The sequence below is a fragment of the Nocardioides sp. zg-1308 genome (assembly GCF_013155375.1).
Lineage (GTDB): Bacteria > Actinomycetota > Actinomycetes > Propionibacteriales > Nocardioidaceae > Nocardioides > Nocardioides renjunii.
The window spans coordinates 57672-170835 of the sequence record NZ_JABJQY010000004.1 but is presented as its reverse complement, the minus strand read 5'-3'; the positions used below and the strand labels follow the sequence as shown (position 1 = coordinate 170835).

Here is a 113164-nt window from a genome sequence, read left to right as displayed (position 1 = left end):
GCACCGAGGCGCCGGCCCGGAGTCGTGGTGGTTCTGGGGCCGCACCGCACGCGTCGGGCGCTTCAACGCCCAGCAGACCGACTTCGGGCACTCCGTCAAGAGCCAGGAGCTCATCCTCAACGCCAACATGGTGTTTCCCGACCGCCCCTGGTCGGGTCTTGCGGGCGACCTCTCGGTGCTCCTGCACCGGGCCTGGGACGGCCCCGCCGCCCGGTGGAACCAGGCACGGACCGGCGCGGAGCCGACCGCGGTGGAACGCGACAGCGAGTGGTGGGTCCACGACGAGGCCGACCAGACGCTCGCCTCCCTCGACCTCGGGGACGACTTCGCGCATCGGGAGTGGCTGGCCACCAGCGCGCGGAGCTGGCTGGACGTGTTCGTGGACCGGGGGTCGCCGGTCCGGGAGACGTACGTCCGCCCCGCTCGTGATCCCGTCGTCCAGGACCTGCGCAAGACCGGGTTCGGCAAGAACATGTACCACGTCAGCGAGCACGCCCTGGTGATGTACCTGCACGGCCGTGCCCTGGAGGGGCGGCCTGCGCGGCTCCACTACGCCTTCCCGACGGGCACCGCGCTGACGGCCGAGGCCGAGCCCTACTGGTACGACGCCGCTGCGGAGACGCGGGTCGTCCGCGACGAGCTCACCGAGCTGCCGGGCCACCGGCTCGTGCACGTCGACTTCACCGGCATCGGGCAGGTCACACCGCCGCCCTACCCCGCCCCGCAGGACACCGCAGCGCCGACGACGGCGCACGCCGTGACCCCCGGGCCCAACGCTGCCGGATGGAACCGGAGCGACGTCTCGGTGGCCGTCACGGCCACCGACGACGGCGTCGGGGTGCGGGAGATCCGAGCGATCGTGGAACGGGGCGGCGGCCTCCCGCCCATGGCCGTCGTCGATCCCGGCCCCGAGCTGGTCCTGCCGCCGCTCACCGAGGAGGGTGTCCACCGCGTGACCTTCTGGGCGGTCGACCTCCTGGGCACCGCCGGCGTCCCGGAGCACGTGGAGGTGCGCATCGACCGCACGCCACCGACGATCGTCGGGATGCCGCAGCAGCCGTGCGTCCTGTGGCCGCCGGACCATCGCCTGGTGCAGGTGGCCGACGTCACCGGCAGCGACGCCCGGTCCGGGCTGGCCGCGGTCGGCCTTGACGTGACGGCGGACGAGCCCCTCCGTCCGGGGGCCGTCGTCAGGGACGGCGGACGGGTCGCGGTGCGGGCCGCTCGGGACGGGCGCGGCGACGGGCGCACGTACGCCATGGTCGCGACCGCCGACGATCTCGCGGGCAACACCTCCCGGGCCGTGGCGACCTGCGACGTGCCGCACGACCGGGCGCCCTGACGCAAGCGGTCACGCCCGCGGCTACGCGCCGGGCTCGAGCGTGAACCGGTGCCCCAGGCCCGGCTCGGTGACCAGGTGCACCGGGCGGGAGGGGTCGACCTCGAGCTTCTTGCGGAGCGTCGCCATGTAGGTGCGCAGGTAGTTCGTCTCGCGGTCGTAGGCGGGGCCCCACACCTCGTGGAGGAGGTCGGCGCGGCCGACCAGCCGTCCGGGGTGTCGCAGCAGCACCTCGAGGATCGCCCACTCGGTGGGGGTGAGCCGCACGGGCGCGCCGTCCCGGCTGGCCTGCCGGGCGGCCACGTCGATCCGCAGGTGCTCGGTGACCACCGGCGCCGCGGTGACGGCACCACGTCGGCCGGCCGAGCGGATCCGGGCGTGCAGCTCGTCGACGCCGAACGGCTTCGTGACGTAGTCGTCGGCACCGGCGTCGAGCGCACCGACCTTGTCCTGCGAGTCGGTCCGGGCGGAGAGGACGATGACGGGCAGCCGGCTCCACGTCCGCAGGGACTGCAGGACCTCGAGGCCCGGGATGTCGGGAAGTCCCAGGTCGAGGACGACGAGGTCGGGCGCGTCCTCGCGCAGCGCGTCCAGGGCCGTGCGACCGTCGGCGGCGACGAGCACCTCGTGGTCCTCGGCCCGCAGCCCGATGGCCAGCGTCGTGCGCAGGACCAGGTCGTCCTCGACCAGCAGGATCCTCACCGGGCGGCCCCCAGCTCGACGACCATCGTCAGGCCACCGCCCGGCGTCGTCCCGGCCTCGAGCGCCCCGCCCTGGGCCTCCGCGAGGCCGCGGGCCACGGCGAGCCCGAGGCCTACGCCGTCACGGTGGCCGTGGTCGCCGACCTGCTGGAACGGCTCGAACATGCGCGGCCGGTCGGTGTCCGCCACCCCGGGACCGTGGTCGACGACCGCGAGCCGGACCCGCTCGTGGTGCGCGGTCGCACAGACCTCCACGGGTCCGTCCGTGTGGCGCAGCGCGTTGCCCACGAGGTTGGCCAGCACCCGCTCCAGGAGCCCGGCATCGGCGCGCACGTGCGGCATCGGTCCGACGACGTCGACGCGTCCGGCCGCCTCGAGGTCGGCGAGCACGCGGGTGAGGACGCCCACCGGGTCGACAGCCGCCAGGACCGGCTCGACGGCCCCGGTCTGGAGGCGGCTCATGTCCAGCAGGTCGGCCACGATCGAGGTCAGCCGGGTGGTGCTGGCGGCGATCGCCGTCAGGAGCGACGTGCGGTCGTCGCCCGTGAGGCGGTCGCCGTTGCGCAGGAGGGTGCCCGCGGCGGCCTGGATGCCGGCGAGCGGCGTACGCAGGTCGTGGGAGACCGCCGCCAGCAGGGCCGTCCGGGTGCGGTTGCCGGCCTCGAGCTCGCGGGCGGCCTGCGTCTGGCGGGCCAGCTCCTCGCGTTCGCCGAGGACGCCGATGTGGGTGGCGAACGCGGCGAGCACGCGCTGCTCGGCGTCGTCCGCGCGCCGGCCGCGAAGCACCAGGACCTGTCGGGACGAGACAGGCGCCACGCTGTCGTCGCGGTCGAACGGCGCCTGCGCGTCGACCAGCTCGGCGACGCTGGGCGCGAAGTGCTCGCCGACGAGGTCGAGCAGCCGCGCGACGTCGTAGTCCCCGCCCAGGACCCGCCGGTTGAGCATCGCGAGGGTCGCGGCCTCGCGGCGGGCCTGCGAGGCCTGCTCACGGCGGCGGGCCGCCGAGTCCACGACCGAGGCGACGGCCACCGACACCGCGACGAAGACGACCAGCGCCACGACGTTCGACGCCGAGGCGATGCGCAGGGTCTGGACGGGCTCGGTGAAGTAGTAGTTCAGCGACATCGCGCCGAGCGCCGACGCCGCGAGTGCCGGCCACCGACCACCGACGAGGGCGCACGCCACGGCGAGGGCGAGGAACAGCATGGTCTGCAGCGCCGGTCCGTCGGGGTCCTGGCTGCCGAGCAGCACCGCGGTCAGTGCGACGGAGCCGGGGCCCGCGAGCAGCCACCCGCCGAGGACCCGGCGGCGGCCCAGGGCACCCGCCCTCGGCTCGTCGCTGCTGACGGACATGTGCACACCCTCCATCATCCGCTCAGCCCGCATGGACGCGGGGACGCCTCGCCACGTCGGGCTCCGCTCGCCGGAGCACCTCGCGGGTGACCGGGGCGACCTCGCCGTTGCCGAAGAGCAGGAAGCGCAGCATCTGCTTGACCGGGTTGCCCTCGGTCCAGTCGATGTGGATGTGCGGGACCACGCCGGACACGTCGCGCACGTGCAGGAGGAGGGCCGCGAGCGCGTTGGCCACGCTGGAGGACTCGACCGTCATGACGCGGTGGCGACCGTGCAGGACCTCGCCCCGCACCAGCAGGCGGCTCTCGAAGTCGCTGGGATCGGAGACCACCACCTCGACGAAGACGATGTCGGGGTCCGTCGGCAGGTCCAGGTCCCTCCTCACCTGCTCGACCTTGGCGGCGTACTCGGCGGCCCCGCGGTGTCCGGACTCGTGCGCGACGAGCCGGATGGTGCGGCGGGCGCAGTCCCGGACGAAGACCTGGCTGGTCGCGTCGAGCTCGACGTCGGTGACGCGCAGCTCGAAGGCGCGGCGCAGCCGGGACAGCAGCGACACGGCCACGATGGCGGCGATGAAGCACGCGCCGATCCTGATGCCGTCGGGTCGTTCCCAGACGTTGACCGCCGTCGTGTAGGCGAACACCGCGGTGATGGCCGCGAACGCCGTCGCCCAGGCGCGCTGACCGGCGCGGCGCGCAGCAAGCGTCACCGCGACCCCGGCGCTGGTGAACAGCATGAGCACGCCCGTGGCGTAGGCGCCCGCCTGCGCGTCGACGTCGGCGTCGAAGAGCCAGGTGATGAGGAAGGCCGTGCCCGTGAGGACCAGGACGAGCGGGCGGGTGGCGCGCGTCCACGTCGGAGCCATCCCGTAGCGCGGCAGGTAGCGCGGGATGAGGTTGAGCAGGCCCGCCATCGCCGACGCCCCGGCGAACCAGAGGATGGCGATCGTCGCGGCGTCGTACGTCGTGCCGAACGCGTTGCCCAGGTGCGCGTGGGCCAGGTAGGCCAGCGCCCGCCCGTTGGCCTCGCCGCCGTCCTCGAACTCCGCGGCGGGGATGAGCAGCGTCGTCACGAACGAGCTGCTGACGAGGAAGCCGCTCATCGTCAGCGCCGCGACGGTCAGCAGCTTCTTGGTCTCCCGGACCCGCCCACGCGGCGCCGCCTCCGTGTCGCTGGCGTCGCCTCGCACCAGGGGCATGACGGCGACGCCCGTCTCGAACCCCGACATCCCGAGCGCCAGCTTGGGGAAGACCAGGAGTGCGACGGCCACCATCATCACCGGGCTGCCGTGCTGCTCGGTCAGGGCGCTGGTCCAGTCCCCCACCACTGAGGGGTCGCGGATGATCTGCCAGGTGCTGACGGCGATCACCACGAGGTTGAGCGAGAGGTAGGTGCCGACCAGGACGACCGCGACCCCGATCGCCTCGCGGAAGCCCCGGAGGAACACGCCGCCGAGGAGCGCGAGGAGCACGATCGTGATCCCCAGCTCGTGCCCGTGCAGGACGCTCTCGAGGTTCGGGTTCTCCACGAGGTGTGCGGTCGCGTCGGCCGCGGACAGCGTCATGGTGATGACGAAGTCCGTGGCGGCGAACCCGAGCAGGACCAGGACGAAGAGCTTGCCCTTCCAGAAGCCCATGAGCCGCTCGAGCATCGCGATCGAGCCCTCGCCGTGGGGGCTCTCCTCGGCCACCCGCCGGTAGACCGGCAGCGCCCCGAGCAGGGTCAGCAGCACGAGGACCACGGTGGCGAGCGGGCTCAGCAGCCCGGCGGCGAGCGCCGCGATCCCGGGCTGGTAGCCGAGGGTCGAGAAGTAGTCGACGCCGGTCAGGCACATCACTCGCCACCAGCTGCTGCCGCGGTGGTCGTCAGGAGCGGTGGCGGAGGAGGCCGGTGAGGAGGCGGGGGTGGAAGGACGGGGAATGGTGGTGGACACCGCTCGAGCATCGGGGGCGTGCCCTCCGCGAGCCCCCGCCCTTGACGCATCCTTGACGCCCCCGCCGGGTGCCCCGACGGATGCGGGTCACCCGCGAGGTAGCGTCGGAGCGTGGTCGCAACGGGTCCGGTGCTGGTCGACCACCGCGAGCGGGCCAGCTCGATCCCCGACGCCCTGGTCGCGGCCGGCCTGGACGTGCAGCTCACGGACCTGCCGGTGGGCGACTACGTCCTGGGTCCCGGCCTGGCCGTCGAGCGCAAGGGACCGGCCGACCTGGGTGCCTCCATCCGCGACGGGCGCATCTTCGACCAGGCCGAGCGCATCCAGTCAGCGTTCCCGCAGGCGGTGCTGCTCGTCGAGGGCGAGCCGCGCATCGCCGAGGACGCGTGGCGCGGCGCCGTCTGCCGGCTGGTCGAGGACGGCTTCACCGTCCTGCACAGCCTGGACGCCGAGGACAGCGCGGCGTGGATCGCGCGGCTGGCCAAGCGCGCCCGGCGCACCGCTCCCACGGTGCGCGGGGAGGGACCGCGTCGCGCCCCGCGGCACCCGTCGGCGCAGGCGGAGGCGATGCTCTCCGTCGTGCCCGGCATCAGCACCGTCATGGCCCGGAGCCTCCTCGCCGGCTACGGCAGCCTCGCGGCCGTGGCGGCGGCCGCCCCCGACGGCCTCCGCGGGCACCCGGGGATCGGTCGGGTGCGGGCCGCTCGCCTCGCCGAGGCGCTCCACGGCGACTACGTCGCCCTGTCCGACCGCGACCCCGAGCCGGAGCGCCCGGCTCGCGACGGGCGACCGGCCCGGCGTTGGGTCGTCAGCTCACCCGACGAGGGCATCGAGGGACAGTCCTTCAGCCGGCGGGCCATCGCGGTGCGGGCGTTGCGGGGCGCCGCCGACGGGACCCGGCTGGTCGACGGCCTGACCGGGGAGGTGGTGGCCGAGGCCGCCGCCGGGGACCACCCCGCGGGCTAGGCCCGCGCGGGACCAGGCCTGCTCGGCCTCGCACGTCGCCAGACAGACATCAGCGGTCCCTCCGGGTCAGGCGTGGGTTCTGCGCCACGCCTCTCCCACAACAGCGGCCCGGCGCTGTCACGCCGCCCGCAGGACGCGACCGCCCAGGACCTCCTCCGTCACGGGTGAGGAGGGACGTCCGCGCCGTGCCTAGCGTCCGGGGTACGCAGCCGACGACCGGCTGGTCCAACACCTGGAGGAACGATGAGCACGACTCGAGCGCACCGCGACCATGACTCGTCGACGAAGGGGATCGTGGCGGGCGGGGGGACCATCTTCGCCGCGACCATGCTGGGGCTGACCGGCGTGTGGCAGGTGCTGGCCGGCATCGCGGCCATCGCCAACGACGACATCTACGTCCTCGGGGGCGAGTACTCGTACAGCTTCGACATCACCGCGTGGGGATGGGTGCACCTGGTGATCGGTGCCCTCGCGATCGCCATCGCCGTCGGCATCTTCTCTGGCAACCAGTGGGCGCTCAGCGCGGGCATCGGCGTCGCGTTCGTCAGCTCGCTGAGCAACTTCGCGTTCCTGCCCTACTACCCCCTGTGGGCGATCGTGGTCCTGGCCTTCGACGCGTTCATCATCTGGGCGCTGTGCCAGCGGCTCATGCAGGCCGACTGAGGACGACCGTCCCCCGTCACTGCAGCGCGGCGGTGAGCCGCATGAGGTTGTCGACGTACGCGGCCCGCCACCCGCGCCGCGACCACTCCTCGGCGGTCAGCTCGGTCGACAGGCGCCGGTAGTCGTCCTGGACGACCCGCAGCCGGGTCACCAGCTCGGGGCTGGAGGCGAGGACGACGCACTCGTAGTTCAGCGCGAAGGACCGGTAGTCCATGTTCGAGGACCCGACGACTGCCAGGGCGTCGTCCACGGTGAAGAACTTCGCGTGCAGCACGTAGGGCTCGGGGTAGAGCCAGATGCGCACGCCGGCCTCCAGCAGCGCCTGGTAGTAGGAGCGCTGCGCGTGGAAGACCATGAACTGGTCGGCCACCGCCGACACGAACAGCTCCACGTGGACGCCGCGCTGCGCCGCGGTCGTCATGGCGTAGAGCAACGTCTCGTCGGGCACGAAGTAGGGCGAGGTCACCGAGACGCTCGCCCGGGCCGAGTAGAGCATGGAGTTGAACAGCCGCAGGTTGTTCTCCGTGACGAACCCCGGGCCCGACGGCACAACCTGGCAGGCGACCCCGGCCACCGTCTCCGGGCTTCGCGCCGACCCCGGCTCGGCGGCGGTCTCCCCCAGCGTGTGCGCCAGCTCCTCGCCCGTCTCCGCCACCCAGTCGGTCGCGAACACCACAGCGAGCTGGCGCACGACCGGGCCGCTGAGGCGCACGACGAGCTCGACGTACGTCAGGCCGCGGCGATGGTTGCCCTCGTCGTCGTAGCCGGGCTCGATGAGGTTCTGGGACCCGATGAAGCCGACGTGTCCGTCGACGACCACGACCTTGCGGTGGTTGCGGAGGTCCGGACGCCGCACCTGCCCCTTCCTCAGGCCGATCGGCAGCATCGGTGCCCAGGCCACGCCCGTGCCCTCCAGCCGCTTCAGGAAGTCCTTGTAGCCGGGTACGGCGCGGGTGCCGAGGTGGTCGAACAGGAGCCGGACCTCCACGCCGCGGGCGGCAGCCGCCACGAGCTCCGTGAAGAACCCGTCGGTGACCTCGTCCCAGGCGGCGATGTAGAACTCCACGTGGACGAACCGCTGCGCGCCGGCCACCGCGACGCGCATCGCCTCGATGCTGCCCAGGTAGTCCGGCAGCACCTCGACCTCGTTGCCCTCGACCATCGGCAGGGCACCGAGGTGGCGGTTGAGCCGGGCGAGGCCGTCGACCTCGGCGGCGGTCGCGCCGACAGGCGCGTCCCGTCCGTCGTGGTCCCCTGGCGAGGGTGCGTCCGCCGGCGCTCGCGTCGCGACGGCGTCCAGCACCCGGGCGTTGACGTCCCGCTGCCACGCCCGACGCGTACGTCCCACGGAGGTCGAGCCGAAGAACAGGAACGCCACGAAGCCGAGGAAGGGCACCGCGAGGATGAGGATCAGCCACGCCATGGCCGTGGACGGCTTGCGGTTCCCCGGCAGCACGCCGAGGGCCAGCGCGCAGATGACGACGTGCGCGACCGCGACGGCCGCCGACAGCAGACCGACGATCCAACCGCCCGCGCCCGTCATGGCTCGGCCGTCGGCCGAGGGGGCACGGCACGGACGCGACGATCCGTGCGACGACGTCGGTGGGGCACCGGCCTCACGCTAGGAACGACTGCGCCCACCAGCGTCACCCGGGACGGGTGAACGCACCGGTCAGTCGGACGGGATGGTCAGGACCTCCACGACCGTGATGCCGAGGGTGCTGAGCAGGTTGAGCACGCCCTGCAGCTCCTCCTGGTCGATCACGTCGCCGACCAGGGTGGTCTCGGTCCGTTGCGCCCGCGCCGACAGCTGGGGGAACGCGCTCACCAGCTCGTCCGACACGATCCCGTCCACGCGGATGAGCATCCTGGTCATCGCCACCACCTCGTCGCCCCGCATCCGGTCTCCTCCGACGGAACCTCGCCGCGGCCACCGGCCGGTGGCTGGGGCCCTTCGACGGTAGGGCTCACGGGCCGCCGTCCCCTCACCGGAAACGGGCGAAGCGGTGTCCGCTCGTGCCGTCGACACTGACGTGTTCGCGCACCAGCCTTGCCCGGCGGTGTCGCCTCACTCACCGCGGGTGAGGTCGGCCCGCTGCGCGAGGACGACCGTCGTCCTCGACGACGAGAGGGGACGGCCCATGTCCATGCGCGACCGGCGGGAGAAGCGTCAGGAGAAGCGGGAGGTCTTCGGGCGCGGCGGCTCCGCCGTCCGCTTCCGGATGCGGCAGAAGCTGCTCTCCATCGGGGACGACTACTGGATCGAGGACGAGGCCGGCGGCCGGTTCCTCCGGGTCGACGGAAAGGCCGTGCGACTGCGCGACACGCTCGACCTCGAGGACGTGCACGGAACCCGGGTCCACCGCATCCAGACGCGCGTGCTCCACATCCGCGACTCGATGGCTGTCGAGGATGCTGACGGCGAGCAGGTCGCCCTCGTGCACAAGGCACTCGTGTCCCCCCTCCGCGAGCGCTGGAAGGTCGACCGCACGGAGGGTGACGACTGGAGCGTCCACGGGAGCATCGCCGACCACGAGTACGAGATCGAGTCCGACAGCGGCACCGTCGCGGAGGTCTCCAAGAAGTGGTTCCGCGTCCGCGACACCTACGGTGTGGAGGTCGCTCCCGGCCAGGACCTCGCCCTCGTCCTGGCCGTGACCGTCGCGGTGGACGCGATGGCCCACCCGGGGAGATGAGTCCGGGCTGATGGGCCTCCCCCGCTCCTGCCTTCCCCTGACCTATCTCCGGCGTGCCAGCACCGCGAGGATGATGAGGACCGCCAAGACCGCGAAGATGATCGTGTAGAACACAGCGCCCGTCCTTCTCTCTCTCTGTGTGAGCCGGAGCCCCACGGTGGCCCACCTAGGACGGCGGGGCCTCCCCTGCGACGGGGGATGCCCGTCCAACCGTCGCAGTGCGCAGCGGCGCGAACGCGGTCTCCGGCCAGGTGCGGAGGACGAGCAGGGCGGCGACCGCAGCACAGGCCACGTAGACGCCGGGGAACAGCTCGAAGCCGGTGGCGGCCACCACGGACTGGTTGACGAGCGGGGCGGTCCCGCCGAGCAGGGCGGACGAGAGGCCTGACGCCACGGCCAGACCCGTGACGCGCACCTCGGTCGGGAACATCTCGGCGACCATCGCGACGGACAGGGCACCCCCGATGGCGATGCCGGCCAGGACCTGCACGGCGAGCAACGCGAGCAGCCCCCCGCGGGCGGCCAGCCAGGCCATCGGGACGGCCATGACGGCCAGAGCGGCGAGGCACGTCAGGACGACAGGCCGTCGACCGGTCCTGTCGGACAGGCGGCCGAGCGCCAGGGCCGCGCCAGCCGCGGTGACCAGCCCGAATGACCCGGTCATGAGCGCGGTCGACAACGAGCGACCTGTGGTCGCGACCACGTGGTTGGGCACGAAGACGAACATCGTGTTCAGGGCGAGGGCGCCGGTGCCTGCCAGCGCGAAACCGGCCACGATGCCGTCGCGGTGCTCGCGCCACAGGCTCGTGACCGGGCTCGAGCTGGTGGCGCCTCGTCGAGCGAGGGCCACGAAGTGCGGGCTCTCCAACGTCGAGCGACGCAGCAGGAATCCCACGATGCCCAGCGGCAGCGCGAGGACGAACGCGAGCCGCCACCAGCCCGGATGGTCAGCCGTGGGGAGGACCTCGATCAGGACGGCCGCCAGGCCGAAGCCCAGGGCGAGCCCGAGCCCTTGGGTCGCGATCTGCCAGGCAGCCGTCGCCCCGCGGCGCCCGGGCGCCGCGTGCTCGGTGATGAAGACCGACGCCAAGCCGGCCTCGCCGCCTGCGGCCAGTCCCTGCAGCGCACGCAGGACGACGACGAGCACGCTTGCCAGGACGCCGATCCGGGCGTAACCCGGGAGCAGCCCGACGGCGACCGTCGCGCCGGTCATCAGGAGGAGGACCGCCGAGAAGACCACCCGGCGCCCCCGCAGGTCACCGATCCGTCCGAAGAGCACAGCGCCCACCGGGCGCATCAGGAACGCCGTGGCGTAGACGGCGAAGGCGGCCAGCAGCACGCTCGTGCTGTCCTCCGCGGGGAAGAAGACCGGTGTGATGACGATCGCCAGGCTCCCGAAGACGGCGAAGTCGTACCACTCCACGGTGTTGCCGATGCACGCCGCGCGCAGAGCGCGCCGGGACGCTCCCGGCGAGCCGTCCTCCACGGGCCCAGCGACGTCCGTCACGGGCCGAGGCTACTCGGCGACTACGATGACGTCACCCGCATCCGCGCACCCCTGTCGCAAGGTGCCCCCATGAGCGAACGCCCCGAGCACGTCGTGCTCCTCGAGCCCGCGCCCCGCTCGGTCGACCAGTTCCTCGAGGCGAAGCTGCACCGGCCGCCGGCGCGCGACGGCTGGGTCGGACGCCCTCGGCTCCTCGACGTCCTGGACCGCTCCGTGAGCCGGAGCGTGACGCTCGTCGCGGCCCCGGCGGGGTACGGCAAGACCACGGTCGTCGCCCAGTGGCTTGCCTCGCGGAGGGGGGAGCGTGCCGCGGCGTGGGTCTCGATCGACGCCGGGGACAACGACCCGGCCAGGCTGTGGGCCCACATCGCGACGGCGTTGCAGCGCGCCGGCTGCTTCCTCGCTCCCGACCTGCCCATGTTCCTCGTCGCCGCGAGCGCCGACGTCCGCACCCGCCTGCTCCCCCACCTCCTCAACGCGCTGGCAGCGACGTCGGACGGCATCACCTTGGTGCTCGACGACTTCCACGTCCTGGTCTCGCCCGAGTGCCACGAACAGGTCGGCTTCCTCGTCGAGAACCTGCCCCCGTCGACCAGCCTCGTGATCACGTCGCGGTCCGACCCCGGCCTCCGGCTGGGACGCCTGCGCGCCTCGGGAGGGCTCGCGGAGCTCCGCGCCGACGACCTCGCGTTCACCCGGGACGAGGCTCGCGAGCTCGCCGCCCGGGAAGGCGTCGACCTCCCCGACGCGGACCTCGACGAGCTGGTCGACGACACGGAGGGATGGCCGGCGGGGCTCTATCTCTCCGTCTTGCTGCGCGCACACGATGACAGCACCAGCACGGTGGCGCCCCACGCCCGGACGGCGAACCGGTTCGTCGGCACCTACGTCACCGAGGAGGTCTTGAGCCAGCACCCGCCACCGGTGCGCGACCTGATCCTCCGGGCCTCGATCCTCGAGAGGTTCTGCGCGCCCCTCTGCGACGCCGTGGCCGGCCGGTCGGGATCGGCCGGCACGCTCGCCGCGCTGGCGCGGGAGAACCTGTTCCTCGTCCCCCTCGACGACACGGGCACCTGGTTCCGCTTCCACCACCTGTTCGCCGCCGTCGTGCGCAGCCAGCTCGAGGCGACGCTCGGTGACGACGTCGCCGAGATGCACCGGCGGGCCGCGGCGTGGTTCCGGGCCAACGGCTACGTCGACGACGCGGTCGCCCACCTCGTCGACGCGGGTGACCACCGGGCGGCGGCGACCGTCATCCAGGAGAACTGGTTCGACTACTACGACGTCGGCCGCTCCGGCACCGTGCGCGCGTGGATGCGCGCGCTGGACCCCCGCGTCGTCGCCACCGACGCAGCAGCGGGCGTGACGGCGGCGTGGCTCGCCACCGTGCGGGGCGACCGACCGGCCCAGGCCCAGCACATGCAGGCCCTCGAGCCGCTGGCCGACGTGGGACCCCTGCCGGACGGGACGCACTCCGTCGAGTCGGCCGTCGCCCTCATGCGCGCCTCCTACGGCTACGGCGGACCGGGCGACATGGCTCGCGCTGCCCGCCGGGCCGTCGAGCTGGAGACGGACCCGCGCACCCGCGGCTACGCCATCGCCCAGCACTCGCTGGGCCACCTCGCGTACCTCGAGGGCGACCTGGACGGAGCGATGGCGCTCCTCACGGAGGTGAGGAGGTGCGAGGCCGCACCGGCCACGCTGCGCGTCAACGGTCTCGCGCTGGAGGCGTTCATCGAGGACGAGCGCGGCGACCACGAGCGGAGCCGCGAGGCGGCCGAGCTGGCGGCCGCGATCGTCGACGCCCGCGCGATGCACGAGATGCCCCAGATGTCGATCAGCCTGACGGCGCTCGCGCAGGTCCAGGCCTCGGCCGGACGCCTCGACGAGGCGATGGCCACGTGCCGGCGAGGGTTGTCCATCCGGCGCCGGCACATGACGTACGCGCCGTGGATGACCATCCACCACCTCACCGTCATGGCCCGGGTGGCCGCCCTGAGCGGTGACACCCCACTCGCGCTCGAGCTGCTCGACGAGATCGACGACCTGGTGTCCGGCTACGCCGACGGCGTGGCCGGCGTGCGCGCGCGGCTGGCCGCCATCCGGTCCCTCACCGGCGCCGGTGCGAGCAGCCGCGGAGGCGGCGAGCAGCTGACCGCGCGCGAGGTCGACGTCCTGCGCCTGCTGCAAGGCCCCCTGAGCCTGCGGGAGGTGGCCGGGGAGCTCTACCTCTCCCCGAACACCGTGAAGTCCCACACCCGGTCAGCCTTCCGCAAGCTCGGAGCGAGGTCCCGCGCGGAGGCCGTCGAGGCCGCCCGGCGGCGCCGGATCCTCTAGCCGGAGACGGCGGGACCGCCGGAAGGGCGGGTTCCTGCCACGGCGGAGATCCGCCAGCCGTGCGCCCCGTTCGGAGGTGGGGAACGCCCGCGCCCGTGCCTACGCTGTCGCTGATGTGGATGGTCAGCCCCCGACCGCCCCGTCGCTGCACGCCTGCCCGCGGCTCCCCCCGAAACGCCGCGGGCAGGCCCGGACCGTCACGCCCAGCCGTGGCGCGCGGCGTACCAGCCGAGCTGTATCCGGCTCCTGACCCCGGCCAGGTCCTGCAGGTGGCGCAGGCGCCGCTGCACGGTCCGCAACGACAAGCCGAGCTGGGACGCCACGGCCTGGTCCGAGACGCCGGCCAGCATGAGGCTGAGCACCTGCCTGTCGAGTGCGGTCGGGCCGGCCTGCGGCCGGTCCGGACCGAGCGGAGCACCGTCAGGATCGTCCGCGTGGTCGGGGAGCACGAGGGGGTACGCGTGGCGCCAGGTCGACTCGAACAGGGCGTCCAGCGCTGCCAGCAGCCCGCTCCGCTGCAGCAGGACGGCGCCCGGCTGCCCGCCGAGCCCCAGCGGGACGAGGGCGAGCTCGGCGTCGGCGATGACGAGCTTGATCGGGAGCGCGTCCACGACGCGCACCTGGAGCCCGTTGCGGAGGGAGTCCTCCGCCTCCTCCACCGCCCCCGGCTCGGCGAGCACGGCGGTGTCCAGCACCACCCGGATGGCCACGCCCCTGTCGACCGCCGCGGCCTCGGCCCGGTTCTCGCCCGGTGGCACCGCGACGAACGGCGCGGTGACGAACATGCGGAGCTCGCGCGAGGCGGCCTGCTGCACCTGGTGGAAGCGGTGCCGGACGGCATCGACGCCCGTGACCACCTCGATGAGCTCGCCGATGTCGCGTCCGGTCATCGCCGCCCGGTGCTCCTCGGCCATCGTGGCCAGTGCCTGCTCCACCAGGCGCAGGCCGTCTCGCCGCTCGTTGAGGAGGGCGCCCAGCGCTATGGCCGGTGGGGCGGCCACGAACGTCGCGTCGTCCGACCTGATCGCCAGACCGAGCTCCACCAGGGTCGCCAGGCCCCTCCCGACCTCATGCCGGGACCGGTCGAGGGCGCCGGCCAGCACCGCAGCGGTCGTGTGCGGCCGACCGAGCAGGGCGCGGTAGACGCGCTCGACGTCGGGCGCGATGCCTAGTTCCTCCAGCACCACCTGACCTCCGGTCTCCACCCCCGGGCCCGAGCCTAGGAGGCGCAGGACCATCCCGTGCCTCCCCCGGAACGAGTGAAGCCGCCCCGGTCCGGAGCGTCGTACGTTCACCCGGAGTCCACCTCTGCTCCTAGCCCTGGAGGCCGCCGTGCCAAACCAACCGAACATCCTCATCATCTGGGGCGACGACATCGGGATCAGCAACCTCAGCTGCTACAGCGAGGGACTGATGGGCTACCGCACCCCCAACATCGACCGCATCGCCGCCGAGGGCGTGCGCTTCACCGACTACTACGGCGAGCAGAGCTGCACCGCCGGCCGGGCGGCGTTCATCACCGGCCAGAACCCCTACCGCACCGGACTGACCAAGGTCGGCATGCCGGGAGCGGACATCGGCATCAGGCCCGAGGACCCCACCATCGCGACCGCGCTGAAGGCCGTCGGCTACACCACCGGGCAGTTCGGCAAGAACCACTTCGGCGACCGCGACGAGTTCCTGCCCACCCAGCACGGGTTCGACGAGTTCTTCGGGAACCTCTACCACCTCAACGCCGAGGAGGAGCCGGAGCAGTTCGACTACCCCTCCGAGGAGGAGTTCCCGGACTTTCGCAAGAACTTCGGTCCGCGAGGTGTCATCCACGCCTGGGCCGACCCCGACGCGCCCGGCGGGCAGCGGATCGAGGACACCGGTCCGCTTACGCGGGAGCGGATGAAGACGATCGACGACGAGGTGGTGCCCGAGGCCCTGCGCTTCATGACCGAGGCGAAGGACAGCGACACCCCCTTCTTCGTCTGGCTCAACACCACCCACATGCACTTCCGGACCCACGTCAAGGACGGGAGCCGGGGCAAAGCCGGTCGCTGGCAGTCGGCCTACCACGACGCGATGTGCGACCACGACGAGCTCGTCGGACAGGTGCTCGCCCACCTCGACGAGCAGGGCCTGGCCGACAACACCATCGTCATGTACTCCACCGACAACGGGCCGCACATGAACACCTGGCCCGACGGCGGCATGACGCCCTTCCGCAGCGAGAAGAACTCCAACTGGGAGGGCGCCTACCGCGTCCCGGCGATGGTGCGCTGGCCCGGGCACATCCCGGCGGGCCAGGTCCTGAACGGGATCGTCAGCCACAACGACTGGTTCGTCACCCTGCTCGCGGCCGCCGGCGACACCGATGTCGTCGACCGGCTCAAGGCCGGCACGGACCTCGCGGGGTCGACGTACAAGGTGCACCTCGACGGCTTCAACCAGCTCGACTACATCACCGGTGAGGCCGAGGCGAGCCCACGCCAGTTCTTCTTCTACGTCTCCGACGACGGCGACCTGACCGCGCTGCGCTACGACAACTGGAAGTTCGTCTTCCTCGAGCAGCGCATGCCGGGCACGCTGGCCATCTGGCTCGAGCCGTTCGTCGTGCTGCGGTGCCCGAAGATCTTCAACCTGCGCACCGATCCTTACGAGCGCGCGGACATCACCTCCAACACCTACTACGACTGGATGTTCTCGCACGCATGGCTGGTCATCCCGGCCACCGCATTCGTCGGCAGGATGATCCAGAGCCTCAAGGAGTTCCCGCCGCGACAGGAGCCCGCCAGCTTCACCATCGACAAGATGATGGAGAAGCTCAAGGCCGGCATCGCCGGCGCATGAGGCGCGGGAGCGGGGCGGTCCTGGACGCCACGGCGGTCTCGCTGCCGGGCGGGGTCTTCACGATGGGCTCCGACACCCACTACCCGGAGGAGGCCCCGGCCCACCCGGTGCGGGTGGACGGCTTCTCCATCGACGCGACCACGGTCACCAACCGGCAGTTCGCCGCCTTCGTGAGGGACACGAGGTACGTCACCGTGGCGGAGCGCCCACCGGACCCGCAGGACTACCCCGATGCGGACCCGGCCAACCTGGTGCCGGGGTCCTTGGTCTTCACGCAGACGCCCGGTCCGGTGGACCTGCGGCACCTGAGCCAGTGGTGGACCTGGACCGCCGGCGCGTGCTGGTCGGCGCCCGAGGGGCCCGGCAGCTCGGTCAAGCGCCGCCCCGACCACCCGGTCGTGCAGGTCGCGCTCGAGGACTGCGAGGCCTACGCTGCCTGGGCCGGCGCCACGCTGCCGACGGAGGCGGAGTGGGAGTACGCCGCGCGCGGCGGCCTCGACGGAGCGGCGTACACCTGGGGTGACGAGGCCCGGCCGGACGGCCGCATCATGGCCAACACTTGGGACGGCCCGGACTTCCCCTGGCGCAGCACCCGCGAGAGCGGCTTCGTCGGCACCGCACCGGTCGGCAGCTTCCCGCCCAACGGCTACGGCCTCTTCGACATGGCCGGCAACGTCTGGGAGTGGACCGCCGACTGGTGGGTCAGTCGGCATCCCGACGCCGCCGAGAAGCCGTGCTGCGTCCCCACGAATCCCCGCGGCGGCCCGGTCGAGGCCAGCTATGACCCCGCCCAGCCGCAGTTCCGCATCGGCCGCAGGGTGGTCAAGGGCGGGTCGCACCTGTGCGCCGACACCTACTGCCTGCGCTACCGCCCCGCCGCCCGCCGGCCGCAGATGGTCGACACGGGCACCAGCCACCTCGGCTTCCGGTGCGTGCGCCGGACCCCGTCCGGAGGAGGAACCCATGAGTGACCACCCGACCGTGCCGCTGACCCAGGTGGCGGCGCTCGCCGCCGGCATGGCGGCCGTCGTGATCGCCTCGCGAGGCGCCGCCGCGGCTGCGCGGTTCGCGCTGCGCGAGCTCGACTACCGGGCCGGCAGCGACATCGAGAGCTGGCTCAGGCACGTGCGGTGAGCGGACGGACGGCCGTGGCCGTCCGCCCGCTCACCACCCGCCGTCAGTAGCCGGTGCCCATCTTCGTCTGCTCACGCTCGGCCGGGTGCGTGCCACCCTTCTCGTCGAGGGTCGCGCAGGCGTCGGCGATGTCGCGCGTGAGCCGCTCCACCTGCTCTCGGCTCATCGTCTGCTTCACCAGCGCTCGCATGATCTTCACCTTCTCCGCGCGGGGCGGAAGGGTGTAGGCGGGCACCATCCACCCGCGCTCGGCGGACAGCTGCCAGGCGATGTCGGACTCGTCGTACGACGCGTGCTCGCCGGAGAGGCGGAAGGCCACCAGCGGCAGCTGCTCCTGCCCGTCACCGATGACCTCGAACCTCCCGCTGGCGCGCAGGTTGGCTGCGAGCGCGGCGGCGTTCTGCTGCATCTGCCGCATCACGTAGGTGTAGCCGTCGCGGCCGAGCCGCACGAAGTTGTAGTACTGCGCGAGCACCAGGGCCGCTCCCGTGGAGAAGTTGAGCGTGAAGGTGGCATCGGTCTTGCCGAGGTAGTTCTCGTAGAAGACCAGGTCCTGCGCCAGGTCGGACGTCTCCCGGAACACCAACCACCCGATGCCGGGATAGACGAGCCCGTACTTGTGGCCCGAGACGTTGATCGACCGGACCTGCTCGAGCTGGAAGTCCCACGTCGATTCGGGGTAGAGGAACGGCCACACGAAGGCGCCGCTCGCGCCGTCGACGTGGATGGGGATGTCGAGGCCGCGCTCCTGCTTCACGTCGAGGAGCAGCTGGTTGATGCCGGCGATGTCGTCCTTGTGACCGGTGAAGGTGGTGCCGAGCACGCCCACGACGCCGATCGTGTTCTCGTCGAGGTGGGGGGCCACGTCCTCGGGGCCGATCGTGTACTTGTCCACCTCGAGCGGGATGATCCGCGGCTCCACGTCGAAGTAGCGACAGAACTTCTCCCACACCACGTGGACGTCGGCGCCGAAGACCAGGTTGGGCCGGTCGGTGGACGCGTGCTCGGCCTCCCGACGCTCCTTCCACTTCCACTTGAGGGACAGCGCGCCGAGCATGATGGCCTCCGACGAACCCTGCGTGCGGCAGCCGGTGGTCTGCCCCGGCGCGTGGAACAGGTCCGCCAGCATCCGCACGCACCGCTGCTCGATCTCGGCCGAGATGGGGTACTCCGCGTGGTCGATGAAGTTGCGGTGCAGGTTCTCGGCGATGATCCGCTGCGCCTCCGGCTCCATCCACGTCGTCACGAACGTGGCGAGGTTGCGCTGCGGGTCGCCCTCCAGGTTGAGGTCCTCCGCGAGCAGGCGGAAGGCGTCCGTCGGCGGCATCCCTCCCTGCGGGAACGCCGTGGACGGGACCGACTCCGTGAGGAACCGGTTGCCGTAGAGGGCCTCTGTCTGTGCGTCGGTGAGCTGGGTCATGGCGTCGTACCGTCCGTTCGTCGGGAAGTGCGGATGTCGATGGCTTGGAGGACGCCGGCCGCGAGGAAGCAGCTCGCCCCGGCGAACGTGCCCCAGTTGACGAGGCCGACGTTCACCACCTGGTCGGTGGCCGGGCGCACGAAGGCAGCCAGGCCCGCGAGGAAGAACAGCACGGAGCCGAGCTGGTTGACGGCCGCCACCCACCACGCGAGGAGGTGCGGCAGCACCCGCGTCCCGCCGGCGCCCAGGTCGAGCAGCGCCAGCCGGCCGGAGGCGAGGAAGCAGCAGCACCCGATGATGTCGGGGAGCCAGATCCAGCCGTCGGACTGGCGGGGCGTGAGCCCGGCGAAGAACGCCGCCACCAGGCTCACTGCGAAGAACAGCGTCCCGACGAACAGGACGACGGCGCTGCGCCGGGCGCGCGCACCGACGCCGGCGGCCAGCACGACCGAGACCCAGCCGCCGAGGCTGAAGAAGAAGCCGCCGACGAGGTAGGTCACGTCGACCGTCAGCAGGTCCGTGGTCCCCATCTGGGCGAGGAGCGCACCCAGCGCGAAGAGCCCGCCGCCCAGCACGAACGAGACGGCCGCGGCGAGACCGAGCCTGGCGGACCGGCGCGCCGTGGCGTCAGGCGACACCACGTGCGTCATCGCTGCTCCTCTCGTCACGGCGGGTCCACGCTCGCCGAGACCGGGCACCCCTGCTTCCTCCGCGCCGGGTGAGGCCCGCACCTGTGACGAGTGGCACCGTGCCCTGAACCCTCGTCCGTGAAGGAGAAGCCCATGACGCAGCACGCACCACTGGCCGACGAGGGCCAGCCACCCGCCCGCGACGGGCTGTGGAGCGGGGTGATCGGCTTCGCCTCGATGATGCTCCTGCTGCTCGGCGGGTTCCACGGGCTCGGAGGCATCGTCGCCCTCCTCACCGAGACCCACTACGAGGTGCCGTCCTCGCAGCTCGTCGTCTCGGTGAGCTACGACGTCTGGGGCTGGATCCACCTCGCGCTCGGCGTGGCGCTGTGCTTCCTCGGGGTCGCGCTGATCGCCCGGCAGCCGTGGACGCGCGTCGCCGTGGTGGTCTTCGCCGTCCTCAGCGCCGTCACGAACCTGGCGTTCCTGGCGGCCGCGCCGGCCTGGTACTCCCTGATGATCCTGCTCGACGTCGTCGTCATCTATGCGGTCACCGTGCACTTCGACTCCGGCAGCGACTTCGACTACTAGGCCCGTCGACTCGCCGACGTAGCGCCGCCGCGTGGGCCACCGGGAGACGTCACCCGCTTCGGGTGACTCCACGACACGATCTCACCCGGGTGAATTGAGGCGCGAGGTGACGCGCTCTCACCCCAGGGGGGAGGTGAATAGCCGCGCACCCCACCTCACCCCTAGGGATGGCCATGTCTTCCTCCGCGAACCACGTCACCGATGCTGTTGCAGCCGCTGCGCCCCTGGTCAGGACCCGGACGCCGCTGAGCGTCACGGCAGCGCCCTCAGCCGCTCCTGCGCCCGACCGTTCGTGGGCCGTGGTGGAGATCCTCCGCGACGGGAGCACGGGCCCGTGGATGATCCTCACCGCGTCTGACGACGACGGGACGGGACCGGCCGCGCCACCCGCCCTGGCGGCCACGACCCTGCCGCCCTCGCGGGTCGACCCCGTCCTCGAGGTCCACCTCGGTCGGGTCCAGGCGTCGCAGGGGCACCACCGGGAAGCCGTGCGGTCCTGGACCAAGGCGCTCCGCGCAGCGACCACCGGCTCGCTCCGGCACCGTTGCCTGGCGCAGCTGGCCCTGGTCGACGCCTACATGGGACGGCTCGCACGCTCGGCGGAGCACGACCGCCGGGCCGAGCGGATCATGCCGGGTGTGGGCGGCGACACCCTGCAGCTCGCCCGGGCGGTACGCCACCTGGCGCAGGGCGACCTCCCCGAGGCGCGACGACGGCTCGAGCTGGTGGTGTCGACCGCGGACGTGCAGGACGAGCCGTGGGAAGGCACGCTCCGACTGCTGCTGGGCGCCGAGCTCCTGATCGCCACCGGCCGCCCCGATGCAGCCTCGCGGTTGCTGGCGGAGGCGCTCGCGGTCGACGGGACTCCCACGCCGGGCTGGAGCAGCGGTGTCCTGCGTGCCAGGCGAGCGGACGCCTTCGCAGCGGAGGGCGAGCTGCTCCGGGCGCTCGCGCTCGTCACTCCCCTGCCCGCGCAGGCGGCAGCAGAGGCCGGGGTGGTGGCCGCCGACACGCGCGCCGCCATCGGTGACATGCGTGGCGCGCAGGCCGTCCTCACCGCCGTGGTGGACGAGCTCGACCTCGCCCCCGCCTTGGTGCAGGTGCGCGCCTGGGTGCTGGAGGCCCGGTTGGAGCAGCACCGCGGCAACACGGTCCGGAGCCGGGTGCTGGTCGACCGGGCGCTGCAGGCGGCCGCCGGCGAGGACATGCCGACCCCGCTCCGCCGCGACTGGCAGTGGCTGCGCGCGACGCTCGACCGCGACCTGCCCCTGCGGCACGCGCACCGGGAGATCCTCGCCGGCCTGGACCGCCTGGTCCGGGACTCCGACGTCCGGCCCCGGCTCGTCGACGTCTCCCGGGCCCCGCAGCCGGAGGTCCTCGGTGGCGCCCTGACCGAGCGCGAGTCCCAGGTGCTCGAGCTGCTGGCGGAGATGTACTCGACGGAGGAGATCGCCGCCGCCCTCTTCGTGTCGGGCAACACCGTCAAGACGCACCTCAAGGGCATCTTCGCCAAGCTGTGCGTCAACCGGCGCGTGGACGCCGTGCGCCGCGGACGGCAGCTGGGTCTCTGCTAGGCGACGCCGTCACCCTCCGTGGGGGAGGCGACCGCCGGGCGGCGCTCACATGCTGGTGCCGATACCACCGCAGCAGAAAGGCCCCGACATGACTGCACACGCTTCGGTCGACCGCTCCGGCAGCGCCCCCGGCGACACGGGCGGGGGATGGTACGGCTGGGTCGTCTTCGCCGGCGTCATGATGATGATGCTCGGGGCGTTCCACGCCATGGCCGGCCTGGTCGCGCTCTTCAAGGACGACTACTTCCTCGTCACCGAGCGCGGGCTGGTGGTGACCACCGACTACACGACCTGGGGCTGGGTCCACCTGCTCCTGGGTGTCCTGCTCGCGGTCGCCGGCGGGGCACTGCTCACCGGCGCCACCTGGGCCCGCGTCGTGGCCGTCGTCGTCGCGATGACGAGCGCCGTCGTGAACCTGGCCTTCCTCGCCGCCTACCCCCTCTGGTCGGCGATCATGATCGCCGTCGACGTCTTGATCATCTACGCGGTCACCGCCAGGCGCGGCTCCTACGCCGAGTGGCGCTGACGCGTGGACGGGCGCAGCAACCACGCCACCCGCGGCGCCGGAGGTCGAGGTGCTGAGGTGACCCCTCGCGCGAGCCGGCGCAAGTGACACCCGTGAGCGGCGTCACCGATCCGCCGGCACGTGCCGACGCGACCGCCCCTCGGACGCCGCGTCCCCGGCCGGTGCGGCTGGCGGACGGTGCCCGGCTCGTCGCAGCGTGGATCCTCTCGTTCGTCGCCCTGCTGATGACAGCGTGGCTCCTCCCGGGGTTCACCCACACCTCGTGGCTGCCGCTGCTGGTCGCCGCCGCCGTGACCGGGTTGCTCGGCCTCGTGGTGCGTCCGGTCCTCGTCGAGCTCGCGGCCAGGGTCGGCTGGATCGCCGTCGCGTTGTGCACCGTCTTCGGCCAGGCGGTCGTGATGCAGCTGGCCCTGGGCCTCGTCCCGGGCGTGTCCTTCGCGTCGTGGTGGACCGCCGTCGCCGCGGCGTGGATCGCCTCTGCGTTCGGGACCGTCCTGGTGTGGCTCACCAGCGCCGGGACCGACGAGTCCTTCGCGGCGAGTCTCATGCGGATCAAGCCGGGCCACGTCACGGACCCCGAGGTCGACGGCGTCCTCTTCGTCCAGCTCGACGGCGTCTCCTTCCCGGTGATGCAGTGGGTGCTCGAGTCCGGCACGATGCCGACGTTGCGCCGCTGGGTCGACAGCGGGTCCCACGCGCTGCACGAGTGGACGGTCCAGCTCCCGTGCACGACACCCGCGAGCCAGCAGGCGCTGCTGATGGGCAGCGCGGCCGGCGTCCCCGCCTTCCGCTGGTACGACCGCGAGCTCGGCAGGGTCCTCGTGGCCAACCGTCCCGAGGACGCGGCGGTGATCGAGTCGCGCGCGAGCACCGGCCAGGGGCTGCTCGTCGACGACGGGGTGTCCGTCTCCAACCTGTTCACCGGTGACGCGCCCAAGGCCTCCATGACGATGAGCCGGCTCGAGGTGACGCGCGGGGCGCGCCGCACCAGGCAGGTGTTCGCACGCTTCCTGGTGCGGCCCGACGGCCTGGCGCGCAGCCTGTCGCGTGCTGCGGCCGAGGTGGGACGCGAACGCTTCCAGATGGCGCGTCAGCGACGCCTGCTGGTGCACCCGCGCGTGCACCGCTCCTGGACGTTCGCCGCGCTGAGGGCGTTCAGCAACGGCCTGCTGCGGGACCTCAACACCGCGATCGTCAGCGAGGAGATGATGCGCGGCGCGCGCAGCATCTACGTCGACTACGTCGACTACGACGAGATCGCCCACCACGCCGGCGGCACGCGGATCGAGTCACTCGCCGCGCTCGGCGGGCTCGACCAGGTCTTCGCGGTCCTGCACAAGGTCGCCGAGCGAGCGCCGCGGCGCTACCACGTGGTGGTGCTCAGCGACCACGGCCAGTCCCAGGGGGAGCCTTTCGCGGCCCGCCACGGCATCGAGCTCAGTGCGCTCTGCCGCGCGCTCACCATGTCGGCCACCTCGGGCGTGGAGGGCAGCATCGAGGGCTGGGGCCGGGTCGACTCGGTCCTGCAGGACCTCACCGCGGCGCCCTCGACCGGGATCTCGGGGGCCGCGTCACGCCGCGTCCGGGGCAGGACGCAGCCGGACGCTGCCTCCAGCGACACCGAGCTGGTGGTGCTGGGGAGCGGCAACCTGGGGCTCGTCTACGCGCCGGGTCCCGCGCGGCTGACGCTCGACGACCTCGATCGCCAGTGGCCGGCGCTGGTGCCCGGGCTGGTCGCGCACGAGGGCATCGGCTTCGTGAGCGCGATGTCGCTGGCCGGCCCCGTCGCCATCGGGCGCTCGGGTCGCCACTACCTCGACACGGGTGAGGTGGTCGGCACGGACCCGTTGCACGGCTTCGGCTCGCACGCCGCGGCGATGGTGCGCGCGGCCACCTCGATGCCCGAGGCGCCCGACCTGTACGTCAACAGTGCCGTCGACCCGCGCACGCGCGAGATCGCTGCCTTCGAGCCGCTCGTCGGCGCACACGGCGGGCTCGGCGGGTGGCAGGACCGCGCGTTCGTGCTGGCACCGGCCGACCTGCTCATCCCCATGGAGCCGATCGTCGGAGGCGACGCCTTGCACCGGCACCTGGTGGGCGTGCTGGAGGCGCTCCACCACCGGACGAGCCTCCCCGCCGGCCACCAGAGGAGCAGCTCATGACAGCGACGCGCAGTGGCCGCATGCTGGTGAGCGCCGCCGCGCTGGTGGTCGTCCTCGCGGGGCTCAAGGCCGCCGCCGGGATAGTGGGACCCACGGCACTGGCGCTCGCCCTGACCGTGCTCCTCCACCCCGTGCGCTCGCGCCTCGGGCGGCGGATGCCGACGTGGGCCGCGTCCGTCGTCGTGCTGCTCGGGGCATACCTGCTGATCGCCGCACTCACTCTTGCCCTGGTGGTCTCGGCCGCGCAGCTCGCGTCCCTCGTGCCGACCTATGCGAGCGAGCTCGACGACCTGTCCGGCAGCGTCCACAGCACGGTCACGTCCATGGGCTTCGACGAGCCGCAGGCCAAGGCCGCCGCGGGAGCGCTCGACGTGGGCCGTCTGGTGGAGGCCCTCACGGCCCTGATGGGGGGCATCGTCTCCCTGCTCTCGTCGTTCGCCCTCGTCCTGACGCTCATGCTCTTCATGGCCTTCGACGGTGCGAGCACCGAGCGGCTCGCCGCCGGTGCACGTCGGCACCGGCCCGACCTGGTCGCCGCGCTCGAGTCGTTCGCGCAGGGCACCCGCACCTACCTCGGGGTGTCCGCGATCTTCGGGCTCATCGTCGCCGTCGTCGACACGGTCATGCTGTGGGGCCTGGGCGTCCCGGGCGCGCTCGTCTGGGGCGCACTGGCGTTCGTCACCAACTTCATCCCCAACATCGGCTTCGTGATCGGCCTCGTGCCACCCGCCCTCGTGGCACTGCTCGAGGGCGGTCCCGACCTCATGGTCGTGGTCGTGGTGCTCTACTGCGTCGTGAACCTCGTCATCCAGTCGGTCATCCAGCCCCGCTACGTCGGGTCCGCCGTGGGCCTGTCGACCACCCTGACGTTCCTCTCGCTCGTGTTCTGGGCGTGGGTGCTCGGCCCGATCGGAGCACTCCTCGCCGTGCCGATGAGCCTGCTCGTCAAGGCGCTGCTCATCGAGGCGGACCCCGACGGGACGTGGCGGGAACCACTGGTCAGCGGTCAGCCCGGCGACCTCGTCGAGGAACCACCACCGAGCCACCGAGGCTGAGCACGGCGACCTCGCAGTCGGGCGCCTCCCTGGTGACGGCCGCCGCGAAGTCCGGTCCTCCGGCTCCCATCCACCCACGGGGCAGCTCTCGCGCGCCCGGGACGTGGAGGGTCCCCCAGTGCACCGGGACGGCGAGCGACGCGCCGACCCGACGGCACGCCACGGCAGCCTCGTGCGGTCCCAGGTGTCCGGGTGAGAGGCGCGGCCCCCAGCCGCCCACGGGCACGACCGCCGCGTCGACGGCCGCCCCCGCCAGGTGGGGGACGGTCTCCATGCCGGCGTAGAGCTCGGTGTCCCCGGCGATCCACACCACTCCGGACGGCCCCCTCACGAGATGGCCGTTCGCCGCGTTCGGCCGGTGCGGCATGGGTCGCGAGTGGTGCACGGCCGGTACGAGGCGCACCCGGACGTCGCAGTCGTCGTCCACCCGCACCCACTCGTCCTGCAACCCGTGTCCGCGCAGGCCCTTGCCCGTCACCCACCGGGCGTTGTCGACGGCCGTCAGCACCGGGACGTCCCCGAGCAGCCGCAGGGAGGAGACCTCGGCGTGGTCGTGGTGGAGATGGGACAGGAGGACGGCGCGCGCACCCGCCCAGGCCGCCCGGTCGGGCTGCTCGCCGCGTCGCCGGAGCGGGCCGTTGTGCCGTCGCAGGAGCGGGTCCGACACCAGGCGCACACCGTCGATGTCCACGACGACGGTCGCGTGGCCCAACCACGTGATGACGATGCTCATGCGTTGACCCGCCTCTGCGACGACCCCGCCGAGGAGCGCGCGACCGGGCGGACGACCAGCTCGAGCACGGTCGTGACGACGGCGATGACCAGGGCCCCCAGGACGGCGTTGCCGAGGCCGTCGACGGAGAAGCGCTCGGTGAGCCCGGCGGTCGTGGCGAGCAGCACGCCGTTGACCACCAGCGCGAAGAGACCCAGCGTCACCACCGTGAGGGGCAGGGCGACCAGGTCGAGGAGCGGTCCGAGCACGGCGTTGACGAGCCCGAACAGGACGGACAGGGCCAGGTAGGTCACGACACCGCCGTCGACGTGCAGACCTGGCACCACGGCCGTGGCGACCCAGACGGCCGCCGTGAGGATGAGCCAGTTGAGCAGGACGCGGACGAGCAGGAGGACGTCGTCCGCCGTGAGCCCGCGATCCTCCTGCTCGACGACGCGGCTCTGGTCGGCGGAAGGGTCGTGCAACCCGAAGCGCGTCTTCAGCGCCACCACGCGAGCACCACGGGCCGCATCGAACTCGGCGCCGATCGCCGTGCTGCCCACCAGGATCCCGGCGCCGACGAGCATCCAGCCGATGAGGGCGATCGTGATGCCGAACAGGCCGAAGTCCTCGGTGTAGCGCTCCACCGTGACCGGCATGTAGACCGTGGTCGCGAGGGAGAACGCCGTCGTGCCCACAGCGGCGCCACCGCCGGCGACCAGCAGCCGGCGCCAGTGCACGCGCCGGTCCATCAGGAGGTACGGGATCGAGGTCCAGAGGACCAGGCCGGTGGCGAGCTGCACCGGGACGGTCCACCACCAGTGAGCGCTGAGACCCTCCCCCAGCTCCCGCAGGCCGTAGGTCAGGCAGACCTCCACGAGCAGCGCTCCCAGGCCGAGCACCGCGAAGACCGTGCTGCGCACCCCCTGCCGCTGCTGGTCCCACCCGGCGCGGTACATCGCCTGCATCCGGCGCGCGAAGGACACTCCCGAGAACAACAGCAGCAGGGCGCTGAACACGCTCACGCCGCTGGAGGCACCGGGCGGTGTCGAGAACAGCTGCTCGACGGCGTCCGCGGACCCACCCGTCAGGGCGAACTTGTCGACCAAGGAGTCGGCGACGACGTCCTCCTCGCCGACCGGTGCCAGGCTCGCCACCAGGATCAGGAGCGGGATGAGGGCAGTGAACGCCTGGGAGGACAACACGATGCACCGGTCGATCCCGGCCATCCTGAGGAACCGGAGGACCGACCTGCCCAGGAAGGACTCGGCGGCTCTGCGGCCGAGGGCCTGGAGGTCGCCGGAGGAGCCCGGGCGGATGAGGTCCATCAGGCCGTCGCCACGTCAGTGCAGGGCGATCTTGAGGACGATCATGGCGACGCCCAGCAGCCCGGCCGCCACCGTGGCCACCACCAGCGCCCCTCCGCGGAGGTGACCGGCACGCCCCATGCGCCACCCGACGACCAGCAGGAGCACCGCGTTCAGCCCGAGCGCGAGGTCGACCGCCAGCGCCGTCTCCACGCGGAAGAGTGCCTCGACGACCAGGAAGGCCACCGGGACGGCGCACGCCGCCACGAGCGGCCACCCGTCGCCGACCACCTCCCGCTTCTCCGCCGAGGTCAGCGCGCGGCCGGCGAGCGTGCGGACGCTGATCCAGTGCACGTACGTCTCGGCAGCCCAGTAGACGACCAAGGTGATGAAGAGATTGAGCGCCACCCTCACGAGCCGGAAGTCCTCGGGGACCGTGGCCAGCACGGCCCCGCCGATGATGAGCCCGTAGACGTGGGACGCGTGCCTCCGGGTCTCGCGGTGGGTCGACGTGGCGCCGGTTGCCTGCGGCTGCCCGACCATGCGCCCGCCTCCCTCACCTCGCTCGCCGGTGCAGCCCATGGTCGCGCCGCTCAGCCGCCGTGGGGTCACCCGACTCAGGTGATGCACGGACGAGGTGGACGACGTGGTCTGGGCCTGCGCCGCCACGCATGCCGTCGCGTGTCCCGAGGCAGCAGTGAGGAGGAGCCCCACCGTGACCCACGCCCGTGAGCAGAGCCAGAGCACCGGCACAGGCCGGCCTCCCGTCGCGCGTGGCGTGGCACGGGCACTCGCATCGACCACCGCGGTGTGCGTGCTCTACTTCGTCCTCCCCCTCGACCACCTCGGCCGATTGCCAGTCGGGGTCGGCCTGCTCGCAGCGCTGGGCGCACTGGTGGTGGTCACGGTGTGGCAGGTGCACGCCGTGACCCGCTCCACCCACCCGGGTGTGCGGGCGGTCGAAGCGCTTGCCGTCATCCTGCCGGTGTTCCTCGTCCTGTTCGCCGTCAGCTACTACCTCCTGACGCTGGACGACCCCGACAGCTTCACCGCCGGTGCCCTGACCCGGACGGACGCCCTCTACTTCACCGTCACGGTCTTCGCGACGGTCGGCTTCGGCGACATCGCGGCGGTGACCCAGCAGGCGCGTCGCCTGGTCACCGTGCAGATGGTGCTCGACCTCCTGCTGATCGGCGTGGTCATCCGCGTCTTCGTGGGCGCCGTCGAGCGGGGTCGGAGCCGCGACGGTCGGTGACGGCAGGCGTGCCCCTCGGTGCTCGCCCGCCACGTGTGAGGCACGCCCGGCGCTGCGGGCCTTGGATGGAGTCGACACCGGCCCCGACGGGAGCGAGACGAGCCATGCACGAAGCGCCCCGGAGCACGGCCCCGTGACCGCGCTGACGGTGTGGCACTACGACACGCCCTTCGGGGCCGAGGCGGGTGGTGTGCGGCTCAGGGCCTTGGAGGAGCGCCTCGTCCTCACTGTCCACGACGCCATCACGGTCGCCTGGATGCCGCGGGCCGAGGAGCCGGTGATCAGCCACCTGCACCATCCGTCCGCGTCGAGCGCCGGCAAGGGCTCGGTGCTGGGCGGACTCGTCGGACTCGTCGTGCTCGCTCCGCTGGCCGGGGCCGCTGCGGGCGCCGGCATCGCGGCCGCCATGTCGCGACTCAGCGGCGCCGGCATCGACCGCCGGCTCGTCGAGGAGATGGAAAAGCACCTGACCCCTGGCTCCTCCGCCCTGCTCGTGCTGTCGAGCGACGCCGACCTCGACGAGCTGCGCCCGGTCATCGAGCGCGAGCTCGAGCGCGGGGACGTCGCACTGCTGCACGCGGAGCTCTCCGAGGACGCCCCCGCGGCCGTCCGGGAGGTCGTCGACGACCTCGAGCGTCGCGGACAGGGCCCGTAGCCGCGACCCGGGTGCGGCCGCGCCCACGGACCAGCGCACTCAGACGGCGATGCTCACCGGGAAGGTGGCGATCCACGCCAGGGTGCCGAGGAAGACCGCACAACCGGCGACGGTGAGGACCCACCGCAGGCGCAGGGCCGAGACCCGGGTGCTCATGCCGGCGAAGAAGAGGGCGACCGCGTAGAGCACCACCGTCAGCACGTAGTTGCTGGCGCGCTGGATGTTGCGGCGCACCTCGGCCGCCGACGCCTCGGCCCGCACGTCGAGCTCCTCTGCCTGCTCCTGGGACGCGAGGTGGTACTCGTCCATGGCGAACGGTGTGGGCGGCGCGTCGGGATCGGTGAAGGGGGCGGTCGCCGTCCAGGCGTCGTACGCCGGGCGGAACTCGTCGCGGAACCGGTCCTCGACGAACTCCGCGAGCCGGGCGTCACCGGTGCGATCCGCCTCCACCCAGGCGATGAAGGTGGCCACGTCGATCTGCGTCTGTGACTCGGCCAGGGCGTCGGCGCGCGACGCCTCGATGCGGACGGCGTTCGTGCGGCCTGCTGCGGCTGCCTGCTCGCCGTTCCACCGGGTGGCTTGGTAGCTGCTCCAGGACGTCGCGACCGCGGCGACGACGAGGAGCAGGGTGGCGGTGCCCTCCTGCCACGAGCGAGTGCGGTGCTCGGACGACCCGGACGTGTGCTCAGGCACGGTCGCCACGCTCGTCGCACGGCAGGGAGACCTCGATGCCGACGACGTCGAGCTCGACGTCGATGAGCGCGATGGTCCGCTCCATCGCGGTCGGCTGCAGCCTGCCGATGCCACCGCCGTGCGGATGGTCGAAGAAGGCGACGAGCAGCAGGAGCAGGGTGATGACGACGGCGGTGCTGCCCATGAGCATCGCCTGGGTGAACGGCCCCTCGGAGGAGTCGGCGAAGAAGAGCAGGTAGGTGAACACGACGCCCGTGATGAGGAAGAGCACCCACCACAGCGGCGCGGGGATGATGCCCTCGGCGCCGTGCACCCGAGCGACCCTCGCCTGCTCCCGCTGCGCCGTCTGGTCCATCCAGCGGTCGTAGGCCGACTGCTCCGTCGCGCTCTCCGGCTCGACCTCCGAGATGGTGCGGTAGAGCTCCACGCCCCACGGGTTGATCCGGTCCCCCAGGGTCTGCGACTCGAGTGCCTCCCACTCCGTGCCCGCGACCGAGCGGGCGTAGCAGGCCAGCTCGGCCGTCAGCTCGCCGGAGACCTCGCTCGGGAGGAACTGGGCCGTCTGCACCTGCTGCAGCACCAGGGTGGCCTCGGTCTCGGCGCCCGTGCGTGAGGAGTCGTAGGACTCGAACGCGAGGAAGATGATGAAGCCGAGGAGCACCGAGAACCCGGTCGCCAGCACGCCGAAGACCCCCGAGGCGCGGTCGCCGTCCTGGAACCAGCTGCCCGCCGGCGCACGCCGTCGCACCGTGAGCATCGCCGCCACGCAGACCGAGGTGACGGCGACGACCACCAGGAGCCCGACGAGCACGTTCATGGGCGCCGGCCGGCGTCCGGGCGCACCCCACCCGGCGGGGTCGTCACGTCACGCCGTCCTCGACGAAGACGGTGGCCCAGTCCTCGGCCATGCTGACGATGGACCACCCGAGGCGGTCGCCGATCTCCGTGATGGGCTCCGTCTCGGTGAACGACACCGCGCCGCCCTGGTAGGCGAACTCCCGCTCGGCGTCGTCGTGGTCCACGAGGAGGGCGAGCGTCGGGCCGTCCGCCAGCCGCGCCCACTCCAGCATCTCCCAGTCCCCCGCGGTGTTGCCCGCGGCGAAGATGGGACGACGCCCCAGCTGGGTCTGGATGTTGTTGACCTTCGTGGGGCCCTCGTTGGCCCCGCCGACGAGCCGCGTTGACCGGCGCAGCTGCGGACCCGAGGCCTCGGCGCCGTACTCGTACTCGATGAGGGTCCCGACGACGAGCTCCGGTGGGACGCCGTACAGCTCCTGGCTGACCGCGCGGACGAACTCGGTGCCCCCACCGGTGACGACCGCGACGGTGAACTCGAGCCGACGGAGCTCGGCGACCAGCTCGAGCATCGGCTGGTAGCGGTTGGACCCGTGGAGGCGGTCGAGGGAAGCGTGCCGGGCGGTGCTCATGAACTCCACCACCCGCCGGCTGAACTCGTCCGGTGGCACCCCCTCGAAGAGGCTGGTGAGCGCCACCGCGATGCGTGGGAGACCGAGCTCGTGGATGGCGTGCTCGTCGTGGCTGAGCAACGCGTCGAAGGCCGGTTCGTCGCGCAGGCCGGGGTCGGCCTCGACGGCCCTGCTGAGCGCGTCGACGAAGAAGTCGAGCTGGACGTACGTCGGTCGCTCGCACCACAGCGTGCCGTCGTTGTCCAGGCACGCGACGCGCTGGTGGAGCGGGACGGTCGCGGCCCGGCCGAGGAAGTCGACGACGGCGTCGCGGACGGCGCCCTCGCGCCACGACGGGAGCAGCGGTCGGGCGAAGTTCATCATCGGCGTGTCCTTGCTCCCGGGATCTGGGCGGTCGTCCCGAGCGTCGCCCGGCGGAGGCCCGACCGCCTCACCCTCGATGAGTGATCTGGTGGGTGCGTCGGTAGTGGGCACCGAGGGGGCCCGCCGACTCGCCGTGCAGCACGACGCTCAGGGTGACCGTCCAGGCGATGACGGCGACAGCCTCGCCGGTGACGGCGGACTCGCCCAGCTCCTCGACCGCCAGGAGCGCGAAGACGACGGAGGCCAGGCCCCGCGGACCGAACCAGCCGATGAAGAGCACCGTGGACCGGTCCAGGCCGGCACCGAGCGCGGCGACGGCGACCGGCACCATCCGGACCGCCGTGAGGCTGAGCACGGCATAGCCGACGGCCGCCACGGACAGGTGGTCGAGCGCGACGGGGAGCAGGGCGGCACCGAACAGGAACCACACGGCGAGGCCCGCGAGCTGGCCCAGGAGCTCGGGCAGCACCACGGCCTCCTCCACCTCGTCCGCCTCGTCCCCCTCGTCCGCCTCGTGTGCCTCGTCCCCCTCGGCCGGTCGCCGCGGCAGGACGGCCCCGAACGCCGCACCCGCGACGAAGGCCGCGATGAAGCCGTTGCCGTCGAGGGCGACCGCGAGCGAGAAGCTTCCGAGGGCGGCCCCGAGGGTGGCCAGACGTCTCCCGCCCGGGGCGACCCATCGCCTCGCCGCGCCCAGGCCGACCAGCAGGGCGGCACCCGGGCCGACCACCAGGCCGACACCCAGTCCGACGGCCAGGTCGAGGAGCGCCCTTCCCTCGGCGGACTCGGCGTGCACTCCCGGAGCGAGGTCGGCGGCGACGACCGCCAGGGCGAAGACGACGACCGGCGTGGCGATGCCGTCGTTCAGCCCGCTCTCCACGTTGAGGACCCGACGGACGCGGCCCGGGACGCGCTCGTCGCCGACGACCTGGGCGCTGAGCGCGGCGTCCGTCGGCGCCAGCGCGGCTCCCACGAAGAGTGCCAGCGCCCACGTCGCGTCCGCGAAGATCCAGGCGGCGAGGACGGAGCCGGTGAGGATCGACAGCGGCAACCCGGTGCCGAGCAGACGCACCGGTACGCCGACGTCGCGGCGGAGCCGCGACACGTCGACCCGCGAGGCGTCCGCGAAGAGCAGCATGGCGAGCGTCAGCTCGGCGAGCCGGTGCACCGACGGTGACTCGACGTCGAGACGGATCGGCCCCACGTCGGGTTGGCCAGGGCGAACCCCGCCGCGAGGAACACCAGCGCCCCGGTGACGTCCCAGTCGGCCAGCCGGCTCGAGGTCACGGCCCACACGATGGTCAGGAGGGCCAGGGCGGCAAGCACGGTGTCCGTCACGGTCCGCTCCTGCCGGCGAGGGGCGCACACGCCGGGAGGCGGTGCTGTCACACCTCCCCGCACCGTCCCGCTCCGGACAGGCAGCGACCTCCCCCGTCGCGGATGACCGACGGGTCGCGCCTCCTCCGCGGCGGGGGAGGCTGGTGGTCCCGACGCTGATGACACTGACCACCCGAGGACCACGCCGGCGGCCGGGAGGATCGAGCGGAGATGACGAGTCGAGCGCGCCCGTCCTTCCGACGACGCCTGCTCGAGCTCGCACCGCGGCGCGCCACCGTCAAGCAGGACCTCGTGGCGGGCATCCCGGGCGCCATCAGCAGCGTCCCGGACGGCATGGCGGCCGGGGTGCTGGCCGGCGTCAGTCCCGTCCACGGGCTCTACGCCAGCATCTTCGGGCCCATCGGGGGCGGCCTCACGAGCAGCAGCAGGTTGATGATCATCACCACCACCAGCGCGGCGGCCCTCGCCGCCGGCTCGGCGGTCGCCGGCACACCGCCGGACAGGCGGCCGCATGCGCTGTTCCTGCTGACCCTCATCGCCGGCGGGCTCATGGTGGCGGCCGCGCTGCTCCGGCTGGGTCGCTACACGCGCTTCGTGCCGCACTCGGTGATGATCGGGTTCCTGACCGGGGTCGCGTGCAACATCATGTTCGGCCAGCTGCCCGACCTCGTCGGCTCCGACGTGTCGGGCGACTTCGCCCTCGCGAAGGCCTGGAACCTGCTGCTGGACCCCGGCAGTGCGGACCCGGCGTCGATCGCCGTCGGTGCGGCTGCGATGGCGATCCTCGTCCTGGGCGGGCGGCGGCTCGGCCCCTACGCGTCCTTGCTGGCGCTGGCCCTGCCCACCGTCGTCGTGGTCCTCGCGGGTGCCGACGCGGTGCAGCGGGTGAGCGACGTCGGCGACATCCCCCGGGGGTTGCCCCTGCCCGCGCTCCCCCGGCTCGGCGAGCTCTCCTTCGACCTCCTCACCGGGGCCTTCGCAGTCGCGGCGCTGGTGCTCATCCAGGGCGCTGGGGTCGCCGAGTCCTCCCCCAACCCGGACGGGACGCGCTCCGACGCGAACCGCGACTTCCTGGCGCAGGGCATCGCGAACGTCCTCGCCGGACTGTTCCGCGGGCAGCCGGTGGGCGGCTCGGTGGGGCAGACGGCGCTGAGCGTGGCCGCGGGTGCTGGCGGGCGGTGGGCGAGCATCTTCGCCGGGTTGTGGATGGCGGTCATCCTGGTGGCGTTCTCGGGCGTGGTGGGCGCCGTGGCCATGCCCACCCTCGCGGCCGTCCTCGTGGCGGCCGCCTACGGGTCGCTGCGGACCGGTCAGGTCCGAGCGATCCTGCGCACGTCGCAGATCTCACGCATCGCCGTGTGCGCGACGTTCGTCGCCACCCTCCTGCTGCCCGTCGCCGCGGCGGTCGGGCTGGGCGTGGTGCTGGCCCTGATGATGCAGATCAACCAGGAGGCGCTGGACCTCCGTGTCGTCCGGCTCCGGCCGACCGGCACCGGCACGTTCCACGAGTCGCCCGCCCCCGCCCGGCTCGAGTCGCGGCAGGTCCTGCTGCTCGACATCTACGGCAGCCTCTACTACGCCGGCGCCCGCACCCTGCAGGCCCACCTGCCCGATCCGGAGGGCTCGGACCACCCGGCGGTCGTGCTGCGGCTGCGTGGACGCGCGATGCTCGGCGCCACGTCGTACGTCGTGCTGTCGGACTACGCGGCGAAGGTCGCGGCCGTCGGGGGCCGGCTCTACCTGGCCGGGCTGGACCCGGCAGTCATCACGCAGCTGCGGCGCAACCGGACCGTGGAGCACGCCGGCGACGTGGTCCTTTTCGAGGCGACCGACGTCGTCGGCGAGGCCAGTCTGGGTGCCTACACCGAGGCCGAGGAGTGGCTGGCCGCGCAGCGGTGAGCAGGCGCCGCCGCAGGCCCGGACATGCGGACGGGGGCCGCACCCTCAGGTGCGGCCCCCGGCGCATGCCGGACGTCATTGCGCAAGTATTCGCGCCTTCTGCTGATCGAACTCCAGCTGGTTGAGCACGCCCTGCTGCTGCAGCTGCCCGAGCTCCTTGAGCTGGGCCAGCTTGGTCTCCATGTCCACCGCCGCACTCGGCGCCGGCGGCGGCGCTGCCGCGGCGGGTGGCGGGGCGGCGTACGCCTGCTGGGCCGCGGCCTGCTGCTCCTGCGCTGCCCACCGGCCCTGCTGCCGGCGCTGCACGCGTCCCGACACAGCCGTCGCCGTGCCGGCGATGGCGGCCGTCCTGGCGACCCCGCGAAGTAGTCCTGGCATGGTGATCTCCTCCTAGTGGTCGGACGTGGTGGACGGGTCGTCGGACGTCGCGGCCTCGACCAGGGCGTCGAAGGGGATGCGACCGCTCGCGACGAGCTGTCCTCCGCCCCGCCTGATCGCGGTCGCGAAGGGTGCCGCCCAGGTGTTCTCGTAGACGAGGATGCCGGCCGAGCTCCCGCTCTGCAGCACCTCGCCGGCCTCGACGATGTCGTCGTCGCTCAGCAGGCCCGAGGCGGCACCCTCGAAGACCGCGAGGTCGAGCTCACCGTCCCCGTCGAGGTCGGCGACGGCGATGCCGTGCACGACTCCGTCGAGGTCCTTGGTGACGAACACCAGGTCCAGGATCCGGATGAGGCCCCGGTCGACCAGGTCCACGAGCAGGGGCAGGCCCTCACCCGTCATCTTGCTTCCGGGGAACTCCACGACGATGTAGTCGACCGGTCCCATCTCGATGTCGTCGGTGCTGCTCGGTGCCTGGTCGACACTCATGCTTCCTCCTCGAGGCGATGGGTCCCGCGGACGACGACCACGGGGGCCGCCCGACGAGCCACGGGACGACCTCGTACGGACAGTAGGCAGCGCCGTCGTCCGACCACCTCACCCGGGACAGGTGAGGGAGGCGTGCCGGCCCGTGCCTACCGTGACCCGTGCGCGTCCCCGGTGGGCGGGGGCCCACCCGAGGAGTCGACATGCTCGTCAAGCTGCTGCTCGCCTGGATCGTCGTGGCCGCCGCCATCGCCGCCGCTGCGGCCGTGGTGCCGTCGGTCGAGATCGACGGCGGGGTCCTCTCGCTGCTCTGGGTGGCCCTGCTGTTCGGCCTCGTCAACGCGCTGATCGGGCCGGTCCTGCAGCTCCTCGCGCTGCCGCTGACCATCATCACGCTCGGCCTCTTCGCCCTGGTCGTCAACGGGATCCTCCTGGCCATCACCGCTGGGCTGACCGACTCCCTCGACGTCGGCGGCCTGCTGTCGACCACCCTCGCGGCGATCGTGATCTCCGTCGTGACGGCGGTGCTGCTGTTCGTCCTGGACCGCGTCCTGGGTGGACCGCGAGCGGCGCACCCGGCGCAGGCCTGAGCGCGCGGCGCTACCCGGGCGCCCGGTGGCCAGTGCTCACTGAAGGGCCGCGGTCAGCCGCATCGTGTTGTCGAGGTAGCGCTGCACGGCCGGACGCCGGCTCCACTCCTCGAGGGTGAGCTCGCGCGACAGGGCGCGGTAGTCGTCCTCCACCTTGCGGAACCGCGCCACGACGTCGCTCCCGGTGACCATCATGGACACCTCGTGGTTGAGCGCGAACGACCGCATGTCCATGTTGCTCGAGCCGATCACGGCGACGTCGTCGTCGATGCTGAAGTGCTTGGAGTGCAGCACCGCGGGTGCGGGGTAGAGGTGGATCCGGACGCCGGCCTCGAGGAGTGCCTGGTAGTAGGAGCACTGGGCGTGGTAGACCATGAACTGGTCGCCCTCCTCGCTCACGAAGAGCTCCACCTCGACGCCACGGCGAGCGGCCGTCGTGACCGCGTAGAGCAGCGGCTCGTCCGGCACGAAGTAGGGGCTGGTCAGCGAGACCCGGTGGTGCGCCGAGTAGATCAGGGTCGTGAACAGCCGCAGGTTGTTCTCGGTGCCGTAGCCCGGACCGCTCGGCAGCACCTGCGCCGCCACACCGTCGTCGTGGCGCGCCGGCTCCACGGAGACGAGCTCCTCGTCCAGGCGCTCGCCGGTCTCCGCGTACCAGTCCTTCGCGAACACGGCGCGCAGCGCCCGCACGGTCGGACCGTCGACGCGGGCGACGAGCTCGACCCACTCGCGGCCCGCCTCGTGGTTCTTCGGCTTGTTGTAGCCGGGCTCCACCAGGTTCTGCGAGCCCATGAACGCGGTGCGTCCGTCGACGACGAGGATCTTGCGGTGGTTGCGCAGGTCCGGGCGCTGGAACTGACCCTTGAGCGGGCGGACCGGCAGCATGGGGTGCCACTCGATCGTGGTCCGCGCGAGCCGCTCCTGGAACCCCGCGAAGCCGGGGATGGAGCGCGACCCCATGTGGTCGAACAGCAGCCGCACCCGCACCCCTCGCGCGGTGGCGGCCACGAGCGCCTCGAAGAAGGGGCCCGTCACGTCGTCCCATGCGGCGATGTAGAACTCCACCTCGACGGACACGGTGGCGGACGCGACCTCGGCGGTCATGGCGGCGACGGCGTCGCGGTAGCCCGGGACGAGGTCGATCCGGTTGCCCGCCTGCAGGGGCAGCGAGCCCAGGTTGCGGTTCAGGTGCACCACCGATGCCAGGTAGGGCGGCCCGTCGACGGGCTCGGTCACGAGCCGGTCGACGGCGGTGCGGATGGCGCGGTCCGACTCCTGCTGCCGGGCGAGGCGTCGCCGGCCGAGGTCGGTCCGCCCCAGGAGGAGGAAGACCGCGAAGCCGGCCAGCGGGATGATGAGGATGAGGATGAGCCACGCCATGGCCGCGGACGGCTTCCGGTTGCCGGGGATGACGCCGAGGGCGATGACCTTGATGACGTAGTCGGCGACCACGAGCGCCGCGCCGAGCACGATCAACAGCTCCGACACGGGACCTCCTGGACCGGGGACGGCCATCGTCGGCGAACCGGCTCGAGGGCGTCCTCATCCGTGCCGGGTGAGGCGTGGCGACGCGGGGACGCCCACTGTCGGCCCATGAGGCCTGGCACCCGGCAACCGAGCCCCGTCCTGCGGGGGACCTGGTCGGCTGTCGTGTGGCCGGTCCTGGCCGGCGTCGCGACGGCGCTCGGCGCCGTGGGGGCGTATCGGGCCTCGACCGTGCTGGGACTGCTCGCGACGTTCCTGCTCCTGGGCGCCCTCACGGCGGGCTGCCTGTTCTGCATCGCCCTCGAGCTGGCGCCGACCGCCCGCGAGGCCGCCCGACGCGCGATCACGCTCCCGGTGGCCGTCCTGGCCGGATGGGGACTGGTCAGTGCCTTCGACCTCTACGGCCTGCTGGTCGTGGTCGCGCTGGCCGCCACCTCGCCGCCTGTGACCCGACGCCTCTCCCCCCGGCTGGCCGACCGTGCGGATGCAGTCCGGGGAGGTCGGCCGGCGCCGGACGACGTGACGCCGTACGACCGGCTGGAGCGCGAGCGCGTGAACCGGCGGTTCGAGGAGCTGGTCTCCGGCCTGGACGACCCCGGCGAGGCGCAGGAGCGGTGACCGTGTCCTGGGACGAGCAGCCGGCCACCTACGAGATCCGCCTGCAGGGGAGGCCACCCAGCTGGCTGCGGGACAGGTTCGGCATGATGAGGACCAGCCCCGCGCCGGCCCAGACCGTGCTGTTCCGCCGTGTCGACTCCCCCCGCGACCTCGACGTGCTGCTGTCCCGGCTCACGTCGCTGGGTCTCACCCTCGCCGAGGTGCACGAGCACCAGCCGTCGGGCGTGCCGGCGGACGCCTCCGGCCGGACCAACGGGCCGTGCAGCTACGAGGTGCGCGTCGACGGCCGTCTGGGCGAGTCGTTCCTGACGTTCCTCAGCTGGCGGCACTGCGTCGTCCCGGAGCAGACCTCGGTCCTGGTCGAGGCCCGTCCCGAGGACGTCCTGCAGCTCCTCGCGACCTGCTCGGAGCTGGGGTTGGGCATCGAGCGGGTCCGGCGGGTGAGCAGCACGAGCTCCGCCACCGGGTGAGTCCTCAGATCAGCTGCTTGCGCCTGGCCACCGCCACGGCGTCGGTGCGGGAGTGGGCACCGAGCTTGCGGTAGAGCGCCTGCACGTGGGTCTTGACCGTGTTGGCCGACAGGTGCAGCACCGCAGCGATCTCGGTGAGGCTGAGGGTGCCCTGCAGGAGCCGCAGCACGTCGAGCTCCCTGCCGGTGAGCGGCTCCTCCAGCGGGTCCTGCCGGAGCCGCTCCCGGAAGGCCGCCCGGACGACCGCGACGCGGGCGTGCATCGCGGCCATCCCCTCGGTCCAGCGGTCGGTCCGGGCGGCCAGCTCGTCGAGGAGGTGCTGCGCCTTCCCCAGGTCGTCGAGCTCCACCGCGACGCGCGCCATCACGAGGAGGTGGTGGATCCCCGGCCAGGGGCCGATGGTCGGGAGCCGGCGTCGCAGGGCCCAGCCCTCCTCGAGGATGACCATGGCGTCGGCGAGCTTGCCCGCCGCCGCCTGCGACTGCCCCAGCGCGGTGAAGGCGAGCGACCGCGCCTGCGGCATGGCATAGACCTCACGCTCGTCGGCGATCCGCATCGCCTGGTCCGCCATCTCGGCGGCGACGTCGTGCCGGCCGAGCTCGGCGTTGACGAGGGCGCAGTCCCCCAACGCCGCCAGGCGAACCATCGGCAGGGCCGCATCGCTGTGCACCGCCCTCAGCAGCGGCGGCATGGCCGCCGCCAGGTCGCCCAGCACGTACGCCGCGTGCCCGAGGCTGCGCTGCGCCATGGCGTACTGGATGGTCCGCGCGTCCGTCTCGAGCTCGGCGGCGCGGCTCGCCCCGGACATCATCGGCAGCGGACCGTCGTAGCCGAACATGCCGTGGACCAGTGCGACCGCGGACTCGACCGAGTGCGTCCCGTCGGGCAGGGGTCCGTCGTGGAGCACCGGCGCCAGGTCGTCGAGGTGGCGGGCGAGAACCGCCTGGTCCCCCGTGATGGCGGCCACCCACGCTGCTGCGACCCCCGCGGACGGGTGGCGGGAGATGGCCTCGGTGCCCAGGCCGTCCAGCCACGACCGCAACGTGTGCGCACGGCCGCCGTCTAGGTGGGCGATCACGCTCTTCTGCACGAGATCGGCCGCGCAGCCCGTGTCGCCGGCTGCGAGCAGGTGGGTGACCGCCTCGTCGACGTGGTGGTGAAGGCGGAACCACTCGGCGGCACGCCGGTGCAGCACGGGGACGCGCTCGGGGTGAAGCACCTCGAGGTGGCTGCGGACCACGGCTGCGAACAGGTGGTGGAACCGGAACCACCGACCCTCGTCGTCGAGCGGCACGAGGAAGAGGTTCGCGCGCTCGAGCTCGCGCAGCACCGCCGCCGACCCGGTGGTCTCGACGACGTGGTCGCAGAGCGCCGCGCAGAAGCGGTCGAGGACGGAGATCTCGAGGATCAGGCGGCGCACCGGCTCCGGGTGTCCGCTCAGCACCTCCTCGGAGAAGTAGTCGGCGACCGACCGGTGGCTGCCGTCGAAGCGGTTCACCTGCTCGTCGGCGTCGGGGCGCCCGGCCAGGGCGAGCGCCGCGAGGTAGAGGCCGGCCGGCCATCCCTCGGTCGTGGCGAGGAGCTCCGAGACGCCCTCCGCGCGCAGCGCGACGTTCTCGACCGACAGGAGCGACGCCGCCTCCGGCTCGGTGAAGCGGAGGGCGTCGGCTCGGATCTCCCCCAACAGCCCCGACGCCCGCAGTCGTCCCAGCTTCAGCCCCGGGTCGACGCGAGTCAGGATGACGAGGTGCACGTGGTGCGGCAGGTGCTCGACGAGGAACGACACCTGGTCGTGGCACGCCGGGTTGGTGATGCACTGGAAGTCGTCGAGGAGGATCACGACCTCGTCCGGCGCGGAGGACAGTGCGCCCAGCAGCCTGGGCAGGGCGCCCGCGACGAGCTCGCCACCGGGTGCGGCCAAGGACGTCGCCAGCTCGGCCGACACCGCGCACCCGGCACGATCGAGCGCGACCGCCACGTGGGTCCACAGGCGTGCGGGGTCGTTGTCACCGTCGTCCAGGGCGACCCACGCGGTGGCGCGGGAACCCTTGCTGTCCGCCAGCCACTGGGCGGCCACGGTGGTCTTCCCGTAGCCGGCCGGTGCCGAGACGAGGACGATCGGGCGGCGGGCCGCCTCGTCGAAGACGTCCACGAGGCGCTGCCGCGCGACCCAGGCCGCGCGCTGGGGCGGTGGATGCAGCTTCGTCTCCAGGACGAGCTGGAGCGGCGGGGCGACGCTCGGCTCTCCCAGGCCGGACGCCACCTCGCTCGAGCTCGGGTCAGACATGGCGCATGCTCGCCCCCCGTCGGTCGACCGACACGTCACCGTATCCCCCGGTCACCCTGAGGGGCGAGCGCTTTGCCGGCGCGCCGTCCCGGGCAGCGAGCAAGACAGGCACCCGCGCTCACTCGAGGTCGTCGTACACCTGCTCCCGCCTCACGTCGACCAGGACCAGCCCCTCGCGCCGCAGGGCCTCGAGGATGCCGTGCAGCTCCGCCTCGTCGGCGAGCTCGGCGCGCATCGTCGTCCCGACCGGGTCGACGGAGACGCTGATCCGCGCGAAGTCGTCGACCAGGTCCGGCGGCACCTCACCGAGCACCCGGATCTCGTATGCGGACCTCGACATGTGAGTCTCGATTCTCGGCGCCCAGTGGATCACGACAGGGTCTCGCGACCGAGGCGTCGACGCGTCACCCCCAGCGGGTGACGCCGATCCTCCCGGTGACTCGGCCGCCTCACTCCGCGGTCGGCAGCTCGCGTGTCTCGGCGATGTGCCGGGCGATGTCGACCAGCTTGCGGTTCGAGTGGGACGACACGCGCCTGAGGTAGTCGATGGCCTGTGCGGCGCTCATGCCCAGCCGCTCCATCAGGATCCCCTGCGCCTGGCCGATGACCGTGCGGGCCTGCATGCCCCTCTGCAGGTGCTCGATCTCCATCGCGGCGATGGCCAACGGGGTCGCATCGGACTCAGCCGCCTGGTCCGGCCTCTGGGCATCGATCATCGACTCGTTCCTCCGTGCTGCCTGCGGATCGGGCTTGCCCAAACCCTATACACAGGTGCACAGCTTTTCTATACGCGACCCGGCGAACCCGCGGTCGGTGCCCCGCGGCCAGCAGCCCGGCCGCGGGGCGGTCCCCACACAACCCCGGTCGGCGCGATGGCCGGCCGCGTCCCGCTCAGCGGCTTCCCCGGTGCAGCTGGTCGTGGCTGGACGGTACGCCCGTCACGGGGTGCACACTCCACCCCTGGGGCGGGGTGGACTCTGTCCAAGGTCGGACAGGCGTGACTCGCGTACGTCGATGGCTAGGTGGCCTCGACGGGGATGGCGTCTCCCCGGTGACGCGTGTCGACAGCGGTGGCCTCCTCGCCGGCGCCGACCAGCACCTGGAGGGCGACCAGGCCCGCGACCACGGTCGCGAGCGACCACCAGAAGCGCTCCATGGAGACCTGGTTGCCCCAGAGCAGGACCACCCCGCCGGCCAGGACGACGAGCACCCGCAGCCAGGCCCGGTTGCCAGCCACCCAACGTCCTGTTGCGCCGACGGAGTCACCTCCGAGGCGTGCCCCGGTCCCCTCGAGCGCCGACGCGAGCCGGGTGCGGACGGCCGTGCCGTACGCGTTGGGCCCGGCGAAGCACCCCGCGACGACCAGCGTCAGCCCGAGGGCCAGCACCACGTCCTGGCCCCGCTCGAGGTAGGCGAGCAGCGTGTCGTAGAAGACCCGGCTCGCCGGGCCGAACACGGTGCCCGAGAGCTGGTTGACGAACAGCTGGCGCCCGATCGCGAGGGCCAGCGCGACCAGCACGGCGTTCGCCACGAGGGCCGCCCCGATCAGCACGCCCATCCGGGGCCGTCGCCGGGCGAGGACGAAGGCGAGGACGTAGAGGGCCGCGACCACAGGGAGCATCCAGATCGCGATCGGGTTGCTGAAGGCGTAGATGGTGCGCAGCTGCGCCAGACCCTCGGACTGCAGCAGGACGACCTGCCGGTCGGTCGCGGGGACGGGCAGGTTCTCGACCAGCGTGAGCCCGCGGTCGACGAGTCGCCCCTTGACCGCGGTGATGACCGCGTCGACGTCCAGGACGAGCTGGTCGCCCTGGACCGTGACGGCTCCGGAACCCTCCCCCGTCAGCACGCGTTGCAGCGCCTGCTGCGCCCTGATGTTGACCTGCACCCAGAGGTCGGCGAACTGGTCCGAGGCGATGAAGGCGCGCACCTCACGGTCGATCAGGCCGTTGATCGCCGCGGCCAGGGGCCCCACCAGCTGCTCCAGGCGGGGCCGGTCGGTGATCACGCCGGCGAAGACCTCGTCGAGGACGGCCTCGATGTCGACCTGGTTCTCGATGGCGTCGGTGACCTTGGTGGCGATGACGTCCTGCACCTCGGGCGACGCCACGAGCGGGTCCACCGTGGAGACGTAGCGGTCGGTGTCGTTCAGGGTCCGCTGCCCCCAGTAGGCCACCGCGGCGGGCGTGGTCAGGAGGGCGGCGAGCAGGAGGCAGACGAACGCGGCGACCGAGCGTCCACGGGACGGGCCGGCCGGGGTCTCGGGTGGGGGTTCGGTCCGGGTCGGGACGGTGGGCGCGTTCGGTGTCGAGAGCTGCGACATGGCTTCTCCGTCGGAGGTGACGTGGCGGTGTCCGGGACCCGCGTCGGATCGCCGTGGGTCGAGCCGCCGTCGGCCGACCGTAGGTCGGTGCTCGTGCCGGTCACCTCACCCCGGGCGGGTGAGCGCCGGACGGCGACCGTCCTCACCCGTCGCGCAGGATGCCCGGGAGGCCCACGTCCGCGAGCGTCGGCGATCGGGCCGCGACGTCGTACGCGCGCCCGGTCGGCGACCGGCAACCCTGACGAGAGGAAGCCCGATGACTGACCCCCTGTCGACTTGGCGGGACGTTCCCACCACGGACGTCGTCCGCCGCTACGTCGAGGACGCCTGCGCGGACGGCTCCACCGGGTGGGTGCCGCCGGACGAGCGGGTCGCGGTGTTTCGCAACGACGGCACCATGTGGAACGAGAAGCCGATGCCGATCCAGCTCGACTTCATCCTGCGCCGGCCGGTGGAGACGGCCGTCGAGGACCCGATCCTGCGCGAGAAGCAGCCGTGGAAGGCCGCGCACGAACGCGACCCCGGCTGGCTGGCGCAGGTCATGGCCGACCACTACGCGGGTGACGACACGAACCCGCCCGCCCTGGCGGGCGGCATCCTGACCGCCTTCGCCGACATCCGGGCGGAGGACTTCAAGGCGAGGTCCGAGGCAGTCCTGGGCGACGTACGCCACCCGACCCTGGGACGCGGCTACCTCGAGTGCGCGTACGTCCCGATGGTCGAGCTCCTGGACCACCTCCGCGCCAACGGCTCCGCGACCGACATCGTCTCCGGCGGCGGGCGGGACTTCATGCGGCCCATCAGCGAGCGCGTACACGGCATCCCGCGCGACCGCGTGATCGGGAGCACCGTCGCCCTCACGTACGCGCCCGACGACGCCGGCGGTGAGATCGTGCGCCAGGTCACCATGGACTACCTCGACGATGGCCCCGAGAAGCCGGTGCAGATCTGGAACCGCACCGGGCGCCGGCCGGCGCTGGCTGCCGGCAACTCGAACGGCGACGTGGAGATGCTCGACTTCACCCACCACCCCGACCGGCCGACGCTGCGACTCATCGTGCTGCACGACGACCCCGAGCGCGAGTTCGACTACGTCTCCGGCGCCGAGCGGGGCTGGACGGTCGTGAGCATGAAGGACGACTGGCACCGGGCGTTCTGAGGTCTGCCGAGGTCCCGACGAGCGGGAGGTAGCTATGGATGTCGAGGAACAGCTGCAGGCGCTCCTGGTGGTGTCGGCGGTCTCGGTCGCGGCTCCCTTCGCGAGTGCGTTCCTGGCGCGGCTGCTGGTGCCGCAGGTGGTGGTCCTGATCGCTGGCGGCGTCCTGGTCGGACCCCAGGTCGCCGGTCTCGCCCGACCGGAGTCGGTGGAGCTCGTCGCCAACGTGGGACTCGGGTTCCTCTTCCTCCTCGCCGGCTACGAGCTCGAGCTCGACCACTTCGGCGAGCGCTCGGGGCGGCTGGCGGTGGCGGGCTGGATGGTGAGCGCCGTGGCCGCCGTCGCCGTCACCGGCGTCCTGGCTGCGGTGGACCTCGTGGACGCCTACGTCCCCGTCGCGCTCGCGCTGACGACGACGGCGCTCGGGACGCTGCTGCCGATCCTGCGCGACCACGGCATGCTCGACGGCCCCCTGGGACGCTTCATCATGCCCGCCGGCGCGGTGGGCGAGTTCCTGCCGATCGCCGGCATCGCCATCTTCCTCGGGTCGCAGGGACGACTCTTTGGCCTGGTGTCGCTGGTCGTGATGTGCCTGATCGCGCTCGGCCTGGCCCTGCTCCCCCGGCTGGGTCGGCTGCACCGCATCGAGGCGATCTCGCGGGAGGGCGAGCACGCGACGTCGCAGATCACCCTTCGGCTGACGATGATGCTGTTCCTCGGCCTGCTCGTGCTCGCCAGCGACGTCGGACTCGACGTCGTCCTCGGCGCGTTCCTCGCGGGCGTGGTGCTGCGCCGGTGGGCACCCGGCGACGTGACCGCGCTGGAGCACAAGCTGGACGCCGTCGGCTACGGGTTCTTCATCCCCGTCTTCTTCGTGTCCTCGGGCATGGGCCTCGACCTGCTGTCCATCAAGGACGCGCCGCTGCGACTGGTGGCGTTCTTCATGCTGCTGCTCGTCGTGCGCGGGCTTCCCGCCTTCGTGGTCTACCGCCACGACCTCGATCCGCGTCAGCGGGTGCAGATGATGCTGCTGACCGCGACCTCGCTCCCGCTGCTGGTGGCGCTGTCGACGGTGGGACTGGAGTCGGGGCACATGCTCCCGGAGAACGCTGCGGCGCTCATCGGGGCCGGGGTGCTGTCCGTGATGGTCTTCCCGGCCCTCGCAGTCGCGCTGGACCGCGGTCCGCGAGCGGCGCAGCGCGGCGCGCCGGGCCGCTGACCGTCGGTCCCGCCGCCGGGTAGTCCATGTCGAACGGCTGGCCGGCGGCCCCGGATGACCAGCCGATCGACACGGACTACATGCAGACATCGACCACAGGGGCCTGCGCCGGGACCCTGCCGACCGACGAGGTGACGCCGCCCAGCCCGCTGGTCGGCTCCACAAGGGTCACCCTCGGCCACGTCCCCGAGGGAAGACCGCCGCGTGCCGACATGTCGGGCCGTCAGCTCGAACGCCAGCACGAGGCGACAAGGCGTCTCGACCAGGTCGAGGACCTCGACGTGCAGGCGCTCGAACGCACCATGGATCCAGCCACCCAGCGCACGTTCACCACGCGGACCATCGACGTCCTGACGGTGCACGACGTCGGGTGTCCGCCGCCATCAGGTCGTCATGGACGAGGCATCGGTGCTCCGCCAGGTCGGCGCGAGGTTCTGGTCCCTCGCCCCGGCCAGCGACGCCTGAGTCACCTCGGCGGGGACCGTGGTCACCGGCTCGACATCACTGCTGGGGGGAGGCGGCATGTGCGGCAACCCGCGCCCGGAGGCCTGCTCACCTGTAAACTCGCCCCACCGTGTGACTTGAGGACACAGGTCACTCAGTCCCGCATGCCGACAAGAACACGGACTGCTCGTTGGACATCGACTCCTTTCCCGGCACCCGGTCCCCCGGTGTCGTCGCCCCCTTCCGATATGACGTGACCCGCGACCAGTGGCACTGGTCCGACACCCTCTACGAGCTGCACGGCTACAAGCCACGCGAGATACCCGCCACGACGAGTGCGCTCATGCACCACAAGCACCCGGACCACCGCGACCGGGCAGCCGGTGTCTTCGCCGCCGTCCTCCAGGACGGCGGGACGTACAGCTGCTACCACCGCATCGTCGACCGCGACAAGCACGTCCTCTCGGTGGTCAGCGTGGGCAGGACCGTCCTCGACCCGGACGGACGGCCGGCGGCGATCGAGGGCTACTACATCGACCTCACCGATGCCCGACGCGACGAGACCGAGGCCGACGTGCGCGACGCCCTGGCTCGCAAGGCCCAAGCCGGACCCGTCATCGACCAGGCCAAGGGCATGATCATGCTCGCGGAGGGCTGCACCGCCGACGAGGCGTTCGAGCGACTGCGGTGGTGCTCCCAGGACACCAACCGCAAGGTCGCCGACGTCGCTCGGGCTTTGGTCGAGAGCGTGGGCCGGAGCGGGTTCCGGAGCGATGTGGTGTCCGACGCCCTGGACCGTCTGGGCGACCCCGCTCGCGGCGGGCAGGTCGACGCCGGCAGGCAAGGCTCCTCCGTCTGACGGGGGGCTGACCCCGGCCGGCGCGGGGTGTCGGACAGGACGAACGTCGCTGAAGGCATCCGCCTCACGCTCGGCCGATCCAGGGCGGCGCGCTTGTTCCTGTCCGACAGGCCGCGGCGCGTCGGACGACCAGAAGTCCGCTGGGACCCGTCGTACGCCGCTGTCCTCGGCCGTCAGCCCCAGATGTGGTCGTCCGACGCGCCCATCCCCAACGTGGGCCGCCGGTCTGCCGAGTCACGACTTCTCGGCGCGCCGCATCCTTCGAACGGTGGCGTACGCGGGGTCCCGCGTGGGCGGTCTGCGACGATGGACCGGTGCGTGATGACCGGCCGTTGCTCGTGGTGGTCGGCAACTGCCAGGCCGAGTCGCTGCGCCTGCTGCTCGACGCCGGCGACGTACGCACGAAACGGGTCCCGGCGCTGCACGAGCTGACGCCGGCCGACGTCGTCGCCCTGCACGAGCTGCTCGCCCGAGCCGACCTCCTCGTGGCGCAGCCGACGTCCGACGACTACCGCGGTCTTCCGGTCGGCACCAGCCAGCTCCGGGCGGTGCTGCCGGCGAGCGCGCGGGTCGCCCTCGTGCCGAGCCTGAGGTACGCCGGCCTGCACCCGTTCCACCTGCTGGTCCACCCGCCCGGACTGGAGCAGCCGGACCCGCAGGTCGTGCCCTACCACGACATCCGGACCGTGCTCGCCGCCGACGACGAGCGGGCGGGCAGGCCGGTTCGGGACCCGCTGCAGCTCACCGTCGAGACGGTACGCGCGGTGGCCGCGGCGTCGGTGGCCGAGCTGGCCCGCCGCGAGGCCGTGCACGACACGGTAGTGGTCAGCGACCTCTTCACCTCCCCCACCGCGGACGCCATGCGGACCATCAACCACCCCGGCAACGCCGTCCTCGCACCGGTGGCGGCCCGGCTGCGGCGCGCGCTCGGCCTCGACGCCCTCGGCCCGGCCGTCACCCGGCCACTGCTGAACAACATCCACGCGCCCCTGCTCCCGGAGGTGCTGGCAGCGCACGGCCTCGAGTGTCCGGCCACGACCGACTGGACCATCGATGGGCAGCCGGTGGCGACGACGACCGTCGAGGCGGCGCACCTCGCGTGGTACCGGCGTCGGCCCGAGATGCTCGATGCCGCGCTCACCCGCATCGGTCCACTGCGCGAGCTGCTCCGGAGGCCCGACGCGGCATGACGCCGTACGAGGCTTCTCGACCGTGACCGCAGCCGCAGCGTTCCTCGCCACCGTCGTGCTCGGCGCGCTCGCCGTCGTGCAGCTCGCGGCCGCGGCGGGACGACCAGTGGGCCGGTTCCTGTGGGGAGGGCAGCACGAGGTCCTCCCTCGCGGGCTGCGGATCGGCAGCGCCATCTCGGTGGTGCTGTACGCCGGGATGGCGGCCGCCCTGATCGCACGTGGGACCGGAGGTGAAGGGGCGCTCGTCGTCGTCGTGTGGATGCTCGTCGGCTACTTCGCGCTCGGCATCGTCGTCAACGCGATCTCGCGGAGTCCGTCGGAACGCTCGGTCATGACGCCGGCCTGCGCCGTGCTCGCCGCGTGCTCGCTCGTGGTGGCTCTGGGCGCCTGACCCTGTCCAGCGGCCTCGTGGTCCGGCACATCCGGCTCATGGACGACCGGCGACTCCCCAGGGGAACGACCTCCGGTGGCCGCGTGTCCTGGTTGATCCTCTGTGGCGCGTCGCCGCGCGTCATGGCCACTGCCTTCTTCGTGGCGCTCCGGACGAGTGATGCCACCAGCGCCGGCATGACCGTGCTGTTCGGTGTGATCCTCGTCGGCATCGCGGCTGCGCTGTTCTCCGCGATCCTCTCGCCCCTCCCTGATTCCACCGGGCCCGGTCAGGGGATGGGCAACGAATTTGCCAGTCGGGGCCCCGATGCAGGCGGCGGCGGTGACTGCGGGGGTTGACGGACCGGCCGCTGACTGGTTCCGGTGCCGCTCTGGACAGGTGATCGTTCGCGGGTGACGGCCTGGCCAGGATGACCCTTCAGGGCACCGACGGGCGGCACGCCGAGCTCGGATCGATCCTCGTCGACCCCCTGCTCGGCCGCCGCCACCCCGGATCGGTGACGTCCCCAGACGCTCCGCTCCGGGAGAAAGCGAGTGCGCGGCGCCGCTGTGCCGTGCGATCGTCGAACGTACGCCCCGGCCGAGCGGCCACGACCCAGGAGCAGACATGCGAGCAGCCACCACGCCCCGGACCCTCTTCCGTCCAGCCGTGGAGCTGCCCTGTGACCTCGCCCCCATCCACCCTCAACCTCGGGATCGTCGCCCATGTTGACGCCGGCAAGACGAGCCTGACCGAGCGCCTGCTCTTCGAGGCAGGCGCCATCGACGCACCCGGCAGCGTCGATGCCGGCACGACCCGGACCGACTCGCTCGAGCTCGAGCGTCGGCGCGGCATCACCATCCGGGCCGCGGTGACGTCGTTCGCGCTCGACGACCTGGTCGTCAACCTGCTCGACACCCCCGGCCACCCCGACTTCATCGCCGAGGTCGAGCGCTCCCTCGGTGTCCTCGACGCGGCCGTGCTCGTGCTCTCCTCGGTGGAGGGCGTGCAGCCCCAGACGGTCGTGATCTGGCGCGCGCTCCAGCGGATCGGCGTGCCCACCATCCTGTTCGTGAACAAGGTGGACCGCTCCGGTGCCGACGTCGACGGCGTCCTCGACCAGGTGCGCCACCGCCTCACGCCGTACGTCGTCCCGCTGGCGCACGCGCACGACGCCGGCACCCGGGACGCACGCGTGACCGCCGTGCCGCTCACCAGTGACGACGTGGTCGTGGCGCTCGCCGAGGGCGACGACCGGGTGCTCGACGTCTGGGCCGCCGGCCGGCCGGTGGACGACGCGGCCGCACGCGCCGCGCTGCGCCGCGGGCTCCGGACCGGTGGGCTGACGCCGGCGCTGTGCGGCTCGGCCATCACCGGCGCCGGGCTGCCGCTCCTGCGCGACGCCCTGGTCACCCTGCTCCCCCGGTCCGCTGCGCCGCCCGGCCCACGAGCCGCCACGGTCTTCGCCGTCGACCGGGACGCGCGCGGACGCCGGGCCTGGGTGCGGGTGTGGTCGGGCGCGCTCCAGGTCCGCGACCGGGTGGCTTTCGGCGCGGCCGAGCCCGCACGGGTGACCGAGGTGGCCGTGTCGACACCCGCCGGCCTGCGGCCCGGGGTGGCCGGCGCCGGCCAGATCGCCGTCGTACGTGGCCCGTCGGCACGGATCGGCGACGCCGTCGGCAGGCCGCCGGCGCGTCGCGTGCACCGGTTCACCCCTGCCTCCCTGCAGGCGCTCGTCGAGCCGGTCGACGCGAGCCGCCGGACGGCGCTCTACGCCGGACTCGCCGAGCTCGCCGACGAGGACCCGCTCATCGACCTCCGGCTCGACGAGGTCGACGGCGAGGCCGCGGTGAGCCTGCACGGCGAGGTGCAGAAGGAGGTGCTCGCCGCACTGCTCGAGGAGCGCTACGGCGTCGCCGTGCGGTTCCTCGACACGTCCACCGTGTGCCTCGAGCGGGTGGTCGGCGTCGGGACGTCGGCCGACCGGATCGGCGCCGGCGGCAACCCCTACCTCGCCGGGCTCGGCCTGCGGGTCGAGGCCGCTCCGGTCGGGCACGGAGTCGAGTTCTCCCCCGGCGTCGAACGCGGCAACCTGCCGCCCGCGTTCGTCGCGGCGGCCGAGGAGGGCGTCCGCGGGGGCCTGCGGCAGGGCCCGCACGGCTGGGAGGTCACCGACTGCGTGGTGACGATGACGGCCTCGGCCTACTACCCGCGGCAGAGCCGGCCGCACCAGAAGTTCGACAAGTCGATCTCGACGGTCGCCGCCGACTTCCGCCACCTGGCGCCCGTGGTGCTCGCGGCCGCGCTGCAGGAGGCGCGCACCCGCGTGTGCCGCCCGGTCGACCGGTTCGAGCTGGACCTGCCCGCGCCTGCGTACCCCGCGGTCGCGGCGCTGCTCGGCCGGCTCGGAGCCGCACTCGTGGAGACCTCGACCAGCGGCGGCTACACGCGGGTGGTCGGGCACCTGCCGTCGCAGGTCGTGCCCGACGTCGCGTCGAGGCTGCCCGACCTCACGGGCGGCGAGGGCGTCCTGGTGACGGTGCTCGACCACCACGCGCCGGTGCCCGGGCGGCCGCCGCGACGGCGCCGGCACGGTCCTGACCCCCTCGACCGGACAAGGTGGTTCCGCGACGTCCCGCGGTGAGGCCGTCAGTCGCCGCCACCACCGCCGCCACCGTCCCCGCCACCGCCGTCGAAGCCTCCGCCGTCGAAGCCACCCCCGTGGCCCCCGTGGTCGTGCTGGTGAGGAGGCGTCCAGAGGTCCGGGGCGGCATACATCCAGGCCATCGCGGAGCCGGTCCCTGCGGTGTCTGCCGGGAAGTAGCCCTTGCTGTAGGGACTCAGGCTCGCGCCCGCCTCCCAGTAGGGGACGGTCCGCGAACCGATGGTGACCGTGCGGACCTCGGGCTTCCCGTGCGCGGCGAGCTGGGTGGCGCAGCGGGTGCAGGCGGGGACCTGTCGGCTGCCGTGCCGCGCGCTGGTCCACATGACCGTACGGGCGGACGGCCCGTGCTGGGGGTTGAAGAAGCACGGGGTGCGGAGCTGGGGCCGCGGTCGGCCGGCGAGGCTGGCCTGGACGCACGCCACTGCGTATCGACCGGTGGCCAGGGTGTCGACCAGCCGGCTGATCTCGTCGGGATGCTGCATGCGTGGCGCGTCCCACTTCGCCCGCTCGTAGGCGTCGAGGGCGGACTGGTAGTCGTGTCGGGCGTCGGCGTCGAGGACGCTCTCGGCGACCGTCCCGTCGAGGCGCTGCAGCTGCTCACCGAAGACGGTGACGTCCTCCTCGGCCAGCCGGCGCATCTCGTCGAGGACCTCGACCTGCCCTCGACGCTCGGCCCGCCTGTCCCTGACGCGCCGAGCTGCGTACGGCACCGTCGCACCAGCAGCGAGGGCGAGGAGCAGCCACTCCATCGTGCCTCCTCCCCGCGGCGTGCGAGGCCCCGCGGCTGCCCGCGGAACCTCGTGCTCCGCGGGCAGCCGCGCAGTCCCCTGGCGACTCGCCGTCATCCGCAACCACTGGTCCGTAGACGCTACGCCTCGTCACGGCGCCCGGCGAGGTCACTCGTCGGTGACTAGTCCAGCGGTTCAGCCGAAGAGCTCCCCCAGCCAGTGCTCCTTCTTCTTGCCGCGATGATCGCGGTCGTCACGACGGTCACGGTCGTCGTAGTCCTGTCGGGGGCGCTCGCGCGTGTCGCGGGGAGCCGCAGCCGGCGGAGCGGCCGCGCGCGAGGCGTCCAGCTCCGCACGCTCGAGGATCTTGTCGAGCTCGCCGCGGTCCAGCCACACACCGCGGCACTCCGGGCAGTAGTCGATCTCGACGCCCGCCCGCTCGGACATGACGAGGGTCGTGGAATCGTTGGGGCACTTCATGGAGTCCTCCTCGGGACGGGCGAGTCCTGCCACCCTAGGCCGGTGGCGCCCACACCGGGGTCCGTCGACCTCGCGGACACGCCTCCTCGCGCACCGCCGTACGAGCGCCGGACCTGTTCACGAGATCCACATCCGGCGTTCATCGACTCGGCTGCCGGGTCGGGGGGACGGTGGGACGGCGCGGGAGACGACCCACCCCGCCCCCACCTCGGAAGGACTCACGTGAGCCACCCCCACGACGCAGGCCACACGCACGACCACCCGCACGACCACCCGCACGACCACGCGCACGACCACGCGCACTCCCACGACCACGACCGCGCGCACGACGACCTGGGCGACGTCGCCCACGACCCGTCCGTCCCGGACAGCGACCTCTCCCCCGCTGAGATGACGCGCCGCGGCATGCTCCGCGCGGCCGGGATCACCGGTGCCCTCGTGGCTGGCATGTCGGGCATGCAGGGCGTGACGCCCGCCGCGGCCGCGGCCCCCGCGTCGGCGTACCGCGGCCGGGGTCGCGGTCGGCCGCTCGCCCGGTACTGGTTGGCCGGCGACCACCACATCCACACCCAGTACTCGTCGGACGGCCAGTACCGCGTCATCGACCAGGCGCAGCACGCCGCGGCGTACGGCCTGGACTGGCTCGTCATCACCGACCACGGCGGGGCGACCCACGCCCGCATCGGCGTCGACCTGGTCAACCCCGACATCGTTGCGGCTCGCGCCGAGCTGCCCGGGACCCTGATCTTCCAGGGCTTGGAGTGGAACATCCCGGCCGCCGAGCACGGCACGGTCTTCGTCGCCCCCGGGCCCGGCGAGGTCGAGGTGCTCAAGCAGTTCGAGAACGCGTACGACGGCTCCGTCAAGGGCGCGAGCGGCAGCTCCCCCGCCAACGAGGCCCTCGCGGTGACTGCCGTGCAGTGGCTCGGCCAGCAGGTGGACCGCCGACGCGTCGACGACGCGCTGTTCCTGGCCAACCACCCGGCCCGCAACGGCATCGACAGCCCGCACGAGATCCGGGCCTGGCGCGACGCCGACCCGCGCATCGCCATCGGCTTCGAGGGCGCGCCCGGCCACCAGGCGGCCGGCCTCCCCGCCGGCTACGGACCCGGCTCGGCCCGCGGCTTCTACGGCAACGCGCCGGGCGCGGCGTCGTTCCCCGGCTACCCGCCGGAGAGCTACCGCACCTGGGGCGGCTTCGACTGGATGACCGCGACCGTCGGGGGCCTCTGGGACTCCCTGCTGGCCGAGGGCAAGCCGTGGTCGATCACCGCCAACTCCGACTCGCACGTCAACTGGAGCGACACCTCCCGCCGACCGGACGGGTCCGACTCGGCGCAGTTCAACCGCGACGGACGCTACGGCGGACCGGTGTACGCCGGCGGGATCAACCTGACGGCCGGTGACTTCTGGCCCGGCTTCTACAGCCGGACCCACGTCGGCGCGACGAGCCGCGACTACCGCGCCGTCATGAGCGGCATGCGCGACGGCCGGATCTGGGTCGACCACGGCGGCCTGGTCAAGGCGATGGACGTCACCGTCCGGGCCACCGGCGGCCCGGGCCGAGGTCGCTCGGAGACCCTCGGCGGCACCCTGGCCGTCAAGCGCGGCACCCGCCTCGAGCTCGTCGTCACCATCGACGCGCAGGACGTGCCCAACTGGTCGCAGTTCGTCCCGCAGCTCAACCGCGTCGACGTCGTCCGCGGTCGTGTCGACCCGATGTCCGCCGCCACCGACCGGGACCGGTTCACCGCCCCCGACACCAAGGTCATCGCTCAGTCGGACACCTCGGGTCGTGCCGGCCGGTTCACGCTGACGTACGACCTCGGTCCGGTCGAGGAGCCGTTCTACGTCCGGCTGCGTGGCACGGACGGCAACCGGTCGCAGCCGGGCTTCCTCGGCCCGCAGGTCGACCCGGCCGGGCCGGCGATCGACGTGGTCGGCTCGGCCGACCCCTGGGTCGACCTGTGGTTCTACACCAACCCGATCTGGGTCGTGCCGACCAGGTGACGACCCGCTCCCCGCGGGCGTCCACGACCTGCGTGGCCGTGGACGCCCGCACCAGCGACAACGCCAGCGCCGAGCACCTGGTGCACCTGCTCGACGCCGTCCTGCCTGCGGCCGAGCCCGGGTACGTCGCGTCGACGCACCTCGTCCCCGGCGAGGGTCCGCACACCGCCGTCGCCGCGTCGTGGCCGTGTGTGGAAGGAAGCGCGCCCGCGGCCGAGGACGTGCTCGAGCTGGTGGCAGCTGCGGTCGACGCGCTCGGCGGCGTCGGGATCGTGGTCCACGGCGAGACCGGCACCGCGTCGCGAGGTCCGGAGGAACTGGTCGCGGGAGCGCTGCGGGCCGGCGGCGAGCACCGCGCCCGCAGCACCGGCCGGCTGGCGCGCTACCACGGCCGCTCTGACGTGGAGCGCCGCACCACGGTGGCCGAGGTGGTCGCCCTCAGCGTGGTCGACGCGGTCGAGGCGCTCGCCGGGACGGACGTCGAGCCGACCACACCTGTCGACCTCACCGGGTGGGCGCGTCCGACCTGGCAGCACGGCCGGGTGGTCCTCCTCGTGCAGCAGGGACCCGCAGGACTCGTGCCGTTCGAGTCGCGGGACCAGATCCCCTGCTGCTCACACCACTGACCGACAGGGATTGCGGAGGGTTGTCGACCCTCGCATCGCCACGGCCGTTGCGGGCGAACTCACGCGGTGCCGGGCCGACCTCGCGGAACGGGGAGGCGTCCGGTCAGGGTCAGCAGGTGCGTGCCCATGGGCGCGTGCACCTCGCGGCCGCTGCCGAAGGCCCAGTCGGTGTCCGTCGCCATGAGCCGTACGCCCGGCGGTGGCTTCCACAGCCGGATCGGGGCGGGGGTGGCCAGCACACGGTCGGCGGCTGCAGCGGCCGCGTCCGGGGGGATCGGGTGCTCGATGCCGAGGGGACGGGCGACGTCCTGGTTGTGCACCAGGATGTCGATCAGCGGCTCCAGGTCGGTGATGAACGACACCCGTCGCCGAGAGCCGAGGAAGCTGCGCAGCATCGCGACGATCTCCTCGTGGGTGAGCGGGCTGCGGATCGCTGTGTCCCGCACGACCACGTCGTACCGGAACCCCGCGCGGAGCGCCGGCCACAGCAGTTCTCGGACAGGCGTGTGGGCGAACGTGAGGTGCGCGCCCACGTCACGCACGGTCCAGCCGGAGCAGAGGCTCGGCCGCTGCCAGTCATCCGTGGAGAGCGACTCCAGGAGGTCGGCCATCCATGCGCGCTCCGAGTCGATGTGCCGCCACACGTCAGCGCTGTCCATCATGGGTCACCTCCACCGGGTTAGACAGGACTTCTGTCTAAGATGGCACCGTGACCACACCACGTCAACGGCACGAGCTGGGCGTCCTCCTGTTCGTCGCCAACCGTGCGCTGGAGCAGCGGGCGTTTGACGCCGTCGCGGCTGCCGGCATCACCGACATCACGCTGGCGCAGGCGCGGATCGCGGCACGGATCGCTCCGGACGGGTCGCGGGTCTCCGACCTCGCCGAGCAGGCCCGGGTGACCAAGCAGAGTGCGGCCTCGCTGGTCGAGCAGCTCGAGCGGGCCGGCTATGTGGAGCGGGTCCCCGATCCCACCGACGGGCGTGCCCGCCTCGTCCGCCTGACGGCGCGGCTGCAACGGGTCGCCGAGGTGGCTGACGCAGAGGTCGAAGACGTGCTCTCCGAGTGGGCGGACCGCGTCGGGGAGGACCGGCTCGAGCAGCTGCACGAGATCCTGCGCGACCTGCGCGAGGTCACCGACCCGTGGTGGCACGCGTGAGTGTGATCCCGTCGACAGGAGGTCGACCATGCGATTCGATGTCATCACCGCCGCTTCGCCGGACCAGGTGCTGGAGGCGCTGACCGACTTCTCCGAGCGCCGTCCGCGTGTGTGGCACCGGACGCTGGACCCGGAGACCTACGAGCTGCGCGAGCTCGGCGACACGTGGGCCGTGGCACGGGAGAGCACCGCCGGATCGCCGTTCTGGGTGGTCCAGCGCTACGACTGGTCCGGTCCGTCCGTGGTGCGATGGACCGACGTGGAGACCAGCTGGGGCGGCCTCGCTCAGGTGAGGTGCGCATCGTCCCCCTCGACGGTGGCGGCTGCCGGATCGAGGCGAGGTGGAGCAACGGCCGTGCGACTCGCCGCCGCGACAAGGTCTTGCTGTGGCTCCTCCACCGGGGGCCGACGCATCGACTCATCGCGCGGCTGTGGCGCCAGACGCTGGACGACTACGCGCGAGCCTGACGCCACGACGCCCAGAGGCGCGTGCCGCAGAGGTCTCAGGGGCGCTCGACGCCGAGCGTCCGGACGGTGCCGGCGCCGGGCTCAGTGCACCGAGAAACCTCCGTCGACGAAGATCGACTGACCCGTGACGTAGGCCGAGGCGCGGCTCGCCAGGAACACCGCCGCTCCCGCGAAGTCCTCCGCGAGGCCGTTGCGGCCCACCATCGTGCGCGCGGCCAGCGCCGCCGTCCTCTCGGGGTCGGCCGACAGCCGCGCGTTGAGGGGCGTCATCACGAACCCCGGGACGAGCGTGTTGCAGGTGACCCCGGACGGTGACCACGCCTCGGCCTGTGAGCGGGCCAGCGACTCCAGCGCCCCCTTCGAGACACCGTAGGCGCCGCTCTGCACGAACGCTCGGTGCGCCTGCTGCGAGGAGACGTGGATGATCCGCCCGAAGCCTCGCTCGGCCATGCCGGGCCCGAACCGCTGTCCCAGCAGGTACGGCGCCTCCAGGTTCAGCGCCATGGTGGCGTCCCAGACGCCCTCGTCCAGCTCATCCATCGCCGGCCGCAGGTTGATCCCTGCAGAGCTGACGAGGATGTCGGGCTCCCCCCACACTCCCGCTGCCTCCTCGGCCGCCGCGGCGACACCGCCGCGAGTGCCCAGGTCGGCGCTCACCCAGGCCGCCCGGCAGCCGTCGGCCGCCAGCTCGTCCACCGTCGCGACCAGCTCGGACTCCCGGCGCGCCACCACGACGACGCTCGCGCCCGCGCGGGCGAGTGCGCCGGCGATGGCTCGCCCGATGCCCGAGCTGCCGCCCGTCACGACGGCAACCCGGCCGTCCAGGGAGAACAGGTCCGAGAGGAAGGCCTGGGAGCTCATCGCAGCACCCTAGACGGGGCCGGGCCGGCACTGCTGGGACGCGGCCGCTCACTAGGGTGGCCGCGTGAGCGAGCTCCCCCGCGCCGACATCGCCGTGATCGGCGGGTCGGGCTTCTACTCCTTCCTCGACGACGCGACCGAGCACGACGTGACCACGCCGTACGGCGACCCGTCGGCGCCGGTCGCGGTCGGCGAGGTGGCCGGCCGGTCGGTCGCCTTCCTCCCCCGCCACGGCCGGCACCACGACCACCCGCCCCACGCCATCAACTACCGCGCCAACGCGTGGGCGCTGCGCGCGCTCGGGGTGCGCCAGGTGCTGGCCCCCTGCGCCGTCGGCGGCCTGCGGGAGACCGTCGCCCCGGGCGACCTCGTCGTCCCCGACCAGCTCGTCGACCGCACGCACCGGCGCGTCGGCTCGTTCGTGGAGTCGGGCGCTGTCCACATGCCGTTCGCCGATCCCTACTGCCCCGGGATGTCGGCCGCCCTCGCCGGAGCCGACCCCGACGTCCGCGCCGGCGGGACCATGGTGGTCATCGAGGGTCCCCGCTTCTCGACCCGCGCCGAGTCCCGCCACTACGCCGAGCAGCGCTGGGACCTGGTCAACATGACCGGCGCCCCGGAGGCAGCGCTCGCGCGGGAGATGGGCCAGTGCTACGCCGCCCTCGCGCTCGTCACCGACATGGACGCCGGGGCGGACGCGGGCGACGGCGTCGGCCAGGACGAGGTCTTCGCCCGCTTCCGGCAAAACCTCGAGCGGCTGACCGGGCTGCTGTCCCGCGCGATCGCCGCGCTGCCGGACCCCACCGGGTGCACCTGCAGCACCTGGGCCGACGGCCTCGAGCTCACCTACGACGTCCCGGCGCGAGCGAGCCGCCCGCCGGGGTCCATCACCTCGACGTCCGGCCCCAGCCATCGATCTGAGGCGAGCAGGTGATGACCACCCGGTTCGGGTGACCAAACGGCCTCAGCCCGTCCGGCAGGCTCCCGGCATGCCTGGCACCAAGGTGAACGCGGACAACTTCTCGCGAGCCGAGACCCACCGCATGATGGCCGACCTGCAACGAGACGCAGGGCGGGTGAACCAATTCATGCACAACCGAGAACCGGCCGCAATCGACAAGCAGACCGTGATCCGACTGAACCGCGACACCCTCTACAGCTTCGCGGTCGTCGACATCTCCGCCGGGGCCGTCCTCACCGTCCCCGACGCCGGCGATCGCTACCTGTCGGTGATGGTCGTCAACGAGGACCACTACATCAACCGCGTCCTCCACGACGCAGGGGACCACCACCTCACCGCCGAGGAGCTCGGCAGCCCGTACGTCGTGGTCGCCGCTCGCACTTTGGTCGACCCGCGGGACCCCGACGACCTGGCCGCCGTCGCCGCCGTCCAGGACCGGCTCGGCATCAGCGCGGCGTCCGGGCGACCGTTCGGGCTGCCCGACTACGAGACGGGCAGCTTCGACCGCACCCGGAGCGCCCTGCTGGCTCTCGCTGCCGAGCAGGCGTCCTTCGAGCGGAGCTTCGGCCGGCAGGAGGACGTCGACCCGGTCCGCCACCTCATCGGCTCGGCCGCCGGGTGGGGCGGACTGCCGGACGCCGAGGCGGCGTACGTCGGGGTGGCACCCGGCCTTCCCGTCGGCGAGTACGAGCTCACGGTGCCGGGCGACGTCCCGGTCGACGGGTTCTGGTCGATCTCGGTCTACAACGCCGACGGGTTCTTCGAGCCGAACGTGCACGACGCCTACACCGTCAACAGCATCACCGCCGCCCGCAACGGCGACGGCAGCGTCACCGTCCGCTTCGGCGGCAGTGGTGAGAACTCCATCCCCGTCCCGGAGGGCTGGAACTACCTCGTCCGGCTCTACCGACCGCGCCCCGAGATCCTGTCCGGCGCCTGGAGCTTCCCGGCGCTCGATCGCTAGACCCTTGTCCGCGCGGGCACCGCCCCGGTTCAGCTGCTCGCGAGCAGGTGGCACGCGTCCGACGTGGCCTCGTCGGTCGGCAGCCAGTGCTCGATGCGCAGCTCGTCGAGGGCGACGTTCTGGGGGGCCTGGAACGCCGTCACGAGCGTGACGAACCGCAGCTCGAGGTCCCCGAGCCGGAAGTGCACGACCACCGCCGGGTCGGCCGCGACGCCCAGGTCCACCGAGCGCCAGTCGTCGTGGACGGTCGGCATCGCGAGGACGTCGTCGAGCAGTCCCCGCAGGACCGGGTCCCCCGGCTCGGCCAGCACCTCACGCTGCAGCCGCCACAGCAGCAACCGCCCGACCTCGTCGAAGTTGACGATGACCGGGTGCGCGCCGCCGGGGTCGAACGTCGTCCGCACGAGGTTCAGCCCCGTCAGCCCCACGTCGTCAGGCAGGATCGTCCCGAGCAGCCGGTGCGCCGCCGTGTTGGCGTCCATCACGTCGTACGCCCGGTCGACCACGACCAGCGGGAACGGCTCCGAGTGCCGCTTCAGGTGGTCGAGGGCGGTGCGGGCCAGCGGTGGGAGCGAGTCGCCCTCCTCGTACGCCGCCGGGTGGCCGGCCGACCTCAGCATCGTGTTCACCTGGCGCAGCGGCACGTCGAGCGCCGTGGCCAGGCGGAGCACCATCTCGGCCGAGGGCGTGGCCCGGCCGGTCTCCAGGAAGCTGAGGTGGCGGCTGGAGACGTCGGCGGCGATCGCCAGGTCGAGCTGGCTCAGTCCGCGCTGCCCGCGCCAGTACTTCAGCAGGGCCGGGAGAAGACCCCGGCGTTGGTCGTGGTCGGGCACCCCGCCACCGTAGGGAAGGACCCGATCGCGCGCACCTACCTGCCGAGGTCGTTGTCGCGCCGGCAGGGCCGTCCGATGCTTGCCGCATGACCCTCCTGAGCGCCTCCGCCGCCACCGACCTGTTCCGTCGACCACCGTCGCGATTCGTCGCGGTCCCCGGCACCGGTGCGGAGGTGGCGGTCCGCACGGTCGGCTCCGGTCCCGACGTCGTCCTCGTCCACGGCTGGCCGGTGTCGGGTGCGACCTTCCGCCAGCTGCTGCCGCTCCTCGCCGAGCACCTGACGTGCCACGTCGTCGACCTCGTCGGAGCGGGTCAGAGCAGGTTCGACCGGTCCGTGCGGGTCGGCCTCGACCTCCACGTGAGCGGCGTGCGCGCGGTCCTCGACGACCTGGGGTCGGACTCGGTCGCCGTCGTGGGCCACGACAGCGGTGGGCTGGTCGCGCGCCACGCGGTGGCCGACGACCCCCGCCTGCGCGCGCTGGGCCTGATCGACACCGAGCACACCGGCCGGCCCGCGCCCCTGTTCCGCGCGGTGCTGGCCGCCGGCCGCCTGCCCGGCTTCGGCCATGCCCTGGCCTGGGCGGCGCTCCGTCCGCGCGTACGCCGCCTCCCGCTCGTCCTGGGCGGCGCGTTCCGCGACGACACGCTGCTCGGCGGGGAGTTCGAGGAGTTCTTCCTCCGGCCGCTCCACGACGACCCCGACCGGCGATGGGCGGCCGGACGACTCGTCGCGAGCTTCGACCAGGGCTACCTCCGCGACCTCGAGTCGGTGCACCGGCGGATCGCCGCGCCCACCCAGCTGGTGTGGGGCGAGCACGACCCGTTCCTCCCCGTCGCGCGCGCCCGGGCGATGGTCGCGACGTTCCCCGACGCCCGCATCCACGTCGTGCCGCGTGCGAAGCTCTTCGTCCACGAGGAGGAACCGGCGCAGGTGGCCGCCGCGCTGCTGCCGGTCCTGGCACCGAGGGCCATCCGCGGAGCTCAATGACGCAGCACGTCGAGTGCGTCCTGCAGCGCCTCGGCCAGCGACACCTGCGGGTCGTCGAGCCACCGATCGACGGCGCAGTCGAACGCCGCGGTGGCGCACCGTCCGATCACCCGGGCTGCCTCGCGGGCCGCGCCTCGCGCCACCAGCTCCTCGGCGATGACCTCGGCGCGGCGGTCGAGCTTGACGAGATGGCGCGCGGTGAGCGCGGCCGAGCCCGCGACCAGCCGGCGGCGTCGTACGCCCTCGCGACGCTGGTCGGCCCACAGGTCGGTCAGCTCCACCAGCGCCGCCTCGACCGCCGACCACGCGTCCACCTGCGCCGGCTCCGTGCGCAGGACCTGACGCAGCTCCTCGTCGACCACCGCCTCGTCGGCGAACACGAGCTCGGCCTTGTCGACGAAGTAGCGGAACACCGTGCGGCTGCCCACGTCGGCTGCCGCGGCCACGTCCTGCATCGTGACCGCGTCGAAGCCGCGCTCCGAGAAGAGGTCCACGGCGGCGGCCGCCAACCGTCGTCGGGTCTCTGCCTTCTTGCGCCCGCGAAGTCCTGGTGCCGTCACGAACATCATTGTGGCACTCGTTGTCTTCTGGCAGTGGCTGTCATATTCTCGCCGGTATGCGCGTCCTCGTCACAGGAGTCACGAGCGGTCTGGGACTGGCCGTCGCCGAGGCGCTGCGTGCGCAGGCAGTGGAGGTCTGGGGCACCGGGCGGGACCCGGTGCGGCTCCGGTCCGTCGCCCAGCGGACGGGGCTACACCCAGTGGGGCTCGACCACCGCAGCCTCAGGGGCGTGTCGGCGGCGGCCACGCAGCTGCCCCCCTTCGACGCGGTCGTGTGCAACGCGGGCGTCCAGGTGCTCTCCGGTCGCACCACGACCGACGAGGGGCTCGACGAGACCGTGGCGGTGAACCACCTCTCCCACCTGGCGCTCCTGGACGCCATGCGCCGCGGCGGGAACCTGCCGGCGACCGTCGTGCTCATCGGCTCTGCCACCCACGACCCGGAGCAGTGGACCGGCACCCCTCCTCCGGACGAGTCGGGCGTGGTCGCCGTGGCCCACGGCCGTCGGAGCGAGGCATCGGTGCGCGACGGACTCGCGACTTACACCACGACGAAGCTGATGGCCGTCGCCATGTCCCAGGCGCTCGCGCGCGAGCTCCCCGACACCACGGTCATCGCCTTCGACCCCGGGCTCATGCTCGACACCCGGCTCGGTCGCCAGCACCCGGCGCTCCTGCGCGCGATGTGCCGCTCGGTCCTCCGCGGCGTGCGCTTCCTGCCGTTCGCCTCGACGAGCACCGTCTCCGGCCGGGTGCTCGCCGGGCTCGTGACCGGCTCCGACGCCGTCGCCTCGGCCTCGTACGTCGACCACCGCCGGCGGCCCCTGCAGCCGTCGGCGAAGGCCCTCGACCGGGACTACCAGGCCGCCCTGCTGGCTGACAGCCGGCGGATCGTCGCGGACGTGGTGGGCAGGTCAGAGGAGTCCGCAGGTGACGCTGCCGGTCATTGAGGCCGTCGCTGCGCCGCTGGGCGGTCGTTCGCCGGGGCGTACCTCACCACGAGCAGGGCCAGGTCGTCGGCGAGCTCGTCGCCGTGGAACTCACGGACGGCGGCGAGCACCACGCTCGCGAGCCCGTCGGCCGAGGATCCGCGATGGGTGCGCAGGAGCTCGGCGACCCGCTCGGAGCCGAACTGGTCCCGGCCGTGCCGGGCCTCCACCAGGCCGTCGGTGAAGAGGCACAGCACGTCACCGGGAGCGAGCTCGACCTCGGCGTCGTGCAGCTCGGGGTCGTCGAAGAGCGCGAGCGCCGTGCCGAGCTGGCCGACCTCGTCGACCGTGCCGTCCGTTCGCAGGACCAGCGGCCAGTGGTGCCCGGCCAGGGTGAGGGTGATCCGCACCGGGGCGTCGGAGGCGTCGTCGCCGCGGGGCGGTCGCAGGTGGCCGAAGACGAGCGTGCAGTGTCGCTCCGACTCCGTCTGCGCCTGCAGCACCGCATTCACCTGACGCAGCGTCGCGGCGGGCGTGGCGCCGGGGGCCGCGAGCGCGCGGAGCGTGTAGCGGGCCGCCGCCGTGACGGTGGCCGCCTCGGCGCCCTTGCCGCTGACGTCGCCCAGCACGAAGGCCCACGCCTGCTCGTCGAGCGCGAAGACGTCGAGGAAGTCGCCGCCGATCTCGCCGCCGTCGCCGGCCGGGACGTAGCGGCTGGCCAGCTCGCACGCCGGTAGGACCGGCAACCGGGCCGGCACCATGCTGGCCTGCAGCGTCGCGGCGACCCGGGAGCGGTCGTCGAGGACCTGCTGGAGGCGCCGCTGGTCGTCGACCCGCTGGGTCACCTCCCGGAGCACCAGCAGCTCCCCGGCCGTGCGGCCCGAGACGTCGGTGAGCGGCTGCAGGTTGACGTCGAAGGTCCGCGGGTCGCCGCTGTCCGGGTCCATCAGCACGAGCCCACTGGGACCCACGTCCGCGATGCCCGCGACCGACAGCAGGTCGCGCCCGCGCCGGCCGACCAGCTCGCCGCGCGTCCTGCCGGCGAGGGTCGCGGCGGCCGGGTTCACGTCGACGACCCGTCCGAACGCGTCGAGCACGAGCACGGCGTCCGTCATGCTCTCCACCACGGCGCTCCGGGCGAGCGGCGCCAGGTCGATCAGCCGCTCCTCGAACAGGCCCCACACCAGCAGCCCGCCGGTGACGATGAAGGCGAACGGCGTCAGGTCGATGCGGGCGAACCAACCGACCTCGAGGTTGTGCAGGAGGTTCGCCGCCCAGGGCAGGAGCGCCGACAGCAGGAGCACCCAGGCCATCCGGCGATAGCTCCGCGCCAGTCGCACCATGCTGGCGAGGAACAGGACGGTGGCGGCGACCAGCAGGACGTTGTTGTAGGCGAAGATCGCCCAGAAGGCCGGCCCGGTCTCGACGATCGGGAGGTCCTCGGTGTGCGCCTCCGCCGGGTAGGAGCGCACCAGGTCGTGCGTGGCCGGCACCGCGAGCACCGCCAGGGCGATGACCGGCGGGATCGCCAGCAGCGTCACGAGCCGACGGGTGACCAACCGGCCGCGCCCGGTGTACTGCAGCACGAAGACGAACCATGCCGGCGCCAGCGTGACGATGCCGGCGTACTTCAGGTCCCCCCACCAGCTCTTGACGGCGACGTCGTCGGCGGAGAGCTCGACGGAGTACGTCACCCCCCACCACGCCACCGCCACGAGCAGCACGGCCAGGCTCCAGCTCATGAGCGTGCCGCGGCGCCAGGCGACGTACGCGGCCAGCACGGCCAGCACCACGCCGGCGCCGGCCATGAGGGAGGCGAGCAGGGTCAGCACCCGGGTCCCTCCGCCATCGTCGTCCTCCCACGCGACGCCGCGCGGCCGAACGCCCACGGTAACCGGAAGACGCACTAGGGTCTGGGCACCACACGTTCTCGGGGGAGACACACATGCGACTCGGACACCTCGGCCCTGCCCGCGCACGCGCCGGCGTCATGGTGGCGGCGGTGGTGGCGCTGTGCGCCACGCTGCTGTCCGGCGGCCCGGCCGCGGCGGCGGAGCGCCGCTCGGACGGCCTCACCGGCTACGCCTTCGACGCCCGATGTGCGCCGACGCAGGACCAGATGGACGCCTGGCTGACCTCGTCGCCGTTCTGGGGTGCCGGCATCTACATCGGCGGCTCGATGGCGTCCTGCCAGCCGTCAGCGGTCGACCCGGGCCAGCCGCACCTCGACGCCACCTGGGTGGCCCGGCAGCGCGCCAACGGGTGGCGACTGCTGCCGATCTGGGTCGGGCCGCAGGCCGCCTGTCACCCGCTCTACGCCGACCGGATCGACCCGGCGCCCGCCGGCTCGTACGCCGCGGCCGACGCCCGCGGGCGCGCCGAGGCCGCCGCAGCGGTGGCCCGTGCCCGCGCACTCGGACTGCCCGCGGGGAGCACCCTCTGGTACGACCTCGAGGGCGGCTTCGACGTCGCGGACGAGGACTGCCGCCGCTCCGCCCTGCGCTTCCTGAGCGGGTGGACGCTCGCCCTGCACGACCTCGGCTTCCGCTCCGGTGTCTACTCCAGCGTCTCGGCCGGCATCCACGCCCTCGACAACGCCGACCACCTCTCGCCGGGCTCGTACGCCATGCCGGACCAGGTCTGGTACGCCTGGTACAACGGCCGGGCGGACGTCGACATCGACCCGCGCTGGGTGCGCGCGGACAGCTGGGACGGCCAGCGCGCCCACCAGTACAAGGCGCAGACGACGGTTGCCCACGGCGGCGTCACTCTCACGATCGACCGCAACTTCCTGGAGATCGACGGCGGCTCGCAGCCGCCCCGCTCGCTGAGTGCGTGCGGCGGCACCGGCCTCGACTTCGGTGCGTACCCGCGCCTGAGGTCGGGCGCACGCGGCGATCGCGTCGAGGCGCTGCAGTGCCTGCTCAGGAAGAACGCCCGCTACCGGGGCAAGCTCGACGCCCGGTTCGACCAGGACGTCGTCACGGCGGTGCGGTCCTTCCAGCGCCGTCAGGACCTGCGTGTCACGGGCAAGGCCGACGCTGCCACGTGGACGGCGCTCTTCGCGCGCGGCTCAGCGCCCCTGCTGAAGGTCGGCTCCGCCGGCGAGCCCGCCCTGCGCCTGCAGCGGGCCCTGCGCGCCGCCGGGTTCCGGTCCGTGCAGCCGACCGGTGTCGTCACCGACCGCACGACCAGGGCCGTGGGCCGCTACCAGCGGCGCCTAGGCCTCGACCCCACGGGCGTCGTCACCGCCGACACCTGGGCCGCGCTGCAGCAGGGTCTGCGCTGATGTCGGTGGCTGTCGTCGCGCGGCCGGTCACGGACGGAAGGGAGCGGCGGACCGGGCTCAGTTCGACAGCCAGCTCGTGAGCCCGACGACCCCGCTCACCAGAACCCAGCCGAGCACCAGGGCGATCAGCCGCCACTTCCACACCGCCCGCCGCTTCGCCGCACGGCTGGGACCGTCGATCGCCGCCACCTGACTGCGTCGACGCTGTTGCCGTTCGGCCGCCTCCGCCTCGTCGGGGGCCACCGGGATCGGGATCGGCTGCCAGTCGTCGAGCACGCGCCGAAGCGCGCGGTTCTCGAGCAGGTCGAGCACACCGGCGGCGACGGCGAGCAGACCGAACAGCACGCCCAGGACGGTCGCGACGGCCTCGGGGGTCCCGCTCGTCGCAGCCCGAACCCATACGACGGAGAGCGCGCACAGCGCGACGAGGAGGAGGGTGTAGCCGGGCACGATGGCCCGGTCGTCGGTGCGCAGACCTCGGCGCAGCTCGTCGCACCCGTCCCGTCCGACACGGTCGAGAAAGGCTCCCATCGCATGGCCCGAGCCGGCGAGCTGAAAGGCGAGCGCCGACGGCCTGGCACTCATTCCGGGGCCATCCTCACCACGGGCGCCGGCGCGGGTCTGTCGTGGGACAGGGCGTGCCAATTGGCGTCGCGCCAACCCCCGATCGTGGCGAGCAGCGCCCGGGTGGCGGCCTGGTCCCCCTGGCGCCAGGTGGCGGAGCCGAGGAAGGAGGACCCGGCGACGCCGGTGGCCGGGTAGTGCGCCAGCAGGGACTCGTACTCGCCGAGGGTCCACGACGCATCCACCTGCGCGAGCGCGTCGACCAGGCGCGTCATCGCGGTGCGGTAGCGGATGACCCGGTGCGGGTCCCACTCGAACTGCTCCACGAGCCGGTCACCGGCCTCGGCGCCACGGGCGACCAGCGCCATGATCACGTCGGGCGGCATGGCGAGGTTGAGACCTCCCTCGCCCGGCCGGAGCCGGATCTCGACCACCCTCTCGGCGTAGCCGCGCTGGGTCACCTGGGTGTTGTCCGACCAGTTCTGCACCGTGTCACGCAGGGCCTGGGCGAAACCGGGCACCGTCTCGAACGGCACGGCGCGCGGGTCGACGCCACCCGTCGCCGCCGACGGCAACCAGGTGAGGTCGTCCGGGTGGACCGGGTGAGGCGGCGACAGGTTGATGCCGAACGTCGGGCGCGTCGGCAGCAGCGAGTCGAAGAAGTGCATGGGGAAGTTGCTGCTGATCCCGCCGTCGGAGAAGAGGTGCCGTACGACGCCCTGGTCCCCGTTGCGGTCCACCGCATAGAGCGGCACCGCCGACAGCAGGCCGGGGAAGCTCAGGCTCATCCGGGCCATCACCACCAGGGGCAGCGACTCCGGACCCGGACGCACGTCGCCCCGGCTCGACCGGCCCGGACCCGGGAAGTAGAACAACGGCTCCCCCGTCGCCGGATGGCGATGGCGTGACGCCGCGACGCCGCCCTTCATCGTGGCGACCACCCGGTCCGGGAACAGCCGCCGCATCTCCTCCTCGTCGAACAAGAAGTCCTGCTGACCGAACGGCAGCCGGAACGGACGACGCAGCGTCAGGTCCGTCGTCATCGTCTGGAGATCGATCGCCCGGGCCTGCCGGACCTCCCCCACGGGTGTGCGGCCGCGACCCTCGACGTACGCCGTCCATGCCGCGAGGCCCTCCGGCCCCCACAGGTCCCCCAGCGTGAGGCACCGACCGGCCGGGAGTCCGGCCACGCCGTCGACGGCGTCTGCCAACCACTCGGTGAGCCCCGGCTTCCGGGGGCTCCCTGAGTACGTCGCGCCGTCGGTCAGCCCGAAGTCGTGCTGCGGCAGCACCCGGAGTGCCGCGGACGCGAAGCCGGCCACCGCCGCGGCCACACCCACCACGAGCGCGAGGGGCAGCACCAGCAGGAGGCCCACGCCGATGCGCACCCACGTGACGCCCTCGATCGGGAACCCTGCGGCGAGCACCTGCGCGCCGAACGCCAGCGCGAGCACGAGTCCCAGCCCTGCGCAGAACGCGAGCCGCTGCTGACGCACCACCGCGGCCACCGCTCCCCGGACGCCGTTGCCCCCGATCGCGGCGAGCAGCACCCGGAAGACGCCCTCGGTCTCCCGCGTCGGCTGGAACAGCGACTCCAGGCGCTGCGACACGTCGAACGGCAGCACGGCGAGCGACTGGAAGCCGGCTGCCGGCGCTCGCTCGTCGTGCCGCCGCCGGTACTCCGCGGCCGCCGCGACCACCGCCGCGATCGCACCCGCGGACGTGCCGCCGATGTTGCGCAACCGGTAGCGCGTCGCCAGCTTGCAGATGGTGAGGGGGTAGACCACACCCGACGTGATGCCGCCCTTCATGATCACGTCGCACTCCACCGGGCGGGACGCCGACCCGGTCTCGGGGACGTCGTACGTCGCCATGCTGAGCACGTCGATCTCCCGCTGCGCCCGCTCCTGCTCGGTCTCGGCCATGTCCCAGAGTCCGCCCCGTGCAGCGGCGGCGCAAGGTGGTCTGGCGCGCCCGTCCGATGCTCGCGACTGCGTCGCCCCACGGAGCGTGGGACGACCATGAGTAGCGTGCGCGTTGTGAACACATCGACCTCCACCGGCATGACGCGGACCCTCCGAGGGGGCGAGCAGTGACCGGGCCTGAGCTCCTGGACGAGCTGGTGGCCCAGGAGGCGCGCCTCGTCTTCGACTCCTTCGACGAGGAGACCGCGTGGGCGCTCGGCGTCGCCCTGCGCGACGCCGCGCTGGCCGCCTCCCTGCCGGTGGCCATCTCGATCCGTCGCAACGGTCAGCGCCTCTTCCACGCGGCGCTTCCGGGCGCGTCAGCGGACAACGACGGCTGGCTCGAGCGCAAGAGCGCCGTGGTCGACCGCTATGGGCGATCCTCGCTGCGCGTGGGCGAGCAGTTCAGGGTCGGCGGCGGATCCTTCGACGCGGACTCCCGCCTGGATGTGTCCGACTACGCCGCCCATGGTGGGGCGTTCCCCGTCCTCGTCCGGGGCACCGGCTGCATCGGCACCGTCGCGGTCTCCGGGCTGCCGCAGCTGGAGGACCACCAGCTCGTCGTCGACACCATCGAAGGCTTCCTCGCCGCCCGTCCCGAGTAGCACGCCTGCCGACGAGGAGAACCCACGCCCATGACACGGATCCTCTTCGTCACGCCCCACGCAGGCGGCAACGTCCCACCCACCCTGGCGGTGGCGGGCACCTTGAGCGAGCGCGGTCACGACGTGCGCGTCCTGGGTCACCCGCAGCTGGCGCCCACCGTGGCAGCGGCTGGAATCTCGTTCTCGTCCTTCCGCCACGCTCGTCCATGGAGCCCTCACTCGGCGAACCCGGGCCTGCGGAGCATGCTCCAGTGGTTGCGAGTGGCGTCGGACCGCGGGATCGCCACCGACCTGACCGGCGAGCTCGAGCGATCAGCCGCCGACGTGGTCGTCGTGGACTGCATGACACCCGTGGCACTCGGCGCCGCTCGACGTTCCGGAGCTGGGGTCGTCCTGCTGATGCACGCCTTCTCCGGATACTGGACGAGCCAGTGGTCGACCACGAGCCCGATCGGCATGTGGTTGCGGCTCACCCGCACGCATCCCACCCGATGTCCCGCGGACTGCGCCATCGTCACCACGGCGCCCGAGCTCGACCGCGTTCGCGCGGATCTCGTTCCCGCCCGGGACGTCCACCAGACGGGTCCCATCGTGCCCCCGGTGCACCGGCCGGCCCAGCTGCGGGACGACGACCCCGTGCTGGTCAGCTTCAGCACGATCAGCTACCCCGGACAGCAGGACGCGTTGCAGAGGACCTTGGACGCGATCGCTGGTCTGCCGATGACGGCTGTCGCCACGGTGGAGCCGCTGCTCGCCTCGGGACTCCGGGTCCCGCCCAACGTCGAGCTCCGCCGGCCGGAGCCACACGCCGATGTCCTGCCGGGGGTGCGCTTGCTGATCGGGCACGGGGGTCACGGCACGACGATGGCTGCGCTGGCCCACGGGGTGCCCGTGCTGGTGATGCCGATGAGCCGTCACGCGGACCAGCCACTCGTCGGCACCGCCGTCGCGCGGGTGGGGGTCGGCCTCGAGGTCAGCCCGAGGGCCTCTGTGGACGACATCCGTCAGGCCATCCAGGCCGTGCTCAGCAAGCCGGCGTACGCGGCGAGAGCCGCCGAGGTGGGGAAGCCGTTCCGGGACGGAGCAGGGGCTCGATCCGCTGCCGACCACATCCTCGAGGCCGCCTGCGATCGAGCTGCGGGATCGTGATCGGGTGTCAGAAGGCCGAGACGGAGCCGGCCGAGCGCTCGCAACGGCTCAGCGCACGCAGCACGCCGGTCTGGCCGCGACGCCGCGCGGCCAGTGCCGCAAGAAGCGCGAGCACGGGCTCGAGCACGTCCGGACCGAACGTCGGGGGCGGTACGCCGACGCTGCAGGCCAGGTCGTCGGCATGCACCACGATCTCCATCAGCCGCACCACGAGGAAGTCGTCGGTCAGCAACGAGCAGTCCTGCCACGGCACGTACGTGACGGGACCGGCCGCGCCGATCGCCGAGTCCAGCTCGGCACGAGACCGTACGAGCGCCTCGACGCACTCCGCGTGCCCGGCCAGGCCCATGTGGTTGAAGTCGTCGCGGATGGAGGTGTTCTCGGCAGCGTCGACCGGCGCACGCCACCAGTCGACCCGGTCGTAGTGCCCGACCAGGGTCATCACGGGAGCGTCCGCGGGCCCGGGAGTGGTCAGGAACTCGACCGCGCACTCGGACTGGCTGACCAGGTGACGGGCGACGCCACCCACGGTCATGCCCGCCAGCGCCGACTCCTGCTCCCACGCACGGGCCACCTCAGGTGATCCGACCAGCTCCCGGATCTCGTCGAGCGCGGCGCTCACTGCGGAGCGGTCGAGGGTTCCGACGAAGGTGAGCGGCATGCCGCCACGGTGACACCTGATCCGGACGTTCGCCATCCGCAATGTTCCGGCAACGGACGGGCTGGTCCCGGGTCGGGACGTCGCGGCGAGGGGAGCTCAGGCGTGCTCGTCCGACGCGTGTTCGCTCGGCTGGACGGACCATTCCGGCGGCTCGTCCGCACCCGACTGCTCGTCCCGCTCGGCGTCCTCGGCCGTCGCCTGCACAGCGTTCGCTGCGTGGTGCACCGGTGCGTACACCGCGTACAGGCGGAGCGGCTCGTCGCCGGTGTTGGTGACGTTGTGCCAGGTGCCGGCGGGGACCATGATCGCCCAGCCGCCCTCGACCACCTGGTCGAAGTCGAGCTGGTCCTCGGCGGAGCCCATCTGCACGCGACCGCGCCCGCCGTCGACGCGGAGGAACTGGTCGGTCTCGGGGTGCGACTCGAGACCGATGTCGTCGCCGGGCGGGATCGACATGAGCGTCACCTGGAGGTACGTGCCCGACCATGCGACGGCTCGGTAGTTGTCGTTGGCCAGCGTTGCCTTCTCCAGGTCGAAGCTCTGGGGCTGAGGTCCGATGTCAGCGATGGTCATGGTGATCTCCTGATGGACGACGGTGTTCCGGGGCGCGCGTTCCACGCTAGGCCACGGTGGTTCGAGTTCCTGACCCGGAGCATCGCGCACCGGGGGGAGGGCGCGACACACTTGCGGAGGTCAGTCCTCGAGCAGCGCGAACGTTGCGAGCGCGTGGACGAGCGACGAGCCGTCCTGTTCGACGTCGGCCTCGCACACGGTGAGGCTCTCTCCCCGCTTGCGGACCTCGGCGGTGGCGCGCAGCTCGCCTGGCTTGCCGGGGCGCAGATAGGTGATCGTGAGCTGGCTGGTGGCAGGAGTCTCCCCGTCGACGGCACTCCGGATGGCGGCACCCATCGTCGCGTCGACGAGGGTGGCGAGCATCCCACCGTGGACGGTGCCGGCAGCGTTGAGATGCCGCTCGTCGGCGTCCACCGTCAGCGTTGCTCGTCCGCCGTCACCCTCGGGGGCCTGGGCGCCGATAGTCGACATGAATCCGTTCTCTGTGTCCGTCACGCGCTCTCGTACCCGAGATCGAGCCGTTCACGCCGGCCGTCGGTGCCGCGCCTGCCGCCGCGGGCGGTGAGTCACGACTCGTCCTAGCGACATCTTCGGGAGACCCGAGCGGCTGAGCAGTCGTTGTGACTTCGCTCTGATCCCGTGATGAGGGACGTCGACGACCGTAGGACCCAGACGGCGAAGCACTCGCCGACCGAGGCGCAGGCCTCTCGAATCAGCAGAGATGAGTCAGTCATGCCCACCATCCACCGCAGCATCCAGGACAGCACCGCGGCGATCCCCGTACCGGGAACCGGGGACCGCGATGTCGAGTTCGTCTTCGACGCACCCCGGCTCTCGGCGTCGACGAGCCGGGACGACCGGCCCTTCCTGTCGTACACCGTGAACCCGCTGTCGAACGCCGAGGCCAACCTCGTCGTCTCCATCAACGGGACCGAGATCGTCAACGAGACGTTCACGTCCTCCCCGAAGCGCACGCTGGTCGAGATCTTCGACCGCTCGGTGCTCGACGGGACCGACAACGACCTGCGGGTGCTGGTCCCCAGTCCGGGCTCCCTGTCGGTGTCCGACCTGATCGTCGGCTACACGTCGGCCTGACCCCGACCCGCAGGACGACGCCGGCCCGGCGGAGCTGAGCTCCGCCGGCCGGCGTCACGGTCTTCAGTGTTCGACGCGGAGCACCTTGTCGTTGCCCTGGCTGTCGGTACGCGAGTCCCAGCCGTCGCCGCCGTCGAGGAGGTCATCTCCGGCGTCGCCACCGAGGAAGTCGTCGTCCACCCCACCGAGCACCGAGTCATCCCCGTAGCCGCCGTGCAGGTCGTCACTCCCCTCGTCCCCCGTCAGGCAGTCCCTGCCGGGCCCTCCGAACAGCACGTCGTCGCCGGGACCGCCGATCAGCACGTCGTCACCGCCGCCGCCGATCAGCACGTCGTCGCCGCCGAGCCCGAAGATGCGGTCGTTGCCGGGTCCGCCGGTGAGCACGTCGGGGCCGGCGCCTCCGACGATGACCAGCCCGCCGGCACCGCAGTCGCCGCTGAACACCGGGACGGCGCCCGCCGCCACAGGGTCGAGGACGGCAGCCGACAGGCCGGCGGCCAGCGCTGCACGGGCGACCCGGGCGCGGCGGCGTGACGAGGTGTGATCGTGCGTGTGGTCCATGGCGTGGTCTCCTGAGAGTCGCGGTTGATGCCAGGACGGTCGCACGCACCCGTCACAACGCGGTCACAACCGCCGAACCGGGGTCGCGGAGGCGTCGTCAGACGTCCGTCAGCCGCGGCCCGCGCTCCGGTGGTGGAGCGCCGATCATGATCATCGCCTCGCGCCACCGGTCGAAGGCCCGCTCGGCCTCGCCATGTCGACCGGACCCAGCGAGCGAGCGGACGAGCAGCCGGTGGACCTGCTCGTCGAACGGCTCGATCGTGAGCAGCCGGACGAGGGTGTCCTGGGCTTGCGCGGCCCGCCCCAACCGGCCGAGCGTTGTCGCGAGGCGGCGCAACGTGCGCAGCTGGGCGATGCGGACCTCCTCGCGCAGCGGCGCGGCCCACGCCTCGTCGGCCTCGTCCTCCAACGCCTGACCCGGATGCCGTCGGTCGAGGTCCGCCAGGACCAGCAGCGCGGCCTCGGCCCGTCCCTCCTGCAACAAGGAAGCGGCCTCGTCGGCGTCGGTGAGGTAGTCCTCCACGTCGACCGAGACCGTGTCGAGGTTCAACCACAGGCCCCGGCCGTCGGAGGCCACGAACTGCTCCGCCGGCCACGCCTTGTCCGGATCCAGCACCGTGCGCACCGTGGAGAGCAGGACCGAGAGCCGGTGCGGGGTCCGGACGGGGTCGTCATCGGGCCACAGCAGCTCACACAGCCGCTCACGGGACACCGGACGACCACGGTGCGCGACGAGCACCTTGAGCAGCGTGCGCGCCTGCCGCGAACGCCACTTCTGCAGCGGTACCACGCGGCCCTGCACACTGACCCGGAAGCGACCCAGCACGCGCACCCGGATGGCGCGATCGCTCGAGCCCGCGCCGTGCAGGACCCGCGACTCGGGCACGCCCAGCCGGCGCAGGGTGTTGGCGGCGTCGCGTGCCGTGGCCCGAGCGGTCGCGTCGGCACCGACCAGGCGCCCGAGCTCGACCTGCACGCGGGCGCAGGCCGGGGTCGCGCCGCCGGCGGACCAGATCGACAACGCCTCGTTCAGCCGCATCCTGCTCCGGTGCGGGTCGGTCTCCACGACTGCGGCCAGCTCGAGCGACTCGGCCAGCAGGTCGGCGGCCGCCTGGTCGCGAGACTCCCGGACGGCTCGCTCCACGGCGTCCCGAGCCACGGGCCACTGCTCCAGGGACACCGCCGTCCATCCCAGCCCCAGCAGCGCGAAGGGCAGCAGGGCGGGTGTCGCCAGCTCGACCGCCCGCGTGGCGGTGGCCATGGCCCGATCGTCGCCATGGCCGGCCTCGAGGCGAGCCAGTCCGGCCAGCGCGGGCACGAGCACCTGGAGCTCCCCCGTCGCCGTGGCGAGGTCGACCGCCTCGCCGTACGCCGCCCTGGCCTGCTCGTCGCGACCCAGCTCTCGATGGATCTCGCCGATCCCCAGCAGGCCGAGACCTGCGCGGCCGGCGCCGAGCCTGCTGGAGACAGCCGCTCCCCGGCGGTACTGCCACGCAGCCTCGCCGTAGTCGCCGATCCGCATGAGCGCCTCGCCGAGGTTGTGCATCGCGGCCGGCAGGCGTCCCGACCCACCAGCCAGGGTGCACAGTCGAACCGCTTCCCGTCCGACGCGCGCTGCCTCCAGGAACCGAGCGCCGGCGAGCAGGAGATGGGCCTGGTTGACCCGGACACCCGCGGCGGTGGCCAGGTCACCCGCCTCGACCGCGTGCCGCAGCGCCCGGTCGAGGTGCAGCTCCTTGCGGGTGCCGGTGGAGACCCGGGAGGCTGCCAGGTGAGCCGCTGCCAGCGCTCCCGGCGTGCCGTCCTCCACAGCTTCCCGCAGTGCCTGCGCCGCCACGTCAGCAGCCGCACCTCGTCCACCCAGCATGGACAGCACCTGTGCCCGAGCGGCCAGCCACTCGACGCGCACGATGCCCGAGCCAGCTCCGACGTCCGGCACGCGGTCCAGGGCCGCGAGCGCTGCCCGGTGATCGCCCTCGGTGTAGAGGCAACCCGCCAGGCACGTCGCCAGCCCGGGCGGGAGATCCGTCCCACGGCTCTGTTCGAGCAGCGGGCGGAGGATCCGGCGCCCCGCCTCCGTGTCGCCCGCAAGCCGCAGGGCCTCGGCTCGTACCAGCAGCACGCTCGGGTCGGTTGCCGCAGCCAGCAGCTCAGCCACCTCATCCGGGTGTCCCCCGCGCGCCAGGAGACGGCCGTGCTCCGTCGCCAAGGCGATGACCGCCCGCTCGTCACCCGCCGTGGTCCACGCGCGCAGTGCCGACAGCCACAGCCCCTCCTCCTCGTAGGCCCGCGCCACCCGCTCGAGCACCTCGCCAGGCACGGCCGCCGCTCGGTCGGCAAGACACGCGCCCACCACCGGCACGACCGTCGGCGGCCCCGACCGGTCGAGACCCGGGCGTCGCACCACGAGACCGGTCTCCTCGAGCTCTCGCAGGACAGCCTCAGGATCGGTGGCGCGCGGGCCCGGCACAGCGTCGACGAGAGCGGTCATGACGCCCGGGACGGCAGGCCCGAGCCTGAACAGAGTTCCGAGGAGGGACGCGGTTCCGGGAGGCAGGAGTGCCGCCACGTGAGCGTCCACCCAACCCGCGCACCCGGACCCCGCCCGCGCGAGGTGCTCCACGATGTCGGCTGTCGGATCTCGACGCAGGACGTCACCCGCGAAGTGGACCAGGGCCGGCCAGCCATCGGTCGCCTCCACCACGGCCGATGCCGCCTCGGGGTCGTCGATGGCGTACTCCTCCTCGAGCACTCGAGCGACGCGATACTCGCCGAGCGCGAGGTCGGCCGGACCGCTACGAAACACCGGACCACGGAGCTGTGCGAGGGCGGCAGCAGCGACGGGCGTGCGCGAGGCGAGCATCAGGGTCACGGAGGGCGGTACCTGTCCGAGCCGGTGGGCGAGCCGCGGCTGGTCGTGCGCGTCGAGGCGGTCGACGTCGTCAACGCCCAAGAACGACACGGCGGGGAGGTCGCCGTCGAGCAGCGACGTGGCCGGGGCGACGAGGCCGTCAGCCGGACAAGCGATCTCGAGGGCCGCGGACTTGCCGTAGCCCGCAGCCGCGACGATCAGGCGAACAAGGCCATCGCGGTCCCGAGCCGTCTCGATGCCCATCGTGCACCTCCGCATCGGTGGTCCTCGTCCATTCGACCGCCGAAAAGAGAACTTGTCGAGATCTGGACGACGAGCGACGGCGCCGACACGGACGCGGTCGACGACGCCACGAGAGGACTCCACTGAACTGCCCGGGTCTGCCGCGATCAGCTCGCCCGGATCCGCGGATGAGATTGCACTGTGGAGGTCGTCCCGGACGCTGCGATCGACCCGGTCAGACCACGTCCTTGCTACATACTGCAGTCATGGAGGTTGCTCGCGATACGTGGCACCTGGCTGTCACGCGAGTCAGACGGGCAACGCAGATGTCACGGCTGCTGTGGTGGGGCTCGATGCTGGTCCCGCCGCTCGTGGCCTTCGTGGCTTTCCCGGAGTTCCTCCTGGAGTCACTCCTCGCCGCCTGTGCGTCACTGGTGGCCATGCGTCGTACCGCCTTCCGTCTGCTCGCAGGGGAAACCGTGCGTTCCATGCAGAGAGTGATCAGCACGGCAGGTCCGGACCTGACGTGGCACCAAGTCGCTCAGCTGCTTCGTGACGGCGCCACCCCGGGCAAGGGCATCACATGGGTGACGGTGCACAACGGGACGCACGTCCGCCTTGTTGCCGAGGGAAGTGAGCCCGGTGCGCCTCCACGTTCGTCTTCGCCGTGGGTGTGGGCCATGGGCGGCGGCGGGGGCGTCTGACCACGGACCGCGCGAGGTTCCGTTCACGTCCGGAACTGCCGCGATCCGAGCATGCGCACATGCCGATGAGCGGATGTCGGCAAGAGCATCCGGCGTGAGGACGGGGCGCATGTTCTCTGCGGGGGGGCCGCGCACTCGAGGCGAGCGAGGGCACGTGGGCAGAGGGATGGCTACGGCCACCGAAGCCAAGGCAACTCACCAGTTTCAGTGCGCATGTTCCCCGCCGACGGACCCATGATCGTGGCCCGGGTGACCTCGACGTGGGTGATACAACGAGAGTCATGAACCGACCCCGGACTGCTCCAGCCACCGTTGCCATCGCCCTGGTCCTCCTCAGCGGCTGTGGTGTCAACGCGGTGCCGCAGGCCGAGTTGGAGAATGGCGTCGGCGACAAGGTCACCGAGCTGGTGGGGACCGCGCCCGACGCCATCGAGTGCCCAGGCGACCTGGACGCCGTGGTCGGCACGACCATGCGCTGCACCTTCACAGACGGTGAGGACGAGCTGGGTGTCACCGTCCGGGTCACCCAGGTCGACATCGGGGACGTCAGCTACGACGTCGCGGTCGACGTGAGCTGAGCCGCGGCCCGCCTCGGCCAGGTGGGAACCCGAGACGCCGACCCCCGGGTAGTTTCCGTGGGGTGACGAACGGCTGCTCCAGCGTCCGGATCTGCCGCGGCCAGCTCACGGATCTTCGATGAGCGGAGTTGTCGGCGCTAGCCTGCTGGCCGTGCCCGAGGACCACCTGACGACGCTGCTGGCGGAGGCTCTTCGCGACCTGGTGCTGTTTGTCGAGAACCGACCCGAGGATGCGACGCCCGAGGACGACGTGCGTGCTCTGGAGGATTTCGTCTACGTGCTCGGTCAGGCTTCGCCAGCCGACAGGGCGCGGGTGAGGCATCTGCTGCGATGAAGTCTCCGCGTTCCTCGGCTGGGACTGAGGGCGCACGACATCCCGATCTGCCGCGATCAGCTCGATCGGATCTGCCGATGAACGGACGACCCTGCCCATAGGCTCGTCCGCGTGATCGTCGAAGGCGTAGATCCTCGGGACACCCAGTGGGAAGTCGACTGGCCGGTCTACCGCGTCTACTTCTGGCATCAGCCGCCCGCACCGCCTGGCGTCGCGCAAGAGCACGCGATGTGGCAGTGCGACGAGTACCGGGTGAGCGATGTAGCCGACGTCGAGGAGGTCCTTGATTGGGCACGGAACAAGGCGCGGTCAGACCAGACCTTCGTCATCTACGTCGAGCAGCGTGACGCTCACCGACGCGGACTCGTGCGCCTTTTCGGAGTCGACCCCGACAGCGCCGCCTAGGCGCCCGGATCTGCCGATGAGCGATCAGTCGCTTAGCGCTGCTACGCGGTCGAGTACCGCCGCAGCAGGTGCGTGCCGATCGAGTGCCGCGAAGCTCCAATAGATGCTGTCGAGTGCTTCGAGGACCAACAGCGGCTCGGCCTCTTCGGGCATGAAGGCTGAGATGCGCCCATCGATCAACTGGTCCACCTTCGCCGCGAAGACCAGCAACTCATCCCATGCGAAAGACACCGGCTCGCCGCCGGTCAGGCGCTCCTCAAGTTCGAGGGCGTTGACCCCTGCGCCCGGCACAGTCGTGCCGTGGAACTCCTCCAGATGCCATGTCCAGTCGTTGGCTTGGACTACGTCGAGCAAAGCATGTAAACCGAGGTACTCCCCGTCGTCGTTCCACGCCTGCGTGATGACCTCCACGGAGCCAGCGTGTCAGACAACCGGGGTTCGGCGCGGACGGAGTGCGCACTCATCTGCCGCGATCTGCTCGACCGGATCTGCCGAGATCCGGTAGCCAACGTTGCCGAAAGCCCCTTGTCCGAGTGGGCAGGGACGACTGGGCTCCTAGCGCTTCTTGAGCGTTGCCGTGATGGCTTCTACGAAGGTGTCGACGTCCTGTTCGGTGGTGTCAAAGGAGGTCATCCACCGCACTTCGCCGATAGCAGGGTTCCAGTCGTAGAACCTGAACTGCTGCCGGAGTTCGTCGGCGGCGCCGGGGGGTAGTACCGCGAACACGGCGTTGGCTTGCGTGGCATGGGTGAACTCGAGTCCCGGCAGGTCGGCTTGTTCGAGTGACGAACGCAGCCGCGCGGCCATGGCGTTGGCGTGCCTGGCGGAGCGCAGGTAGAGGTCGCCGGTGAGCAGTGCCAGGAACTGGGCCGACACGAACCGCATCTTCGAGGCGAGCTGCATGGAGAGCTTGCGCAGGAACAGCAGCCCTTCGGAGGCTGTCGGGTCGAGAACGAGGATGGCTTCGCCGTACAGCATGCCGTTCTTGGTGCCGCCGAAGCTGACGATGTCGACGCCGACGTCGGTGGTGAAGTCGCGGAAGGGGGCGTCGAGTGCTGCGGCTGCGTTGCTCAGGCGGGCGCCGTCGAGGTGGAGGACCATCCCGTTGGAGTGGGCGTGCTCGGCGATGGCCCGGATCTCTTCGACGGTGTAGAGGGTGCCGAGCTCGGTGCTGTTCGTGATGCTCACGGCAAGGGGTTGGGCACGGTGCTCGTCGCCCCATCCCCAGGCTTCCTGGTCGATGAGGTCGGGGGTGAGCTTTCCGTCGGAGGTCTCGATGGGGAGAAGCTTGAGGCCGCTGATGCGTTCGGGGGCGCCGTTCTCGTCGACGTTGATGTGGGCGCTCTTGGCGGTGATGACGGCGCCCCAGCGTGGGAGCAAGCTGGTGAGGGCGGTGACGTTGGCGCCGGTGCCGTTGAACACCGGGAACGTCTCGGTGGCCGGGCCGAAGTGCTCCTTCATCACCTGCTGCAGGTGCGCCGTGTAGGTGTCCTCGCCGTACGCGGGTTGGTGTCCACAGTTGGCTTGTGCCAGCGCGGCCAAGATCTCGGGGTGTGCTCCGGCGTAGTTGTCGGAGGCGAAGTCGCGCTGGTGGGGGTCGTGGAGCTGGCGCATCGTTGTTCTCTCAGTGTCGGTTGAGCGAGGGGGTCGGACTGGACGTTGCTGCCGTGACCGTGGCCCTGGCCGTGGCGGTGTGGGCGGGTGGTCATCTGACGGGGTCGAGGCCGGGGACGCCGTTGGCTCGCATGGTGGCGATGGCGTCGCGAACCTGGTGGCGGGTCGTCGGGTCGAGTCCGCGGACTGGACGGGGGAGGTTCGGGTGCGCCACCAGGCCGAGTTCTTCGGCGACCGCGGAGGTGACTCGGTAGCTGCCGTGGTCGAAGAACAGGTTCCACAGCGGCATCAGCCGGTTCGAGAGCTCGGCGGTTCGGGCGGCGTCCCCAGCGCCAGCGGCATCGACGATGGCTCGACACGGGTCGGGGACGGTGCCGGCAAGGACGCTGTACCAGGTGTCGCAGCCGGCGTTGAGGCCTTCAGCGGCGACGTCGTCGCCGCTGATGCCGATGGTCACGCCGGCGGGGAGCTGCGAGCGGAGGTTGTCGACGCGCTCCTGCAGAACGTCGGGGCCGTCGTAGTCGGGTGGGATCTTGATGGAGGCGATGGCGGGGAGCTGGGCGATGCGGGCGTGCAGGTCGTCGCTGAAGGTGAAGTGGGTGGTGCCGGGGTTGTCGTAGACCACGACCGGGACCGACACGGCGGCGGTGACGTCCTCGAACAGTGCGTAGACCTCCTCGTCGGACAGCGGCTGGTAGGACACGGGTGCCAGTAGGAGGGCGGCGGCGCCGGCTTGTTGGGCGTCGTCGATGTAGCGGAGCACGTCGCGGGTGCGGGTGGCGCCGACGCCTGCCAGCACGGGAACGTCCCCGGCCTCCTGGGCAGCGAGCTGCACGACGCGACGGCGTTCGTCGCGGGTGAGGTAGGCGTAGCTGCCGGTTGAGCCGAGCACGGTGATCGAGTCGACCGCCGCGGCGGCGGCTCGGGTGACGAGGGTGCGGAACGCGCCTTCGTCGATGCCTGCGTCTGTCTCGTCGGTGAGGGGGGTGAGGGGGAAGGCGCTCAGACCGGTGAGCAGTCGTGGCGCCACTGGGGGTGCGGGCTGGGCCATGGTGCTCCTCGGGGTGGGTGGCAGCGATGCGTCGGCACGGGTGCGTGCGCCGGTGGGACGGGGTGAGTCAGTGGATGAGCCCGGTGACGGCGGTGCGCGCTGTCCCGGACAGGTGCACCCGTCCGGCGGTGCCGGTGTCGACTCGCAGTGCTCCGCCGCGCGGTGATGCTTGTTCGGCGAGGAGGGTGGTGCCGAGCTGGTCTTGCCAGTAGGGACCGATGGTGCAGTGGGCTGAGCCGGTGACCGGGTCCTCGGGGATGCCGTAGGCGGGGGCGAAGTAGCGGGACACGACTCCACCGGTGCGCGTCTTCGCGGTGACGATGAGACCGCCGGCCGGGAGCCGCGTGACGGCCTGCAGGTCGGGTGCGAGACCGCGCACGGCGGCCTCGGTCTCGAGGACCGCGAGCACGTTGCGTTCTCCCGGGTCGTCGTTGCTTGTGATGCCCGTCCAGACCGGGACCGCTCCGTCGAGTGCCGTGCGAAGGTCGGCGTGCAGGTCGGCGGATGGTGGCACCGGCTCGGCGGGGACGGACGGGAAGTCCAGCACGACCTGGTCGCCGTCACGCACCGCGCTCAGGGGACCGCTGGCGGTGGTGAAGGTGATCGTCGAGCCGTCGGGGACTGTCCCGCTCTCCCACAACCAATGCGCGCTGGCGAGGGTGGCGTGACCGCATAGGGCCACTTCAGCGACCGGGGTGAACCAGCGCAGCCGGAACGACGCCGGATCCTGCGCCGGCACGAGGAACGCTGTCTCGGCCTGGTGAAGCTCATTGGCGACGCCCTGCATCCACACGTCGTCGGGGTAGGCGTCCAGGACCACGACCCCGGCCGGGTTGCCGGAGAACGGGTGCTCGGTCGTGAACGCGTCGACGATGGCGAAGGTGGTCTCGACAGGCATGGTCAGCGCGGTCCGTAGGCGGTGGTGAGGGCGGCTCCGAGGTCGGCCATGAGGTCGTTCTCGGCCTCGAGACCGATGGCGAGGCGGACGAGCCCGTGCTCTCGGAACGGCTGCGCGAATGCCTTGGCGGGGCCCTCGGGGTACTCCTCGTAGGCGACGAGGGTCTCGTCGTGACCCAGGCTCACCGCGGAGGTGATGACGCGCAGATCGTTGACGAACGTCAGCCGGTCGGTGTGGGTGCCGCCGATGGCGAACGAGACGACACCACCGAAGCCGCCGGAGAGCTGGGACACGGCGGCGGCGTGCTGGTGGTGGCTGACCAGTCCCGGGTAGGAGACATGCACGACGCGGGGATCCGCTTCGAGGAACTCAGCGACCGCCTGGGCGTTCTCGCACTGCCGCTGTAGACGCAGCGGCAGCGTGGTGGAGCCGCGCATGATGAGCCAGGCGTTGAACGGGGAGATGGCGCCGCCGGCGTGCCACATCGCCCCGGTGCGCGTCGGCTCGACCAGGTCGCGGGCGCCGATGACGACGCCGCCCATCGCGTCGCCATGGCCGTTGTAGTACTTAGTCAGCGAATGGATGGCGAGGTCGGCGCCGTGGTCGAGGGGGCGCATCATCGGTGGTGGCGTGAACGTCGAGTCGATGGTCAGCAGCGCGCCGGCGTCGTGGGCGATGCCGGCGAGTGCAGGGATGTCGGCGACGCGGAGGTCGGGGTTGGCGATGACCTCGGTGTGCACGAGGCGGGTGTTGGGGCGGAGGGCGGCGCGGACGGCGTCGAGGTCGGTGATGTCGACGAAGTCGACCTCGATGCCGAGCTTCTGGGGGAACACGTCGGTGAAGAGCCCAGCGACGCGCATGTAGACGACGTTGGACACAATGGCGTGGTCGCCGGGGTTGAGGATGGTGAAGAAGGCGGCGTGCAGTGCGGCCATGCCGGTGCCGAACACGGCGGCGGCTTCGCCGTGGTCGAGCTTGGCAAGCTTCTCCTCGAGGCCGCGCTGGTTGGCGCCGTGCTCGCGCGTGTACACCAGACCCTGGTAGTCGGGGTGGTCGATGTCGCTGGGGTCCTCGGGAAGTCGGTAGGAGTTCGCCATGACGATGGGGGTGCGGATGGCGCCCGTGGTCTCGTCGGCGTGGTTGCCGCCGTGCACCGACCAGGTGTTGCCGGTGAGGGTGGCGAAGTCGTGCTTGTCCGGGCGGGTGCCGGCCGTCGGGGCCTGGGTCATGACTGCTCCTGATGGGTGGCCCGGTCGGTCGGCTGGCCGGCTGGGGGGTCTGAGGTGGTGGCGGCGTCTGGGGTGGTGTGGGCGGAGGGTGGCGCTGGGAGGCGCCCGTCGCCGTAGGTGGCGCTGACGTCGGAGACGACGATGCGGTAGCCGTCGTACCAGCGCGCGACCTGGCCCTTGGCCTCGCGGTGCTGTGGGAACCGGCCGAGCTGCGCGACGGACGAGCGGTCGGCGAAGTAGTACATGGCGTTGACGACGTCCCCCTCGGGCGAGAGCCACTTCTCGACCCGGTCGAAGCCCGGCAGGGCTCTGGCGTAGTCGTCAATCTCTGCGTCGAGGCGGTGGAACTCGTCGTCGTAGGTGCCGGGCTTGAAGATGAACTGACAGCAGATCACGGGTGGTCCTGTCGGTGCTGCGGCGCGGTCGGGGCGGTCGAGGTGCTCGGGGCGATGAGGCGGGTGGCGACCTCGACGCGGGGACCCAGGCGTGCAAGGTGCTCGGCGAGCTCGTCACCGGCGGCGACGAGGGCCCCATCGGACAGCGGGGCCAGGGCGTCGAGGATGAAGACTGCCGACGTGGTCTGCGGGGTGAGCTGGGTGCGGCGGCATTGGCGCCAGTTCCAGCGCCGGCATGTCACACCGACTGCGTCGCGCCACACGACCTCCCCCGGTTCGGGGTTCTCGTCGACGTCGGCACCGGCCGCGACGGTTTCGAAGACCTCGTGGCCTGTCGCGCGGACGAGTCGCGGTGGACCGGCATACGCCGGGAGGTCCTCGCCCCCGAGCGGCACCTGGTGGATGACGCTGATGGCGTTGTAGACGTCGGTGAGGCGGTTGACCCGCGGCAGGCCGGCCGCGGGTCGGCGCACGAGGGCTTCGAGGCTGTTGCGGGTGCGCTGCGGCTTGGCGCCGAAGGACCGGTACGCCTCACGCCAGGCTGTGACGTGCGGCAGGTCCTCCACCGCGGTGCCAGCGAGGAGTTCGCGAGCGACCGACTCGGCTCGCACCAGCATGCGTTCGCTGGCGTCGTCACTGGCGCCCGGCGTCATGCCGTCCACCGCGAGCAGCAGCACGCGGTAGTCCGGGCGGAGGGCGACTACGGCGGGGTGCACCTGTGCGGCGGCCAGAAACGCCTGGAGGTCAGCGGGGCGGGGGTGGTTCTCAGTCATGGCTCGGCTCCGCGGTGGTTGAGGCGCCCACGCCGGGCTCGAACACCGTCAGCGCGAAGCGCGCCGGCTCGTCGCTGTCGTTGGCGTAGGAGTGCGTGACGTCGCTGGCGAAGGAGATGGCGTCGCCTACGGCGAGGACTTCCACCTGGTCGGCGACCTGCACGGTGACGCTGCCCTCACGTACCTGGAGGATCTCCTTCGTGCCAGGCACGTGGGCCTCGCTGTCGTGCCGGTCCCCGGGCGCCAGGGTCCAGTCCCACAGCTCGAGCACGTCCGGCGGTGTCGTGCCAGCCAGCAGGACCCCGCGGCCGCCGCCGGGACCGGTCCACAACGCGGCCCCCTCGCCGCTACGAACCACCTTCACGCGCTTGGTCTGCGGGACCGCCACGAGCGCCTGCAGTCCGATGCCGAGCGCGTCACTGATCCGCAGGAGCGTGGTGACGCTGGGGTTGGCCGAACCCTGTTCGACGTTGATGAGCATGCGGCGGCTGACGCCGGTGGCCTCGGCGAGCTGGTCAAGCGTCCACTTCCGCGACTGTCGCTCACCACGTACCTTGCCGCCGATGGCGGCGGAAAGCTCGTTCGCCCGGTTGTCCATGAAGTGCAGCATAGTGCATTCTTGGTGCAACGCAACGAACGAGGAGTTCCACATGCCTGCCACGGCGACCACGACCGACACAACTGCCGACACCTCCGATACCTCCGATACCTCCGTCGACCGGGCCGGTGAGTCCGGCGATGTGCTCCGCTCCGTAGCCCAACGGGTGCTCTGGCTCTCGGCCGCGATCGTCGACGCCGCCAACCGCGGCCGCCCGAACAGCAGCGGCGTGAAGGTCGGCGGCCACCAGGCCTCATCCGCCTCGATGGTGGACATCATGGTCGCGCTGTGGTTCCACACGCTCCGCGGCGAGGACCGGGTCTCGGTCAAGCCGCACGCCTCCCCGGTCCTGCACGCCATCAACTACCTGCTCGGCGACCTCGACCCGGCCTACCTGACGACCCTGCGCGACAAGGGCGGCCTCCAGAGCTACCCCAGCCGGCTCAAGGACCCCGACACCGTCGACTTCTCCACCGGGTCCGTCGGCATTGGCGCCACCGCCGCGCTGTGGGCCGCCATCGCCCACCGCTACGCTCGCAGCCACTTCGCCGACACCCCTGACGCGGGCCGGTTCGTCAGTCTCCTCGGCGACGCCGAGCTCGACGAGGGCGCCATCTGGGAGGCCGTCGCGGACCCCCAGGTCGCCTCGCTCGGCGAGCTGCTGTGGGTCGTCGACCTCAACCGGCAGTCCCTCGACCGTGTCGTACCCGACATCCAGATCGAACGCCTCCAGGGCATGTTTGCCGCCGCGGGCTGGCAGGTCGTGACGCTCAAGTGGGGCCAGTTCGTCTCCGAACTGTTCGAGCGACCCGGCGGCGCCGAGCTGCGGCGGCGGCTGGAGGAGATGCCGAACGAGGAGTACCAGCGCATGCTGCGCGTCCCGGCAGGCGAGGTCGCCGAGCGCATCCTGGCCGGCCAGGACTCCTTGGCCCTGCGCAACCTCGTCGGCTCGCTCGGCACCGACGACCTCGCCCACGCGGTGCGGGACCTCGGTGGGCATGACCTGCCGCTGCTCGTGGACACCTTCGACGGTGCCGACGACCACCGCCCGACCGTCGTGTTCGCGTACACCATCAAGGGCCGCGGCCTGGCCACCGAGGGCCACCCAAACAATCACTCCGCCCTGCTGACGGAACCGCAGATGCGCCATCTGGCCGACGTCTGCGGCATCGACACGACCGACCCGTGGGCCCCGTTCCCCACCGACACCGCCGCCGGGCGGCTCTGCACGCAGCGCGCCGACGCGCTCGCCCGCCCGGCCACCACCACGACCGGAGCCGTCGAGGTGCCGACGGCGTTGGGGCACCCGCACCGCAAGCCCGTCTCCACCCAGGCCGCCCTCGGACGGCTGCTTGCCGACGTCGTGCGCGACGCCCCGGAGCTGGCTGCCCGGCTGGTGACCTGCAGTCCCGACGTCGCTTCGTCGACCAACCTCGGAGGGTGGATCAACAAGACCGGCGTCTGGTCGGTCCAGGAACGCCACGACTGGTTCGCCGACGACCGCGAACGAGTCCTGCGCTGGTCCGAGAGCGAGACAGGACAACACATCGAGCTCGGCATCGCCGAGGTCAACCTCGTCGGCCTCCTCGGCGAGCTCGGCACCACCTGGTCACGCTGGGGCCAACGTCTCATCCCCGTCGCGACCATCTACGACCCGTTCGTCAGCCGCGCCCTCGAACCGTGGTCGTACGGCATCTACGCCGGCGGACAGTCCATCCTCGTCGGCACCCCCTCCGGCGTCACCCTCGCGCCCGAGGGCGGCGCGCACCAGTCCATCACCACCCCCTCCATCGGTCTCGAGCAACCCGGCTGCATCGCCTGGGAGCCCGCCTTCGCCCAGGACCTCGAATGGACGTTCCTTCACGCGGCCAGTCGCGTCGGGGTGGAGGGTGGCACGTCGTCGTACTTCCGGCTCTCCACGCGACCCTTGGACCCGGCTCTCGCAGAGGTGCCCGATGAGCCGGCGCTGCTCGAGCGCCGTCGCCAGCAGGCCATCGCCGGCGGTTACCGCCTCAGCCAGCATCCCGCCGACCAGGACGAGGTCACGCTCGTGGGCGTTGGCGCCCTCATGCCCGAGGTCATCGACGCCACCCGGGTCCTTACCGCGAGCGGCGTCCGGACGGGGGTCGTCTGCCTGACCAGCCCCGACCTGGTCTTCCGGTCCTTCCAGCAGCGCGGCAACCGCGCTGCACGCGACGGCAACGTCATCGACGAGCTGTTCCCGGCCCACGCACCTGCGCCTCTCGTCACGGTCCAGGACGGGCACCCGCACACGCTCGCGTTCCTCGCCGGGGCGCGCGGGGACCGCATCCGGTGCCTCGGCGTCTCCGAGTTCGGACAGTCCACCAGCCTCGCCGACGCCTACGCCTTGCACGGCCTCGACACGGCGTCCATCGTGGACGCCGCGCTCGGGCTGCTGGGGCGTTGAACGGAGTGCTTCAACGTCCGGATCTGCCGCGATCAGTTCGCCTCGATCTGCCGGTGGGAGCCTGCGTAGATTGGCACTCAGCCGAGGGGGGCCTCATGTCAGCACGGAAGCGCGGGACGCTTCAGGTTGCGGTGGTGGTGGTTGGCGCCCTGCTGTTCGTCAGCAACCTCGTAGACGGTGTGGGGGTCTTGGACTTCCTGCCCTTGGGCGCTGCGGCCTGTGTCCTCGTTGCGATCGACCAAGGACGTCGGGATCGGGAGCGCGACCTGTCGGACTAGCAGCAACGACCGGATCCGCCGCGATGGACGCGCAGCATCTGACGCGATCGTGGGCTGACAACACGAATACGATCCGATCGTGACCTTCCAGCAGGCGGCGAGAAGGGCTCAGTCCAGCGCCCTGCCGATGGGCGCCCGGGTGATCGCCTTGCACCAATGCGCGGAGAAGTACTCCCCGATCGGCTGCCACGCGACCCTTGACTACCTGGAGTCGACCGCTGGGCCTTACCGGTCGAACGAAGCTGCCCTTGTCGCGGCGGTTGCGGTGCTCCGGCAGGCGCACTCCCTGTGGCAGGAAGAACTAGGTAGTTATGCGGCAGAGCGGCGGTCCGCAAAGCGCGCCGGGCAACGGGTTCCGCGACGGAGCGACCCCAATCCCAACGCGCTCACGACCTGGCACGGGCGCCAGAGAGAGGCAGCCTTGTTCGCCGTCGGCCGTTGGAGGAGGCTCACCGGGGACGGTCACTCGAGCAGTGACCAGGAGCGCCTGGTGAGGGAACTTGCCGATCTGGCGCTCTCATCGAAGTTCTCACCCGACGACGACGCAGCGCTCGAAGAACTCCGTGCTGTCTTGGATGAGTCGGCTTCCTGGGACTTGTACCGACAAGATCCCGCCGCGTACTTCAGAGCTCGAAGCCTCGGCCGGATCGTTCACCACCTACGTGTGGCTACCCGGGAAGCGGCTGACGCGTAGAGGGCATTCGGCCCACCCGGTGAGCGATCGCGACGCCACTCATATCGCCGCCTGTGAGATCGCCCCAGCCCGAGATCCGGAAGCCCTGCGGCCCGGGTGCGTCACTGCGGTTTGGCACCGCTGCGACGGAAGCGTCTCGAGGCCCACCACTACGGTCCGGAGCTCGACACGTCCGAAGCCTCGTCCCTCGCTTGCCGGGTCGCCGCCACGATGAGCGCCTTGCGCATGCGCTCGCGCGCCTTGTCCTTCGCGGCCGTCAGAGCCAGATGGGTCGCGAGCGAACTGGATGCTGCCGTCCGGTTTCGGACCGTCGCCCGGCGTGACACGGACCGATTCAGCCGCCTCGTCGCCGTTGCGGGGTTGGACACCCCGTCCGGGCACACATCACTGGTCACCGTCACGGACGCTGTGGCGGTGCCGTGTCTCAGCACCCGAGCATTCGCTGTGAATCCTGGGCCAGCGCGCGTCACGCGGAGCATCTCCACCTCTGTCAATCGCACCGTCACCGACGAGGCGAGAACCTCCTTCGAAGACTCCGTCTCCGGACAGACGCGTGCGACTGCGCGTGGCTGTCCGGCCGCGGCCGGGGCGCCCGGAAGCATCGCGACAACCAGCGCAACCAGCACCGTCACGAACGTTTGCCGGGCTTGAACCGGACCGCTCATCAGTGACCTCCCATCTGGGCCCACCCTATGTTCCGACGTCCGGATCTGGCGCGCTGAGCGCACGAGCTGAGTCGCTACGCACCTCGATCCGGCGCCGACACGATGCTCCGCCTGCCAGTTCGACCGTTGGTCTTCACCACGTCGGCCGAGCGCGGGCGGTTCACGTTCCGCGGCACCAGCGGCACCGAGCACGTCAAGGTCGTCGCGCCGACGACGTACGACCGTGACGTCGCCCTCCGCGGCGGCAAGGACTCCTACGAGTCGAACAGCCTGGGAGGGAGGTCGACACGGCTCAAGGGTGACGGCGGGCGCAACGAGCTGCTGCTCGAGCTCGGCGGCCATGACCGGGTGCGCGCCGACCTGAGCCGTTCCCGGGTGACGGCCACCAAGGCGGGCAAGGACATCGTGATGGGGCGTTCGGGCGGGTTCGACGTGTGCCAGACCGAGAAGCTCCGGGAGTGCGAGAAGCGCACCTGACCGTGCCTCGGCGCACGAGCACCAGCGGTCAGTCGTCGAGTGCGTCCTGGTCGTCGCGGGTCCGCACCCAGGACGGCGGTCCGAGACCACTGCCGCCCGGAAGGGTCACGGAGACGACTGCGATGGCTCCCTCGTCGTCCTCGAACAGGTCGATCGTGAGCTGGCACCCGAGCTCAGGTCCGTCCCCCGGTCCGTCGCCGCGTCGTGCGCCGCTGGCGGTGAGCACCACTCGGGTGGGAGCCCCAGCGACGCCGGACGGGCTCGGGGTGGGGACGCCGCACGTGGTGGGCGGTGGCGACCCACGCGTGATCGAGACGACCGGCTGCCCCAGGTCGTTGGCCACGGGGCGCACCGCGTAGGCCACGACGGGGTCGCGCAGGCGCCGACGCCAGTCGGGCGAGGTGGCCGACTGGGTCCCGTCGGCCGACCCGGCCGCCTCGCCGTCGACGTAGAGCCGCACCTCGGGCGCGAGGCGCGGGCGGGCCGAGCCGGAGACGAGGAAGCGCAGGAACGCCCACGCCTGGACGCGGCCGGCGGCGTCGGCAGGACAGCGCCACGACGGCGTCGCCGTCGCGATGACGACCACGACCTCGTCGGGCCCGACCGTGTCGCCGGACGGCGGCACGGACCCCAGCACCTGCCCGGCCGGGTCGCACTGGGGCACCGGGTCCACCCGGGTCGCGATCCCGGCGCGCCCCAGCGCGCTGACGGCCTCGGCGGAGGTGAGGCCCACGAGGGCAGGCACCGTCGCGGCCCTCCGCTCGACCTCCTCGCGGTCGGGCGCGCCGGTCACGATCGCGACCGCGAACGCCGCCGCGACGACAGCGACGAGCACCAAGACCGCGAGCGAGGGGCCGCGGGACCGCCGGCCGAGCACCTCCTCCCGGAGCGCGGGAACGACGACCTCGTCGGGGTCGGCAGATCGAACGATGAGGCGCCGCTGGTCCTCGATCACACGATCGGCCACCTCCGCGGCCTGGTCCGCCGGCACGCCGAGCTCGGTCGCCATCTCGACGAGTCGCCGGTGGCGCGCAGCTCGGTAGTCCCCGAGGTCCATCTACCGCCCCTGGTTCCGAGATCCGGGGTCGTCGAGCCCGGCGCCGTTCCGTGCGAGCCACTTCTCGTCATCGGTGGGCGCCATCCGCTGAGTTTCGCACGCCGAGGACGGCGCAGTCTCTACCGTCCTCGAGCGATGGTCAGGCAGAACGACGTCCGGCCGGGGTGGGCGACTGTGTCGCCCTCCCCGGCCGGACGATGCTGCTGCGGGCTAGGTCCCGAGCGACCTCAGCTGGCCTCGGCCTCGTGGTCGTGGTCGTGGCCGTCGTCGCCACCGAGGGGCCCGGCGAAGGTGTGCTCCGGACCGGCGGGAGCCGGGATGGTGAACTTGCCCGGCACCTTGCGACCCGGCACACCGTTGACGCCCTCGGTCGAGTAGGCGTAGGTGAGCACGGCGAACGCGACGGCGTCGGAGTTGACGTCGAGCGCCTTCTGGTTGACGTTGTCGATCGTGTCGCAGGCCAGGTGGTAGCACTGGTCGAAGGACTCACCGGCGACACCACCCCAGATCGCCTGCTGCTGCGGGGTCTTGACGACCTCCGCGCCCGTGAAGAGGCCGCCGGACGGGATGCCGTTGTTGATGAAGGCCTGGTAGTCGCTGCGTCCGCTGAAGGCCGAGTCGTCGTACGGCTCGCTGCGCACGGTGTAGAACGACTCCAGCGTCCCCTCGATGTGCTCCGAGCCCTCGGGCACCGGCACGGGCGCCACGAAGCTCGACTCGTTGGCGTCGTAGATACCGAAGTAGTAGTTCGGCGAGCCGATCATGTCGAAGTTGAGGTAGAGCGCGATCTCGTCCTTCTCGGCCTGGGTCCGCTGCCCCACCCATGCGGTGGACCCGAGCAGGCCGATCTCCTCGGCACCCCACCACGCGAAGCGCACGGTGTTGTGGGGCTTGGAGTTGCCCATGGCCTCGACCACGTCGAGCAGCCCGGACGAGCCGCTGCCGTTGTCGTTGATGCCCGGTCCCGCAGGCACCGAGTCGAGGTGGGCGCCGGCCATGACGACGTTGTCGTCGACCTCGCCCTCCAGCTCGCCGATGACGTTGAAGTCGGTCACCTCGCGGAAGTCGACGGCGACCCGCGCCCGCGAACCCGGCTGGGCCAGGGCCTGACCGGCCGCGAAGCTCGTGCCGACGACGGGGATGTCGACGACGATCGGGTCCTCGGCGGTCGGGGCGAGGGTCGGGCTGATCACGCCGAAGCGATCCCCGGCGGACGCGTCGCCCTGGTTGAAGATGATGACCGCGGAGGCGCCGGCCTCCTCGGCGTTCAACGCCTTGACCCGGAAGGAGCACGTGGGTGCGGGCGCCGGGGGGCCACCGCGCTGGAGGAGCGCGATGGAGCCGGCCGGGAAGCCGGCGAAGTCGGCGTCCTCGCATCCGCTGGTGTTCTGCCGGGTGCCGGCCAGGTTGATGTCGACCGGTACGACGGCTTCCGTCACGTCGCCCTCACCCGTGCCGGTCGCGCCGGCGTGGGGGTGCGCCGTCTGCGTCGGCGCGACCTGCTGGAGCACCGTGTCGGTGGCGTTGTAGGTGAACGGCACGACGTCGGCCGACCAGCCCGACTTCTCGAGGACCTCGACCACGTAGTCGACGCTCGCCCGGTAGCCGGGGGTCTCGGTGGCTCGGGTGCCGCCGTTGGCGTCGGCGATGGCCTGGAAGGCCTCGAGGTGCTTGGTGACACCTTCCGCCGAGACGCACTCGAGCAGCTTGGAGTAGCTGTTGTTGTTGCGGCTGTCACACGCCTTGCCGGCGGGTGCCGCGGCCGAGGACGACGCCGTCACCGGTATCACCGCACCGGCAGAGGCGACCATCAGACTGGCTGTGGCTACGCCGAGAGATCGTCGAGCACGCTTGCTGACCATCGAGGACTCCTTTGTCACTCGTGCATGGAGCGCGGGCACTCGGGGGTGTTGCCCGCAAGCGCTCAACCTAGGCACAACGATGCTGCGATGACTAGGGCTCCTCATCCCCAGGAGCCATGTCGGCACCCCCCGTCCTGACCATGCCGAGGTGGCCCGTCCGGGTCACCCGCCCGTCCGAGGAGAACCTCCTCCCCGATCGCGACGTCGGGAAGGCAGAGGCCCCGCGGCCACGAGGGGATCCGGCCGCGGGGCGTGCTCCCCCCAGGGGAACCCGGCAGCCACGGGAGGCCGTCGGGGTCCCGATCAGCGGAGTCCCCACTACCGCCGGTCGTTGCTCGGATCGTACGGCGTCCAGCCGGGTGGGCGTTCCACCCTTGAGGCGGGACCGACCACATTCCCCCCGCGCCCTCCCTCGGTAGTCCCCATCAAACGGGTCGTCGGATCGGGCCGCGGACGACCCGTTCGATGGGGACTACCCGGGGCCGGCGCGTGGTGTGCGTGCGGCGGCGGCCCGCTCCTGTGCCGGCTAGCGCGAGGTGGCGGCGTACCACGCGGCGAGGGCCTCGAAGCCCGCCTCGAGCCCGACGGTGGGAGCCCATCCCAGCAGCGTTCGGGTGCGGCGCTGGTCGAACCAGTGCGCCGTCGTCAGCTGCTCGGCGAGGAACCGGGTGACCGGCGGGACGTCCGTACGCCCGGTGACCGCCCAGACCCGGTCGGCGACCGCGCCGGCGGCCAGCGCGAGGGGCACGGGAACGTGGCGCCGCGGTGGGGGCACCCCGGCCGCCCGGCAGACCCGGTCGAGGATCTCGGCCACCGGTCGGGGGTCCCCGCCGCTGACGACGAGCGCCTCCCCGTGGGCGTCGGGTCCGCAGGCGTCGACCGCAGCGACGAGCGCCGCGGCGGCGTCGTCCACGTAGGTGGTGTCGATCAGCGCGGTGCCGCCGCCGAGCAGCGGCAGGCGCCCGCTGCGGGCGCGGGTCACGAGGCGGGCGACGAGCTGGACGTCCCCTGGGCCCCACACGAGGTGCGGCCGCACGGCGAGCACCGCGAGGTCGGGCCCGTCGGCGGACAGGGCGAGCACCTCGGCGGCGGCCTTGGTGCGCGAGTAGTGCCCGCGGGCGTGCTCCGGGTCGGCCGGCTCCGCACCGGCGCCGACGAGCGGTCGGCCGGTGTGCGCGACCGACGGGGACGACACCTGCACGAACCGTCCCACCCCGGCTGCACGGGCGGCGGAGACGACGGTCGCTGTTCCCGTCACGTTGGCGCGCTCGTACGCCGCCCGCGGACCGACCACGTCCACCTTGGCGGCCAGGTGCAGGACGGCGTCCTGGCCGCGGACGGCGCGCGCGACCGCCTCGTGGTCGGCGACGTCGCCGAGCACCTCGGGGCAGTCGAGACCGGCGTGGCGGCGCTGCATCACCGTGACGTCGTCACCACGGGCGACGAGCAGCCCGGCAGTGGTGCGCCCCAGGAGCCCGGAGGCGCCGGTGACCAGGACCTTCATGCCCTCACGAGCCCCCGCGCCCGGCGAGGGTCCGTGCCGCCTGCCGCGCGACCTCGAGCCGGTCGACCTTCGACGCGTGGCGGATGTCGAGGGGCAGCCGGTCGCTGCGCAGCACCGCCGCCAGGGCGGTCCCCGCGGCTGCACGGACGTCCTCGGCGAGGTCGTACGGCGCCACGCCGAGGTCCATCGCACCCCGTCCGCCGGCGCGCGATCGGTCCGGGCCGCCCTCGGGGACGACGACGGCCACGACCACCTGCGCCCCCGGGGGGCCGACGCCGACGACGGCCGCAGCGCTCACGGCGTCGAGGGACTCCAGCCGCTGCTCGATCGCGACCGGCGTCACCAGCGCGTCCGCGGTGCTGACGACGTGCGCCGCGCGGCCCTCCACCCACAACCGGCCCTCGTCGTCCAGGTGTCCGACGTCGCCGGTGGCGTGCCAGCCGGGGTGGCGGCTGGCGGTGTGCTCGGTCCCCCACAGGGAGTCGTAGCGGTCCTTGACGTGCGCGGCGCGGACGCAGATCTCGCCCGTCACCCCGGGCTCGACGACCAGTGACGTGTCGCCGTCGCGGTGCGTGAGCGGCTCGAGGGCCACCTCGACGCCGGGCAGCGGCCGGCCGACGCAGACGCCCTCCCCCGCACCGGCCTCGGTGATCTCGTCGAAGGAGACGTCGGTGACGGGAAGCACCTCGGTCATGCCGTACGGCGTGTGGAGGCTCGCGTGGGGCAGCACCTCCCCCACGGCGGCGAGCAGCGAGGCGGGCACGGGTGCACCGGCCGACATCAGCAGCCGGACGCCGGCCAGGGCGTCGCGCTGGCCGGCGGTCAGGCCGGCCCGCGTCGCCACCACGCGTCGCAGGGCCGCGGGAGAGGCGAACACGATGCGCGCGTCGACGGCCTTCGCCGCGTCGGCGAGGAGCGGGGCGGTGAGGGTGTCCGGCGCGGTGACGTCGATGTCGGGCACGACCGAGCCGAGCCCCAGCGCGGGACCGAGGATCGAGAACGGAGCGAACGCCGCGACGAACGTGTCGTCCGGCTGCAGGCCGTACGTCGCGCGCACGAGGTCGACCTGCGCGCGTACCTGCCGGTGCCGGTAGACGACTCCCTTGGACGGCCCGGTGGCCCCGGAGGTGAAGACCACGGCGCAGTCCGCGTCGGGGTCCGGGGGCGTCGGTGCCGCAGCGGTGCGACCGCGGCGCGCCAGCTCGTCGAGGTCGTGGTCGACGCCGAGGAGGCGTCGCGCCGACGCGGGCAGGGGGTGCGCCGCGATGCGCGAGCCCGGCAGGCCCATCGCCCGGGCCGCGGCGAGACCGGCCCGGCCGGCGACGAGGTGGTCGAGGGAGGCCCCGCGCAGGGCCCGGCGCATGCCGGTGAAGCCGAGTCCCTTGTCGGCCACCACCACGACGGCACCTGCCCGCCACACCGCGTAGACGACCGAGGTCAGGTCGGCGGACGGCTCGACCAGCAGGCCGACCCGGTCGCCGGGGCGTACGCCCGCCGACGCCAGCCCGGCGGCCAGCTCGGTCACCCGCCGCGAGAGCGCGGCCCAGCTCACCGTGGTTCCGTGAGCGGAGAAGACGGGGCTGGTGTCGTGGGAGCGCCGCTCGAGCGGGGCCCAGAGCGGCTCGTGGTGACCGGTGTCCGGGGAGGCCGGGGACGCCGGGGACGCCGGGGAGGTCGCGGCACCGGCGGGACCCGACGGCTCGTCGAGCTCCTGCACCCAGGTGGACACGAGGTCGGCGTACTCCGGTGCGTCCTCGGTCACCAGGTGCGAGGCGCCCTCGAACCGGTGGACCCGGGCGTGCGGCAGCCGCTCGCGCAGGTCCGCCAGGTAGCGCTCGCCGAACACGGGGTCGCGGGGCCCCCAGAACATCAGGGCCGGCACGTCCAGGGTGCGCACCCCCTCGGCGAGCTCGGCCACGACGTCGTACGACGGGTGGCCGGCGGAGAACGGGATGTCGGCGACGAAGGCCCCGACCGCCCGGCGGTCGTCGGCGGTGCGGTAGGGCGACGCCAGCGCGTCGCGGACGTCGCGGGGCAGCGCGGGCCGCGACAGCGCCGAGGTGGCGCGGACGAACGTGGGCGTCACCACGCACCCGAGTGGACGCACGCCCGGCAGGTGGGCGAGGCGGATCAGCGGCGGACCGAGGTCCCCCGGCGGCTGTGCCACGGCGGTGTTGCCCAGGACAACACCGCGCAGCTGGTCGCGGTGCGCCAGCGCCCAGCCCAGCGAGATGATGCCGCCCCAGTCGTGCCCGACGGTGACGACGGGACCGGTGACGCCCAGGGCGTCGGTGAGCCGGCCCAGGTCGGCGACGCGCTGCGCCACCGAGCGGTCGGCGTCGGGGCGCTCGGACCAGCCCAAGCCGAGGTGGTCAGCGGCGACGACCCGCCAGCCCGGCGGTGCTGCGGCGAGGAGTCCGCGCCAGAGGTAGGACCACGTCGGGTTGCCGTGCACGCACAGCAGGGTGCCCGTCGTGGGCTCGACCCCGTTGTCGAGCACGTGCCAGCGTCGCGTGCGGCCCTCCGCATCCGGTGCGTCGACCATGCGTGACCAGGCCGGGTCGAGGCCCGGCAGCTCGTCCAGCTCAGGTCCTCCGCGGGGTTGCGCTGATCCTGGCCGCGAGGGCGACCTCACCAGCGGACCTCGATGCAGCTGGCGTTCAGGCCGGACCCGATGCCCATGAGCAGGACACGGTCACCCGGTGCGAGGGTGTCCGCCTCACCGGCGAGCGTGAAGGCCACCGACGCGGGTCCGATGTTGCCGAACTCCGGGAAGCTGCGCGGCACGAGCTCGGGGTCGATCTTGAGCCGCTCGCAGATGGCGTCGGTGTGGACCTGGGAGATCTGGTGCAGGAAGTAGCGGCTGATGTCGTCGTCCCAGCCGAACTCGCTGGCGGCCCCGTCCCAGAGTCCTGATGACAGGTCGAGACCGGCCTCCAACAGGCCCTTGAGGTCGGTCCTCATGACGTCGTTGTCCCCCACGCACAACTCATGGTGCTGCGTGGCCGCCCGGCTCACGCCCGCCACCAGCGCGTGGCCCTCGGGGTGCTGGTCGGCGCGGGCCAGGACCATCGCCACCGCACCCGAGCCCAGGGTCAGGGCGGCGAACTCCGACATCAGGTCGCGCGACGTGACGCCGTCGGCCGACAACCGCCTGATCGTCGACTCCTGGACGGGCTGCGAGTCCTCGCTGTCGACCACCAGCGCGACGTCGATCATCCCCGACTCGATCATCGCCGCGGCGATCTCCATGCCGTTCATGAACCCGAGGCAGGCGTTGGTGACGTCGAAGTTCTGGCACCCGGGCGACAGGCCCAGCGCGTCGTGGATGACGACCGCGGTCGAGGGCTCCAACCAGCTGCGACTCAACGAGGTGTTGACGAGCAGGTCGACCTGCTCTGGCCGTACGCCGCTCGCTGCCAGCGCAGCCTCACCGGCAGCGACGGCACCATCGGTGAAGGCCACGTCGTCGGCCCACCGACGCCGTTCACGGATGCCGACCAACCCCTCGAGGAGCCCCGGACGCATGCGCGTACGCCGGTAGACGTCGCTGAGACGCTCGTCGAGCTCCGCGGACGTGACGACCACGGACGCCTCCACCCGCTCGACCCCCAAGATGACGGTGCGGTCGTAGCGATGGGTCGAGTTCCGGGACATGCTTCTCCTGACGCGCCTCTGAGGCGGTCGCTGCGGAGGCCGTCGAAGAGTACCCGTGCTGCACGTCTGCATGCGCTTCGGCGATCGTTCCGGGTCAGTCGGGCTCGACGGTGAGACGTGTGTCCATGAACCCGCGCTGGGCGACCTCGAACGACGCGACCAGGTCGATGAGGAGGGTCGACGCGGCCCCGGCCAGCTCGGCCGCCTCGTCCACCCGGCGCGCGGTGGTGAGGACCTCGAGGAACAGGTCGTTGTGCACGCGCACCACGTCGAGCAGGCCGACGGACTCCTGCATCGCGCGTCGCCCCAGCTGGTAGGCGGCCTGGAGCCCGGACTCGTCGCGCTGAGCGAGGTGGCGCAGGAGGAGCGGCGCGTAGTCGAGGCGGAAGCGCTGCAGCGGGTCGGTCACTGCCCCAGCCACTCGAGGCCCTCCTCGAGATCCAGTGCCGTCTGCGTGAGCGGGATCCGCACACCGAGGCGGACCAGGGTCATGGCGACGTCCGGGGCGATGCCGACCACGACGGTCCGCGCACCTCGCAGCTGGGCCATGTAGGCGAGGTCGGCGAGCGTCCTCGCAGCGAAGGAGTCGAGGACGTCGAGCGCGGCGACGTCGATCAGGATCCCCCGCGAGCGCTCCCGGCCCACCCGCTCGAGCAGGTCGCGCTGCAGCCGGACGAGCTGCTCGTCGTCGAGGGCGGCGTGGATCGAGACGATCAGGTTCGGCCGCTGCGAGAGGATCGAGGCGGGCAGCGGCGCGAGCGGGGCGGTGGGCGTGTCAGTCGGCATCAGGCACCTTCGAGACGCGGAACCCGAGCTGTCGCTCCGCTTCCTCGATGCCTCCCTGCAGGTCGCCGACCGTGTGCATCTTGCTGAGGTCGACCCCGATGGTGACGAGGGTCTGGGCGATCTCGGACGACAACCCGGTGATGATGACGTCCGCACCCATGAGGCGGGAGGCCGTCACGGTGTCGACGAGCGAGTTGGCCACGGTCTCGTCCATGTCCGGGACCCCGGTCACGTCGATGACCACCAGCTTCGCCCGGTGAGCGCGGATGGCGTGCAGCAGCTGCTCGGTGAGCTGCCGGGCGCGGTCCTGGTCGAGCACGCCGATGATCGGCAGGATCAGCAGCCGCTCGCGCACCTGCAGCACGGGGGTCGACAGCTCCAGCAGGGCGTCCTGCTGGTCACGGATCACCCGCTCGCGCTGGTCGACGAAGCTGACGGCCACGGTGTTGGCGATGCGGTTGGCTGCCGGCTCGTAGGCGTTGAGCACGTGGGTGAGCAGCTCGAAGTCCTCGCGGTACTTCTCGAAGAGCGAGCGGGCGAGCACGTCCCTCAACAGCAGGACGATGCCGATCACCTCGTGGGTCTCGACACCGCGCGGGATGATCCGCTCGGACAGGTCACGCGCGTAGTCGCGGAGCGCCTCGACGCTGCCGGTCTCGAGCACCCCGACATAGTTGTCGTAGACCGAGGTCGCCTCGGAGAAGACCTCCTCGTTCGTCATGGCGGACAGCAGGTGGGCCCCGGTGATCCGCTCGGCCCACTGCTGCCGCAGCTCGGTGCGGTGGTCGCGCAGGTGGGCGACCAGCTCGGGGAGCAGCTTGTCGTCGCTGCGGTCGGTCTGGGCCGCCCCCGGGATGGTGGAGTCGTCGGTCATGTCTGGACCTCTCTCGTCTTCTTCGCTGGTAGGTGCTGATCGGTTCACCGCAACCACTTCTCCATCGACACGGTCGTCCCCTCGCCGGGGACCGACCGCAGGTGGAACCTGTCCATGAGGCGCTTCGCACCGGGCAGGCCCAGGCCGAGGCCCTGGTAGGTGCTGTAGCCGTCCTGGAGGGCCTCCTCGAGGTCTGCGATCCCCGGCCCCACGTCGCGGACCACCACGCGGATGCCTCGGCGCCCGTCCTCGTCGAGCAGCGAGATCGTCACCTCACCGCGCTCGGCGAACTTGACGATGTTGCGGGCGATCTCGGAGATCGCCGTGGCGATGACCGTCTGGTCGGACGCCGTGAAGCCTGCCTGGGCCGCCGCCTCGCGCCCCTGCTGCCTGGCCGCGACCACGTCGGCGTCCCGCGACACCGGCACCCGCACGAGGCTGTCCTCGGGGAGGCGCCCGCGGCGCTCGAAGAGGCGATCGGCGAGCTGCGCGCACGCCCCGCACCCGAGGAGGTGACCGTGGACGTCCAGCTCTCCCTGGCGCCTCCGGTCGCCGATCGACAGCGCTCGCAGGACCGGCCGGCACCGGTCTGTTGCCGGGTCGACGCCCTCCGCGACGAGGAGGTACTCCACCCGGAGGCTGGCTCGGGCGCGAGCCAGCCTGGCCGCGACCGCGCCCGGAGTGGAACCCCGCTCGGCTGCCATCGTGCTGGTGTCGTCGCCGTCGACCTCGTGGGCGACCAGCAGGTCCCGGTCGTCGGCGGGCAGCTGGGCCAGCGCGGCCGCCATGAACGCACGGTCCTCCTGCCGCAGCACCCCGTCGGTCGGCGGCTCGACCTCCTGAGCCTCGACGAGGAGGTGGGACCGGCTCCGGGCGCGGTCGTTGCGCTCGGCGTACGACGCGACGACGTGTCGCGCCGTCACCGCCGCATAGTGGTGCAGCTTGGCCGGCTCGACGTGCGTGGAGGACGACATCAGCCGGGCCAACGTCTCCTGGACGAGGTCGTCCAGCGTGTGCGGGTCCTTGATCCTCGCCCCGACCACCCGGCGCAGCACGGGGACGAGCTCCGCCACGACGCTCTCGTCGTACGGATGCGCACCGCCACGCACGGGCTCGCTCGGCACAGGGTCCTCCTCCCCACCGAGAAGCAGGACCTGCGGTCCCTTGGATAAACCTGCACCAGTCTATGACCAGCCTCGTCACGACGCATGACGCGAGCCTCTCGCCGCTGGTCCCCCGACGACGTCTCGTACGGCGCCCGGACCCGGTCGGCCGCGCCCGGTGCCCGCGTCATGCACCGGCGCCGAGCAGGTCATGGGACGAACGACGACGACAGCAGGACCGAGGAGGGACCACGTGCACGACCGAGACGAACAGCAGGGCGACCACGCGCAGGGGCTGCGCGAGCGCGACCTCGAACAACGGATGGCCGAGCTCGAGAAGCAGATGGTGACGCTCGCCGCGGCGGTCGACGCCGCCTCACGGATGCAGGTCGCCACGCCGAACCGGCTCGACCACGACATCAGGATCGCCGGTGGCCGGCTGGTCCGCCGGATCCTCGAGAAGGGTCGTCTCGTGGAGGACTACCGCGACACGCGCCGCGCCGACTAGCTCCGACGACGCCGCGTGCGGTCAGACCCCGCGGCGTCGTCGGTCATCGCAGCCGGCATGCCGGTGCTGCCCGCACCAGGACCGAACCCATCGGCCGTTCCGGCCGTCGACAGATCGGAGTCACGAGTGACACAGACCATGCAGATGAACGGGACGAGGCACGTGGCGCGGACCCCGTCGAGGGTGCCTGCGGTCCGGACGAAGGGCGGGACCGGCGTACGACCGCCGCTGCGCATCGCGCAGGTGGCGCCCCTCTACGAGGCGGTGCCCCCCGGTGCCTACGGTGGGACCGAACGCATCATCGCGACGCTCTGCGACGGCCTCGCCGCGCAGGGGCACGACGTCACCCTGTTCGGGCCGGCGACCTCCGACACGGCGGCACGGCTCGTGGCCTTCGAGAAGCCGCTCCGCGAGCGCTTCAGCGCCGACGAGATGGCCGGCGTGGCGCCCCACCTCCACCTGGAGATGATGGCCGAGGTGGCCGCCCGGGCCGGTGAGTTCGACGTCATCCACTCCCACCTCGACCTGCTGGCGCTGCCGTTCACTCCGCTGATCGCCACGCCCAGCGTGCTGACCCTGCACGGTCGGCTCGACCTCGACTTCGTGCGCGAGCTGCTCCCGCGCTACGGCTCCGTGCCGCTCGTGTCCATCAGCAACGACCAGCGGCGCGCGGTCGAGGACCTCGACCTGACGTGGGCGAGCACGGTCTACAACGGACTCGACCTCGGCCACTACCGCGACGTGCCGCACGACCCCGACGGCTACCTGGGCTTCGTCGGCCGGATCGCCGAGGAGAAGGGGCCGCTGGCGGCGATCGAGGTCTCCCGCCGGACCGGCCTGCCGCTGCGCATGGCGGCCAAGGTCGACCCGACGGACGTCCGGTACTACGAGGACGAGGTGGCGCCGCACATGGGCAGCCACGTCGACTTCGTCGGCGAGATCACCGAGGACGAGAAGCCGGCCTTCTACGCCGGCGCCCGCGCCACCCTCTTCCCCAGCGACTGGCCCGAGCCGTTCGGGCTGGTCATGATCGAGTCCTTGGCCGCCGGCACCCCGGTGATCGCGCTCCGCCGCGGCTCGGTTCCCGAGGTCATCGAGCACGGCGTCACCGGCTTCATCTGCGACGACGTCGACGACATGGCCGACGCCGTCAGCCGGATCGACCAGATCGACCCGGACGCGTGTCGTCGCGGCGCCGAGCGCTTCACCGCCGAGCGCATGTGCCGCGAGTACGTCGACGTCTACCGCACGCTGCTGCGCACGCGTCGCCCCGGGCCGGGTCAGGGTGTCGCGCAGCAGCTGCTGTCGGCCACGGGCGAGAACTGACCATGACGTCCGACCGAGTCGTGTCTCCCCTCCGGTCCGTCAGGCACCGGTCGCCAGCCGGGCGCCGGCTGGCCCGCGAGCTGATCGAGGACCACCACGACGTGGCCGTCTCGATGGCGTGGCGCTACCGCAACCGCGGCGTCGACCTCGACGACCTCCAGCAGGTGGCCCTCCTCGGACTCACCAAGGCCGCCCAGCGCTTCGACCCCGACGCCGGACACGCCTTCATGTCCTTCGCCGTTCCCACCATCCGCGGGGAGATCCGGCGCTACTTCCGCGACAACGGCTGGATGGTCCGACCGCCTCGACGCGTGCAGGAGCTGCAACCACGGATCCACGAGGCACGCGAGGAGCTCGAGCGCGAGCTGGAGAGATCACCGCGCCCCACCGAGATCGCGGAGCACCTCGGCGAGCCGCTGGACTCCGTGGTGGAGGCACTGACCGCGGAAGGAACGTTCGCACCGACCTCCCTGGACGGCGTCGTCGGCGACGGTTCCACCACCTTGGGCGAGCTGCTCGGTGGCGCCGACCCGGCCCTGCGGGCGGTCGAGGCGAAGGTCCTGGTGCAGCCACTCCTCGCCCAGCTGTCCGAGCGCGACCGTCACGTCGTACGGCTCCGCTTCTACGAGGACCGGCCGCAGCGGGAGATCGCCGACGACTTGGGGATCACCCAGGCGCAGGTGTCGCGCATCCTCGCGCGCCTGCTCGCGCAGCTCCGCCGCGGCCTCGAGGGAGAGCCGACGGCCACCCTCGCGACCCGCTGCGCCACCCACTCCACGCCCATGACCCGCGCCAGCTAGCCCTTCCAGCACCGCAGCGGGACCCGTACCCCGCGGCGGCGCGGGACGATCAGCCGACGAGCGCGCAGGTGGCCGTGACGCGCAGCGTCTTGGTGCCGTCGGTGTCGTTGAAGCCGTAGGCCGCGCCGCTGTTGAGGTTGGGGTTGATGCTGGTCGCCGTGGGCCGCACGCTCGCAGTCCAGTCACCGGAGACGCCGAGGATCTTCTTCCCGCCCGGGCACACCGCGACCACGGCGCCGCCGACCCCGGCCGACAGGTCCTTGGTGGCCTCCACGTGCTGCAGCCCGCTCACGCCGTTGATCCCGTTGATCCCGGCCGGGCCGGTCTCGCCCTTGGGCCCGTTGTCGCCGGTGAGGCCGCGGGGACCCTCCGGACCCCTGGGACCGGCCTGGCCGGAGCCGTCCTCCAGCTCGGCGACCGTGGCCGCGCTGAGATCGGCGGCGGTGAGGGCGCCGTCCTTGACGTCCGTGCCGGTGACGCTCTTGTTCTTGATGTCCGCCGATGCCACGGAGCCGTTCTTGATGTCGGCCCCGGTGACCAGGGCGCCAGCGACGGCCCCGGTGGAGGCCGAGACCGCCACCAGGGCGGCGAGGACGGCGGCGGCGGGCAGGGCCCGGACGAGCTTGGTGTTCACGGTGGTGTTCCCTCTCAGGGTCGTGTGGTGACCGGTGGCCCGGCAACGTGCCGGACCTCCGGTGAGCGACGCGGTTCGCGTCGCACGACGGGACGCTAGGAGTCCGCGCCGATGCCTGCTATCCACGAAGCGCGGGCGGCATCCGCCGAGCGCGGTCGTCCGCGATCCTCCGAGGTTGAAAAGGCGTTCCCGCCTGATGCCGGACGTGCCATGATCGCGTGAGCGCTCGTCCGGGGGTGGACGGAAGCGCACGAGGGGGTCCACGTCGATGTCTCGGCCGTTGCTCAGCGCACACCGCACGATCGCCACGACCGACATGGACCAGGCACGGCTCGAGGTGTCCGCGCACTTCTGCCCCCACGTGCTCGAGCCGACGGGGCGCGACGGACACCTCGACATGGTCCACAACGCAGCCGCGATCGGTCCGTCCGTGAGGCTCAACTACCTCACCTATGGCAGCGCCATGCGCATCACTCCCGGGACGTTCGACCACTTCTTCCTCGTCAAGGTCCCCCTGGCCGGCTCGGCCCGCGTGCGGGTGGGCGACCGGGTGGTGCACTCCACCCGCAGTCACGCCTCGATCGGATCGCCCACCGAGCCGGTCGACATGATGTGGAGCGAGGGCTGCGAGCAGCTGCTGATCTACCTTCGGCGCTCTGCGGTCGAGGACGTCGCCCGTGGCGACGGTGATGCCGCTCCGGTCGTGTTCGACCCGACGATGGACCTCGAGGCTCCTGCCGCCCGCTCGTGGCTGCGCCTGGTGCACCTGGCGGTCGACGACATGGAGGCCGGCGGTGCGTTGTTCGGCTCACCCCTCGCGGCCGTGCACTTCGAGCAGACCCTCATCTCCGGACTGCTGGCGCTCCAACCCAGCTCTGCGCAGGAGGTGGAGCGGCCGACGCGACCCTGCCCACCCGTCGTACGCGCCGTCGTGGACCTCATCGAGGATCAGCCCGAGCACGCGTGGACGATCGCCGAGCTGGCTCGGCATGCAGGGGTCTCGCCGCGCACCCTCCAGGAAGCGTTCCAGCGCGAGCTGGGCATGAGTCCGCTGGAGCGATTGCGTCGCACACGCCTGGAGCGCGCGCGTCGCGACCTCGTCTCGGCAGATCCCGCGCGGACCTCGGTCACCGACGTCGCGGCTCGCTAGGGCTTCTTCCACCTCGGCAGGTTCGCGCAGACCTACCGGGCGGCCTACCAGGAGCTCCCCTCGCAGACACTGGCGGGCTGAAGCCGCTCGGCACCGGCGTCTCGCCGACCGATGCCGCTCGGCCCGTGGGGCAGCGCAACGTCGTGCCGTGGCAGTCATTGACACTGTCGCCCCCGATCGAGGCCGTCCTAGCGTGATCTCGCCGCGTCGGCAGGGCGACCAGCCCCCGCCCGACGCCTCCCGGACGCAGCTCCGCCCGCGTCCGCCACCTCGATCCTCGATCCTCGATCCTCGAAGGAGATCCTCATGCGCAGATGGTTGGTCGTCACCGGCCTCCTCGGCTCGCTGGCCCTCACCGGGTGCGGCGCGTCCGACACCTCCGACACCTCCGGCGCCGTCGACGACGCCATCACGGCAGCCGCAGACAGCGGCCCGGTGACCGACACCTCGGACCTCGCGGCCGACCGGGCGGTCCTGACCGCGCTGTGCGAGCAGCACTGCGCCTCGCTGAGCCTGGACGGCATCTCGATGTGCGAGTCCGGCGCCGAGTGCGACGCCAACGTCGCCGAGGCGCACGGGCGGCTCGAGGCGCTGGTCGACGCGGCGGCGGCGGAGGGGCTCGACATCACCGCCGCGCCCGCCATCGAGGGCCCGATCGCTGTGTCGCGACGCGCGCACGAGGAGTACCGGTCGACGCAGCCCTGCCGCGACGAGGTCGCCGGGGAAGAGCTGTCCTCGACCTGCTTCGCCGGCGTCGCCGACTACCTGGTCACCGTCCAGCTCGTCGGCATGAACCTGGAGCGGAACTCGTGATCGTCACCGGGACCTACACCACCACGACCACCACCACACCGGCAGCGCGAGAGCGCCGGAACGTCTCCCAGGTCCCTGCACGCCGGTGACACTCGCGCACCCACCGCGACGTCGGGATCGTGCGGGCATCGGGACCGCTGACCGCTGACCGCTGTGCGGAGGTCACCCGGTCACCGGACGGCTGGTGACGCCGCGTCCGGGACAAGAAGGACGCAAGGACGGGGCAAGTGGCCGACGTGAGACTGCATCGACGCCCAGTGCGTACGACGACCACTCGAGAGGACCTTCCATGCACCCGAAGAACCCCGCCGGCGCAGCTCGGCGGTCCCGCCCGGGACCACGGACCGCGGCCATGTTCGCCGCTGCGTTCCTGACCGCGAGCGTGGTGCCGCCAGCGTCGGCCGCACCATCGGCGCGGCCCGACCTCGTCACGACGTCGGTCACCGTCACGGCCACGGCGAAGCCCGGCGAGACGATCACCGTCTCGACGAAGGTCAAGAACGCCGCCAAGGGCAAGGCGCCGGCCACCCGGACGACGTACGCGCTGTCGACGGACACGTCCGCCGGCGGCGACATCACGTTGCCGGGGACGAGCAAGGTCACGGCGCTGAAGCCGGGAAGGAGCGCGTCGGTGAAGGCAGCTGTGGCGCTGCCCGGCAGCACCCCGGACGGCAGCTACTTCGTGATCGCCTGCGCTGACGCCGCGAAGAAGGTGCGGGAGAGCAAGGAGAGGAACAACTGCCGCGCCTCCGACGCACCCGTCGAGGTCTCGGGCGACATCGAGGGAACCCTGTCCGGGACCCTCACCTTCACCGACGTCGGCGCGAGCAGCACCGGCCTCTGGGACACGTGGAACCGCTCGGCCCAAGCCACCGTGCACATGTCGGTCAGTGGTCCCCGGCTCGACGAGGTGTTCGCCTCCACGGGCAGCACCTACACGGTCGACGGCACGCGGGACGACGCCAACACCGCCCCCGGCTGCCAGCGTCGGCGCAGCGAGACAGGTGGAGGCACCCTGGCCTACACCGGCAACCCGTTCACCGACGACGTGCAGGGCAAGTTCACCAAGACCGACCTCAGCGGCCTGGGACTGCTCGTCACCATGCCCTACACCGCGGTGACCACCGAGTCGGGCTGCGAGGAACCCAGGACGACCACCTCCTCGTCGATCGACCTCAACGACATCACGCTCACCCAGGTCAGCCGGACGGCGACCAGCGTGACCTACCGGGCCTCCGAGTTCCTCGGGCCCTACAGCGGTACGTCGGAGTGGGACTCCATCACGGGCGACCTCGTGCTCACCCTCACGTGACCCCCGACTGACGGTCCAGGCACGACCGGTTATCGCACCCGCAGGCCACGACGTGGCCCGGGCTTCATCGTCGGCTCGGGCCCGGGTGCTCTGGAAACGGGCACCCGGGCCGCTCGACGACAGACGGGCGGGTGGTCGGCGTGCCTCAGCCGCGAGCATCCACCAGACGTGCCAGCTCGGTGCGCGAGCCCACGCCGACCTTGCGGAAGATGTTGCGCAGGTGGCTCTCCACCGTCTTGGTCGACAGGAAGATCCGCTGTGCGATCTCCGGGTTGGTCAGCCGGTCCACGACGAGGTCGGCGATCTCGCGCTCGCGTGCGGTGAGTGAGGCGAGCCCGGCGACCCCGGATCCCGGTGAGGTCCTCCGGTGGCGTCGCCGCCCCACCCGTCCGAGCTCGCGCTCGGCCTCGTCGCGGAAGCGACGTGCGCCGCAGGCGTCCAGCGTGGCGGCCGCCTCGGTCCAGAGCGCGACGGCGCCCTCGAGGTCGCCCGTCCCTTCCACGGCTCGACCTGCCAGAGTCCTGGCCCGGGCAGCGTCGACCCGGGCGCCGACGAGGTCCGCAGCGGTTGCCGCGGCGCTGGCCGCCTCGGCCGCTCGAGCGTGGTCGCCGCTGGCCAAGGCACACGCCGCCACCGCCCGGCGAGCCAGGGACTGCGCGAACGGCAGCCCCACGACGTCCGCCCACGCGGTGGCGCCAGTGGCACATTCCTCTGCCCGGCGTACGTCACCGCGCGCCACGTGGGCACGTACGGCGATGTCGAACGCGTAGGTGCGCCACCCGCCGGGGATCCCCGTCAGCTGGGCCCCGCCGCAGGTGGCGTACAACGTCTCGAGCGCGAGCTCTGGGCGCCCGCTCTCGACCTCGATGAAGGCCAGGACCGCTCCCGCCCACGCCTCGATGCCGGTGTTGGAGCGGCGCCCAGCCAGCTCGAGGCTCTCGCGCCCGCGGTCGGATGCCTCCTCGAGGCGGCCTGCGACGGCCAGCGCGAAGGCCAGGTTGAACAGGCCCCAGGCCGTGGTCTCCGGACGCCGGGCAGCGCGCGCCGCCTCGACCATGGTGTCGCAGTGGCGGATCGACTCCTCCACCCGACCAGCGACCCACAGTGCCGTGCCATAGGCCGGGCCGAGGGTGGGGACGGCCCACATGTCCCCGCTGGCCAGAGCGAGTGCGAGACCGCGGGCACCGTGCTCGATGCACGCGTCGTAGCGGTCGAGGTAGAGCTCGGCACCGGCCATCCCACCCAGGACGTCGAGTCGGCGGGCGAGGTCGGCGTCGGTGAGGAGCGGCAGCAGCTCGAGGGCGGAGCCGAGGTGGGCCTCCGCAGCCTCGGTGGCTCCCCCCAGAGCATGGGCGAACGCCGCACCGGCGTGGGCGGCAGCGCTCAGGACCGGCTTCTGCAGTCGTTCGGCCTCGCTCGCCGCGGCGGACGTCCAGGACCTGACCGCCTCGTGGTCGCGGTTGTAGAAGGCGTCGAGCACCATGGCGACCATCACCGAGACCGCCGGCTCGCTCCGGCGGTCCAGTGGCTCGAGCGTCCGGACCAGGCGACGATGAGCGTCGGCGTACCGGCCCAGCCCCTGCTCGATGGCGACACTCGTCAGCGCGAGCTCCACGCGGGTGGCGTCGTCGGTCGCGAGCTCCAGCGCCTCGACGGCCGATGCCAGCGCGGCCTCGGGCTCGCCGAGCGCGGCGAGCAACGGCGGCTGCCGCCGCGCCAGACGCAGCCGTTGGCTCGGGTCCGCCGTTCCGGGAAGCAGTCGCAGTGCAGTGCCCAGCCACCGCACGGCGCTCGCGGGGGCGCGTGCGGCTGCCTGGTCGGCCGCCTCGACCAGCACGTCGACAGCCTCCTGGTCCCCCACTCGTGCGGCGTGCTCCAAGTGGCCCGCGAGATCGGTGGCCGGCGCGCCGAGTTCCGCGAGGCCGGCGACGCACCGCTCGTGCAGCGCGAGCCGTCGCCCCGGAGGCAGCGCGTCGTAGACGGCGCGACGCACCAGCGGGTGGCGGAACGCGAACTGCCGAGGGACGTCGCCGCTCTCGACGATGCCGCGCAGGACGAGCTGGTCGATGAGCTCGTACGCGCTCTGCTCGTCCACCCCGGCGACCCAGCCGGCGAGGTCCAGCCCGAACGGGTCGCCCACCACGGCCGCGCCCTCGGCCAGGCTCCGGGCCGGCCCGGCACGGTCGAGCTCCGCCAGGATCGCCTGCGAGATCGCAGGTGGAAGCCCATCGTCCAGCTGCGGGGCGTGCTCTCCGGTGCCCGCCAGCGTGAGCAGGTAGAAGGGGTTGCCACCGCTCACACGGTGCAGCTCCTCGGCCGAGCGACGGTCCGTCACGCCCATCAGGTCGCCCACCTGCTGGACGTCGAGGGGGTTCACCTCCACGTACCTGGCGACCCCGTCGAACACCGCGCGCGCCACGTCGGCGGCCAGGTCGGCGTCCACCTGGCGTGGTCGGTAGGCACCCACGAGCAGCAGCCGGGCCGCGCCGGGGCGACGCAGCAGGAAGGCGAACAGCTCCAACGAGGAGCGGTCGGCCCAGTGCAGGTCGTCGAGCACCAGCACGAGCGGACGCTCCCGCGACAGGAGCTCCAGCAACCTGCGGATCGCTGCGTAGCCGCTCACCCGGTGCTCGGGCGTCCCCACCGACACCCCGCCGGCAGGAACGCGGATGCCGAGTGACGGGAAGAGCGTCGCAAGGCGAGTCCGGTCCTCGTCGCTCATCGCCTCCAGCACCGTCTCGTCCAAGGCGTGCAGGTGTGCGTCAAGGGCGTCGACGAACGGGCCGAGCGGGTGCTGCTCGAACTCCGAGGCGCGCCCGGTGAGAACGAGGCCACCGAGCTCGTCCACCCTCGTGCGCAGCGTGCTGAGCAGGAACGTCTTGCCGATCCCCGGCTCCCCGGCGACGACGACGGCGGTGCTGTCACCGCGGAAGGCTTCGTGCACCGCACGCATCAGTGCCTTCAGCTCGCCATCACGTCCGACAAGTCCAGCGCGCAGCACGCCTCCCCCTCCTCGCTCGCTCAGGATAGGACGAGAGTGCGGTCGGCCTCCATGCCTGAGACGAGGTACGTCCACGACGCCGCCTCCCGCAGTGCGGGGCCTGGCCCGACACGGCTCAGGGTGCGCCTCAGGGTGTCCGCCCGATGTCGGTGCGCCGGCTCGTCGACACCATCGACAGGTGCCTCGATTCAGACTCTGCCACCACCACACACCCGACGAGTGCGCCGCCGCCATGGCGTCCTGGCGCGTCTTCGCGAGCCCCCTGCGTGGGCAGTCGGCGACGGCGTCCTGCGCTCACGGTGGCCACCACGTCTGGTTCGACGTCGAGGCACCCGACCGGGAGGCAGCCCTGTCGCTGCTTCCCGGCTTCGTCGCCCACCGCACGGAGGTCGTGCGCGTGGCCGAGCTCGACCTGCCCTGAACACCGTCCGAAGGAAACCGTCATGACGTTCACCACCTCACCTGCGCCTGTCCACCGGTCGTCGACTGCTGCCGTCGCGCTCATCCTCGGCAAAGCCGGACGCGCCGGCGCATGAGTGACCCACTGTCCGCGGCTCTCAGCCTGCTCGGCGTCGCAGCGCTGGTCATGGCGCTGTGTCTCGGAGGGACGCTCGTCGCGGCCGAGACCTGGCACGTCCGTCGGCGCGGCCGGACCGCTCGCAGCCCGAGGGCGTCGGCGCAGCCGTCCACGTCCTACGGCGCTCCCCCACAGCCGACACGAGTGCATGCGGGCGGAAAGCCATGAACACCGCGCGCCGGCTGGCCGTCGCCGCCGTCCTGGTCATGGGCGCGTCCCTGGCCGTCCAGGGATCGGCCGTGCTCACCCACCCGATGTTCGCCGAGCTCGGCGCGAGCGGGGTCTCGGGGTTGCGCTTCCTCCTGGCCGCCGGTCTTGCTGTCGCGCTGGTGCGACCGCGCTGGGCCGGGCGCTCCACGACCTCATGGACGTGGATCGTCATCTACGGCTCCATCATCGCGGCCATGAACGTGGCGATGTACCGCGCCCTCGAGCACCTTCCGCTCGGAGTCGCAGTCACCATCGAGCTCCTCGGTCCACTGGCCCTGGGCGCGACCCGTCTGCCGCGCCGTTGGCTGCGTGGGCTTCCCCTCGTCAGCGTCGCCGGTCTCGTCCTCGTTGCCCGACCCGACAGCGACCTCCCGGTCATCGGGCTGGTGTTCGCAGGCTGTGCGGCCGCAGCCCTGGCGGCGTACGCCGTGGTCGCTGAGCGGATCAGCACCATGACCACGGGCAACGGCTGGGACGAGCTCGCCCTCGCCCTGGTGGTCGCCGCCGCGTGGACACTGCCGCTCTCGTGGCATGCCTTGCCGACACTCGGGGTGACCCACCTGCCCCGGCTGCTCATCGCCGCAGGGGTCGGGGTGCTGCTGGCGTTCGGCCTCGACTTCCTCGCCGTGCGCCGGAGCTCCGCCCGCATCGTCGCCGTGCTCCTGTCGTTCGACCCGGTCCTCGGAGCCGCCCTCGGGTGGGTGTTCATGGCGCAGACCCTCAGCGTGGCGACGCTGCTCGGCATCGGCCTCATCGTGACCGCCGGCGTGGCGACCTGCGCATGGCACACAGAAGGCACCAGCCGGGCTCGGCACGACGGGACAGCAGCGACCGGGCGGCTGGGCGGTGCCGGTGATTGAGAGCTGGTTGAACAGGGGACCAGTGTCGTGGACTGTCCGGGTGATGTGGGGGCAAGACCCGGCAGCCCGGCCCGGGCGCTCGACTCGAGCGCCCGGGCCACCTGCTCCTAGCAGCTGCGGCGTCGGGTCGCGGTCGCCACGAGGACGCGGCCATGGGCGAAACTCCTCTGGCGCACCTGACTCCACGTCTATGGAGTCAGACCGTGGAGATCGCCCTGACGGCTGCAGGCCCCTTCGGTCTGGACGATCCCATCGCGCCGGACCGCTAGCCCACCCGGGCGCCGTTGCTGCGACCGACGACGTGGTCGACGGTGCGTGGCATGTGCCCGCGCTCAGCAGACGTGGGGCCGGCGCACGCGCCCGTCCCCACGTCCGTGCCACTACCGTGCGGCTCGCTGGATGAGCTTCGTGACCGCTCGCGGGTGACTCATCATCACCACGTGCGAGCTGTCCACCTCCACCACCTGCGCACCGGCCCGCTACGCCATGGCCCGTTCGGCCTCCGGCGGGATGATGCGGTCCTGGGTGGCCACCATGTACCGGCTCGGGATCTCGGCCCATGCCGGAGGCCCGGAGGGAAGCCCGAGCGCGGCCAGGGCCCCCGGGCGCCGTGTCGCGGACAGGTCTCTGGTGGGCCGGCCAATCAGCTCCCGCCCGCAGCTCCTGTCCGGCGCGCCGGGCATCTCCATCCCCGTGCCACGATGCGGAACGGCGCACTCGAGCTTCCTGTGGTGGTCCTTGAGCCAGCCTTGAGCCGTTCGGCGCAGCTGGTCGTGTCCGAACTGGTGACGAACGCCGTCGTGCATGCGGGTACGCCCGTCCACGTGCGTGTCACCGCGGAGACCGATGCGGTGCGCGTCGAGGTGGAGGACGCCAGCCCGCACCTCCCGGCCGAGCGGAGCAGAACGGTCACAGCCGGCACGGGCCGCGGTCTCAAGCTCGTCACGGAGCAAGCCGACCGCTGGGACGTCGTAGCCACCGGCGAAGGCAAGATCGTCTGGTTCGAGATCGGAGTTCTCTCCGTCCCGTTCGCGGGACACCGGAGGCCCGCGACGCCGCCACCGCGAGTGACGCCGGTGGTCCTGCGTCACGTTCCGCTGCTGATGCACTGGGCGTGGCAGGAACATGCGGCGGCACTGTTGCGCGAGTACCTGTTGTTCCGCCTGGACAAGGACGACGCGGCGATCGACGACCACGCGGCCGCGAGCACTGCACTCAACGTGCTGGACGCCCAGCTGCCCAGACCGGAGCTCCCGGAGGATCCCGACGCCCT

General features: G+C 72.2%; 110 protein-coding genes (2 of these 110 only partly in view). 53 read left to right on the top strand and 57 right to left on the bottom strand.

The annotated features are described in order from the left end of the window. A protein-coding gene (locus HN031_RS15790) for an AGE family epimerase/isomerase (RefSeq protein WP_172272147.1) crosses the window boundary here: on the top strand, positions 1-1342 show its 3' portion. The gene continues 809 nt to the left of window position 1, outside the view; only the last 1342 of its 2151 coding nucleotides appear in the window; the start codon falls outside the window, past its left edge; its stop codon occupies positions 1340-1342. Positions 1343-1363: 21 nt separating this feature from the next. Here HN031_RS15790 and HN031_RS15785 read toward each other — a convergent pair whose 3' ends face one another. From HN031_RS15785 to HN031_RS15775, 3 genes are read right to left on the bottom strand one after another with little or no spacing between them, the layout of a single operon-like run. Then, positions 1364-2041: a response regulator transcription factor gene (locus HN031_RS15785; RefSeq protein WP_322919131.1), complete on the bottom strand. Its 678-nt coding sequence runs from the start codon at positions 2039-2041 to the stop codon at positions 1364-1366. Beyond that, entirely contained in the window at positions 2038-3393 is a 1356-nt protein-coding gene (locus tag HN031_RS15780) for a DUF4118 domain-containing protein (RefSeq protein ID WP_172272144.1), read from the bottom strand. The genes HN031_RS15785 and HN031_RS15780 overlap by 4 nt, the downstream gene beginning before the upstream one ends. A gap of 22 nt (positions 3394-3415) precedes the next feature. Next, positions 3416-5326, bottom strand: coding sequence for an amino acid transporter (locus tag HN031_RS15775; RefSeq protein WP_367650785.1), 1911 nt, complete (start codon positions 5324-5326; stop codon positions 3416-3418). A gap of 111 nt (positions 5327-5437) precedes the next feature. Here HN031_RS15775 and HN031_RS15770 point away from each other — a divergent pair, with 111 nt between their 5' ends. Both HN031_RS15770 and HN031_RS15765 read left to right on the top strand, forming a co-directional pair. Further along, positions 5438-6292, top strand: coding sequence for an ERCC4 domain-containing protein (locus tag HN031_RS15770; protein ID WP_172272141.1), 855 nt, complete (start codon positions 5438-5440; stop codon positions 6290-6292). 243 nt (positions 6293-6535) lie between these two features. Further along, positions 6536-6955 (top strand): hypothetical protein, encoded by a 420-nt coding sequence (locus tag HN031_RS15765; RefSeq protein ID WP_172272138.1) that lies wholly within the window; start codon positions 6536-6538, stop codon positions 6953-6955. Between the two features lie 16 nt (positions 6956-6971). On the opposite strand, the gene cls (HN031_RS15760) is transcribed toward HN031_RS15765, so the two are convergent. Together cls (HN031_RS15760) and HN031_RS15755 are read right to left on the bottom strand one after the other, a co-directional pair. Further along, positions 6972-8498: a cardiolipin synthase gene (gene cls / locus HN031_RS15760; RefSeq protein ID WP_172272135.1), complete on the bottom strand. Its 1527-nt coding sequence runs from the start codon at positions 8496-8498 to the stop codon at positions 6972-6974. A gap of 129 nt (positions 8499-8627) precedes the next feature. Next, positions 8628-8855, bottom strand: coding sequence for a hypothetical protein (locus tag HN031_RS15755; RefSeq protein WP_172272132.1), 228 nt, complete (start codon positions 8853-8855; stop codon positions 8628-8630). Between the two features lie 241 nt (positions 8856-9096). Between HN031_RS15755 and HN031_RS15750 the strand changes: the two genes are divergently transcribed. Beyond that, a complete protein-coding gene (locus tag HN031_RS15750; RefSeq protein ID WP_172272130.1) occupies positions 9097-9651 on the top strand; it encodes an LURP-one-related/scramblase family protein in 555 nt (184 codons plus the stop codon). Positions 9652-9817: 166 nt separating this feature from the next. Here the strand turns inward: HN031_RS15750 and HN031_RS15745 are convergent, their stop codons facing one another. Beyond that, a complete protein-coding gene (locus HN031_RS15745; RefSeq protein ID WP_172272128.1) occupies positions 9818-11158 on the bottom strand; it encodes an MFS transporter in 1341 nt (446 codons plus the stop codon). 69 nt (positions 11159-11227) lie between these two features. On the opposite strand from HN031_RS15745, the gene HN031_RS21630 reads away from it, so the two are divergent. After that, positions 11228-13495: a LuxR C-terminal-related transcriptional regulator gene (locus tag HN031_RS21630; protein ID WP_172272126.1), complete on the top strand. Its 2268-nt coding sequence runs from the start codon at positions 11228-11230 to the stop codon at positions 13493-13495. A 197-nt stretch (positions 13496-13692) separates the two neighbouring features. Here HN031_RS21630 and HN031_RS22370 read toward each other — a convergent pair whose 3' ends face one another. Further along, positions 13693-14700, bottom strand: a complete 1008-nt coding sequence (locus HN031_RS22370) for a LuxR C-terminal-related transcriptional regulator (RefSeq protein ID WP_216652510.1) — start codon at positions 14698-14700, stop codon at positions 13693-13695. A 127-nt stretch (positions 14701-14827) separates the two neighbouring features. Here HN031_RS22370 and HN031_RS15730 point away from each other — a divergent pair, with 127 nt between their 5' ends. Genes HN031_RS15730 through HN031_RS15720 form a run of 3 tightly spaced genes read left to right on the top strand, consistent with a single transcriptional unit; the run spans position 14828 to position 17467 of the window. Further along, positions 14828-16333: an arylsulfatase gene (locus tag HN031_RS15730; protein ID WP_172272124.1), complete on the top strand. Its 1506-nt coding sequence runs from the start codon at positions 14828-14830 to the stop codon at positions 16331-16333. After that, complete coding sequence (locus HN031_RS15725) at positions 16330-17304, top strand: formylglycine-generating enzyme family protein (protein ID WP_172272122.1); 975 nt, start codon at positions 16330-16332, stop codon at positions 17302-17304. The genes HN031_RS15730 and HN031_RS15725 overlap by 4 nt, the downstream gene beginning before the upstream one ends. Further along, positions 17297-17467: a hypothetical protein gene (locus HN031_RS15720; protein ID WP_172272120.1), complete on the top strand. Its 171-nt coding sequence runs from the start codon at positions 17297-17299 to the stop codon at positions 17465-17467. Before HN031_RS15725 ends, HN031_RS15720 begins: the two co-directional genes overlap by 8 nt. Before the next feature lie 43 nt (positions 17468-17510). Here the strand turns inward: HN031_RS15720 and HN031_RS15715 are convergent, their stop codons facing one another. Both HN031_RS15715 and HN031_RS15710 read right to left on the bottom strand, forming a co-directional pair. Next, positions 17511-18887 (bottom strand): glutamate decarboxylase, encoded by a 1377-nt coding sequence (locus tag HN031_RS15715; protein ID WP_172272118.1) that lies wholly within the window; start codon positions 18885-18887, stop codon positions 17511-17513. Then, a complete protein-coding gene (locus HN031_RS15710) occupies positions 18884-19537 on the bottom strand; it encodes a hypothetical protein (protein ID WP_172272116.1) in 654 nt (217 codons plus the stop codon). The genes HN031_RS15715 and HN031_RS15710 overlap by 4 nt, the downstream gene beginning before the upstream one ends. Before the next feature lie 132 nt (positions 19538-19669). On the opposite strand from HN031_RS15710, the gene HN031_RS15705 reads away from it, so the two are divergent. From HN031_RS15705 to HN031_RS15685, 5 genes are all read left to right on the top strand, one after another. Next, positions 19670-20107 carry a hypothetical protein gene (locus HN031_RS15705; protein ID WP_172272113.1) on the top strand — a complete coding sequence of 146 codons (438 nt, stop codon included), beginning with the start codon at positions 19670-19672 and terminating at the stop codon, positions 20105-20107. A gap of 173 nt (positions 20108-20280) precedes the next feature. Then, a complete protein-coding gene (locus HN031_RS15700) occupies positions 20281-21681 on the top strand; it encodes a LuxR C-terminal-related transcriptional regulator (RefSeq protein ID WP_172272110.1) in 1401 nt (466 codons plus the stop codon). Between the two features lie 88 nt (positions 21682-21769). Continuing rightward, on the top strand, positions 21770-22207 hold the full coding sequence (locus HN031_RS15695; protein WP_172272107.1) for a hypothetical protein: 438 nt from the start codon (positions 21770-21772) through the stop codon (positions 22205-22207). A gap of 92 nt (positions 22208-22299) precedes the next feature. Next, positions 22300-24369, top strand: a complete 2070-nt coding sequence (locus tag HN031_RS15690) for a phage holin family protein (RefSeq protein ID WP_172272105.1) — start codon at positions 22300-22302, stop codon at positions 24367-24369. Continuing rightward, on the top strand, positions 24366-25424 hold the full coding sequence (locus HN031_RS15685) for an AI-2E family transporter (protein ID WP_172272103.1): 1059 nt from the start codon (positions 24366-24368) through the stop codon (positions 25422-25424). The genes HN031_RS15690 and HN031_RS15685 overlap by 4 nt, the downstream gene beginning before the upstream one ends. Here the strand turns inward: HN031_RS15685 and HN031_RS15680 are convergent. From HN031_RS15680 to HN031_RS15670, 3 genes are read right to left on the bottom strand one after another with little or no spacing between them, the layout of a single operon-like run. Further along, positions 25369-26157 carry an MBL fold metallo-hydrolase gene (locus tag HN031_RS15680; RefSeq protein ID WP_172272101.1) on the bottom strand — a complete coding sequence of 263 codons (789 nt, stop codon included), beginning with the start codon at positions 26155-26157 and terminating at the stop codon, positions 25369-25371. The two genes, HN031_RS15685 and HN031_RS15680, sit on opposite strands and share 56 nt — an antisense overlap. Further along, positions 26154-27464, bottom strand: a complete 1311-nt coding sequence (locus tag HN031_RS15675; protein ID WP_172272099.1) for a YhjD/YihY/BrkB family envelope integrity protein — start codon at positions 27462-27464, stop codon at positions 26154-26156. The genes HN031_RS15680 and HN031_RS15675 overlap by 4 nt, the downstream gene beginning before the upstream one ends. A 15-nt stretch (positions 27465-27479) precedes the next feature. After that, positions 27480-27986: a hypothetical protein gene (locus tag HN031_RS15670; RefSeq protein WP_172272097.1), complete on the bottom strand. Its 507-nt coding sequence runs from the start codon at positions 27984-27986 to the stop codon at positions 27480-27482. A gap of 172 nt (positions 27987-28158) precedes the next feature. Here HN031_RS15670 and HN031_RS15665 point away from each other — a divergent pair, with 172 nt between their 5' ends. Together HN031_RS15665 and HN031_RS15660 are read left to right on the top strand one after the other, a co-directional pair. Further along, positions 28159-28698: a potassium channel family protein gene (locus tag HN031_RS15665; protein WP_216652509.1), complete on the top strand. Its 540-nt coding sequence runs from the start codon at positions 28159-28161 to the stop codon at positions 28696-28698. Positions 28699-28831: 133 nt separating this feature from the next. Next, the gene (locus tag HN031_RS15660) at positions 28832-29353 is read left to right on the top strand and encodes a DUF1269 domain-containing protein (protein WP_172272095.1); all 522 of its coding nucleotides are present in this window, start codon (positions 28832-28834) and stop codon (positions 29351-29353) included. A gap of 39 nt (positions 29354-29392) precedes the next feature. On the opposite strand, the gene HN031_RS15655 is transcribed toward HN031_RS15660, so the two are convergent. The 5 genes from HN031_RS15655 to HN031_RS15635 form a co-directional block, all read right to left on the bottom strand. Then, the gene (locus tag HN031_RS15655) at positions 29393-30046 is read right to left on the bottom strand and encodes a hypothetical protein (RefSeq protein ID WP_172272093.1); all 654 of its coding nucleotides are present in this window, start codon (positions 30044-30046) and stop codon (positions 29393-29395) included. After that, positions 30039-30863, bottom strand: a complete 825-nt coding sequence (locus HN031_RS15650; protein ID WP_172272091.1) for a DUF4239 domain-containing protein — start codon at positions 30861-30863, stop codon at positions 30039-30041. Before HN031_RS15650 ends, HN031_RS15655 begins: the two co-directional genes overlap by 8 nt. A gap of 43 nt (positions 30864-30906) precedes the next feature. Then, the gene (locus HN031_RS15645; RefSeq protein ID WP_253943488.1) at positions 30907-31836 is read right to left on the bottom strand and encodes an HAD family phosphatase; all 930 of its coding nucleotides are present in this window, start codon (positions 31834-31836) and stop codon (positions 30907-30909) included. Positions 31837-31903: 67 nt separating this feature from the next. Next, positions 31904-33040, bottom strand: coding sequence for a cation:proton antiporter (locus tag HN031_RS15640; RefSeq protein ID WP_172272089.1), 1137 nt, complete (start codon positions 33038-33040; stop codon positions 31904-31906). Continuing rightward, entirely contained in the window at positions 32983-33174 is a 192-nt protein-coding gene (locus HN031_RS15635; protein WP_172272086.1) for a hypothetical protein, read from the bottom strand. The genes HN031_RS15640 and HN031_RS15635 overlap by 58 nt, the downstream gene beginning before the upstream one ends. A gap of 210 nt (positions 33175-33384) precedes the next feature. On the opposite strand from HN031_RS15635, the gene HN031_RS15630 reads away from it, so the two are divergent. Further along, positions 33385-35073 (top strand): SulP family inorganic anion transporter, encoded by a 1689-nt coding sequence (locus HN031_RS15630; RefSeq protein ID WP_172272083.1) that lies wholly within the window; start codon positions 33385-33387, stop codon positions 35071-35073. Positions 35074-35148: 75 nt separating this feature from the next. Here the strand turns inward: HN031_RS15630 and HN031_RS15625 are convergent, their stop codons facing one another. Together HN031_RS15625 and HN031_RS15620 are read right to left on the bottom strand one after the other, a co-directional pair. Continuing rightward, positions 35149-35451 carry an SHOCT domain-containing protein gene (locus HN031_RS15625; protein WP_172272080.1) on the bottom strand — a complete coding sequence of 101 codons (303 nt, stop codon included), beginning with the start codon at positions 35449-35451 and terminating at the stop codon, positions 35149-35151. A 12-nt stretch (positions 35452-35463) separates the two neighbouring features. Further along, a complete protein-coding gene (locus HN031_RS15620; protein WP_216652508.1) occupies positions 35464-35940 on the bottom strand; it encodes a DUF6325 family protein in 477 nt (158 codons plus the stop codon). A 200-nt stretch (positions 35941-36140) separates the two neighbouring features. Here HN031_RS15620 and HN031_RS15615 point away from each other — a divergent pair, with 200 nt between their 5' ends. Further along, positions 36141-36527 carry a phage holin family protein gene (locus HN031_RS15615; protein ID WP_172272077.1) on the top strand — a complete coding sequence of 129 codons (387 nt, stop codon included), beginning with the start codon at positions 36141-36143 and terminating at the stop codon, positions 36525-36527. Positions 36528-36563: 36 nt separating this feature from the next. Here the strand turns inward: HN031_RS15615 and cls (HN031_RS15610) are convergent, their stop codons facing one another. Continuing rightward, a complete protein-coding gene (gene cls / locus HN031_RS15610) occupies positions 36564-38015 on the bottom strand; it encodes a cardiolipin synthase (RefSeq protein ID WP_322919162.1) in 1452 nt (483 codons plus the stop codon). A 105-nt stretch (positions 38016-38120) separates the two neighbouring features. Here cls (HN031_RS15610) and HN031_RS15605 point away from each other — a divergent pair, with 105 nt between their 5' ends. Both HN031_RS15605 and HN031_RS15600 read left to right on the top strand, forming a co-directional pair. Then, complete coding sequence (locus HN031_RS15605; RefSeq protein ID WP_172272071.1) at positions 38121-38630, top strand: hypothetical protein; 510 nt, start codon at positions 38121-38123, stop codon at positions 38628-38630. Positions 38631-38632: 2 nt separating this feature from the next. Further along, complete coding sequence (locus HN031_RS15600) at positions 38633-39100, top strand: hypothetical protein (RefSeq protein ID WP_172272068.1); 468 nt, start codon at positions 38633-38635, stop codon at positions 39098-39100. Positions 39101-39104: 4 nt separating this feature from the next. Here HN031_RS15600 and HN031_RS15595 read toward each other — a convergent pair whose 3' ends face one another. From HN031_RS15595 to HN031_RS15580, 4 genes are all read right to left on the bottom strand, one after another. Beyond that, on the bottom strand, positions 39105-41387 hold the full coding sequence (locus HN031_RS15595; RefSeq protein WP_172272065.1) for a LuxR C-terminal-related transcriptional regulator: 2283 nt from the start codon (positions 41385-41387) through the stop codon (positions 39105-39107). A 118-nt stretch (positions 41388-41505) separates the two neighbouring features. Continuing rightward, the gene (locus HN031_RS15590) at positions 41506-41727 is read right to left on the bottom strand and encodes a hypothetical protein (RefSeq protein WP_172272062.1); all 222 of its coding nucleotides are present in this window, start codon (positions 41725-41727) and stop codon (positions 41506-41508) included. Between the two features lie 109 nt (positions 41728-41836). Then, positions 41837-42103, bottom strand: a complete 267-nt coding sequence (locus tag HN031_RS15585; protein WP_172272059.1) for an ANTAR domain-containing protein — start codon at positions 42101-42103, stop codon at positions 41837-41839. 302 nt (positions 42104-42405) lie between these two features. Further along, entirely contained in the window at positions 42406-43710 is a 1305-nt protein-coding gene (locus tag HN031_RS15580) for a hypothetical protein (RefSeq protein ID WP_172272056.1), read from the bottom strand. A gap of 256 nt (positions 43711-43966) precedes the next feature. On the opposite strand from HN031_RS15580, the gene HN031_RS15575 reads away from it, so the two are divergent. The 7 genes from HN031_RS15575 (at position 43967) to HN031_RS15545 (ending at position 51592) form a co-directional block, all read left to right on the top strand. Continuing rightward, positions 43967-44869, top strand: a complete 903-nt coding sequence (locus HN031_RS15575) for an HAD family phosphatase (protein WP_172272053.1) — start codon at positions 43967-43969, stop codon at positions 44867-44869. A 34-nt stretch (positions 44870-44903) separates the two neighbouring features. Further along, positions 44904-46085 carry a cation:proton antiporter gene (locus HN031_RS15570; RefSeq protein ID WP_172272050.1) on the top strand — a complete coding sequence of 394 codons (1182 nt, stop codon included), beginning with the start codon at positions 44904-44906 and terminating at the stop codon, positions 46083-46085. 697 nt (positions 46086-46782) lie between these two features. Further along, a complete protein-coding gene (locus HN031_RS15565; RefSeq protein ID WP_172272047.1) occupies positions 46783-47388 on the top strand; it encodes a PAS and ANTAR domain-containing protein in 606 nt (201 codons plus the stop codon). A 314-nt stretch (positions 47389-47702) separates the two neighbouring features. After that, a complete protein-coding gene (locus tag HN031_RS15560; protein WP_172272028.1) occupies positions 47703-48578 on the top strand; it encodes a WcbI family polysaccharide biosynthesis putative acetyltransferase in 876 nt (291 codons plus the stop codon). A 22-nt stretch (positions 48579-48600) separates the two neighbouring features. Beyond that, on the top strand, positions 48601-48969 hold the full coding sequence (locus tag HN031_RS15555) for a hypothetical protein (RefSeq protein ID WP_172272025.1): 369 nt from the start codon (positions 48601-48603) through the stop codon (positions 48967-48969). A gap of 83 nt (positions 48970-49052) precedes the next feature. Continuing rightward, positions 49053-49307, top strand: a complete 255-nt coding sequence (locus HN031_RS15550; protein ID WP_172272022.1) for a hypothetical protein — start codon at positions 49053-49055, stop codon at positions 49305-49307. Between the two features lie 323 nt (positions 49308-49630). After that, positions 49631-51592, top strand: coding sequence for a GTP-binding protein (locus HN031_RS15545; RefSeq protein WP_367650784.1), 1962 nt, complete (start codon positions 49631-49633; stop codon positions 51590-51592). A gap of 5 nt (positions 51593-51597) precedes the next feature. Here the strand turns inward: HN031_RS15545 and HN031_RS15540 are convergent, their stop codons facing one another. Then, positions 51598-52362 (bottom strand): hypothetical protein, encoded by a 765-nt coding sequence (locus HN031_RS15540; protein ID WP_172272016.1) that lies wholly within the window; start codon positions 52360-52362, stop codon positions 51598-51600. A 174-nt stretch (positions 52363-52536) separates the two neighbouring features. Then, positions 52537-52821: a zf-TFIIB domain-containing protein gene (locus HN031_RS15535; protein WP_172272013.1), complete on the bottom strand. Its 285-nt coding sequence runs from the start codon at positions 52819-52821 to the stop codon at positions 52537-52539. Positions 52822-53043: 222 nt separating this feature from the next. On the opposite strand from HN031_RS15535, the gene HN031_RS15530 reads away from it, so the two are divergent. Continuing rightward, positions 53044-54831: a PHP domain-containing protein gene (locus HN031_RS15530; RefSeq protein WP_172272010.1), complete on the top strand. Its 1788-nt coding sequence runs from the start codon at positions 53044-53046 to the stop codon at positions 54829-54831. Continuing rightward, a complete protein-coding gene (locus tag HN031_RS15525) occupies positions 54828-55457 on the top strand; it encodes a hypothetical protein (protein ID WP_172272007.1) in 630 nt (209 codons plus the stop codon). Before HN031_RS15530 ends, HN031_RS15525 begins: the two co-directional genes overlap by 4 nt. 59 nt (positions 55458-55516) lie before the next feature. Here HN031_RS15525 and HN031_RS15520 read toward each other — a convergent pair whose 3' ends face one another. Further along, complete coding sequence (locus tag HN031_RS15520) at positions 55517-56116, bottom strand: maleylpyruvate isomerase family mycothiol-dependent enzyme (protein WP_172272004.1); 600 nt, start codon at positions 56114-56116, stop codon at positions 55517-55519. A 50-nt stretch (positions 56117-56166) separates the two neighbouring features. On the opposite strand from HN031_RS15520, the gene HN031_RS15515 reads away from it, so the two are divergent. After that, positions 56167-56616 (top strand): MarR family winged helix-turn-helix transcriptional regulator, encoded by a 450-nt coding sequence (locus HN031_RS15515; RefSeq protein ID WP_172272001.1) that lies wholly within the window; start codon positions 56167-56169, stop codon positions 56614-56616. Between the two features lie 549 nt (positions 56617-57165). On the opposite strand, the gene HN031_RS15510 is transcribed toward HN031_RS15515, so the two are convergent. Next, a complete protein-coding gene (locus HN031_RS15510; protein ID WP_172271998.1) occupies positions 57166-57945 on the bottom strand; it encodes an SDR family NAD(P)-dependent oxidoreductase in 780 nt (259 codons plus the stop codon). Between the two features lie 64 nt (positions 57946-58009). On the opposite strand from HN031_RS15510, the gene HN031_RS15505 reads away from it, so the two are divergent. Beyond that, entirely contained in the window at positions 58010-58879 is an 870-nt protein-coding gene (locus HN031_RS15505; RefSeq protein ID WP_172271995.1) for an S-methyl-5'-thioadenosine phosphorylase, read from the top strand. A 55-nt stretch (positions 58880-58934) separates the two neighbouring features. Beyond that, complete coding sequence (locus tag HN031_RS15500) at positions 58935-59870, top strand: DUF1254 domain-containing protein (RefSeq protein WP_216652507.1); 936 nt, start codon at positions 58935-58937, stop codon at positions 59868-59870. Positions 59871-59899: 29 nt separating this feature from the next. Here the strand turns inward: HN031_RS15500 and HN031_RS15495 are convergent, their stop codons facing one another. Further along, positions 59900-60703, bottom strand: a complete 804-nt coding sequence (locus HN031_RS15495) for a helix-turn-helix transcriptional regulator (RefSeq protein ID WP_172271992.1) — start codon at positions 60701-60703, stop codon at positions 59900-59902. 86 nt (positions 60704-60789) lie between these two features. Here HN031_RS15495 and HN031_RS15490 point away from each other — a divergent pair, with 86 nt between their 5' ends. Next, complete coding sequence (locus tag HN031_RS15490; protein ID WP_172271990.1) at positions 60790-61692, top strand: alpha/beta fold hydrolase; 903 nt, start codon at positions 60790-60792, stop codon at positions 61690-61692. Here HN031_RS15490 and HN031_RS15485 read toward each other — a convergent pair. Then, positions 61686-62252, bottom strand: a complete 567-nt coding sequence (locus tag HN031_RS15485) for a TetR family transcriptional regulator (RefSeq protein ID WP_172271987.1) — start codon at positions 62250-62252, stop codon at positions 61686-61688. The genes HN031_RS15490 and HN031_RS15485 overlap by 7 nt on opposite strands. 56 nt (positions 62253-62308) lie before the next feature. Here HN031_RS15485 and HN031_RS21100 point away from each other — a divergent pair, with 56 nt between their 5' ends. After that, positions 62309-63202 (top strand): SDR family NAD(P)-dependent oxidoreductase, encoded by an 894-nt coding sequence (locus HN031_RS21100; protein WP_216652506.1) that lies wholly within the window; start codon positions 62309-62311, stop codon positions 63200-63202. On the opposite strand, the gene HN031_RS15475 is transcribed toward HN031_RS21100, so the two are convergent. Continuing rightward, complete coding sequence (locus HN031_RS15475) at positions 63196-65013, bottom strand: histidine kinase N-terminal 7TM domain-containing protein (protein WP_172271985.1); 1818 nt, start codon at positions 65011-65013, stop codon at positions 63196-63198. The two genes, HN031_RS21100 and HN031_RS15475, sit on opposite strands and share 7 nt — an antisense overlap. A 113-nt stretch (positions 65014-65126) precedes the next feature. Here HN031_RS15475 and HN031_RS15470 point away from each other — a divergent pair, with 113 nt between their 5' ends. Next, a complete protein-coding gene (locus tag HN031_RS15470; RefSeq protein WP_172271982.1) occupies positions 65127-66470 on the top strand; it encodes a glycoside hydrolase domain-containing protein in 1344 nt (447 codons plus the stop codon). Between the two features lie 57 nt (positions 66471-66527). Here the strand turns inward: HN031_RS15470 and HN031_RS15465 are convergent, their stop codons facing one another. Together HN031_RS15465 and HN031_RS15460 are read right to left on the bottom strand one after the other, a co-directional pair. Continuing rightward, positions 66528-67055: a hypothetical protein gene (locus tag HN031_RS15465; protein ID WP_172271979.1), complete on the bottom strand. Its 528-nt coding sequence runs from the start codon at positions 67053-67055 to the stop codon at positions 66528-66530. Further along, positions 67052-68959, bottom strand: coding sequence for a patatin-like phospholipase family protein (locus HN031_RS15460; RefSeq protein ID WP_172271976.1), 1908 nt, complete (start codon positions 68957-68959; stop codon positions 67052-67054). The genes HN031_RS15465 and HN031_RS15460 overlap by 4 nt, the downstream gene beginning before the upstream one ends. 167 nt (positions 68960-69126) lie before the next feature. Here HN031_RS15460 and HN031_RS15455 point away from each other — a divergent pair, with 167 nt between their 5' ends. Together HN031_RS15455 and HN031_RS15450 are read left to right on the top strand one after the other, a co-directional pair. After that, the gene (locus HN031_RS15455) at positions 69127-69603 is read left to right on the top strand and encodes a heme-degrading domain-containing protein (RefSeq protein WP_172271973.1); all 477 of its coding nucleotides are present in this window, start codon (positions 69127-69129) and stop codon (positions 69601-69603) included. 243 nt (positions 69604-69846) lie between these two features. After that, the gene (locus HN031_RS15450) at positions 69847-70752 is read left to right on the top strand and encodes a glycosyltransferase (RefSeq protein WP_172271970.1); all 906 of its coding nucleotides are present in this window, start codon (positions 69847-69849) and stop codon (positions 70750-70752) included. A 7-nt stretch (positions 70753-70759) separates the two neighbouring features. Here the strand turns inward: HN031_RS15450 and HN031_RS15445 are convergent, their stop codons facing one another. The 3 genes from HN031_RS15445 to HN031_RS15435 all read right to left on the bottom strand — a co-directional run bounded on the left by HN031_RS15445 (position 70760) and on the right by HN031_RS15435 (position 72457). Beyond that, complete coding sequence (locus tag HN031_RS15445) at positions 70760-71413, bottom strand: maleylpyruvate isomerase N-terminal domain-containing protein (RefSeq protein ID WP_172271967.1); 654 nt, start codon at positions 71411-71413, stop codon at positions 70760-70762. Positions 71414-71509: 96 nt separating this feature from the next. Then, positions 71510-71986 carry a cupin domain-containing protein gene (locus HN031_RS15440; RefSeq protein ID WP_172271964.1) on the bottom strand — a complete coding sequence of 159 codons (477 nt, stop codon included), beginning with the start codon at positions 71984-71986 and terminating at the stop codon, positions 71510-71512. A 120-nt stretch (positions 71987-72106) separates the two neighbouring features. Continuing rightward, positions 72107-72457, bottom strand: coding sequence for a PaaI family thioesterase (locus HN031_RS15435; protein ID WP_172271961.1), 351 nt, complete (start codon positions 72455-72457; stop codon positions 72107-72109). Between the two features lie 261 nt (positions 72458-72718). Between HN031_RS15435 and HN031_RS15430 the strand changes: the two genes are divergently transcribed. After that, on the top strand, positions 72719-73081 hold the full coding sequence (locus HN031_RS15430; RefSeq protein ID WP_172271958.1) for a hypothetical protein: 363 nt from the start codon (positions 72719-72721) through the stop codon (positions 73079-73081). Positions 73082-73144: 63 nt separating this feature from the next. Here the strand turns inward: HN031_RS15430 and HN031_RS22040 are convergent, their stop codons facing one another. Both HN031_RS22040 and HN031_RS15420 read right to left on the bottom strand, forming a co-directional pair. After that, the gene (locus tag HN031_RS22040; protein ID WP_172271955.1) at positions 73145-73642 is read right to left on the bottom strand and encodes a calcium-binding protein; all 498 of its coding nucleotides are present in this window, start codon (positions 73640-73642) and stop codon (positions 73145-73147) included. A gap of 97 nt (positions 73643-73739) precedes the next feature. Next, complete coding sequence (locus tag HN031_RS15420; protein ID WP_172271952.1) at positions 73740-76757, bottom strand: BTAD domain-containing putative transcriptional regulator; 3018 nt, start codon at positions 76755-76757, stop codon at positions 73740-73742. Positions 76758-77002: 245 nt separating this feature from the next. Here HN031_RS15420 and HN031_RS15415 point away from each other — a divergent pair, with 245 nt between their 5' ends. The 4 genes from HN031_RS15415 to HN031_RS15400 all read left to right on the top strand — a co-directional run bounded on the left by HN031_RS15415 (position 77003) and on the right by HN031_RS15400 (position 78757). Further along, entirely contained in the window at positions 77003-77440 is a 438-nt protein-coding gene (locus HN031_RS15415) for a hypothetical protein (protein ID WP_172271949.1), read from the top strand. Between the two features lie 281 nt (positions 77441-77721). Then, a complete protein-coding gene (locus tag HN031_RS15410; protein ID WP_172271946.1) occupies positions 77722-78018 on the top strand; it encodes a DUF4333 domain-containing protein in 297 nt (98 codons plus the stop codon). Between the two features lie 151 nt (positions 78019-78169). Next, positions 78170-78352 (top strand): hypothetical protein, encoded by a 183-nt coding sequence (locus tag HN031_RS15405; RefSeq protein ID WP_172271943.1) that lies wholly within the window; start codon positions 78170-78172, stop codon positions 78350-78352. Positions 78353-78463: 111 nt separating this feature from the next. Then, positions 78464-78757, top strand: a complete 294-nt coding sequence (locus tag HN031_RS15400; RefSeq protein ID WP_172271940.1) for a hypothetical protein — start codon at positions 78464-78466, stop codon at positions 78755-78757. 24 nt (positions 78758-78781) lie between these two features. Here HN031_RS15400 and HN031_RS15395 read toward each other — a convergent pair whose 3' ends face one another. The 8 genes from HN031_RS15395 to HN031_RS15360 all read right to left on the bottom strand — a co-directional run bounded on the left by HN031_RS15395 (position 78782) and on the right by HN031_RS15360 (position 85315). Then, positions 78782-79168 (bottom strand): hypothetical protein, encoded by a 387-nt coding sequence (locus tag HN031_RS15395; protein WP_172271937.1) that lies wholly within the window; start codon positions 79166-79168, stop codon positions 78782-78784. Between the two features lie 144 nt (positions 79169-79312). After that, positions 79313-80371: a low specificity L-threonine aldolase gene (locus HN031_RS15390; protein ID WP_172271934.1), complete on the bottom strand. Its 1059-nt coding sequence runs from the start codon at positions 80369-80371 to the stop codon at positions 79313-79315. Positions 80372-80462: 91 nt separating this feature from the next. After that, positions 80463-81422 (bottom strand): dihydrodipicolinate synthase family protein, encoded by a 960-nt coding sequence (locus HN031_RS15385; RefSeq protein ID WP_216652505.1) that lies wholly within the window; start codon positions 81420-81422, stop codon positions 80463-80465. Between the two features lie 67 nt (positions 81423-81489). Further along, positions 81490-82320, bottom strand: coding sequence for a PhzF family phenazine biosynthesis protein (locus HN031_RS15380; RefSeq protein WP_172271931.1), 831 nt, complete (start codon positions 82318-82320; stop codon positions 81490-81492). A 2-nt stretch (positions 82321-82322) separates the two neighbouring features. Continuing rightward, positions 82323-83549 carry a PLP-dependent aspartate aminotransferase family protein gene (locus HN031_RS15375; RefSeq protein WP_172271928.1) on the bottom strand — a complete coding sequence of 409 codons (1227 nt, stop codon included), beginning with the start codon at positions 83547-83549 and terminating at the stop codon, positions 82323-82325. Then, on the bottom strand, positions 83546-83944 hold the full coding sequence (locus HN031_RS15370) for a hypothetical protein (protein ID WP_216652504.1): 399 nt from the start codon (positions 83942-83944) through the stop codon (positions 83546-83548). Before HN031_RS15370 ends, HN031_RS15375 begins: the two co-directional genes overlap by 4 nt. Next, complete coding sequence (locus tag HN031_RS15365) at positions 83941-84717, bottom strand: B3/4 domain-containing protein (RefSeq protein WP_172271925.1); 777 nt, start codon at positions 84715-84717, stop codon at positions 83941-83943. Before HN031_RS15365 ends, HN031_RS15370 begins: the two co-directional genes overlap by 4 nt. Then, complete coding sequence (locus HN031_RS15360; protein WP_216652540.1) at positions 84710-85315, bottom strand: XRE family transcriptional regulator; 606 nt, start codon at positions 85313-85315, stop codon at positions 84710-84712. Before HN031_RS15360 ends, HN031_RS15365 begins: the two co-directional genes overlap by 8 nt. Positions 85316-85481: 166 nt before the next feature. Between HN031_RS15360 and HN031_RS15355 the strand changes: the two genes are divergently transcribed. The 3 genes from HN031_RS15355 to HN031_RS15345 all read left to right on the top strand — a co-directional run bounded on the left by HN031_RS15355 (position 85482) and on the right by HN031_RS15345 (position 89857). Further along, positions 85482-87743, top strand: coding sequence for a pyruvate dehydrogenase (locus tag HN031_RS15355; protein ID WP_367650783.1), 2262 nt, complete (start codon positions 85482-85484; stop codon positions 87741-87743). Positions 87744-88100: 357 nt separating this feature from the next. After that, a complete protein-coding gene (locus HN031_RS15350; RefSeq protein WP_172271916.1) occupies positions 88101-88715 on the top strand; it encodes a hypothetical protein in 615 nt (204 codons plus the stop codon). Between the two features lie 791 nt (positions 88716-89506). Next, positions 89507-89857 (top strand): hypothetical protein, encoded by a 351-nt coding sequence (locus tag HN031_RS15345; RefSeq protein ID WP_172271913.1) that lies wholly within the window; start codon positions 89507-89509, stop codon positions 89855-89857. A gap of 28 nt (positions 89858-89885) precedes the next feature. On the opposite strand, the gene HN031_RS15340 is transcribed toward HN031_RS15345, so the two are convergent. The 9 genes from HN031_RS15340 to HN031_RS21095 all read right to left on the bottom strand — a co-directional run bounded on the left by HN031_RS15340 (position 89886) and on the right by HN031_RS21095 (position 100721). After that, entirely contained in the window at positions 89886-90914 is a 1029-nt protein-coding gene (locus tag HN031_RS15340; protein ID WP_172271910.1) for a PASTA domain-containing protein, read from the bottom strand. Between the two features lie 227 nt (positions 90915-91141). Beyond that, a complete protein-coding gene (locus HN031_RS15335) occupies positions 91142-92725 on the bottom strand; it encodes a M28 family peptidase (RefSeq protein ID WP_253943486.1) in 1584 nt (527 codons plus the stop codon). 577 nt (positions 92726-93302) lie between these two features. After that, positions 93303-94280, bottom strand: coding sequence for an NAD(P)-dependent oxidoreductase (locus HN031_RS15330; RefSeq protein ID WP_172271904.1), 978 nt, complete (start codon positions 94278-94280; stop codon positions 93303-93305). A gap of 4 nt (positions 94281-94284) precedes the next feature. Continuing rightward, entirely contained in the window at positions 94285-96825 is a 2541-nt protein-coding gene (locus tag HN031_RS15325; protein ID WP_172271901.1) for an alpha/beta fold hydrolase, read from the bottom strand. 86 nt (positions 96826-96911) lie between these two features. Next, entirely contained in the window at positions 96912-97937 is a 1026-nt protein-coding gene (locus tag HN031_RS15320; protein WP_172271899.1) for a 3-oxoacyl-ACP synthase III, read from the bottom strand. 94 nt (positions 97938-98031) lie between these two features. Continuing rightward, the gene (locus HN031_RS15315) at positions 98032-98346 is read right to left on the bottom strand and encodes a phosphatase RsbU N-terminal domain-containing protein (RefSeq protein WP_172271897.1); all 315 of its coding nucleotides are present in this window, start codon (positions 98344-98346) and stop codon (positions 98032-98034) included. After that, positions 98343-98723, bottom strand: a complete 381-nt coding sequence (locus tag HN031_RS15310; protein WP_172271895.1) for an STAS domain-containing protein — start codon at positions 98721-98723, stop codon at positions 98343-98345. Before HN031_RS15310 ends, HN031_RS15315 begins: the two co-directional genes overlap by 4 nt. Continuing rightward, positions 98713-99597: an STAS domain-containing protein gene (locus HN031_RS15305; RefSeq protein WP_172271893.1), complete on the bottom strand. Its 885-nt coding sequence runs from the start codon at positions 99595-99597 to the stop codon at positions 98713-98715. Before HN031_RS15305 ends, HN031_RS15310 begins: the two co-directional genes overlap by 11 nt. Positions 99598-99641: 44 nt before the next feature. Further along, positions 99642-100721 (bottom strand): sigma-70 family RNA polymerase sigma factor, encoded by a 1080-nt coding sequence (locus HN031_RS21095; RefSeq protein ID WP_172271891.1) that lies wholly within the window; start codon positions 100719-100721, stop codon positions 99642-99644. A gap of 232 nt (positions 100722-100953) precedes the next feature. Here HN031_RS21095 and HN031_RS15295 point away from each other — a divergent pair, with 232 nt between their 5' ends. From HN031_RS15295 to HN031_RS15285, 3 genes are all read left to right on the top strand, one after another. After that, positions 100954-101208, top strand: coding sequence for a hypothetical protein (locus HN031_RS15295; protein ID WP_172271889.1), 255 nt, complete (start codon positions 100954-100956; stop codon positions 101206-101208). Positions 101209-101391: 183 nt separating this feature from the next. Further along, positions 101392-102534: a glycosyltransferase family 4 protein gene (locus tag HN031_RS15290; RefSeq protein ID WP_216652503.1), complete on the top strand. Its 1143-nt coding sequence runs from the start codon at positions 101392-101394 to the stop codon at positions 102532-102534. A 2-nt stretch (positions 102535-102536) separates the two neighbouring features. Next, positions 102537-103334, top strand: coding sequence for a SigB/SigF/SigG family RNA polymerase sigma factor (locus HN031_RS15285; RefSeq protein WP_172271887.1), 798 nt, complete (start codon positions 102537-102539; stop codon positions 103332-103334). A gap of 49 nt (positions 103335-103383) precedes the next feature. On the opposite strand, the gene HN031_RS15280 is transcribed toward HN031_RS15285, so the two are convergent. Beyond that, positions 103384-103968, bottom strand: a complete 585-nt coding sequence (locus tag HN031_RS15280; protein WP_172271885.1) for a collagen-like protein — start codon at positions 103966-103968, stop codon at positions 103384-103386. 268 nt (positions 103969-104236) lie between these two features. Here HN031_RS15280 and HN031_RS15275 point away from each other — a divergent pair, with 268 nt between their 5' ends. The 3 genes from HN031_RS15275 (at position 104237) to HN031_RS15265 (ending at position 107243) form a co-directional block, all read left to right on the top strand. Beyond that, complete coding sequence (locus tag HN031_RS15275) at positions 104237-105118, top strand: helix-turn-helix domain-containing protein (RefSeq protein ID WP_216652502.1); 882 nt, start codon at positions 104237-104239, stop codon at positions 105116-105118. Between the two features lie 306 nt (positions 105119-105424). Beyond that, complete coding sequence (locus HN031_RS15270; protein ID WP_172271883.1) at positions 105425-105931, top strand: hypothetical protein; 507 nt, start codon at positions 105425-105427, stop codon at positions 105929-105931. 352 nt (positions 105932-106283) lie between these two features. Further along, entirely contained in the window at positions 106284-107243 is a 960-nt protein-coding gene (locus HN031_RS15265; protein WP_172271881.1) for a CARDB domain-containing protein, read from the top strand. A gap of 145 nt (positions 107244-107388) precedes the next feature. On the opposite strand, the gene HN031_RS15260 is transcribed toward HN031_RS15265, so the two are convergent. Then, a complete protein-coding gene (locus HN031_RS15260) occupies positions 107389-110478 on the bottom strand; it encodes a helix-turn-helix transcriptional regulator (protein ID WP_301539529.1) in 3090 nt (1029 codons plus the stop codon). Between HN031_RS15260 and HN031_RS15255 the strand changes: the two genes are divergently transcribed. The 3 genes from HN031_RS15255 to HN031_RS15245 form a co-directional block, all read left to right on the top strand. Beyond that, a complete protein-coding gene (locus tag HN031_RS15255) occupies positions 110423-110665 on the top strand; it encodes a hypothetical protein (protein WP_172271878.1) in 243 nt (80 codons plus the stop codon). The two genes, HN031_RS15260 and HN031_RS15255, sit on opposite strands and share 56 nt — an antisense overlap. Before the next feature lie 320 nt (positions 110666-110985). Then, a complete protein-coding gene (locus HN031_RS15250; RefSeq protein WP_172271876.1) occupies positions 110986-111891 on the top strand; it encodes a DMT family transporter in 906 nt (301 codons plus the stop codon). Between the two features lie 731 nt (positions 111892-112622). Continuing rightward, positions 112623-113164, top strand: partial view of an ATP-binding protein gene (locus tag HN031_RS15245; protein WP_172271874.1) — the start only. The gene runs 628 nt beyond the window's last position; 542 of the gene's 1170 nt are visible here — the first part of the coding sequence; its start codon is at positions 112623-112625; its stop codon lies off the right edge, out of view.

Bases quoted from the DNA above. Each gene is read 5' to 3' on its own strand.
- HN031_RS15360 (WP_216652540.1), bottom strand. From the start codon at position 85,315: ATGGACAACCGGGCGAACGAGCTTTCCGCCGCCATCGGCGGCAAGGTA.
- HN031_RS15445 (WP_172271967.1), bottom strand. From the start codon at position 71,413: ATGCCGCTCACCTTCGTCGGAACCCTCGACCGCTCCGCAGTGAGCGCC.
- HN031_RS22040 (WP_172271955.1), bottom strand. From the start codon at position 73,642: ATGGACCACACGCACGATCACACCTCGTCACGCCGCCGCGCCCGGGTC.
- HN031_RS15520 (WP_172272004.1), bottom strand. From the start codon at position 56,116: ATGGACAGCGCTGACGTGTGGCGGCACATCGACTCGGAGCGCGCATGG.
- HN031_RS15465 (WP_172271979.1), bottom strand. From the start codon at position 67,055: ATGAGTGCCAGGCCGTCGGCGCTCGCCTTTCAGCTCGCCGGCTCGGGC.
- HN031_RS15585 (WP_172272059.1), bottom strand. From the start codon at position 42,103: ATGATCGATGCCCAGAGGCCGGACCAGGCGGCTGAGTCCGATGCGACC.
- HN031_RS15725 (WP_172272122.1), top strand. From the start codon at position 16,330: ATGAGGCGCGGGAGCGGGGCGGTCCTGGACGCCACGGCGGTCTCGCTG.
- HN031_RS15570 (WP_172272050.1), top strand. From the start codon at position 44,904: ATGGATGTCGAGGAACAGCTGCAGGCGCTCCTGGTGGTGTCGGCGGTC.
- HN031_RS15685 (WP_172272103.1), top strand. From the start codon at position 24,366: ATGACAGCGACGCGCAGTGGCCGCATGCTGGTGAGCGCCGCCGCGCTG.
- HN031_RS15630 (WP_172272083.1), top strand. From the start codon at position 33,385: ATGACGAGTCGAGCGCGCCCGTCCTTCCGACGACGCCTGCTCGAGCTC.
- HN031_RS15590 (WP_172272062.1), bottom strand. From the start codon at position 41,727: ATGTCGAGGTCCGCATACGAGATCCGGGTGCTCGGTGAGGTGCCGCCG.
- HN031_RS15625 (WP_172272080.1), bottom strand. From the start codon at position 35,451: ATGCCAGGACTACTTCGCGGGGTCGCCAGGACGGCCGCCATCGCCGGC.
- HN031_RS15540 (WP_172272016.1), bottom strand. From the start codon at position 52,362: ATGGAGTGGCTGCTCCTCGCCCTCGCTGCTGGTGCGACGGTGCCGTAC.
- HN031_RS15460 (WP_172271976.1), bottom strand. From the start codon at position 68,959: ATGGCCGAGACCGAGCAGGAGCGGGCGCAGCGGGAGATCGACGTGCTC.
- HN031_RS15380 (WP_172271931.1), bottom strand. From the start codon at position 82,320: ATGCCTGTCGAGACCACCTTCGCCATCGTCGACGCGTTCACGACCGAG.
- HN031_RS15765 (WP_172272138.1), top strand. From the start codon at position 6,536: ATGAGCACGACTCGAGCGCACCGCGACCATGACTCGTCGACGAAGGGG.
- HN031_RS15605 (WP_172272071.1), top strand. From the start codon at position 38,121: ATGAGGCCTGGCACCCGGCAACCGAGCCCCGTCCTGCGGGGGACCTGG.
- HN031_RS15435 (WP_172271961.1), bottom strand. From the start codon at position 72,457: ATGTCGACTATCGGCGCCCAGGCCCCCGAGGGTGACGGCGGACGAGCA.
- HN031_RS15325 (WP_172271901.1), bottom strand. From the start codon at position 96,825: ATGGTCGACGCACCGGATGCGGAGGGCCGCACGCGACGCTGGCACGTG.
- HN031_RS15620 (WP_216652508.1), bottom strand. From the start codon at position 35,940: ATGAGTGTCGACCAGGCACCGAGCAGCACCGACGACATCGAGATGGGA.
- HN031_RS15695 (WP_172272107.1), top strand. From the start codon at position 21,770: ATGACTGCACACGCTTCGGTCGACCGCTCCGGCAGCGCCCCCGGCGAC.
- HN031_RS15440 (WP_172271964.1), bottom strand. From the start codon at position 71,986: ATGACCATCGCTGACATCGGACCTCAGCCCCAGAGCTTCGACCTGGAG.
- HN031_RS15305 (WP_172271893.1), bottom strand. From the start codon at position 99,597: ATGACCGACGACTCCACCATCCCGGGGGCGGCCCAGACCGACCGCAGC.
- HN031_RS15415 (WP_172271949.1), top strand. From the start codon at position 77,003: ATGGAGGTTGCTCGCGATACGTGGCACCTGGCTGTCACGCGAGTCAGA.
- HN031_RS21630 (WP_172272126.1), top strand. From the start codon at position 11,228: ATGAGCGAACGCCCCGAGCACGTCGTGCTCCTCGAGCCCGCGCCCCGC.
- HN031_RS15705 (WP_172272113.1), top strand. From the start codon at position 19,670: ATGACGCAGCACGCACCACTGGCCGACGAGGGCCAGCCACCCGCCCGC.
- HN031_RS15700 (WP_172272110.1), top strand. From the start codon at position 20,281: ATGTCTTCCTCCGCGAACCACGTCACCGATGCTGTTGCAGCCGCTGCG.
- HN031_RS15265 (WP_172271881.1), top strand. From the start codon at position 106,284: ATGTTCGCCGCTGCGTTCCTGACCGCGAGCGTGGTGCCGCCAGCGTCG.
- HN031_RS15250 (WP_172271876.1), top strand. From the start codon at position 110,986: ATGAACACCGCGCGCCGGCTGGCCGTCGCCGCCGTCCTGGTCATGGGC.
- HN031_RS15335 (WP_253943486.1), bottom strand. From the start codon at position 92,725: ATGGTCGCCTCTGCCGGTGCGGTGATACCGGTGACGGCGTCGTCCTCG.
- HN031_RS15270 (WP_172271883.1), top strand. From the start codon at position 105,425: ATGCGCAGATGGTTGGTCGTCACCGGCCTCCTCGGCTCGCTGGCCCTC.
- cls (WP_172272135.1), bottom strand. From the start codon at position 8,498: ATGACGGGCGCGGGCGGTTGGATCGTCGGTCTGCTGTCGGCGGCCGTC.
- HN031_RS15755 (WP_172272132.1), bottom strand. From the start codon at position 8,855: ATGCGGGGCGACGAGGTGGTGGCGATGACCAGGATGCTCATCCGCGTG.
- HN031_RS15450 (WP_172271970.1), top strand. From the start codon at position 69,847: ATGCTCCAGTGGTTGCGAGTGGCGTCGGACCGCGGGATCGCCACCGAC.
- HN031_RS15615 (WP_172272077.1), top strand. From the start codon at position 36,141: ATGCTCGTCAAGCTGCTGCTCGCCTGGATCGTCGTGGCCGCCGCCATC.
- HN031_RS15670 (WP_172272097.1), bottom strand. From the start codon at position 27,986: ATGGTCGGGCAGCCGCAGGCAACCGGCGCCACGTCGACCCACCGCGAG.
- HN031_RS15535 (WP_172272013.1), bottom strand. From the start codon at position 52,821: ATGAAGTGCCCCAACGATTCCACGACCCTCGTCATGTCCGAGCGGGCG.
- HN031_RS15490 (WP_172271990.1), top strand. From the start codon at position 60,790: ATGACCCTCCTGAGCGCCTCCGCCGCCACCGACCTGTTCCGTCGACCA.
- HN031_RS15675 (WP_172272099.1), bottom strand. From the start codon at position 27,464: ATGGACCTCATCCGCCCGGGCTCCTCCGGCGACCTCCAGGCCCTCGGC.
- HN031_RS15750 (WP_172272130.1), top strand. From the start codon at position 9,097: ATGTCCATGCGCGACCGGCGGGAGAAGCGTCAGGAGAAGCGGGAGGTC.
- HN031_RS15500 (WP_216652507.1), top strand. From the start codon at position 58,935: ATGCCTGGCACCAAGGTGAACGCGGACAACTTCTCGCGAGCCGAGACC.
- HN031_RS15320 (WP_172271899.1), bottom strand. From the start codon at position 97,937: ATGTCCCGGAACTCGACCCATCGCTACGACCGCACCGTCATCTTGGGG.
- HN031_RS15715 (WP_172272118.1), bottom strand. From the start codon at position 18,887: ATGACCCAGCTCACCGACGCACAGACAGAGGCCCTCTACGGCAACCGG.
- HN031_RS15595 (WP_172272065.1), bottom strand. From the start codon at position 41,387: ATGTCTGACCCGAGCTCGAGCGAGGTGGCGTCCGGCCTGGGAGAGCCG.
- HN031_RS15385 (WP_216652505.1), bottom strand. From the start codon at position 81,422: ATGGCCCAGCCCGCACCCCCAGTGGCGCCACGACTGCTCACCGGTCTG.
- HN031_RS15375 (WP_172271928.1), bottom strand. From the start codon at position 83,549: ATGACCCAGGCCCCGACGGCCGGCACCCGCCCGGACAAGCACGACTTC.
- HN031_RS15680 (WP_172272101.1), bottom strand. From the start codon at position 26,157: ATGAGCATCGTCATCACGTGGTTGGGCCACGCGACCGTCGTCGTGGAC.
- HN031_RS15340 (WP_172271910.1), bottom strand. From the start codon at position 90,914: ATGGACCTCGGGGACTACCGAGCTGCGCGCCACCGGCGACTCGTCGAG.
- HN031_RS15275 (WP_216652502.1), top strand. From the start codon at position 104,237: ATGTCTCGGCCGTTGCTCAGCGCACACCGCACGATCGCCACGACCGAC.
- HN031_RS15310 (WP_172271895.1), bottom strand. From the start codon at position 98,723: ATGCCGACTGACACGCCCACCGCCCCGCTCGCGCCGCTGCCCGCCTCG.
- HN031_RS15645 (WP_253943488.1), bottom strand. From the start codon at position 31,836: ATGATGAACTTCGCCCGACCGCTGCTCCCGTCGTGGCGCGAGGGCGCC.
- HN031_RS21100 (WP_216652506.1), top strand. From the start codon at position 62,309: ATGCGCGTCCTCGTCACAGGAGTCACGAGCGGTCTGGGACTGGCCGTC.
- HN031_RS15510 (WP_172271998.1), bottom strand. From the start codon at position 57,945: ATGAGCTCCCAGGCCTTCCTCTCGGACCTGTTCTCCCTGGACGGCCGG.
- HN031_RS15410 (WP_172271946.1), top strand. From the start codon at position 77,722: ATGAACCGACCCCGGACTGCTCCAGCCACCGTTGCCATCGCCCTGGTC.
- HN031_RS15390 (WP_172271934.1), bottom strand. From the start codon at position 80,371: ATGCGCCAGCTCCACGACCCCCACCAGCGCGACTTCGCCTCCGACAAC.
- HN031_RS15285 (WP_172271887.1), top strand. From the start codon at position 102,537: ATGACGTCCGACCGAGTCGTGTCTCCCCTCCGGTCCGTCAGGCACCGG.
- HN031_RS15650 (WP_172272091.1), bottom strand. From the start codon at position 30,863: ATGAACGTGCTCGTCGGGCTCCTGGTGGTCGTCGCCGTCACCTCGGTC.
- HN031_RS15580 (WP_172272056.1), bottom strand. From the start codon at position 43,710: ATGTCGCAGCTCTCGACACCGAACGCGCCCACCGTCCCGACCCGGACC.
- HN031_RS15330 (WP_172271904.1), bottom strand. From the start codon at position 94,280: ATGAAGGTCCTGGTCACCGGCGCCTCCGGGCTCCTGGGGCGCACCACT.
- HN031_RS15260 (WP_301539529.1), bottom strand. From the start codon at position 110,478: ATGGCGGCGGCGCACTCGTCGGGTGTGTGGTGGTGGCAGAGTCTGAAT.
- HN031_RS15420 (WP_172271952.1), bottom strand. From the start codon at position 76,757: ATGGGCATCGAGACGGCTCGGGACCGCGATGGCCTTGTTCGCCTGATC.
- HN031_RS15575 (WP_172272053.1), top strand. From the start codon at position 43,967: ATGACTGACCCCCTGTCGACTTGGCGGGACGTTCCCACCACGGACGTC.
- HN031_RS15365 (WP_172271925.1), bottom strand. From the start codon at position 84,717: ATGACTGAGAACCACCCCCGCCCCGCTGACCTCCAGGCGTTTCTGGCC.
- HN031_RS15780 (WP_172272144.1), bottom strand. From the start codon at position 3,393: ATGTCCGTCAGCAGCGACGAGCCGAGGGCGGGTGCCCTGGGCCGCCGC.
- HN031_RS15710 (WP_172272116.1), bottom strand. From the start codon at position 19,537: ATGACGCACGTGGTGTCGCCTGACGCCACGGCGCGCCGGTCCGCCAGG.
- HN031_RS15470 (WP_172271982.1), top strand. From the start codon at position 65,127: ATGCGACTCGGACACCTCGGCCCTGCCCGCGCACGCGCCGGCGTCATG.
- HN031_RS15430 (WP_172271958.1), top strand. From the start codon at position 72,719: ATGCCCACCATCCACCGCAGCATCCAGGACAGCACCGCGGCGATCCCC.
- HN031_RS15720 (WP_172272120.1), top strand. From the start codon at position 17,297: ATGAGTGACCACCCGACCGTGCCGCTGACCCAGGTGGCGGCGCTCGCC.